Annotated in this window: 111 protein-coding genes and 2 pseudogenes (1 of these 113 running past the window's edge); 56 read left to right on the top strand and 57 right to left on the bottom strand. The window is 73.4% G+C overall.

Annotated features, from left to right (window positions below; genetic code table 11):
- Positions 1-223: the start of a hypothetical protein gene (locus V6U88_RS18235; protein ID WP_334454530.1), read on the bottom strand. 1850 nt of this gene lie to the left of the window's left edge; 223 of the gene's 2073 nt are visible here — the first part of the coding sequence; the start codon lies at positions 221-223; its stop codon lies beyond the left edge, outside the window.
- A 148-nt stretch (positions 224-371) separates the two neighbouring features.
- Positions 372-2153: a proteasome ATPase gene (gene arc / locus V6U88_RS18230; protein WP_334454528.1), complete on the bottom strand. Its 1782-nt coding sequence runs from the start codon at positions 2151-2153 to the stop codon at positions 372-374.
- Between the two features lie 177 nt (positions 2154-2330).
- Here arc and V6U88_RS18225 point away from each other — a divergent pair, with 177 nt between their 5' ends.
- Positions 2331-2627, top strand: coding sequence for a ferredoxin (locus tag V6U88_RS18225; protein WP_334454526.1), 297 nt, complete (start codon positions 2331-2333; stop codon positions 2625-2627).
- 73 nt (positions 2628-2700) lie between these two features.
- Here the strand turns inward: V6U88_RS18225 and V6U88_RS18220 are convergent, their stop codons facing one another.
- The 3 genes from V6U88_RS18220 to V6U88_RS18210 form a co-directional block, all read right to left on the bottom strand.
- Positions 2701-3273 carry a hypothetical protein gene (locus V6U88_RS18220; RefSeq protein WP_334454525.1) on the bottom strand — a complete coding sequence of 191 codons (573 nt, stop codon included), beginning with the start codon at positions 3271-3273 and terminating at the stop codon, positions 2701-2703.
- Positions 3274-3354: 81 nt separating this feature from the next.
- Positions 3355-4329, bottom strand: a complete 975-nt coding sequence (locus tag V6U88_RS18215) for a tRNA (adenine-N1)-methyltransferase (RefSeq protein ID WP_334454718.1) — start codon at positions 4327-4329, stop codon at positions 3355-3357.
- A 44-nt stretch (positions 4330-4373) separates the two neighbouring features.
- The gene (locus V6U88_RS18210; protein WP_442934654.1) at positions 4374-5465 is read right to left on the bottom strand and encodes a site-2 protease family protein; all 1092 of its coding nucleotides are present in this window, start codon (positions 5463-5465) and stop codon (positions 4374-4376) included.
- A 144-nt stretch (positions 5466-5609) separates the two neighbouring features.
- On the opposite strand from V6U88_RS18210, the gene V6U88_RS18205 reads away from it, so the two are divergent.
- From V6U88_RS18205 to V6U88_RS18185, 5 genes are all read left to right on the top strand, one after another.
- On the top strand, positions 5610-6524 hold the full coding sequence (locus V6U88_RS18205) for a RecB family exonuclease (RefSeq protein WP_334454522.1): 915 nt from the start codon (positions 5610-5612) through the stop codon (positions 6522-6524).
- A gap of 247 nt (positions 6525-6771) precedes the next feature.
- Positions 6772-7962 (top strand): sensor histidine kinase, encoded by a 1191-nt coding sequence (locus tag V6U88_RS18200; protein WP_334454521.1) that lies wholly within the window; start codon positions 6772-6774, stop codon positions 7960-7962.
- A 74-nt stretch (positions 7963-8036) separates the two neighbouring features.
- Positions 8037-8723 carry a response regulator transcription factor gene (locus V6U88_RS18195; protein WP_334454518.1) on the top strand — a complete coding sequence of 229 codons (687 nt, stop codon included), beginning with the start codon at positions 8037-8039 and terminating at the stop codon, positions 8721-8723.
- A 346-nt stretch (positions 8724-9069) separates the two neighbouring features.
- The gene (locus tag V6U88_RS18190; protein ID WP_334454516.1) at positions 9070-9837 is read left to right on the top strand and encodes an ABC transporter ATP-binding protein; all 768 of its coding nucleotides are present in this window, start codon (positions 9070-9072) and stop codon (positions 9835-9837) included.
- Positions 9837-12386 carry an ABC transporter permease gene (locus tag V6U88_RS18185; protein WP_334454514.1) on the top strand — a complete coding sequence of 850 codons (2550 nt, stop codon included), beginning with the start codon at positions 9837-9839 and terminating at the stop codon, positions 12384-12386. Before V6U88_RS18190 ends, V6U88_RS18185 begins: the two co-directional genes overlap by 1 nt.
- A 58-nt stretch (positions 12387-12444) precedes the next feature.
- Here the strand turns inward: V6U88_RS18185 and V6U88_RS18180 are convergent, their stop codons facing one another.
- From V6U88_RS18180 to V6U88_RS18165, 4 genes are all read right to left on the bottom strand, one after another.
- The gene (locus tag V6U88_RS18180; RefSeq protein ID WP_334454513.1) at positions 12445-13092 is read right to left on the bottom strand and encodes an HAD family hydrolase; all 648 of its coding nucleotides are present in this window, start codon (positions 13090-13092) and stop codon (positions 12445-12447) included.
- 123 nt (positions 13093-13215) lie between these two features.
- A complete protein-coding gene (locus V6U88_RS18175; protein WP_334454512.1) occupies positions 13216-13974 on the bottom strand; it encodes a neutral zinc metallopeptidase in 759 nt (252 codons plus the stop codon).
- A 102-nt stretch (positions 13975-14076) separates the two neighbouring features.
- Positions 14077-14592: a hypothetical protein gene (locus V6U88_RS18170; protein WP_334454511.1), complete on the bottom strand. Its 516-nt coding sequence runs from the start codon at positions 14590-14592 to the stop codon at positions 14077-14079.
- 19 nt (positions 14593-14611) lie between these two features.
- On the bottom strand, positions 14612-14818 hold the full coding sequence (locus tag V6U88_RS18165) for a hypothetical protein (protein ID WP_334454510.1): 207 nt from the start codon (positions 14816-14818) through the stop codon (positions 14612-14614).
- 38 nt (positions 14819-14856) lie between these two features.
- Here V6U88_RS18165 and V6U88_RS18160 point away from each other — a divergent pair, with 38 nt between their 5' ends.
- The 5 genes and pseudogenes from V6U88_RS18160 to V6U88_RS18145 all read left to right on the top strand — a co-directional run bounded on the left by V6U88_RS18160 (position 14857) and on the right by V6U88_RS18145 (position 17125).
- The gene (locus V6U88_RS18160) at positions 14857-14985 is read left to right on the top strand and encodes a hypothetical protein (RefSeq protein ID WP_334454509.1); all 129 of its coding nucleotides are present in this window, start codon (positions 14857-14859) and stop codon (positions 14983-14985) included.
- 154 nt (positions 14986-15139) lie between these two features.
- Positions 15140-15220: pseudogene (locus V6U88_RS30285) on the top strand (XRE family transcriptional regulator); the annotation flags it as partial.
- Positions 15217-15402: a DUF397 domain-containing protein gene (locus tag V6U88_RS18155; RefSeq protein ID WP_334454717.1), complete on the top strand. Its 186-nt coding sequence runs from the start codon at positions 15217-15219 to the stop codon at positions 15400-15402. The pseudogene V6U88_RS30285 and the gene V6U88_RS18155, both read left to right, overlap by 4 nt.
- Before the next feature lie 86 nt (positions 15403-15488).
- On the top strand, positions 15489-15884 hold the full coding sequence (locus tag V6U88_RS18150; protein ID WP_334454715.1) for a YciI family protein: 396 nt from the start codon (positions 15489-15491) through the stop codon (positions 15882-15884).
- Entirely contained in the window at positions 15884-17125 is a 1242-nt protein-coding gene (locus tag V6U88_RS18145; protein WP_334454508.1) for an RNA polymerase sigma factor, read from the top strand. Before V6U88_RS18150 ends, V6U88_RS18145 begins: the two co-directional genes overlap by 1 nt.
- A 7-nt stretch (positions 17126-17132) precedes the next feature.
- Here the strand turns inward: V6U88_RS18145 and V6U88_RS18140 are convergent, their stop codons facing one another.
- The 3 genes from V6U88_RS18140 to V6U88_RS18130 form a co-directional block, all read right to left on the bottom strand.
- Entirely contained in the window at positions 17133-18296 is a 1164-nt protein-coding gene (locus V6U88_RS18140) for a hypothetical protein (RefSeq protein ID WP_334454507.1), read from the bottom strand.
- 119 nt (positions 18297-18415) lie between these two features.
- Positions 18416-18907, bottom strand: a complete 492-nt coding sequence (locus V6U88_RS18135) for a nitroreductase/quinone reductase family protein (protein WP_334454505.1) — start codon at positions 18905-18907, stop codon at positions 18416-18418.
- 96 nt (positions 18908-19003) lie between these two features.
- Positions 19004-19837, bottom strand: a complete 834-nt coding sequence (locus V6U88_RS18130) for an alpha/beta fold hydrolase (protein ID WP_334454503.1) — start codon at positions 19835-19837, stop codon at positions 19004-19006.
- 71 nt (positions 19838-19908) lie between these two features.
- On the opposite strand from V6U88_RS18130, the gene V6U88_RS18125 reads away from it, so the two are divergent.
- The 3 genes from V6U88_RS18125 to V6U88_RS18115 all read left to right on the top strand — a co-directional run bounded on the left by V6U88_RS18125 (position 19909) and on the right by V6U88_RS18115 (position 23332).
- Positions 19909-20979, top strand: a complete 1071-nt coding sequence (locus V6U88_RS18125; protein WP_334454501.1) for a sigma-70 family RNA polymerase sigma factor — start codon at positions 19909-19911, stop codon at positions 20977-20979.
- A gap of 401 nt (positions 20980-21380) precedes the next feature.
- On the top strand, positions 21381-22751 hold the full coding sequence (locus V6U88_RS18120) for a glycosyl hydrolase family 18 protein (protein WP_334454499.1): 1371 nt from the start codon (positions 21381-21383) through the stop codon (positions 22749-22751).
- Between the two features lie 269 nt (positions 22752-23020).
- On the top strand, positions 23021-23332 hold the full coding sequence (locus V6U88_RS18115; RefSeq protein ID WP_334454497.1) for a hypothetical protein: 312 nt from the start codon (positions 23021-23023) through the stop codon (positions 23330-23332).
- 52 nt (positions 23333-23384) lie between these two features.
- On the opposite strand, the gene V6U88_RS18110 is transcribed toward V6U88_RS18115, so the two are convergent.
- Positions 23385-23963, bottom strand: coding sequence for a dienelactone hydrolase family protein (locus V6U88_RS18110; protein WP_334454495.1), 579 nt, complete (start codon positions 23961-23963; stop codon positions 23385-23387).
- A gap of 97 nt (positions 23964-24060) precedes the next feature.
- Here V6U88_RS18110 and V6U88_RS18105 point away from each other — a divergent pair, with 97 nt between their 5' ends.
- On the top strand, positions 24061-24600 hold the full coding sequence (locus V6U88_RS18105; RefSeq protein ID WP_334454493.1) for a DUF4240 domain-containing protein: 540 nt from the start codon (positions 24061-24063) through the stop codon (positions 24598-24600).
- Positions 24601-24641: 41 nt separating this feature from the next.
- The gene (locus tag V6U88_RS18100) at positions 24642-25382 is read left to right on the top strand and encodes a class I SAM-dependent DNA methyltransferase (RefSeq protein ID WP_334454491.1); all 741 of its coding nucleotides are present in this window, start codon (positions 24642-24644) and stop codon (positions 25380-25382) included.
- A 168-nt stretch (positions 25383-25550) separates the two neighbouring features.
- Here V6U88_RS18100 and V6U88_RS18095 read toward each other — a convergent pair whose 3' ends face one another.
- Positions 25551-26744, bottom strand: coding sequence for a low temperature requirement protein A (locus V6U88_RS18095; protein ID WP_334454490.1), 1194 nt, complete (start codon positions 26742-26744; stop codon positions 25551-25553).
- 564 nt (positions 26745-27308) lie between these two features.
- On the opposite strand from V6U88_RS18095, the gene V6U88_RS18090 reads away from it, so the two are divergent.
- Complete coding sequence (locus V6U88_RS18090; RefSeq protein ID WP_334454488.1) at positions 27309-27713, top strand: RidA family protein; 405 nt, start codon at positions 27309-27311, stop codon at positions 27711-27713.
- A 93-nt stretch (positions 27714-27806) separates the two neighbouring features.
- On the opposite strand, the gene metH is transcribed toward V6U88_RS18090, so the two are convergent.
- Positions 27807-31322, bottom strand: coding sequence for a methionine synthase (gene metH, locus V6U88_RS18085; RefSeq protein ID WP_334454487.1), 3516 nt, complete (start codon positions 31320-31322; stop codon positions 27807-27809).
- A 260-nt stretch (positions 31323-31582) separates the two neighbouring features.
- On the opposite strand from metH, the gene V6U88_RS18080 reads away from it, so the two are divergent.
- The gene (locus V6U88_RS18080) at positions 31583-32452 is read left to right on the top strand and encodes a PAC2 family protein (protein ID WP_334454485.1); all 870 of its coding nucleotides are present in this window, start codon (positions 31583-31585) and stop codon (positions 32450-32452) included.
- 125 nt (positions 32453-32577) lie between these two features.
- Positions 32578-33369, top strand: coding sequence for a GntR family transcriptional regulator (locus V6U88_RS18075; RefSeq protein ID WP_334454483.1), 792 nt, complete (start codon positions 32578-32580; stop codon positions 33367-33369).
- A gap of 129 nt (positions 33370-33498) precedes the next feature.
- Here the strand turns inward: V6U88_RS18075 and mshC are convergent, their stop codons facing one another.
- The 6 genes from mshC to V6U88_RS18045 form a co-directional block, all read right to left on the bottom strand.
- The gene (mshC, locus tag V6U88_RS18070; protein WP_334454481.1) at positions 33499-34737 is read right to left on the bottom strand and encodes a cysteine--1-D-myo-inosityl 2-amino-2-deoxy-alpha-D-glucopyranoside ligase; all 1239 of its coding nucleotides are present in this window, start codon (positions 34735-34737) and stop codon (positions 33499-33501) included.
- A gap of 67 nt (positions 34738-34804) precedes the next feature.
- Positions 34805-35623, bottom strand: a complete 819-nt coding sequence (locus tag V6U88_RS18065) for an SCO1664 family protein (RefSeq protein ID WP_334454479.1) — start codon at positions 35621-35623, stop codon at positions 34805-34807.
- Positions 35620-36198, bottom strand: coding sequence for a DUF3090 domain-containing protein (locus tag V6U88_RS18060; RefSeq protein ID WP_334454477.1), 579 nt, complete (start codon positions 36196-36198; stop codon positions 35620-35622). Before V6U88_RS18060 ends, V6U88_RS18065 begins: the two co-directional genes overlap by 4 nt.
- A gap of 111 nt (positions 36199-36309) precedes the next feature.
- Positions 36310-37014, bottom strand: a complete 705-nt coding sequence (locus V6U88_RS18055) for a histidine phosphatase family protein (protein WP_334454475.1) — start codon at positions 37012-37014, stop codon at positions 36310-36312.
- A gap of 88 nt (positions 37015-37102) precedes the next feature.
- Entirely contained in the window at positions 37103-37939 is an 837-nt protein-coding gene (locus V6U88_RS18050; RefSeq protein WP_334454474.1) for an undecaprenyl-diphosphate phosphatase, read from the bottom strand.
- Positions 37936-38988, bottom strand: a complete 1053-nt coding sequence (locus V6U88_RS18045) for an LLM class F420-dependent oxidoreductase (RefSeq protein WP_334454473.1) — start codon at positions 38986-38988, stop codon at positions 37936-37938. The genes V6U88_RS18050 and V6U88_RS18045 overlap by 4 nt, the downstream gene beginning before the upstream one ends.
- A 198-nt stretch (positions 38989-39186) precedes the next feature.
- Here V6U88_RS18045 and V6U88_RS18040 point away from each other — a divergent pair, with 198 nt between their 5' ends.
- Entirely contained in the window at positions 39187-40158 is a 972-nt protein-coding gene (locus tag V6U88_RS18040; RefSeq protein WP_334454471.1) for an aldo/keto reductase, read from the top strand.
- A 158-nt stretch (positions 40159-40316) separates the two neighbouring features.
- Here V6U88_RS18040 and V6U88_RS18035 read toward each other — a convergent pair whose 3' ends face one another.
- Genes V6U88_RS18035 through V6U88_RS18025 form a run of 3 tightly spaced genes read right to left on the bottom strand, consistent with a single transcriptional unit; the run spans position 40317 to position 42650 of the window.
- Positions 40317-41234 (bottom strand): hypothetical protein, encoded by a 918-nt coding sequence (locus V6U88_RS18035; RefSeq protein ID WP_334454470.1) that lies wholly within the window; start codon positions 41232-41234, stop codon positions 40317-40319.
- A 22-nt stretch (positions 41235-41256) separates the two neighbouring features.
- Positions 41257-42321, bottom strand: coding sequence for a WXG100 family type VII secretion target (locus V6U88_RS18030; protein ID WP_334454468.1), 1065 nt, complete (start codon positions 42319-42321; stop codon positions 41257-41259).
- Entirely contained in the window at positions 42318-42650 is a 333-nt protein-coding gene (locus tag V6U88_RS18025) for a hypothetical protein (protein ID WP_334454466.1), read from the bottom strand. The genes V6U88_RS18030 and V6U88_RS18025 overlap by 4 nt, the downstream gene beginning before the upstream one ends.
- A gap of 103 nt (positions 42651-42753) precedes the next feature.
- On the opposite strand from V6U88_RS18025, the gene V6U88_RS18020 reads away from it, so the two are divergent.
- Both V6U88_RS18020 and V6U88_RS18015 read left to right on the top strand, forming a co-directional pair.
- On the top strand, positions 42754-43173 hold the full coding sequence (locus V6U88_RS18020) for a YbaB/EbfC family nucleoid-associated protein (RefSeq protein WP_334454464.1): 420 nt from the start codon (positions 42754-42756) through the stop codon (positions 43171-43173).
- Positions 43170-43976 carry an SseB family protein gene (locus V6U88_RS18015; protein WP_334454462.1) on the top strand — a complete coding sequence of 269 codons (807 nt, stop codon included), beginning with the start codon at positions 43170-43172 and terminating at the stop codon, positions 43974-43976. The genes V6U88_RS18020 and V6U88_RS18015 overlap by 4 nt, the downstream gene beginning before the upstream one ends.
- Before the next feature lie 75 nt (positions 43977-44051).
- On the opposite strand, the gene V6U88_RS18010 is transcribed toward V6U88_RS18015, so the two are convergent.
- The gene (locus V6U88_RS18010; protein WP_334454460.1) at positions 44052-44522 is read right to left on the bottom strand and encodes a GNAT family N-acetyltransferase; all 471 of its coding nucleotides are present in this window, start codon (positions 44520-44522) and stop codon (positions 44052-44054) included.
- A gap of 190 nt (positions 44523-44712) precedes the next feature.
- Between V6U88_RS18010 and V6U88_RS18005 the strand changes: the two genes are divergently transcribed.
- Positions 44713-44904: a DUF5703 family protein gene (locus V6U88_RS18005; RefSeq protein ID WP_013734349.1), complete on the top strand. Its 192-nt coding sequence runs from the start codon at positions 44713-44715 to the stop codon at positions 44902-44904.
- A 190-nt stretch (positions 44905-45094) separates the two neighbouring features.
- Positions 45095-46237 (top strand): glycosyltransferase, encoded by a 1143-nt coding sequence (locus V6U88_RS18000; RefSeq protein ID WP_334454444.1) that lies wholly within the window; start codon positions 45095-45097, stop codon positions 46235-46237.
- 231 nt (positions 46238-46468) lie between these two features.
- Here V6U88_RS18000 and V6U88_RS17995 read toward each other — a convergent pair whose 3' ends face one another.
- Positions 46469-47128, bottom strand: coding sequence for a hypothetical protein (locus V6U88_RS17995; protein ID WP_334454442.1), 660 nt, complete (start codon positions 47126-47128; stop codon positions 46469-46471).
- A gap of 49 nt (positions 47129-47177) precedes the next feature.
- Complete coding sequence (locus V6U88_RS17990) at positions 47178-48506, bottom strand: M20/M25/M40 family metallo-hydrolase (RefSeq protein WP_334454440.1); 1329 nt, start codon at positions 48504-48506, stop codon at positions 47178-47180.
- 176 nt (positions 48507-48682) lie between these two features.
- Here V6U88_RS17990 and V6U88_RS17985 point away from each other — a divergent pair, with 176 nt between their 5' ends.
- The 9 genes from V6U88_RS17985 to V6U88_RS17945 all read left to right on the top strand — a co-directional run bounded on the left by V6U88_RS17985 (position 48683) and on the right by V6U88_RS17945 (position 60477).
- On the top strand, positions 48683-49300 hold the full coding sequence (locus tag V6U88_RS17985; RefSeq protein WP_334454439.1) for a hemerythrin domain-containing protein: 618 nt from the start codon (positions 48683-48685) through the stop codon (positions 49298-49300).
- 67 nt (positions 49301-49367) lie between these two features.
- Positions 49368-50339 carry a LysR family transcriptional regulator gene (locus V6U88_RS17980; RefSeq protein ID WP_334454437.1) on the top strand — a complete coding sequence of 324 codons (972 nt, stop codon included), beginning with the start codon at positions 49368-49370 and terminating at the stop codon, positions 50337-50339.
- 270 nt (positions 50340-50609) lie between these two features.
- The gene (locus V6U88_RS17975; RefSeq protein ID WP_334454436.1) at positions 50610-52151 is read left to right on the top strand and encodes a sugar ABC transporter ATP-binding protein; all 1542 of its coding nucleotides are present in this window, start codon (positions 50610-50612) and stop codon (positions 52149-52151) included.
- On the top strand, positions 52148-53155 hold the full coding sequence (locus V6U88_RS17970; RefSeq protein WP_334454435.1) for an ABC transporter permease: 1008 nt from the start codon (positions 52148-52150) through the stop codon (positions 53153-53155). Before V6U88_RS17975 ends, V6U88_RS17970 begins: the two co-directional genes overlap by 4 nt.
- On the top strand, positions 53155-54159 hold the full coding sequence (locus V6U88_RS17965) for an ABC transporter permease (RefSeq protein ID WP_334454434.1): 1005 nt from the start codon (positions 53155-53157) through the stop codon (positions 54157-54159). Before V6U88_RS17970 ends, V6U88_RS17965 begins: the two co-directional genes overlap by 1 nt.
- A gap of 34 nt (positions 54160-54193) precedes the next feature.
- The gene (locus tag V6U88_RS17960) at positions 54194-55384 is read left to right on the top strand and encodes an ABC transporter substrate-binding protein (protein ID WP_334454433.1); all 1191 of its coding nucleotides are present in this window, start codon (positions 54194-54196) and stop codon (positions 55382-55384) included.
- Between the two features lie 71 nt (positions 55385-55455).
- A complete protein-coding gene (locus V6U88_RS17955) occupies positions 55456-56325 on the top strand; it encodes a sugar phosphate isomerase/epimerase family protein (RefSeq protein WP_334454431.1) in 870 nt (289 codons plus the stop codon).
- 287 nt (positions 56326-56612) lie between these two features.
- Entirely contained in the window at positions 56613-60170 is a 3558-nt protein-coding gene (locus V6U88_RS17950; RefSeq protein ID WP_334454429.1) for a ThuA domain-containing protein, read from the top strand.
- A 67-nt stretch (positions 60171-60237) separates the two neighbouring features.
- The gene (locus V6U88_RS17945) at positions 60238-60477 is read left to right on the top strand and encodes a hypothetical protein (RefSeq protein ID WP_334454427.1); all 240 of its coding nucleotides are present in this window, start codon (positions 60238-60240) and stop codon (positions 60475-60477) included.
- Between the two features lie 56 nt (positions 60478-60533).
- Here the strand turns inward: V6U88_RS17945 and V6U88_RS17940 are convergent, their stop codons facing one another.
- Genes V6U88_RS17940 through V6U88_RS17930 form a run of 3 tightly spaced genes read right to left on the bottom strand, consistent with a single transcriptional unit; the run spans position 60534 to position 63615 of the window.
- Complete coding sequence (locus V6U88_RS17940) at positions 60534-60884, bottom strand: DUF3140 domain-containing protein (protein WP_334454425.1); 351 nt, start codon at positions 60882-60884, stop codon at positions 60534-60536.
- Entirely contained in the window at positions 60884-61048 is a 165-nt protein-coding gene (locus tag V6U88_RS17935; RefSeq protein ID WP_334454423.1) for a hypothetical protein, read from the bottom strand. The genes V6U88_RS17940 and V6U88_RS17935 overlap by 1 nt, the downstream gene beginning before the upstream one ends.
- Before the next feature lie 14 nt (positions 61049-61062).
- Entirely contained in the window at positions 61063-63615 is a 2553-nt protein-coding gene (locus tag V6U88_RS17930; RefSeq protein WP_334454421.1) for an ATP-dependent Clp protease ATP-binding subunit, read from the bottom strand.
- Positions 63616-63740: 125 nt separating this feature from the next.
- Between V6U88_RS17930 and V6U88_RS17925 the strand changes: the two genes are divergently transcribed.
- The 5 genes from V6U88_RS17925 to V6U88_RS17905 all read left to right on the top strand — a co-directional run bounded on the left by V6U88_RS17925 (position 63741) and on the right by V6U88_RS17905 (position 68866).
- A complete protein-coding gene (locus V6U88_RS17925) occupies positions 63741-64136 on the top strand; it encodes a hypothetical protein (RefSeq protein WP_334454420.1) in 396 nt (131 codons plus the stop codon).
- Between the two features lie 202 nt (positions 64137-64338).
- Positions 64339-64599 carry a hypothetical protein gene (locus V6U88_RS17920; protein ID WP_334454418.1) on the top strand — a complete coding sequence of 87 codons (261 nt, stop codon included), beginning with the start codon at positions 64339-64341 and terminating at the stop codon, positions 64597-64599.
- Between the two features lie 10 nt (positions 64600-64609).
- The gene (locus tag V6U88_RS17915) at positions 64610-65527 is read left to right on the top strand and encodes a hypothetical protein (RefSeq protein ID WP_334454416.1); all 918 of its coding nucleotides are present in this window, start codon (positions 64610-64612) and stop codon (positions 65525-65527) included.
- A gap of 34 nt (positions 65528-65561) precedes the next feature.
- Entirely contained in the window at positions 65562-68204 is a 2643-nt protein-coding gene (locus V6U88_RS17910; RefSeq protein WP_442934653.1) for an FtsK/SpoIIIE domain-containing protein, read from the top strand.
- The gene (locus V6U88_RS17905) at positions 68201-68866 is read left to right on the top strand and encodes a hypothetical protein (protein ID WP_334454412.1); all 666 of its coding nucleotides are present in this window, start codon (positions 68201-68203) and stop codon (positions 68864-68866) included. The genes V6U88_RS17910 and V6U88_RS17905 overlap by 4 nt, the downstream gene beginning before the upstream one ends.
- Positions 68867-68953: 87 nt before the next feature.
- Here V6U88_RS17905 and V6U88_RS17900 read toward each other — a convergent pair whose 3' ends face one another.
- The gene (locus tag V6U88_RS17900) at positions 68954-70237 is read right to left on the bottom strand and encodes a cupin domain-containing protein (protein WP_442934651.1); all 1284 of its coding nucleotides are present in this window, start codon (positions 70235-70237) and stop codon (positions 68954-68956) included.
- Between the two features lie 8 nt (positions 70238-70245).
- Positions 70246-70524, bottom strand: a complete 279-nt coding sequence (locus V6U88_RS17895; RefSeq protein ID WP_334454411.1) for a hypothetical protein — start codon at positions 70522-70524, stop codon at positions 70246-70248.
- A 187-nt stretch (positions 70525-70711) separates the two neighbouring features.
- Here V6U88_RS17895 and V6U88_RS17890 point away from each other — a divergent pair, with 187 nt between their 5' ends.
- The gene (locus V6U88_RS17890) at positions 70712-71494 is read left to right on the top strand and encodes a PIG-L deacetylase family protein (protein WP_334454409.1); all 783 of its coding nucleotides are present in this window, start codon (positions 70712-70714) and stop codon (positions 71492-71494) included.
- Between the two features lie 9 nt (positions 71495-71503).
- Positions 71504-72253: a DUF72 domain-containing protein gene (locus V6U88_RS17885; RefSeq protein WP_334454408.1), complete on the top strand. Its 750-nt coding sequence runs from the start codon at positions 71504-71506 to the stop codon at positions 72251-72253.
- Positions 72254-72300: 47 nt separating this feature from the next.
- Here the strand turns inward: V6U88_RS17885 and V6U88_RS17880 are convergent, their stop codons facing one another.
- The 9 genes from V6U88_RS17880 to V6U88_RS17840 form a co-directional block, all read right to left on the bottom strand.
- Positions 72301-72729 carry a DUF2267 domain-containing protein gene (locus tag V6U88_RS17880; protein WP_334454406.1) on the bottom strand — a complete coding sequence of 143 codons (429 nt, stop codon included), beginning with the start codon at positions 72727-72729 and terminating at the stop codon, positions 72301-72303.
- Positions 72730-73035: 306 nt separating this feature from the next.
- On the bottom strand, positions 73036-73911 hold the full coding sequence (locus V6U88_RS17875) for a DUF72 domain-containing protein (protein WP_334454404.1): 876 nt from the start codon (positions 73909-73911) through the stop codon (positions 73036-73038).
- A 51-nt stretch (positions 73912-73962) separates the two neighbouring features.
- Positions 73963-74361, bottom strand: a complete 399-nt coding sequence (locus V6U88_RS17870; protein WP_334454402.1) for a TraR/DksA family transcriptional regulator — start codon at positions 74359-74361, stop codon at positions 73963-73965.
- A 116-nt stretch (positions 74362-74477) separates the two neighbouring features.
- Complete coding sequence (locus V6U88_RS17865; protein WP_334454401.1) at positions 74478-75197, bottom strand: uridine kinase; 720 nt, start codon at positions 75195-75197, stop codon at positions 74478-74480.
- A gap of 51 nt (positions 75198-75248) precedes the next feature.
- Positions 75249-75857, bottom strand: coding sequence for a winged helix-turn-helix domain-containing protein (locus V6U88_RS17860; protein WP_334454399.1), 609 nt, complete (start codon positions 75855-75857; stop codon positions 75249-75251).
- A 278-nt stretch (positions 75858-76135) separates the two neighbouring features.
- Positions 76136-76693, bottom strand: a complete 558-nt coding sequence (locus V6U88_RS17855; RefSeq protein ID WP_334454397.1) for a winged helix-turn-helix domain-containing protein — start codon at positions 76691-76693, stop codon at positions 76136-76138.
- Between the two features lie 50 nt (positions 76694-76743).
- Entirely contained in the window at positions 76744-77238 is a 495-nt protein-coding gene (locus tag V6U88_RS17850; protein WP_334454396.1) for a rhodanese-like domain-containing protein, read from the bottom strand.
- A 53-nt stretch (positions 77239-77291) separates the two neighbouring features.
- On the bottom strand, positions 77292-77729 hold the full coding sequence (locus tag V6U88_RS17845; protein ID WP_334454395.1) for a cysteine dioxygenase: 438 nt from the start codon (positions 77727-77729) through the stop codon (positions 77292-77294).
- Between the two features lie 107 nt (positions 77730-77836).
- Positions 77837-78208: a signal peptidase I gene (locus V6U88_RS17840; RefSeq protein WP_334454393.1), complete on the bottom strand. Its 372-nt coding sequence runs from the start codon at positions 78206-78208 to the stop codon at positions 77837-77839.
- Positions 78209-78274: 66 nt separating this feature from the next.
- Between V6U88_RS17840 and V6U88_RS17835 the strand changes: the two genes are divergently transcribed.
- Together V6U88_RS17835 and V6U88_RS17830 are read left to right on the top strand one after the other, a co-directional pair.
- A complete protein-coding gene (locus V6U88_RS17835) occupies positions 78275-78520 on the top strand; it encodes an ankyrin repeat domain-containing protein (RefSeq protein ID WP_334454391.1) in 246 nt (81 codons plus the stop codon).
- Between the two features lie 9 nt (positions 78521-78529).
- A complete protein-coding gene (locus tag V6U88_RS17830) occupies positions 78530-79474 on the top strand; it encodes a DUF3500 domain-containing protein (protein ID WP_334454390.1) in 945 nt (314 codons plus the stop codon).
- A 6-nt stretch (positions 79475-79480) separates the two neighbouring features.
- Here V6U88_RS17830 and V6U88_RS17825 read toward each other — a convergent pair whose 3' ends face one another.
- The 7 genes from V6U88_RS17825 to V6U88_RS17795 all read right to left on the bottom strand — a co-directional run bounded on the left by V6U88_RS17825 (position 79481) and on the right by V6U88_RS17795 (position 88099).
- Complete coding sequence (locus V6U88_RS17825) at positions 79481-80239, bottom strand: class I SAM-dependent methyltransferase (RefSeq protein WP_334454389.1); 759 nt, start codon at positions 80237-80239, stop codon at positions 79481-79483.
- Positions 80240-80305: 66 nt separating this feature from the next.
- Positions 80306-80812 carry a DUF2231 domain-containing protein gene (locus tag V6U88_RS17820; RefSeq protein WP_334454387.1) on the bottom strand — a complete coding sequence of 169 codons (507 nt, stop codon included), beginning with the start codon at positions 80810-80812 and terminating at the stop codon, positions 80306-80308.
- A 74-nt stretch (positions 80813-80886) separates the two neighbouring features.
- Positions 80887-81627, bottom strand: a complete 741-nt coding sequence (locus V6U88_RS17815; RefSeq protein WP_334454711.1) for a GAF and ANTAR domain-containing protein — start codon at positions 81625-81627, stop codon at positions 80887-80889.
- 177 nt (positions 81628-81804) lie between these two features.
- Positions 81805-84096: an accessory Sec system translocase SecA2 gene (gene secA2 / locus V6U88_RS17810; protein ID WP_334454385.1), complete on the bottom strand. Its 2292-nt coding sequence runs from the start codon at positions 84094-84096 to the stop codon at positions 81805-81807.
- A 110-nt stretch (positions 84097-84206) separates the two neighbouring features.
- Entirely contained in the window at positions 84207-85958 is a 1752-nt protein-coding gene (locus V6U88_RS17805; RefSeq protein ID WP_334454384.1) for an ABC transporter ATP-binding protein, read from the bottom strand.
- 46 nt (positions 85959-86004) lie between these two features.
- The gene (locus tag V6U88_RS17800) at positions 86005-87093 is read right to left on the bottom strand and encodes a zinc-binding dehydrogenase (RefSeq protein WP_334454383.1); all 1089 of its coding nucleotides are present in this window, start codon (positions 87091-87093) and stop codon (positions 86005-86007) included.
- Positions 87086-88099, bottom strand: a complete 1014-nt coding sequence (locus tag V6U88_RS17795; RefSeq protein WP_334454381.1) for a Gfo/Idh/MocA family protein — start codon at positions 88097-88099, stop codon at positions 87086-87088. Before V6U88_RS17795 ends, V6U88_RS17800 begins: the two co-directional genes overlap by 8 nt.
- A 217-nt stretch (positions 88100-88316) precedes the next feature.
- On the opposite strand from V6U88_RS17795, the gene V6U88_RS17790 reads away from it, so the two are divergent.
- The 5 genes from V6U88_RS17790 to ctaD all read left to right on the top strand — a co-directional run bounded on the left by V6U88_RS17790 (position 88317) and on the right by ctaD (position 94066).
- The gene (locus V6U88_RS17790) at positions 88317-89330 is read left to right on the top strand and encodes a glucosyl-3-phosphoglycerate synthase (protein ID WP_334454380.1); all 1014 of its coding nucleotides are present in this window, start codon (positions 88317-88319) and stop codon (positions 89328-89330) included.
- Between the two features lie 103 nt (positions 89331-89433).
- Positions 89434-90591: a glycosyltransferase gene (locus tag V6U88_RS17785; RefSeq protein ID WP_334454378.1), complete on the top strand. Its 1158-nt coding sequence runs from the start codon at positions 89434-89436 to the stop codon at positions 90589-90591.
- Between the two features lie 98 nt (positions 90592-90689).
- Positions 90690-91154, top strand: a complete 465-nt coding sequence (locus V6U88_RS17780) for a DUF4383 domain-containing protein (RefSeq protein ID WP_442934650.1) — start codon at positions 90690-90692, stop codon at positions 91152-91154.
- Positions 91155-91244: 90 nt separating this feature from the next.
- Complete coding sequence (locus tag V6U88_RS17775; protein ID WP_334454376.1) at positions 91245-91973, top strand: ATP-binding protein; 729 nt, start codon at positions 91245-91247, stop codon at positions 91971-91973.
- An 89-nt stretch (positions 91974-92062) separates the two neighbouring features.
- Positions 92063-94066 carry an aa3-type cytochrome oxidase subunit I gene (gene ctaD, locus V6U88_RS17770; protein ID WP_334454374.1) on the top strand — a complete coding sequence of 668 codons (2004 nt, stop codon included), beginning with the start codon at positions 92063-92065 and terminating at the stop codon, positions 94064-94066.
- Positions 94067-94333: 267 nt separating this feature from the next.
- On the opposite strand, the gene V6U88_RS17765 is transcribed toward ctaD, so the two are convergent.
- The gene (locus tag V6U88_RS17765; protein ID WP_334454372.1) at positions 94334-95473 is read right to left on the bottom strand and encodes a SigB/SigF/SigG family RNA polymerase sigma factor; all 1140 of its coding nucleotides are present in this window, start codon (positions 95471-95473) and stop codon (positions 94334-94336) included.
- A gap of 281 nt (positions 95474-95754) precedes the next feature.
- Positions 95755-97125 carry a hypothetical protein gene (locus V6U88_RS17760; RefSeq protein ID WP_334454709.1) on the bottom strand — a complete coding sequence of 457 codons (1371 nt, stop codon included), beginning with the start codon at positions 97123-97125 and terminating at the stop codon, positions 95755-95757.
- Between the two features lie 232 nt (positions 97126-97357).
- On the opposite strand from V6U88_RS17760, the gene V6U88_RS17755 reads away from it, so the two are divergent.
- On the top strand, positions 97358-97588 hold the full coding sequence (locus tag V6U88_RS17755; RefSeq protein WP_334454370.1) for a CDGSH iron-sulfur domain-containing protein: 231 nt from the start codon (positions 97358-97360) through the stop codon (positions 97586-97588).
- Positions 97589-97648: 60 nt separating this feature from the next.
- On the opposite strand, the gene V6U88_RS17750 is transcribed toward V6U88_RS17755, so the two are convergent.
- The 3 genes from V6U88_RS17750 to V6U88_RS17740 are packed head-to-tail and all read right to left on the bottom strand — an operon-like array spanning position 97649 to position 101623.
- A complete protein-coding gene (locus V6U88_RS17750; RefSeq protein WP_334454369.1) occupies positions 97649-98701 on the bottom strand; it encodes an iron-containing redox enzyme family protein in 1053 nt (350 codons plus the stop codon).
- Positions 98702-98751: 50 nt separating this feature from the next.
- Positions 98752-100512, bottom strand: coding sequence for a thiamine pyrophosphate-binding protein (locus V6U88_RS17745; RefSeq protein WP_334454367.1), 1761 nt, complete (start codon positions 100510-100512; stop codon positions 98752-98754).
- On the bottom strand, positions 100505-101623 hold the full coding sequence (locus V6U88_RS17740) for a baeRF2 domain-containing protein (protein WP_334454365.1): 1119 nt from the start codon (positions 101621-101623) through the stop codon (positions 100505-100507). The genes V6U88_RS17745 and V6U88_RS17740 overlap by 8 nt, the downstream gene beginning before the upstream one ends.
- Before the next feature lie 144 nt (positions 101624-101767).
- On the opposite strand from V6U88_RS17740, the gene V6U88_RS17735 reads away from it, so the two are divergent.
- Together V6U88_RS17735 and V6U88_RS17730 are read left to right on the top strand one after the other, a co-directional pair.
- Positions 101768-102319 (top strand): hypothetical protein, encoded by a 552-nt coding sequence (locus tag V6U88_RS17735; RefSeq protein WP_334454707.1) that lies wholly within the window; start codon positions 101768-101770, stop codon positions 102317-102319.
- A 37-nt stretch (positions 102320-102356) separates the two neighbouring features.
- A complete protein-coding gene (locus V6U88_RS17730; RefSeq protein WP_334454363.1) occupies positions 102357-103223 on the top strand; it encodes an alpha/beta fold hydrolase in 867 nt (288 codons plus the stop codon).
- Here the strand turns inward: V6U88_RS17730 and V6U88_RS17725 are convergent.
- Positions 103220-103558 (bottom strand): DUF3817 domain-containing protein, encoded by a 339-nt coding sequence (locus V6U88_RS17725; protein ID WP_334454361.1) that lies wholly within the window; start codon positions 103556-103558, stop codon positions 103220-103222. The genes V6U88_RS17730 and V6U88_RS17725 overlap by 4 nt on opposite strands.
- Before the next feature lie 163 nt (positions 103559-103721).
- Here V6U88_RS17725 and V6U88_RS17720 point away from each other — a divergent pair, with 163 nt between their 5' ends.
- On the top strand, positions 103722-105200 hold the full coding sequence (locus V6U88_RS17720) for a glutamate--cysteine ligase (protein ID WP_334454359.1): 1479 nt from the start codon (positions 103722-103724) through the stop codon (positions 105198-105200).
- A gap of 30 nt (positions 105201-105230) precedes the next feature.
- On the opposite strand, the gene V6U88_RS17715 is transcribed toward V6U88_RS17720, so the two are convergent.
- Complete coding sequence (locus V6U88_RS17715) at positions 105231-106403, bottom strand: zinc-dependent alcohol dehydrogenase (protein ID WP_334454357.1); 1173 nt, start codon at positions 106401-106403, stop codon at positions 105231-105233.
- Between the two features lie 22 nt (positions 106404-106425).
- Positions 106426-107373, bottom strand: a complete 948-nt coding sequence (locus V6U88_RS17710) for an SRPBCC family protein (RefSeq protein ID WP_334454355.1) — start codon at positions 107371-107373, stop codon at positions 106426-106428.
- A 271-nt stretch (positions 107374-107644) separates the two neighbouring features.
- On the opposite strand from V6U88_RS17710, the pseudogene V6U88_RS17705 reads away from it, so the two are divergent.
- Positions 107645-108025 (top strand): annotated as a pseudogene (locus V6U88_RS17705) (SAM-dependent methyltransferase); the annotation flags it as partial.
- Here V6U88_RS17705 and V6U88_RS17700 read toward each other — a convergent pair.
- Positions 107966-108274 carry a hypothetical protein gene (locus tag V6U88_RS17700; protein ID WP_334454726.1) on the bottom strand — a complete coding sequence of 103 codons (309 nt, stop codon included), beginning with the start codon at positions 108272-108274 and terminating at the stop codon, positions 107966-107968. The pseudogene V6U88_RS17705 and the gene V6U88_RS17700 overlap by 60 nt on opposite strands.
- Positions 108275-108320: 46 nt before the next feature.
- Here V6U88_RS17700 and V6U88_RS17695 point away from each other — a divergent pair, with 46 nt between their 5' ends.
- The 4 genes from V6U88_RS17695 (at position 108321) to V6U88_RS17680 (ending at position 111232) form a co-directional block, all read left to right on the top strand.
- Positions 108321-108683, top strand: a complete 363-nt coding sequence (locus tag V6U88_RS17695; RefSeq protein ID WP_334454705.1) for a metalloregulator ArsR/SmtB family transcription factor — start codon at positions 108321-108323, stop codon at positions 108681-108683.
- The gene (locus V6U88_RS17690; protein ID WP_334454703.1) at positions 108680-109159 is read left to right on the top strand and encodes an SRPBCC family protein; all 480 of its coding nucleotides are present in this window, start codon (positions 108680-108682) and stop codon (positions 109157-109159) included. Before V6U88_RS17695 ends, V6U88_RS17690 begins: the two co-directional genes overlap by 4 nt.
- A gap of 235 nt (positions 109160-109394) precedes the next feature.
- Positions 109395-109997 carry a class I SAM-dependent methyltransferase gene (locus tag V6U88_RS17685; protein WP_334454353.1) on the top strand — a complete coding sequence of 201 codons (603 nt, stop codon included), beginning with the start codon at positions 109395-109397 and terminating at the stop codon, positions 109995-109997.
- An 842-nt stretch (positions 109998-110839) separates the two neighbouring features.
- Positions 110840-111232, top strand: a complete 393-nt coding sequence (locus V6U88_RS17680; protein ID WP_334454351.1) for a VOC family protein — start codon at positions 110840-110842, stop codon at positions 111230-111232.
- The last annotated feature ends 313 nt before the right edge of the window (positions 111233-111545 follow it).

Below are 111545 nucleotides of genomic sequence, written 5' to 3'. Positions count from 1 at the left end.
TACGGCCGCCGCGCAGGATGCTCGCGGTGGCGAGCAGCACCAGCGGGGGCAGCAGCCAGTCACCGTGCAGGGCGTGCGTGACGACGGGTACGCCCCAGGCCGCCACGAGGGCCGCCAGCACCACCGGCAGGCGTCGCCAGGGGCGCCGAGTGGGGGTGGGCGGGTGCGCGTCCTCGACCGCCGTGGTGGCCGGCGGGTCGATGACGGTGAGCTCGGACGACACGAAGCTCCTCGGACGGGTCGACGGCGGTGTCGGCAGTCTACCGACGAGTCCGGCATTCCACTCCCTGGGGACGCATCGCCCGGGTGAACGCGTCGTGACATGCGAGGAAGGCCCGCGGCGGGTGCCGCGGGCCTTCGTCGTCGTCCGGTCAGAGGTACTGGCCGGTGTTGCTGGCGGTCTCGATGGACCGGCCGGCCTCGGCGCCCTTGCCGCCGGAGACGAGCGTGCGGATGTAGACGATCCGCTCGCCCTTCTTGCCGGAGATCCGGGCCCAGTCGTCCGGGTTGGTGGTGTTGGGCAGGTCCTCGTTCTCGCGGAACTCGTCGACGCAGGCGTCGAGCAGGTGCTGCAGGCGCAGGCCCTTGCGTCCGGAGGTGAGGAACTCCTTGATGGCCATCTTCTTGCCCCGGTCGACGATGTTCTGGATCATCGCCCCGGAGTTGAAGTCCTTGAAGTAGAGGACTTCCTTGTCGCCGTTGGCGTAGGTCACCTCGAGGAAGCGGTTCTCCTCGGTCTCGGAGTACATCCGCAGCACGACCGCGTCGATCATCGCCGCGACGGTGGCCTGCGGGTCACCGCCGTGCTCGGCGAGGTCGTCCGGGTGCAGGGGCAGCCCGGAGAGGATGTACTTGGAGAAGATGTCCTTGGCCGCCTCGGCGTCCGGACGCTCGATCTTGATCTTCACGTCGAGCCGGCCGGGGCGCAGGATGGCCGGGTCGATCATGTCCTCCCGGTTGGAGGCGCCGATCACGATGACGTTCTCCAGCCCCTCCACACCGTCGATCTCGCTGAGCAGCTGCGGGACGATGGTGTTCTCCACGTCCGAGGAGACGCCGGAGCCGCGGGTGCGGAAGACCGAGTCCATCTCGTCGAAGAAGACGATGACGGGGGTGCCCTCGCCGGCCTTCTCGCGAGCCCGCTGGAAGATCAGCCGGATGTGCCGCTCGGTCTCGCCGACGTACTTGTTGAGCAGCTCGGGACCCTTGATGTTGAGGAAGAAGCTGGTGTGCTTCTCCTCACCTCGGCGCTCGGCGATCTTCTTGGCCAGCGAGTTGGCCACCGCCTTGGCGATCAGCGTCTTTCCGCAGCCGGGCGGCCCGTAGAGCAGGATGCCCTTCGGCGGCCGGAGCTGGTGCTCGCGGAACAGCTCGGCGTGCAGGAAGGGCAGCTCCACCGCGTCGCGGATCTGCTCGATCTGCGACTGGAGGCCTCCGATGTCGCCGTAGTCGACGTCGGGCACCTCCTCCAGGACCAGCTCCTCGACCTCGCTCTTCGGGATCCGCTCGTACGCGTACGCCGAGCGGGGCTCGATCATGAGCGAGTCGCCGGCCCGGATCGCCGAGCCGATCAGGGTCTCCGCGAGGTGCACGATGCGCTCCTCGTCGGAGTGCGAGACCACCAGCGCGCGGTCGCCGGCGCTGCCGTCGGGACCCGCGAGGATCTCCTTGAGCATCACCACCTCACCGACCCGCTCGTAGCCGAACGCGTCGACGATGTTCAGCGCGTCGTTGAGCAGGACCTCCTGGCCACGCCGCAGCTCTGCGGCGTCCAGCGAGGGCGAGACGGCGACCCGGAGCTTGCGTCCGCCGGTGAAGATGTCCACCGTGCCGTCGTCGTGCCGCGCGAGGAAGACGCCGTAGCCACTCGGTGGCTGCGCGAGCCGGTCGATCTCCTCCTTGAGCGTCACGATCTGCGCGCGAGCCTCCTTGAGGGTGCTCACGAGCCGGTCGTTGTTCTCGGTCAGCCGCGCCAACTGTGCCTGGGTGGCCGCCAGCCGCTCTTCGAGCTGCCGGACGTGTCGGGGGCTTTCGGTCAACTTGCGCCGCACCAGAGCGAGTTCCTCTTGCAGGAACGCGACCTGCGTGGAGAGATCGTGGGCTTCCTTCTCCCACCGTGCGGCGCGCGAGTCCGCGTCGTCGCTGCGTGCCACGTCCCACCTCCCCGGGGGGCTTGAACGTTCTGCCCTAACACTAGCCGCTATGAGGCCGATTCGGTCCTACGCAACGCCCTCGTCACCGAACCTTGATCGCCAAGGGTCGCCTCCGGGGCGGGTACGGCCGTTCGGGTACCGTCGGGGCGTGGGACGGGAGAACATGGGGGGTGCATCGTGGCGGAGGTCGTGACGGACCAGCTTCAGGTCTGGGTGGACCAGGATCTCTGCACGGGCGACGGGCTCTGCGTGCAGTACGCGCCGGAGGTCTTCGAGTTCGACGTCGACGGCCTGGCGTACGTCAAGGGCCCCGACGGCGAGCTGCGACTGACCCCGGGCAGCCGGGTCGACGTGCCGGAGCACCTGCGCCTTGAGGTGATTGACTCCGCCAAGGAGTGCCCGGGTGAGTGCATCCACGTCGTGCGCGGCAGCGACGGCGTGGCGGTGGCCGGCCCGGACGCCGAGGAGGACTGACCCGCCCAGCGGGCGACGAAGGGGCCGCGGACGACGACGTCGTCCACGGCCCCGCGAACGTGCGGTGGTGCCTCTAGAGCACCGGGCGGCCCACCACCGAGGCGACGAGCCGGGCGAACTCCTCCAGCCGGGCGATCTGGCCGGCCCCGCCGTCGTCGAGCGTCTTGCCGAAGCGCAGCGCGTCGTGCCGGGGCGCGCCGACCATCTCGTCGCCCGGCGGCGCCTCGTCCAGCGAGGTCAGCAGCAGGTAGACGTCGATGCTGTCGACCCGGACCTCGCCGCTGTCGGCGCGGGTCAGCCGCCGCCGGCAGCCGACCTCGGTGACGGTGGAGACCGGCACCACCCGCAGCGACGAGGTCATCGACCCGGGCGGCCCCTCCCCCGGCGGCACGTCCTCGCCGTGCCAGAGCACCAGGCGGCTGCCGTCGCAGACGACGACCTCCTGCCAGACCCCGTTGACCTCGTTGACGAAGCGTTCGAGGGTGAAGCCGAGCACGGACGCGCCGCGCAGCACCCCACCGAGCGCCTCCAGGGCGATGTCCGGGTCCCGCAGGTAGGCCCGCGCCGCCGATTCGAGGTCCTGGTAGGGCGACCAGTCCGGGAACACCGCCGGTAGATCCCCACCGCCGAAGCCCGGCCGACTCATGCCATCTCCCCCAGGTCGCGCCGCCGACCCGCACCGGCCGGCGGAATCCGCCCGCTCACTCCCAGCCGCCCCGCTCCCCCGTCACGACGCGTCCGTCCCGCCCGCCGCGGCGGCTTCCACCTCGGCGGCCCGGGCGGCCGCGGCCTCGCGGGCCGCCGCCGCCTCGCGCAGCGCCTGCTTGCGCTCGGCGTACGCCTCGGCGCCCTTGCTGGGCTTGCGACGCCGCGGCGGGGCGGTGACGCCCGGAGCGAGCTTACGCGCGGAGACCAGGAACGCGGTGTGCGCGATCATCCGGTGGTCCGGGCGGACGGCCAGCCCCTCGGCGTGCCAGTCGCGCACCAGCGACTCCCAGGCCCGCGGCTCGGTCCAGCCGCCGCGTTCGCGCAGCGCCTCCACCAGCTCGGACAGCTGCGGGGTGGTGGCGACGTAGCCGATGAAGACCCCGCCGGGCAGCAGCGCCCGCTCGACCATGTCGAGGGTCTCCCACGGGGTGAGCATGTCCAGGATGATCCGGTCGAAGCCGGTCTCCGGGCAGTCGGCGACGTCGCCGACGTGCAGCGTCCAGGCCGGGTGCGGGGCGCCGAAGAAGGACTCGACGTTGCGCCGGGCGATCTGGGCGAAGTCGTCGCGCACCTCGTAGGAGTGCAGCTCGCCGCCGGTGCCGACGGCGCGCAGCAGCGAACAGCTCAGCGCGCCGGAACCGGCACCCGCCTCCAGCACCTTCGCGCCGGGGAAGATGTCGCCCATCGCGACGATCTGCGCCGAGTCCTTCGGGTAGATCACCTGCGCGCCGCGCGGCATGGACAGCACGTAGTCCGACAGCAGCGGGCGCAGCGCCAGGAACGCGGTGCCGCCGCCGGAGGTGGTCACCACGCTGCCGTCGGGGAGCCCGATCAGGGTGTCGTGCTCCAGGATGCCGCGGTGCGTGTGGAACGCCTTGCCGGGCTCCAGGACGACCGTGTGCATCCGCCCCTTCGGGTCGGTCAGCTGCACCCGGTCGCCGGGGCGGAACGGCCCACGGTGCACCGGGGGCAGGTCCGGGACGGCGGCCGGCACCGGTGTGCCGTTCTGGGCCGGGAGAGCGGGGGGATGTGCTGCGGTCACCTGTTCATCTTCCGTGTGGGTTCGAGGACCTGGGCGAGATCCCCGATGTGCAGAACGCCGACCACATCTTCGCCTGCCGTCACCACGTACTGTGCGGCCGGGTGGCTCTGCACCGTCTCCATCACCCGGTCGCCGGGCAGTCCGGCCGGCAGCGCGGGCAGCCGGTCCAGCGGGCGGGCCACCGCGTCCACCGCCACCCAGGGCCGGCGTTCCAGGGGTACGGCGTCCGCCGCGGCCGGGTCCACCAGGGCGACCGGCCGGCCGGCGCCGTCGATGACGGTGACCGCCGCCCCGGCCGGGGCCTGCGCGGCGTGCCGGCGCTGCGCCTCGGCCAACGGGGTGCCGGTGGGCACGCCGAAGACCGGCCGGGCCAGCCGGGCCAGGTCGATCAGCGGGACCCGGCGGCTGATCCGGGCGTAGCGGATCGACTGGCCGGCGCCGCGCCACAGGGTGACGGCGACCAGCAGCATCAGCGGCAGGGCCAGCGGCACCAGCAGCCGCTCGACGGTGAGCAGCACCACCAGCACCGCCGTGCCCACGGCGACCACGCGCCCCACCCAGCCGGCGACCTCGGTGGCCCGGTGCCGGTCGTGGGTGAACGCCCAGACCGCGGCGCGCAGCGCCCGGCCGCCGTCCAGCGGCAGCCCGGGCAGGATGTTGAACAGCGCGACGATCACGTTGCTCAGCGCCAGTTGCAGGGCGAGCTGGTGAGCCAGCGTGTGCGGGGGCAGGGCCGCGGTGACGCCGACGGCGATCGCGCCGAGCACGGCGGACACCGCCGGCCCGGCCAGGGAGACCAGCAGGTCGATCCGGGGGGTGGGCGCGTCGGTCTCCATCTCGGTGTAGCCGCCGAGGAGTTCCAGGGTGATCCCGCGCACACCGATGCCGTACCGGCGGGCGGTCAGCGCGTGGCCGAGCTCGTGCAGCAGCACCGAGCCGAGCAGCGAGACGACGAAGCCGAGGCCGATCAGGTAGCCGCCCAGCGGGCCGAGGTCGAGCCGGTCACGGGCGAACTCGGCGTACGCCACGGTGACCAGCAGGGTCAGCAGCAGCATCGAGACGTTGACGTGCAGCGGCACCCCGAACACCCGGCCCACGGTCAGGCCGGTGCGCCGGCCGGGCCGGCGTGGCGCGCGGGTGCGGGAGTTCACCGCCCCGATGCTACGCGGTGCGGATCATGCTCCGGTGCGGCGATCACTGCCCTGTCACACCGGTGCCCTAACCTTCGGGGCATGACGGCGGAACCGGTGATCGACCAGCAGGCCCCTCCCGCGGCAGCACTGCCGGCCACCGTCCGGGCGTCGTTGTCGCCGTCGCGGGCGGCGGATTTCAAGACCTGCCCGCTGCTCTACCGGTTCCGCAGCATCGACCGGCTCCCCGAGCGCCCGACCGTGGAGCAGGCCCGGGGCACCCTGGTGCACGCGGTGCTGGAGCGGCTGTTCGACCTGCCGGCCGGCGGGCGCACCCCGGACGCGGCCGGCGGCCTGGTCGCCCCGCAGTGGGACCGGCTGGTCACCGAGCAGCCCGAGCTGGCCGGGCTCTTCGACCCGGGCGACGAGGCGGGCACCGCCGAGTTCCTGCGTTCGGCGGCGGCGCTGCTGCAGGGCTACTTCGCGGTGGAGGACCCACGCCGGCTGGAGCCGGCGGAGCGGGAGAGCCTGATCTCGGCCGTGGTCGACGAGCAGCTGCTCATCCGGGGCTACCTCGACCGCCTCGACGTCGCGCCGGACGGCGCGCTGCGGGTGGTCGACTACAAGACCGGCGGCGCGCCCCGCGAGGCGTTCGAGGCCCGGGCGCTGTTCCAGCTGAAGTTCTACGCGCTGGTGCTGTGGCGCACCCGGGGGGTGGTGCCGCGGGTGCTGCGCCTGCTCTACCTCAAGGACGCGGAGGTCTGCGACTACTCCCCCGACGCCGAGGAGCTGCTGCGCTTCGAGCGGACGGTGGTGGCGCTCTGGCAGGCGATCGAGCAGGCCACCGAGCGGCAGGACTTCCGCCCCCGGCCGAGCCGGCTCTGCGACTGGTGCAGCCACCAGGCGCACTGCCCGACCTTCGGCGGCACCCCGCCGCCGTTCCCGGACCGGTCGGCGGCGGCCGACCCGCTGCGCGACGCCCGCTCCGGCCCGGCCGCCCCAGGCGCCGACGAGTGAGTCACCGCCACCCGCGTCGACCCGCGGCCTGACGGCCCGCTGCGGCGCGGACAGGCGACCCGGGGCGCGGGTCCGCACCCGGTCGTCGCAGCTCGCTCCCCGACGGCGATCACCTAAAGGCGTACCGAGCCGGCGCCGGCCGTCGATGCGCCGAACCGGGTGGCGGAGGCCGTCTCCTCCCTGAGGAGGAGGTCGGGTTCACCGTCCGCGACGACCTGTCGCGCCGGGTGGCGACTAGCGTCGCGGTATGACCGACGCACCCGCGCGATGGTGGCAGCGCCGACCGCTCGCCGGTGACGCGCTCTTCGCCGCCGCCCTGGTGCTGCTGGAGGTCGCTTTCCTCCTGCTCACCCCGCCGGAGTTCTGGCCCGGGCGGATGCCGGCCGCGCTGGCCTGGAGCCTGCTCGCGGCGGCGCCGGTGGCGCTGCGCCGGGTCGCCCCGTGGACGGCGCTGGGCCTGGCCGTGGCCACCCTGGCGCTGCCGGTGCTGATGGGGCTCGCGCCCGGCACGCAGGGCCTGGCCTTCATGGTGCTGACCTACACGATGGCCGCGCACCGGCCGGCGCGGCAGGCGGCGCTCGCCGCGGTGCTGCTCTGGGTGCCGGTGGCGGCGGCCAACCTTGTCGCCCCGCCGGAGGGGGTGCTGGCGGTGGGTCCCGGCTACCTGCTGCTGAACAACCTGCTCACCGCCCTGCTGTCGTTCGCGGTGGGGCGCGCGGTGCAGGCGCGCCGCACCTCGGTGCGGGTGCTGCGGGAGCGGGCCCGGGTGGCCGAGGAGAACCAACGTTCCCTGGCCGAGCAGGCGGTCGCCGACGAGCGCCGCCGCATCGCCCGGGAGCTGCACGACGTGGTCGCCCACCACGTGAGCGTGATGGGGGTGCTCGCCACCGGCGCGCGGCGGGTGCTGCGCCGCGACCCGGACGCCGCCGACGAGGCGATCGCGACGATCGAGGACACCAGCCGGGTCACCCTGCGCGAGATGCGCCGCCTGCTGGACGTGCTGCGCACCGACGCGGAGCCGGCGGCGGACCTGACCCCGCAGCCGGGCCTGGCGGGCATCGAGGCGCTGGTGGAGCAGGTGCGGGAGGCGGGCCTGCCGGTGACGCTGCACGTCGAGGGCACGCCCGGGCCGGTCGAGGAGGGCGTGTCGCTGACGGTGTACCGGATCGTGCAGGAGGCGTTGACCAACGCGCTCAAGCACGCCGGCGAGGCCACCGCGCAGGTGCGGCTCACCGTCGCCGCCGGATACCTGACGGTGGAGGTCAGCGACACCGGGCGCGGGCCGGGGCCGGGACCCGACCGGATCGGGCACGGCCTGGTCGGCATGCGGGAGCGGGTCGGCCTCTACGGTGGGACCCTGCGGACCGGTCCGCGCCCGGGCGGCGGCTTCCAGGTCTCGGCGCGGATCCCGGTGGAGCCGGTCGGGGCCCCGGCGTGACGGCGGACCACCCCGGCGCGGCACCCGGGCGGCCGGGCCATCCGGCACGACCAGCGGCACGACAGGGAGAGCTCATGAGCGACGGTACGGCGGCGGCACGGCCGGTGCGGATCCTGCTCGCCGACGACCAGCCGCTGCTGCGTACCGGCTTCCGGATGGTGCTCGGCACCGAGGAGGACCTGGACATCGTGGCCGAGGCCGGGGACGGTCAGGAGGCGGTGGAGCTGTCCCGGCGGCTGCTGCCGGACGTGGTGCTGATGGACATCCGGATGCCCCGGATGGACGGGGTGGCGGCCACCCGGGCCATCGTCGACGCCCGGCTGCCGGTGCGGGTGCTCATCCTGACCACCTTCGACCTCGACGAGTACGTGGTGGGGGCGTTGCGCGCCGGGGCGAGCGGCTTCCTGGCCAAGGACGTGCCGGCGGAGGACCTGGTCACCGCGATCCGCACCGTCGCCGCCGGGGAGGCGGTGGTCGCGCCGCGCATCCTCAAGCGGCTGCTGGACCGCTTCGCCGACGTGCTGCCCGACCCGGCGGCCACCCCGCCGAAGGCGCTCAACGCGCTCACCGAACGGGAGCGGGAGGTGCTGGTGCAGGTGGCGCGCGGGCTGTCCAACGCCGAGATCGCCGCGGCGCTGTCGGTCAGCGAGACCACCATCAAGACCCACGTCGGGCACGTGCTGACCAAGCTGGGGCTGCGCGACCGGGTGCAGGCGGTGGTGCTGGCGTACGAGTCGGGCCTGGTGCGCCCGAAGGCGTGAGGCGCTACGTCGCGCAGCGTACGCGGAAAGCCGCCGGCAGGGCGACGGCGCGGTTGTCGTCGTCACCTACCGTCACAAAAGACGGCGCGGCGCGGTTGACCATGACGTGACGTCAGGTCCTAGCGTCGGTTCGGCCGCCGTCCCGGCGGGTGGAAACACGTTCGACCGGTCGCCGGCTCAGGGGCAACCCTGAGCCGGGCTCCGGGCCGACCCGCAGCGGGAAATCCGCACCGGGTCCGCCCCTGGGCGGACGGATCCGGCGGGCACGGCACGGAGGATTGGACCAGCCCCACCGACCAAGCGGGGGCGGCGGGGACACCGCATACAGACGGAAGAGGTAGATGACGTGACCGCGACGGTAGGCCGGCAGGCGCAGGCCGCGGCCAGGGCCAGCGACGTGTGGAAGGTGTACGGCAGCGGCGAGGCGCAGGTCGCCGCGCTGCGGGGGGTGAGCGCCGAGTTCGAGCGCGGCCGGTTCACGGCGATCATGGGCCCCTCGGGTTCCGGCAAGTCGACGCTGATGCACTGCCTGGCCGGGCTGGACTCGGTCACCCGGGGCACGGTGCACATCGGCGACACCACGGTGACCGGGCTCGGCGACGCCGGCCTGACGAAGCTGCGGCGGGACAAGGTCGGTTTCATCTTCCAGCAGTTCAACCTGCTGCCGACGCTGACCGCTCAGGAGAACATCCTGCTGCCGCTGTCGATCGCCGGCCGCAAGCCCGACCCGGCCTGGTACGACACCGTGATCGACACGGTGGGGCTGCGGGACCGGTTGGGGCACCGCCCGGCGCAGCTCTCCGGCGGTCAGCAGCAGCGCGTCGCGTGCGCCCGGGCGCTGGTCGCCCGGCCCGAGGTGATCTTCGCGGACGAGCCGACCGGCAACCTCGACTCGCGCTCCGGCGCGGAGGTGCTCAACTTCCTGCGCAACTCGGTGCGCGAGCACGGCCAGACCATCGTGATGGTCACCCACGACCCGACCGCCGCCGCGTACGCCGACCGGGTGATCTTCCTCGCCGACGGCCAGATCGTCTCGGAGCTGATCGAGCCGACCGCCGACACCGTGCTGGACACCATGAAGAAGCTCGACACCCCGGCCGAGGTGGCGCGCTGATGTTCCGCGCGACGTGGAAGAGCCTGCTGGCGCGCAAGGTGCGCCTCATCCTCTCCGGCCTGGCCGTGGTGCTGGGCGTCATGTTCGTCTCCGGCGCGTTCGTGCTCACCGACACGCTGGGCCGCTCGTTCGACGCGGTATTCGCCGACGCGTACGAGGGTGTCGACGTCAACGTCTCCGCCAAGCCGAAGATCGAGCTCAGCGAGACCGAGGGTGAGCAGGTGGCCCCGGCGATGCCGGCCGCGACACTGGAGAAGGTGCGCGCGGTGGGCGGGGTGGCCGAGGCCACCGGGATCGTCGCCGCCGACGGCGCCCGGCTGATCGGCAGCAACGGCAAGGTGGTCACCTCGTTCGGGCCGCCGCAGCTCGGCGAGAACTGGGTGGGCGAGACCGACCTGGTGAAGCTGCGCGAGGGCCGCGAGCCGCGCGCCGACGACGAGATCGTCGTCAACGGGGCGCTGGCCCAGGCGGCGAAGGTGAAGGTCGGCGACCGGGTGGGCGTGCTGACCCTGGAGCCGAAGAAGGAGTTCACCGTGGTGGGCGTCTTCGGTTACAGCGGTGACCGGGACTCCCTGGGCGGCGCCAACGAGGTCGCCTTCACCACCCCGGTGGCGCAGCGACTGATGCTCGGCGAGCCGGACGTCTTCACCAACATCAGCGTCAAGGCCGCCGACGGGGTCGGCGCGGCCGCGCTGCGCGACGACATCGCCGCCGCCGTCGGCGCCGACTACGAGGTCAAGACCGGCGAGCAGCTCTCCGCCGACGCCTCGGCGGGGCTGAAGGAGGGGCTCTCCTTCTTCAACAAGATCCTGCTCGGCTTCGCCGCGGTGGCGCTGCTGGTCGGCACCTTCCTCATCCTCAACACCTTCTCGATCATCGTCGCCCAGCGCACCCGGGAGCTGGCCCTGATGCGGGCCATCGGGGCCAGCGGACGGCAGATCATCGGCTCGGTGGTGCTGGAGGCCGTGGCGGTGGGCCTGATCGCCTCCGTGCTCGGCCTGGCCGCCGGCATCGGGGTCGGCGCGCTGCTGGCGTACCTGTTCGGCAAGCTCGCCGGCGGGCTCGCCCTGGCCGGCATCGGCGTGCCGGCGGCGGCGGTGATCGGCGCGTTCTCGGTGGGTCTGGTGATCACCGTGGTGGCGGCGCTGCTGCCGGCACTGCGGGCGTCGCGGATCCCGCCCATCGCGGCGATGCAGGACGTGGCCACCCCGGACCGTCCGCTGACCAAGGTGACCGTGGCCGGCGCGATCGTCACCGCGATCGGCGGTGCGCTGCTCTTCCTGGGGCTCAGCGGCAACGCCGGGGACAACACGCTGAGCACCATCCTCGGCGGGGTGCTCTTCGCCTTCATCGGGGTGGCGCTGCTGACCCCGCTGATCAGCCGGCCGGTGGTGTCCCTGCTCGGGGCGCTCTTCGCCTGGTCGGTGCCGGGCAAGCTGGGCCGGCTGAACTCCGGTCGCAACCCGCGTCGCACCGCGATCACCGCGGCCGCGCTGATGGTCGGCATCGCGCTGGTCACCGGCGTGACGGTGATCCTCGACTCGGCCAAGGGCAGCATCAGCGCGCTGGCCGAGGACCGGATCAAGGCCGAGCTGGTGATCTCCGGGGTGCAGGGCGGTCCGCGCCCGCCGAGCTTCGACCCGGCGGTGCTGGAGAAGGCAGGCGCCATCCCAGGCGTCCAGCTGGTCGACGGCGAGTACGGCGACATGGCGGTCGTCGGCGGCGAGCGCACCTGGGTGGCGGCGTCGAGCAACGTCGCGGCGCTGGAGCGGATCTTCGGGGCGAAGGCCACCGCCGGTGACATCAGCCGGCTCGGCCCGGACCAGATGCTGTTCAGCTCCGACACCGCGAAGTCCCGCAACGTGTCGGTCGGCTCGCAGGTCACCGTCCAGCTGTCCCGGGGCGAGGCCCGCACCTACACGGTCAGCGGCATCTACGAGAGTTCGCAGCTGACCAACCCGGTGGTGCTGCCGCCGCAGGCGGCGAAGGACTTCGCCATCCCGCAGCCGATCCAGGGCTTCCTGCAGCTCGCCCCCGGCACCCGGGTCGCCGACGTGCAGCCGCAGGTCGAGACGCTGCTCGCCGACAGCCCCGAGGTGTCGGTGGCCGACCGGGCCGCCTTCATCGAGCAGCAGACCAGCCAGCTGGACACCCCGCTGCGGATGATCCAGATCCTGCTGGCGCTGGCCATCGTGATCGCGGTGCTCGGCATCATCAACACCCTGGCCCTGTCGGTGCTGGAGCGGACCCGCGAGCTGGGCCTGCTGCGGGCGATCGGGCTGCGCCGGGCGCAGACCATGCGGATGATCACCGTCGAGGCGGTGGTGATCTCGATCTTCGGCGCGCTGCTCGGCGTGGTGGTCGGCACCGGCCTCGGCGCTGCGGTGGTCGAGGCGCTCAAGGACGAGGGCATCACCGACCTGGTCCTGCCCTGGGGCCAGATGGGGATCTTCCTCGGACTGGCCGCGATCATCGGGGTGATCGCCGCGGTGCTGCCCGCGGTGCGCGCCGCGCGGATCAACGTGCTGGGCGCCATCGCCCACGACTGATCCGCGGCACGAACGACGAAGGGGCCCCGCCGACCGGCGGGGCCCCTTCGCGTGTGCGTCAGGCCGGTGGCTCGCCGAGCAGCGCGGCCAGCAGCTCCAGGTCCGCCGCGGTCAGGCTCTCCACCTGGTGCACGCCCTCGATCGGCGCGATCGGCACCTCCGCCGGCACCGCCAGCACCGCCGCCCCGGCGGCGAGCGCGCTGGCCACCCCGGTCGCGGAGTCCTCGATCGCCACGCACCGGCCGATCGGCACGTCCAGCAGCCGCGCCGCGGTCAGGTACGGCTCCGGGTGCGGCTTGGCGAGGTCCACCTCGTCGCCGCAGACCACCGCGTCGAAGCTGTCCCGCCCGAGGGTGTCCAGGGCCACCTCGACCAGCGGACGCCCGCTGGAGGTGACCAGCGCGGTGGGGATGCCGGCGGCGCGTACCGCCCGCAGCAGGGTCAGCGCCCCGGGCCGCCAGCGCAGCCCGCTGCGGAACAGCTCCAGGATGCGCGCGTTGATCCAGTCGATGCTGACCTGCGGGTCGCGCTCCGGCTGGCCGAGGTCGTCGTGCACGATCCGCATCGACTCGGCCATGCTCGTGCCGATCACCGCGCGACGGGCGGCGTCGGAGAGCGTGCCACCGTACTCGGCTGCCAGCTCGCGCAGCGCGACGTCCCACAGCTTCTCGCTGTCGACCAGGGTGCCGTCCATGTCGAAGAGCACGGCGGCGGGGTGTGGGCTGCTCAGCGGGGGCCTCCTCCGGCGGGAACGCGGTCGGGCCGATCCTCTCAGCCCCGCCCGGGCCGCCCCGGGCCGTCCCCGCCGAAGGTGACCTGGGCGATCCCCTCAGCCGAGGTCGCAGGCGTCGAGGGAGTTCTCGTAGCCCCGGAAGAACGAGTCGGTGCGCTGCTCGGCGGTGCCGTGCGAGCCCTCCGCGAACCACGGCTGGTCGGGGTCGTCGCCGACGGCGAGCAGCCCTTCGCGGAACTCGTCGAGGTCGCCGGTGTCCAGCGTCAGGACGCGCGAACGGACCGAGTCACCCAGGTACGCCCCGGCCATGCAGTCGGCCTGCAACTCCTGCTGGATGGTGAAGTTCGAGCGGATGCCGAGGCGGGCCTGGATGCCGTGCGCGTACTCGTGGCCGAGCAGGTAGAACACGAACGCGTCGCCGACCTGCCGGAACGCGGCTACCGACCACTTGACGTCGTAGGCGATGAAGTCACCGCGGGAGCAGTAGACGGCGTTGTTGCGCGGCAGCGCCTGACCGGCGCAGGCCACCTCCCCCTCCCGCTGGTAGGGGATGATCCGCCGGATCGGGCGGAACTGCTGGCCGGAGGCCTTGAACTGGGCGGCCCAGTAGCGCTCGGCGATGTTCACGGCGTCGCCGATGTCGGTCTTGAACTCCTCGACGCTGGTGGTGCCGTCGGCCCGGGTGGTCTGCGAACCCGGCGAGGCGGCCTGCCGAGACTGCTGCGGCGCGGGTTCCCGCGGCTGCTGCGGCCCGCTCTCCGACACCCCGCCGACGGCGCACCCCGCCGCCACCACCAGCGCAACGACCGCCGCCGTGAGCGAGCCACGCGACCGCCGTACCGAGCGTGCCGTCACAGTTGCCTCCCAGGCGTCGCGGCCGATGCGGTCGCTGTACCCCGACCGTGGATTGATCATGCCGGGCGGCGACCGCCGGGACCATGGGCGGACGGCCGGTGCTCAGCTGTCCCGGAGGTAAAACAGCGCCACCGCCCGGTCGGGGTCCAGGTGAAGCTGGAGGTGTCTGGTGCCGGCGGCGCTCTCGTCGTAGAGCACGCTGTGCCGCCACCGCACGCCCGCCGGCACGTACGGGGACAACCCGGGCCACACGGCCGGCTCCGTGCCCGCCGGCTCCCAGGTGTACGCGGCGGCCAGCGCCCGCGCGTCGGCCGGGCGCAGCCGCACCACCCCCTGGTACCGCCAGTCCGTCGGACCCGGGACTCGGGAGCACGGGTTCGCCTCGGTGTCGACCTGCCAGTGCACGTCGAGAAAGTCGCCGAGGCCCGGCACCTGCTCGGCGGGGAACCCGCGCTCGGTGCGGATCTTGGCCTTGTCCGCCGCCAACTGATAGGGACAGGCCCGGTCGGCGGCGACCTCCCCGCCGACCAGCCAGGCGACGCCACCGCAGGCGGCCAGCAGCACCAGGGTCGGGACGGCGGCCAGCAGCCACGGCACCCGACGGGCCCATCTCGTCATCGGCGGATGATAACGATCATCAGGACTGGCGCTCGGCCCGACCGGTGATGTCGCTCTGCGAGACGTGCCGGCCCTGCTCGTAGCGCTGCTGCTGCACCACCGCCGCCTGCCGGGCGACCGGGTCCTCCGCGGAGGCCGTGCGCTCCCGGTCCCGCCAGGCGACCCAGCCGACCGCCGCCGCCACGACCGCACCGATCACCCCGAGTATCACCCAGGTCGTCGTCATGGATCCACGGTAGACCCGGATCGCTAGGCTGCGCACCGATGACGGGGACCAGTTTCGACGATCACGAACGGGAACGCTGGGCGGGACGGGCGGCGGCGTACGAGCGCACTTTCGCCCAGCTGTGCGCGTACCCGGCAGAGGCGCTGCTGGACGCTGTGGCGAGCTGACCTGTGCCGACTAACGGGCCCGGGCCCAGGTCAGGAAGCGCTCGGTGAGGTTCTCCGGCACTGCGTGCCCGTTGGGCTGGGAGAGCTGCGCGCCCGCCTTGGCCATCAGGGTGCTCAGGTAGACCAGCAGCGCGGTGCGGTCCTCGCGGTACTGGTCTGGGATACCGTCAGGTCGGTAGCGCTTCCGCGCGACCAGACCATCGATCTCCTGCGAGCACGAGCATGGATGACCTGACCGGCGCGCGGTGGCGTACCAGCACCCGCAGCAGTTCCAACGGCGGTGCCTGCGTGGAGGTCGCCGACAATCTCCCCGGCGTCATCCTCGTCCGCGACACGAAGGACCGCGGGGGTGGCACCCTGGCCTTCAACCGCGCCGCCTGGCAGGCGTTCGTCACTCGGGTCGCCGCCCGGCCCTGATCGGTTGTCCGGCTCGGCCCGGCGGCTCCGACGTTCCCGGTGACGGCCCACCCGGGCCGGCCGAGAGGAGCGACACCGTGAAGTACATGATCATGCTCTACGGCTCGCAGCGCGACTACGACGCGATGGCGGGCCGCCCCGGCGACAACCCGCCGCCGATGTCGCCGGAGCAGGTCGCGGCGATGCACGCCCACATGGAGGCGGTGCACAAGGAGATCGCCGAGTCCGGCGAGCTGGTCGACGGCCGGGGCCTCACCGCTCCGGTGCACGCGCGGCGGGTCCAGCTGCGCCAGGGCGCGCCCGTGGTGACCGACGGCCCGTACCCGGAGACGCAGGAGGTGCTGGCCGGCTTCACGATCGTGGAGTGCGACAGCTTCGACCGGGCCACCCAGATCGCCGCCCGGTTCGTCAACCCGGACGCCGAGGGCGAGTACGTGGACGTGCGGCCGGTCGCCGAGGGCATCGAGGACCTGAACGGCTGATGACCGCCGAAGCCGTCGAGGACCTGCTGCGCCGCCTGGCGCCGCAGGTCCTCGGCGCGGTGGTGCGCCGCTACGGGCACTTCGACGCCGCCGAGGACGCCACCCAGGAGGCGCTGCTGGCGGCCGCGACCCGGTGGCCCGTCGACGGCGTACCCGATGATCCGCGTGCCTGGCTGATCACCGTCGCGGCGCGGCGCCTGACCGACCTGCTCCGCAGCGAACAGGCCCGGCGGCGGCGTGAGGACGATGTCGCCCGTCGGCTGCCGCCCGAGCAGTGGCTCGCTCCCCCGGCGGACCGGCGGGCCCCCGACGACGACAGCCTGGTGCTGCTCTTCCTCTGCTGCCATCCGGAGCTGCCCCCGGCGGCGCAGATCGCGCTGACCCTGCGGGCCGTCGGCGGGCTGAGCACCGCCGAGGTGGCCCGGGCGTTCCTGGTCCCGGAGGGCGCGATGACCCGCCGGATCACCCGCGCCAAGCAGCGCATTCGGGACAGCGGCGTGCCGTTCGGCCTGCCCACCGGCGCGGACCGGGAGGCCCGGCTGGCCGCCGTCCGGCACGTGCTCTATCTGATCTTCAACGAGGGGTACGCCAGCACGTCCGGGCCGCTGCTGCGCCGGGTGGACCTGTCCGGCGAGGCGATCCGGCTCACCCGGATGCTGCACCGGCTGCTCCCCGACGACGCCGAGGTGACCGGGCTGCTGGCGTTGATGCTGCTCACCGACGCGCGCGGCCCGGCCCGGGTCGGGCCGGCCGGTGAGCTGGTCCCGATGGCCGAGCAGGACCGCAGCCGCTGGCGCGCCGACCAGATCGCCGAGGGCGTCGCCCTGGTCAGCGCGGTGCTGCCGCGCGGCGACATCGGGCCGTACCAGGTGCAGGCGGCGATCGCGGCGGTGCACGACGAGGCCCCGAGCGCGGAGGAGACCGACTGGCCGCAGATCGAGGCGCTGTACGGGGTGCTGACGGGCCTCTCCGACAACCCGGTGGTGGCGCTGAACCATGCGGTGGCGGTGGCGATGGCCCGGGGCGCGCCGGTCGGGCTCGACCTGCTCGCCGGGCTGGCGGACGACCCACGGCTCGCCGGTGATGCCCGGCTGCCCGCCGCCCGCGCGCACCTGCTGGAGCGCACCGGCGACCTCGACGCGGCACGGTCGGCGTACGAGGAGGCGGCGCGACGGTCGATGAACCTGCCGCAGCAGCGTTACCTGTACGGGCGCGCCGCCCGCCTGGCCGACGCCGGCTGAACCGGTCTCACCACTGCCCGCCGGGCACCAGCACCCGGGTGCCCTCCGGCAGCGTGGTCAGCACCCGGCGGCTCCCGCCGCCCGGCTCGACGGCGACCAGCTCGGTACGCCCCTGCGCCCGGCGGGTGAGCACGACGTCGGCGCCGACGGTGCCCTCGTATCCTTCGGCGGCGCCGGACCGTACCGGGGCGAGGTCGATCCGTCCGGCCGGCTCCCCGGAGGGGATGGCCACCCCGACGAGCGCACTCGCCGGGATCGCCGGCATCCCCTCGGGCACGTCGGTCGGCTGCAGGTCCGGACGGCCGACCTGCAACCAGACCCGCGCCGGCGTCCCGCCGCCGTACAGCAGCGGCACGACCGCGGTGAAGGACTCGGCGGGACCCAGCTGCCCGGGCCGCAGCACCGGCACGGTCCGGTTGGCGCCGGTGCCGATGTCGCGCACCGTGACCGCCAGCTCCGGCCGGGCCTTGGCGCCCGGGGCGGCCGGGGTCAAGTCGACCAGGACGAGGTGCCGGCCGTCGACGAGGGTGACCGCGTCGGTCAGCGGGGTGGCCGCCAGGTCGAGCCGGCGTAGCGTCCCGTCGCGCATGGAGAGCACCGCGAAGGCGCGGCTCGACTGCGACAGCTCGGCGAGCACGACGGAACCCGAGTCGGTGGACCAGCGCCACAGCTCGTACCCGGTCGGCACCGCCCGCTCCGTGGTGTCGGTCAGGTCCCGGATCCACCACTGGCCGCCGCGGCGTACGGCCAGCCACCGGCCGTCCGGGGACAGCGACTGGTTCACCGGGCCGATCTCGGCCGGAGTGCGTCCCACCCGGAACTGCTCGCCGGAGCGGGTGACCAGGTGGATGTCGCGCTGCCGGAAGGTGCGGGTCGCCTCGTCGAAGCCGTCCGGCAGCTGGACGTCGTACAGGAAGGCGGCCGGTCCCACCGCGCGGTCGGCCGGCAGGTCCGCCAGGGTGGGCGGCGGACCCAGCCGGGCCGGCAGGCCGGCCAGCAGGTCCCGGGGCGCCACGGCGGGAGTGGTGGCCTCCGCCGACGGGCCGTCGGTGCGCGGTCGCAGAGCCAGCACCCCGACCGCGCCGCCGAGCAGCGCCCCGGCCATGAGCACCGCGAACCACCCGCGCCCGCTGCCGCGTCGCGGCGTCGGTTCCTCCACCGTGGATGCCATCCCCGTCTCCCCCGTTTCCGGGCGGTCGCCGCCGCCCCGGGCACAGCGAAGCCCAGGCCGGCGACGCCGTCAACGGCGTGCCGTGATTCGACGCCCGATGTCCACCTGATCGAGACCGGTCAGGGGCGCGGCGCGGTTTCCACCCGGAACACCGGGTGCCGGGCGGCGATCGCCGCGAACTCCGCCAGCGGGGCGCGCCGGTCGACCGGCAGGTGCGGTCGGGCGCCGGGGGCCAGCTCGAGGTAGCGGCGCAGGATCGGGGGCCGCCGCGCCACGTCGACCTCCCGCAGCACGACGTGCTCCCGCCCGCCGTGGCGCAGCACCGCCCGCCCTCCGGCCGCCCGCACGTTGCGCACCCAGTCGGCGTGCTCCCCCAGCATCGACACCAGGTAGCGGGCGCCGTCGACGTCGGCCACCACCACCGGCACGGCGATGCTCCGGCCGGTGCGCCGCCCGCGTACCTCCAGCGTAACCGCGCGGCGCGGGGCGAGCACCCCGGTGGCGAACTGGGCGGCGTCCACCCGGTGCATCACCCGCGCCAGCCGACCGGGACGGTCCCCGGGGTACATCCGGCGCTGGGCCTCGTACAGCAGCTCCACGATCCGGCGCACGTCCACCTCCCACGGTTCCTGCGTCGAGTCTGCGCGCCGCAGGCCGATCGTCGCAGGGTGTCGGTCCCAGCGAGGTGATCCGGATGCCAGGGCGCGTCAGCCGGCGGAGAGCACCTCCCGCAGGCGGGCGGCGAACCGCGGCGGGTCCTCGGCGAAGCCGATGTGCCCGCCGGGGAACATCGTGGGCGCGACACCCAGCGCCTCGGCCAGCGCCCGCGACGTCCGGTCACAGACCTGGCCGGTCGACTCCTCCCCCAGGCCGACCACCACCCGCGTCGGGCCGACGCGCAGGGCGGCGACATCCGGCTGGAACCGGGTCGTGCCGGCGATCATGTGTACGTACTGGAAGTGCTCGTCGGCGGCGGCCTGCGGCTCGGGCTCGCCGCCGAACATGGCCTGGACGACCTCCTCGGGCAGCGCGATGTTCGCGGTGGCGAGGAACTGCCGCCCCGCGCCCAGCCGGTCGCCGGCGAGGTACGCGGCGACCATGGCGTCCTCCCGGGCGAAGAGTTCCTCCCGGTCGTCGAGGAGGCCGAGCAGCGGCGCCTCGTGGGCGATGACGGTGTGCGCCCGCTCCGGGTGGGCCTGGGCGAGGGCGAGGACGGTCACCGCGCCGCCGCTGGAGCCGAGCACGGCGGCCGGGCCGGCGTCGAGGTGGGCGATCAGCCGGGCGACGTCGTCGGCCCGCAGCTGCGGGGTGGAGTCCTGGTGCGGGTCGTGCAACCGGCTGCGGTTGATGCCGCGCGGGTCGGTGGTGAGCACCGTGTGGTCGGCGGCCAGCAGATCGGCCAGCGGCGCGAACGCCTCGGCGTCCATCGGGGCGGCGACCAGCGCCACCAGCGGCCCCCGGCCGCGTACCTCGTAGTGCAGCCGGCCGTCGGGGACCTCCAGGGTCGCGGTGGTGACGGATGCGGTGGACGTGCTGCTCATCGGGTCCTCCCGGGTCGTGGTGTGCGCGCGTTCCGGATGGAGACTCCCGTCGTACGGCAGAATCGTCGCTCGTGAGCGTTGTTTCTCCGCGCGTCGCCGACGGCGCTGCCGACGCGGCCCTGGACCGGGCCCGCGCGGGCGACCAGGTCGCCTTCGCCGAGCTGGTGGCCCCGCTGCGCCGCGAGCTGCACGCGCACTGCTACCGGATGCTCGGCTCCGCCCACGACGCCGACGACGCCCTGCAGGAGGCGCTGCTGCGGGCGTGGCGCGCGCTGCCGCGCTTCGAGGGGCGCAGCTCGGTGCGCTCGTGGCTGTACACGGTGGCCACCCGCACCTGCCTGGACGTCGTGGCCGGCCGGGGCCGCCGGGCGCTCCCGGTCGACCTCGGCCCGTCCAGCGACCGGGCGGTGCTGGACGACGCGCCGGCGGGTCACGTCGCCTGGCTCGGCCCCTACCCCGACGCCGGGCTGGCCGGCGGTCCGGCCGCCCCCGACGCGCGCTACGAGCAGCGCGAGGCCGTCGAGCTGGCCTTCGTCGCGGCCCTGCAGCACCTGCCGGGCAACCAGCGGGCGGCGCTGCTGCTCTTCGAGGTGCTGGGGTTCACCGCGGCCGAGATCGCCACCATGATGCGCACCTCCGTCACCTCCGTGAACTCCGCGCTGGCCCGCGCCCGGCGGCTCGTCGCCGACCGGGTGCCCCCGGCCAGTCAGCAGCAGACCCTCCGCAGCATCGACGACGCCCGGCTGCGGGAGATCGTCACCGGCTACGCCACCGCCCTGGAGAACCGCGACACCGACGCCCTGGTCGCCCTGCTGACCGAGGACGTCACCTGGTCGATGCCGCCGCTGCCGCACTGGTACCGAGGGCTGGCGGCGGTCACCGACTTCGCCCGCGAGCTGCCGATGACCCGCTGCGGGAGCTGGCAGCACCGCACGACCAGCGCGAACGGGCAACCGGCGGTGGCGTCGTACCTGCGCACCGAGGACGCCGGGGCGTACCTTCCCTGGTCGGTCAACGTGCTGACGCTGCGCGACGGGCGGATCGCCGGAATCACCTCCTTCCTGGGAGCCGAACACTTCCCCGGGTTCGGGCTGCCCGACTCGCTGCCGCCGGTCAGCGACGATCATCCCGGCCCCCCGTAAGCGCGCTGCTGACGAGCGGGGACGGGTGATCGGAGCTGTCTGTCACAACCTCGTCCTCGCGCACTTGCGAGTCGGCGCCTACCCCCATCGGCGGCCACACACCCGCGCTCCATGATCGTGCCGAACCCGACCTCCCGGGCGTGGGCCGGCCCTGCCCAAGGGCGTCGAAGACCGTCCCTCGTACAGGTTCGGGGGCGGACGGTGTAACCGGTACAAGCCACCCGACCGGTCGAGGATCCACTCATCGATGAACATGTTGACGCTTTAGTTAATAGTCCTTAAGATTTGCCTGCCTCGAGGAGACCGTCCCTGTCCTGCTCGTACGCCCGTCCCGGCGGCTGTCCCACCCAGCGCCGGCCGGGGCAGCAGGACGCCGTAACCCGCCCAACGGGAGGTCCTCGATGTCCTCACCACGTCCCCGCCGCCGCTTCGCCCTGGCCGCCGGTCTGCTCGCACTGGTCACTGGCTCGGCCCTCACCCTGACCCCAGTCGCGGCCGAAGCCGCGGTCCTGCCCAACAATTTCAAGAGCGTCGGCTACATGCCGTCCTGGGCCGGCAACGTCAACACGGTCCAGTACAGCAAGCTCACCCACATCAACTACGCATTCGTGCTGCCCAACAACGACGGCAGCCTGCGCCCGGTGGAGAACCCCAGCAAGCTCTCCTCGCTCGTGTCGCTCGGGCACGCCAACAATGTCAAGGTGTCGATCGCCATCGGTGGTTGGAACGGCGGCAACGACTCCGCGTTCGAGGCGCTCGCCGCCAATTCCGGCACCCGCAACGCATTCGTCAGCAACGTCATCAGCTTCGTCAACCAGTACAACCTCGACGGCGTCGACATGGACTGGGAGTACTCCGACCCGGGCGCCTCGGCCAACAACTACTCCCTGCTGATGCAGCAGCTCAGCAGCGCACTGCACAGCCGCGGGAAGCTCCTCACCGCCGCCGTGGTCGCGGAAGGCTACTACGTCGACGGCGTACCGACCGCGGTGTTCGGCTACGTCGACTGGCTGAACATCATGGCGTACGACGGCGGCAGCCCGCACGCCAACTACAACTGGTCGATCAACAGCATGAACCTGTGGAAGTCGCGCGGCCTGCCCGCCAGCAAGGCGGTGCTCGGGGTGCCGTTCTACAGCCGGCCCGGCTACTACACCTACTCCGCGCTGGTCAGCATGGACCCGGCCAACGCCAATCGGGACTGCACGACCGTCGCCGGCGTGCAGGAGTGCTACAACGGCATCCCGACAATCAAGCGCAAGACCCAGTGGGCACTGGCCAACGCCGGCGGAATGATGAACTGGGAACTTTCCCAGGACACCACCGGCTCGACCTCGCTGGTCAGCGCGATCTACGACACCGTCATGGGCGGCACCACCCCGAGCGGACCGACCGGCCCGATCACCGGCATCGGCGGCAAGTGCGTCGACGTCGCCGCGGCCAACACGGCCAACGGCACCGCCATCCAGCTTTACACCTGCAACGGCACCGCCGCGCAGACCTGGACGGTGGCCACCAACGGCACGCTCCGGGCCCTGGGCAAGTGCGCCGACGTGACCAGCGGCTCCACCGCCAACGGGGCCAAGGTCCAGCTGTGGGACTGCAACGGCACGGGCGCCCAGGTCTGGCAGGCACAGGCCAACGGCACGCTGCGCAACCCGCAATCGAACAAGTGCCTGGACGCCACCGACAACAGCTCCGCCAACGGCACCCGGCTGCAGATCTGGGACTGCTTCGGCGGCGCCAACCAGGTCTGGCGCCTCCCGGCCTGACCCACCGGCGGCCGCCGTCCGCGCCTGCCTGGCGCGGACGGCGGCCGCACGCTTGCCAGCAGGACCACACGCGACGGTATGCAATGCGAAGCACTCAGAGGACCTGCTGAATCCCGGCGACCCCCGCGTGCCATTGCCCGGGAGCGCCTGGTCCAACGCGCTCTCTGCGCTCGACGGTATGGGATTGCGGAAGTCCGGCAGCCGGCTGCCGAACGCTCAGATCATGCCGGAGTCAGCCTGCAATCCGTCCCCACCCGCGAGCCTGGTCGATGCCGCCGCTGCCGCACTGGTACCGAGGGCTGGCGGCGGTCAGTGACTTCGCCCGTGAGCTGCCGATGACCCGCTGCGGGAGCTGGCAGCACCGCACGACCAGCGCGAACGGGCAACCGGCGGTGGCGTCGTACCTGCGCACCGAGGACGCCGGGGCGTACCTTCCCTGGTCGGTCAACGTGCTGACGCTGCGCGACGGGCGGATCGCCGGAATCACCTCCTTCCTGGGGGCCGAACACTTCGCCGGGTTCGGGCTGCCCGACTCGCTGCCACCGACCGGCGAGGGTGGCAGCGACCGGCCGTCCCGGTGACCAGGACGGCGCGAACGCGGCGTCCCCGCAGGTGGCGCGGGCCGGCGTGGGCCTACCCCACGCGGCCGAGGAAGGCCAGCACGCGTTCGGTGAGCAGCGCGGCGGCCGGCTCCTCGTAGGAGGAGAGGCTGCGGTCGGCGAACAGGTGCTGCGGCCCCGGGTAGAGGAACAGCTCGGCGTCCGGGGCCGCCGCGACGAGGGCCTGGGCGGCGTCGAGGTCGCCCTCGTCGACGAAGAACTCGTCGGCGTCCATCCCGTGCACCTGCACCGGCACCCCGGCCGGCCACTCCCCGCCGAATTCCGAGGTCGGGATGCAGCTGTGAAAGAGCAGGGCGCCCTTCGCGCCCGATCGGGTCTGGGCCAGCAGTTGCGCCGGCATGACCCCGAGCGAGAACCCGGCGTACACGAGCCCCGCGGGCAGCCCCTCGGCCGCGAGCCGACCACGCTCCAGGATCACGTCGAATCCGACCTGTCGGCCGTAGTCGAGACCCTGCTCCAGGGTCTCGAAGGTCTTCCCGTCGTAGAGGTCCGGGGTGTGCACGGTATGCCCGTCCCCGCTCAGCCGGTCGGCGAAATCGCGGACACCGGGTGTCAGCCCCTGCGCGTGATGGAACAACAGCACCTCAGCCATGCCACGTCCTTCTTGTGGAATCTCCTCGTGCGCGACGTCCAGGATGATGCCCGGCACGCCCGACATTCTCGCGAGCCGACCCTGTTACGGTGCCGCGGTGCGGCAGGAGACCTTCTGGGCCATCGTGGAAAGCTGCCGCGCCGAGGCGGGCGCCGACAGCGAGCACGCCGCCCGGCTGGTCCTGCGCCGGCTGCGAGCCCTGAGCCCGGAAGAACTCATCGAATACGAGCGCTGGTGGTTGCGCGCCCAGGCCGAGCTGTTCACCTGGCCGGTCCGGGACGCGGCCACCCTGCTGCTCGGTCCCTTCGACGACGAGACCTTCCTGTCGGTCCAGGACTGGATCGTCTCTCACGGCCGACCGGTGCTGCGGCGGGTCCTGGACGACCCCGACCACCTCGTCGAGTTGGCGGGCGACCGGCACAACGCGCGCGTCGACTGGTTCCGTCACCTGCCCGCCGAGGTGCACATCGCACTCACCGGCCGGCCCTGCGAGGTGGATGGGGACGACGGGCCGGAGGAGCCGTGCGGCCGGCCGGTTGACCTGCGCGACGCCGCGCAGCTGCGGCAGCGCTTCCCGAGGCTGATGGCGTACCTGGACGGGAACACCTGGATCGCACGCCCCTGGGACGACCGGTAATTGGCAGGCGTCCGGGAGGACGCCGGCGGTACGGTCCGGCGATGGACGACGCGGACGGGTACTTCGGCGAAGCGGTGGCGGCGACCTACGACGACCCGACAACGGAGATGTTCGACCCCGCGGTCGTGGGGAGCACCGTCGACGTGCTGGCCGACCTCGCCGGCACGGGCCGGGCCCTGGAGGTGGGCATCGGGACCGGACGGGTCGCGCTGCCGCTGGCCGCCCGCGGCGTGCCGGTACACGGCATCGACCTGTCCCGCGCGATGGTCGACCGGCTACGCGCCAAGCCCGGCGGCGACGCGATCGGCGTGACGATCGGGGACTTCGCCACCACGCGGGTGGAGGGCACGTTCTCCCTGGCGTACCTGGTCTTCAACACGATCATGAACCTGACCACTCAGGAGGCCCAGGTGGCCTGCTTCCGCAACGTCGCCGCGCACCTCGCTCCCGGCGGCTGCTTCGTGATCGAGGTGCTGGTCCCCGAGCTGCGCCGGCTCCCGCCCGGCCAGAACGTCGTGCCCTTCCACGTCTCCCCCACCGGGTGGGCGTTCGACGTCTACGACGTCGCCACCCAGGCGACCAGCTCCAACTACGTACGCATCGTCGACGGGCGCGGGGAGTACCGGTCGATTCCCTTCCGGTACGTGTGGCCGGCGGAGCTGGACCTGATGGCTCAGCTCGCCGGGCTGCGGCTGCGGGACCGCTGGGACGGGTGGAACCGGGGACCGTTCACCAGCGAGAGCCGCCAGCACGTCTCGGTCTGGGAGAAGCCTGCCGACTGACCGTCCGAGTAGGCGATTGCATGAGTACGTTGCGCGGCACGCATGCCGACGCAGTCAGTCACCGCTGGTCGGCCTTTTGATATCCATAGTCACGGTCCGACGAGCGTGACCTCGGTCGTGTGGGAGCCAGTGTCAGATGCGATCCGGCATCGCCCGCCTCGTGTGCTGTCAGGGTTGCTGTCGGGTCGACTCGGGCGGCGAGGGCGCCTCACCTGGGTGTTTGTGCTCGCGTAGCGTGTCCCACGCCGCGACCCCGGCCAGCACGGTGGCTGCGGTGCTGGTGCCGATCAGCGGCGGCAGGCGGACCAGCACCGGCGCCAGAGCGGCAAGCGCGAGAAGTCCGATGACCCGGGACGCGGACACCCGGGTGAACACCTCGTACTCGAGGCGGGACCGCCCGGCCAGGAACAGCGCGGGCCCACCCAGGATGACCGCGAGCCACAGCGGATCCTCGTGTCCGACCGGATGGTGGATGACCAGTGCGTGGCCAACGCCGGTGGCGAGGATGCCGGTAACGATGACCAGGTGGCTGTGGAAAGCAGACCGACCGAAGCGGGCTGGGCTGGGGATGGCCTCGATGGCGGCGGGCAACACCGCCCCAGCGCGGTGGAAGTAGATTCGCCACATCAGGATCGTGCTGGCGAAGGACACGACGCTCGGCACCACCCGATCGGGGGTGAACTCCTGGGCGAACGTCATTCCCGTGAGCAGGATCGTCTCACCGAGCGCAATGACGATGAACTGCTGAAACCGCTCGGCGATGTGCTCGCCGGCGAGCTTCCAGTCTTCGGTACGGGTGCGGCCAAGTCCCGGAATGGGCCAGCCGAGAGTGAGTCCCGTGTAGTCCAGCGCCAACGCCAGCGTCCACAGGACCCCCCGCGCGGGACTCTGCGGGAAGAGAACCGCCCCGGCGATCCAGGGCACGGCTGATACCGCTGCCCAGCAGAGTGCCCGCGCGGGGGTGTGCCGTTCACGGTCGTACCGGCCGAGTAGGAGCACGACGCACTTGCCGAGTTGGATGGCGACATAGGTGACCGCGAAGACCACGCCTCGATCGCCGAACGCAAAGGGCAGCGTAACCGCCACAATCATGCTGCCGAACATGACCAGGACGAGCACGAGCCGGATCGCCCCTCTTCGCGGATCGAAGGCGCTGGTCACCATCGCCGCGCGGACCCAGGTCAACCAGAGGGCCAGCAGCAACAACGCCGTCTGCCCGAGTTCTGGCAGAACGACCCGCCCCTGTGTGGTCAAGTCGACGATCAGCCGCTCCGAGATCCGGGTGAGCGCGAAGACATAGACCAGGTCGAGCAGGAGCTCCCCCTCGCGGCCACGGAGACCACGCAAGCCGCCGACCGTCATCTTCCGCCCGTTTCCGTCCGCCTCGCGCCACTGTTGACGCAGTCGTACCACGCCGGTCAGGGCCCCCGACGCGGATAGGCGGAACCCTGGTCGGCTGACTGATCCGCTGCTAGACCCTCTCGGCGGGCCCCCGCCCGACGCGCATGTCGCGTACAGCCGACAGGATCGGCGGACTCGAAGGGATCCTGGTCGCGACCCACTTCTTCTCCGACCTCCGAAGGCTCCTCGCGAAGTCCATTCAGCTCCTTCTTCAAGCGGCCGGTCCTCTTGCGGCGTTGGATCATCCGCCATCTCGGCGTCTCTCACCACTTTCTCAAGTAGGCTGCCAAGAAAGAAAACTGCCTGCCCGCAGCAGCTCAGGATCCCGCGACTTCCGGGGCGAATGCAGGCTTCCCGTAACCTGAAGAAGAAACATGGATTCTTCTCGTGGAAGACCGCGATCGATGCGCGGCATCAGCGCATCGAGGCAGGCGAAGGCCGTTGCCGCCTGCTCAGCGAAGTCCTTCGACTCCGACTCTTAACCGACTTCCGCGTCCTGGTTACTTGATCTCAAATGGAGGGCTCTTGAGCACCACCGTGAAGTCGTTCAATTACAACGTTCCCTGGGAGGGTCTGTTCGGATACAGCCAGGCGATGCAGGTCGGAGACACGATCTACATCTCAGGGCAGCTCGCGCACGACGCCGAGGGGAACTTCGTGGGGGAGGGCGACTTCGACGCCCAGGTGAAGGCAACGTTCGACAATCTGGACAAGGTGCTGGCACACTTTGGCGCTTCCCGACGCCAGGTGGTAGAGACCACAGTCCTCGTCGTGGGCCTGTCCGAACACTTCAACGCAGCGGCTGCGGCACACGCACGGTACTTCGGGGACCACCGTCCGACCAGCACCGCCAGTGGAGTGGTGGAACTGGCTCTACCGGCCCAACTCGTCGAGATCGGGGCCGTCGTCCGCCTGGACATCGGCTCCTGACGCACGCCAGCCGGGGAGGCCCGCCCGGGGCCGTAGGCACCACGACGGGGCCACCCCCGGCACGCTTTCGCAGATCCAGAGCCCCTGCGCTGATCACTTGGCGTTGAAGTAGTTCGCCTCCGGGTGGTGCACCACGATCGCGTCCGTCGCCTGCTCCGGCACCAGCTGGAACTCCTCCGACAGCTGCACCCCGATCCGCTCCGCGCCCAGCAGCTCCACGATCTTCGCGCGGTCCTCCAGGTCCGGGCAGGCCGGGTAGCCGAACGCGTACCGGCAGCCCCGGTAGTCGGTGCGCAGCAGGCCGGCCAGGTCCGCCGGGTCGTCGTCGGCGACGCTACGGCCACCGGGCAGGGTCAGCTCCGCGCGGACCCGCCGGTGCCAGTACTCGGCGAGCGCCTCGGTGAGCTGCACGGACAGACCGTGCACCTCCAGGTAGTCGCGGTACTCGTTGCTGGCGAACATCTTCGCGGTGTACTCGCTGATCGGCTGCCCGACGGTGACCAGCTGCAACGCCACCACGTCCAGCTGGTCGCCCTTGGGCCGGAAGAAGTCGGCCAGGCAGAGCCGCCGCTCCTGCCGCTGCCGGGGGAAGGAGAAGCGGGCCCGCTCGACGCTGCCGTTCTCGTCGAGCACCACCAGGTCGTTGCCCTCGGCGTACGCGGGGAAGTAGCCGTACACCACCGCCGCCTCGAGCACCTTGTCGGCGGTCAGCCGGTCCAGCCAGTACCGCAGCCGGGGCCGGCCCTCGGTCTCCACCAGCTCCTCGTAGGACGGGCCCTTGCCGCCCCGGGCCCCGCGCAACCCCCACTGCCCGAGGAAGGTCGCCCGCTCGTCGAGCAGCGCCGCGTAGTCGGCCAGCGGCACGCCCTTGACCACCCGGGTGCCGAAGAACAGCGGGGTGGGCACCTCCACGTCGGTGGCCACGTCGGAGCGGACCGAGGCGTCGTGCAGCTCGGGCAGCGCCTCGGTGACCATCGTGCGCTGCCGCTCCCGGCGGGCCCGCCGGGCGGCCAGGGCGGCCTCCCGCTCCGGGTCGACCACCGGCGCGCCACCGCGCTTGGCCGTCATCACCCGGTCCATCAGGGACAGCCCCTCGAAGGCGTCGCGGGCGTAGTGCACCTGGCCGGGGAACATCGCCCGCAGGTCGTCCTCGACGTACGCACGGGTGAGCGCGGCCCCGCCGAGCAGCACCGGCCAGCGTTCGGCCACCCCGCGGGAGGCCATCTCGGCCAGGTTCTCCTTCATGATCACGGTGCTCTTGACCAGCAGGCCGGACATTCCGATCGCGTCGGCGCGGTGCTCCTCGGCGGCGTCCAGGATCGCGTTGATCGGCTGCTTGATGCCGATGTTGACGACCTCGTAGCCGTTGTTCGACAGGATGATGTCGACCAGGTTCTTGCCGATGTCGTGCACGTCGCCGCGGACGGTGGCGAGCACGATGCGGCCCTTGCCGCCGTCCTCGGCCGTCTCCATGTGCGGCTCCAGGTAGGCCACCGCCGTCTTCATCACCTCGGCCGACTGCAACACGAACGGCAGCTGCATCTGCCCGGAGCCGAACAGCTCGCCGACGACCTTCATGCCGTCGAGCAGCAGATCGTTGATGATCGACAGCGGGGACCGGCCGCCGGCCATCGCCGCGTCCAGGTCGGCCTCCAGGCCATTGCGCTCACCGTCGATGATCCGCCGCTTGAGCCGCTCGTCCAGCGGCAGGGCGGCCAGTTCCTCGGCCCGCCCGGCCCGCGCCGACGCCGCGTCCACGCCCTCGAACGCCTCGATGAACCGCTGCACCGGGTCGTACCCCTCGCGGCGCCGGTCGTAGACCAGGTCCAGCGCCACCTCCCGCTGCTCGTCCGGGATCCGGCTGATCGGCAGGATCTTGCTGGCGTGCACGATGGCGCTGGTCAGGCCGGCCTGCTGGCACTCGTGCAGGAACACCGAGTTGAGCACCTGCCGGGCCGCCGGGTTCAGCCCGAACGACACGTTGGAGATGCCCAGGGTGAAGTTGACGCCGGGATAGCGCCGGGCGATCTCCCGGATCGCCTCGATCGTCTCGATGCCGTCGCGCCGGGTCTCCTCCTGACCGGTGGCGATCGGGAAGGTCAGCGCGTCGATCAGGATGTCGGAGCGGTCCATCCCCCACCGCCCGGTGAGGTCCTCGATGAGGCGGCTCGCGACCCGGACCTTCCACTCGGCGGTCCGCGCCTGCCCCTCCTCGTCGATCAGCAGCGCCACCACGGCGGCGCCGTGCTCCTTGACGATCGGCATCACCCGGGCGTAGCGGGACTCGGGCCCGTCACCGTCCTCGAAGTTCACCGAGTTGACCACGCACCGGCCGCCGAGCATCTCCAGCCCCGCCTCGATCACCGCCGGCTCGGTGGAGTCCAGCATGATCGGCAAGGTGGAGGCGGTGGCGAAGCGCCCGGCCAGCTCACGCATGTCCTGCGTGCCGTCCCGGCCGACGTAGTCGACACAGAGGTCGAGCAGGTGCGAGCCGTCCCGGGCCTGGCTGCGGGCAATCTCCACACAGGCCTGCCAGTCGGCGGCGAGCATGGCCTCGCGGAACGCCTTGGAACCGTTGGCGTTGGTCCGCTCCCCCACCATCAGCACCGAGGCATCCTGCGCGAACGGCACCGGGTGGTAGATCGAGGAGACGCCCGGCTCGTGCCGCGGCTCGCGCGGCACCGGGGTCGCGCCGTGCAGCCGCTCGGCCAGCACCCGGATGTGCTCCGGGGTGGTGCCGCAGCAGCCGCCGACCAGCGTCACGCCGTACTCGGTGACGAACCGCTCCAGCGCGTCGGCCAGCTCCACCGGGGTCAGCGGGAAGTACGCCCCGTCCGCCGTCAGCACCGGCAGGCCCGCGTTCGGCATCACCGACAGCGGGATCCGCGAGTGCTGGGACAGGTAGCGCAGGTGCTCGCCCATCTCGGCCGGGCCGGTCGAGCAGTTCAGCCCGATCAGGTCCACGCCCAGCGGCTCGATGGCCGCCAGCGCCGCCCCGATCTCGCTGCCCACCAGCATGGTGCCGGTGGTCTCCACCGCCACGTGGCAGATGATCGGCACCTTCCGGCCCAGCTCGGCCATCGCCCGGTGGCAGCCGACCACCGCCGCCTTGACCTGGAGCAGGTCCTGGCAGGTCTCCACGATCAGCGCGTCCGAGCCGCCCTCGATCAGGCCGGCGGCGTTCTCCTGGTACGCGTCGCGCAGCGTGGCGTAGGCGGTGTGCCCGAGGGTGGGCAGCTTGGTGCCCGGCCCGATCGACCCGAGCACGAACCGGGGCCGCTCCGCGGTGGCGTACGCGTCGGCCGCCTCCCGGGCGATCCGCGCGCCGGCGGCGGAGAGTTCCCGGATCCGCTCGGGGATGTCGTACTCGGCGAGGTTGGCGAGGTTGGCGCCGAAGGTGTTCGTCTCCACACAGTCCGCCCCGGCGGCCAGGTACGCCTCGTGCACGCCGCGCACCACGTCCGGGCGGGTGACGTTGAGGATCTCGTTGCACCCCTCCAGGCCCTCGAAGTCGTCGAGTGTCAGGTCGGCAGCCTGCAACATCGTCCCCATCGCCCCGTCGGCGACGAGGATCCGGTCGGCCAGCACATCCAGCAACGAAGTCCGCACCGGTCCAGGTTAATGCGACGACCGGGCGATCGGTCGACAGCCACCGCCGGTCCCACATTCTGCCCACGGCAACCCGTATCCCTTTCGCACCCTTTCGGCGGCCGGGCGGGGCGGCGGACCGGCGCGGCCGACGGGCCGCACCTGGCGCCGCCACGTAGGCTGGCGGACGTGAAGGACAACAGGGACGCCACCGTGCACGGCCGGCGGAGGACCGGGTCGGCGCCCGGCGCCGTCGGAGACGAGCAGGGTGAGGTGACGGCGTGACCGAGTTCGACGGGCTGCCGGTGCTGCGGTCCCCGGTGGCGATCGCCGCCTTCGAGGGCTGGAACGACGCCGCCGACGCCTCCACCGCCGCCGTGGAGCACCTGGAGCAGGTCTGGCAGGCCCGGCCGGTCACCGAACTGGACCCGGAGGACTTCTACGACTTCCAGGTCAGCCGCCCGACGATCACGATGGCCGACGGTGAGACCCGGCGGGTCGAGTGGCCCACCACGAAGTTCATGGTGGCCAGCCCGGAGGGCACCGAGCGGGACGTGGTGCTGATCCGCGGCATCGAGCCCAGCATGCGCTGGCGCACCTTCTGCGAGCAGGTGCTGGAGATCTGCCACAGCCTCGAGGTCGAGCGGGTGGTGCTGCTCGGCGCGCTGCTGGCCGACGTGCCGTACACCCGTCCCCTGCCGATCAGCGGCAGCGCCTCCGACGCGGAGGCCGCCCAGCGCTACCAGCTCACCCCCACCCGGTACGACGGGCCGACCGGCATCGTCGGCGTGTTGCAGGACGCCTGCACCCGCGCCGAGGTCGACGCGGTCTCGTTCTGGGTGCACGTGCCGCACTACGCCAACAACCCGCCCTGCCCCAAGGCCACCCTCGCCCTGCTGCACCGGGTCGAGGAGGTGCTCGACCTGCCGGTGCCGATGGCCGACCTGGCCGAGGAGGCCGCCGAGTGGGAGCAGCGGGTGCGCGGCGCCGCCGAGCAGGACGCCGAGCTCGGTGAGTACGTCCGCGAGCTGGAGGAGCGGGTCGGCGACGCCGGCATCACCCCGTTGACCGGGGACGAGATCGCCCAGGAGTTCGAGAAGTACCTGCGCCGCCGGGGCGGTTCCGCCGGCCCCACGGCGGGCTCCTGGTAACGCCCTTCCCCACCGAGTCATCGGCCCCGGACGTTCGCGTCCGGGGCCGTTCTGTGCGTGTCCGGGGTGGCGCGGGTCACGCCGCGTAGGGCATCCTAGGAACCTAGTGGTATGAGGAGGCGGGTGTGCAGATCAACCCGGGGGCCGCCGAGTTCCCCCACCGGCAGATCGCCGCGCAGCTCAAGGCCCAAGTGCGCCGCGGTGACTGGGCACCGGGCGAGCGGCTGCCGTCCATCCCGGCCATCGCCGAGATGTTCGGCGTGGCGAAGCAGACCGTGCAGCGCGCCGTCGACCAGCTGCGGGTCGAGGGCATCCTGATCACCAAGCCCGGCTCGGGTACGTACGTGCGGGGCACCCGCCGCCGGCTCAACCGGCTCTCCCGGGGCCGCTACGGCGGCTTCCGCGGTTACCACACCGACCTGGCGGCCCGGTACCGGCAGCAACTGGTCTCCGTCGGCCGCGTTCCCGCCCCACCGGAGGTCGCCGACGCGTTCGGAGTGACCGACGGCACCGAACTGCTCTGCCGTCGGCACCTGGTGCGCACCGAGGACTCGCCGGTCGAGGTGGGCGCCTCCTGGTTCCTCCCGGCCGACACCGCCGGCACCTCGCTGGAGCGGGCCGAGGCGTTCGGCCGCCCGCTATACCAGGAGGCCGAGGAGGCCACCGGCCGCCGGTACGTCTCGGCCACCGACACCATCAGCGCCCGCCAGCCCAGCCGGGAGGAGGCGGAGACCCTCCAGATCCGTCCGGACACCCCGGTGCTGCACCTGCTGCACGTCGCCTACGACGAGAAGCGCAAGCCCATCGAGGTCGCCCAGGCCACCTGGCCCGGCCCGATGACCACCCTCACCGAGGAGTACAAGATCCCCGCCCCGGCCCCCGACCAGGACCCCGACCCCGGCCTGGTCCTCGGCTGACGCATGCCGCCCGCCACCGGCCCCTGACCTTCATGATCCAGTCGCATTCTCCGACACCGCGGACGACGTGTCGTGCCGGTGAATGCGACTGGATCACGGGGCTACGACCCGCTCAGCGCGGGGCCGAGCTCAGAGGCGGATGCCGAGGAGGGCGTCGACGGTGTCGGCGAAGAGGGCGGGTCCCTGCGCATCGTCACCGGTGCCGGCCAGGGCGCGGTCGGCCCAGTCGTCGGCCAGCGCCAGGGCGCCCGGGGTGTCGAGGTCGTCGGCGAGCCGGGCGCGTACCCCGGCCAGGAACTCCGCCCCGGACGGCCCGGCGGGCGCGGCGGCGGCCCGCCGCCAGCGGTCCAGGCGCGCCTGCGCGGTGGTGAGGAGGTCGTCGGTCCAGGCGCGGTCGGCGCGGTAGTGCCCGGACATCAGGCCCAGCCGCACCGCCATCGGGTCGACCTTGTCGGCCCGCAGCCGGGAGACGAAGACCAGGTTGCCCCGGGACTTCGACATCTTCTCGCCGTCCAGGCCGATCATGCCGGCGTGCACGTAGTGGTCGGCGAAGGGCGCCTGGCCGGTGAGCCGCTCGGCGTGCGCGGCGGAGCACTCGTGGTGCGGGAAGATCAGGTCGTTGCCGCCGCCCTGCACGTCGATCCGGTCGCCGAGCAGGCTCAGCGCGATCACCGCGCACTCGATGTGCCAGCCGGGGCGGCCGGCGCCCAGCTCGCCACCCGGCCAGGACGGCTCGCCCTCGCGGGCGCCGCGCCACAGTAGCGGGTCGAGCGGGTCGCGCTTGCCGGGCCGGTCGGGATCGCCGCCGCGCTCCGGGAAGATCTCCAGCATCTGCTCCCGGGTCAGGTTCGACTCGTAGCCGAACGCCGGGGCGGCCGAGATGTCGAAGTACACGTCGCCGGTGCCGTCGTCGAGGCGGTACGCGGCACCGTCCTTGAGCAGGACGAGGACCTTCTCGGCGATGTCCGGGATCGACTCCACCGCGCCGACGTAGTGCTCCGGCGGGATGATCCGCAGTGCCTCCATGTCCTCCCGGAACAGCGCCGTCTCCCGCATGGCCAGGACCTTCCAGTCCTCGCCGTCGCGGGCCGCGCGCTCCAGCAGCGGGTCGTCGATGTCGGTGACGTTCTGCACGTACCGGACGTTCAGCCCGGCGTCGCGCCACAGCCGCTGGACCAGGTCGAACGTGATCATGGTGGCGGCGTGGCCGAGGTGGGTGGCGTCGTACGGGGTGATGCCGCAGACGTACATGGTGGCCGCGCCGTCGGGGCGGCTGGGGTGCACGCCGCGCCGCGCCGAGTCGTACAAGCCCAGTGGCCCGCCGCCGCCCGGCAGCCGTGGCACCTCATGTCCCGCCCAAGACTCCATGACCGTCAGCCTAACGAGCCGTCCGGCGGTGGACAGGCACCCTACGGGTGATCAACGTGACAGCGGCTCACATGGGCGGCCAGGGCATGGCCGGCCAGTCCTGCGGAGGGTTCGGGTACCGGCCGGTGTCGCGCAGCCGGTCGACCCGGGCCGTCAGCTCGGCGATCTCCCCGATCGTCAGGTGGGCGGCGAGCTCCTCGCCCAGCTCGCCGGCGACCTGACCGGCCAGCGTGTCGAGCATCTCCACCGCGTCCGGCGGCAGCTGCCGGCCGGCCCAGCCCCACAGCACCGTCCGCAGCTTCTCCTCCACGTGGAAGCAGACGCCGTGATCCACCCCGTAGAGGCGGTCGTCCGGGCCGACGAGCACGTGACCGCCCTTACGGTCGGCGTTGTTCAGCACCGCGTCGAGCACCGCCAGCCGGGCCAGCCGCGGGTCGTCGGCGTGCGCCAGGGCGTACGCGGCGCCGTCGTCGTCGCGGGCCGCGGCGACCGGGATCCAGCGCGGCGGCACCGCCCCGGCGGGCACGAAGCCGACCAGCGGCTCCGCGTCGTCGGGCTCGTCGATCCAGAGCTGGCAGGAACCGGGCCCGAACGGGCCGTCGCGCAGCACGGTCGGCGGCACCAGGTCCCACCCGGTGGCCCGGGAGACCAGGTAGGCGGCGACCTCCCGGCCGGCCAGGGTGCCGTCGGGGAAGTCCCACAGCGGGCGCTCGCCGCGCACCGGCTTGTAGACGCAGCGGGCCGTCCGCCCGTCCAGGGTCAGGATCCCGCGCAGCGTGGTGTTGGAGGCGTCGACCAGCCGCCCCTCCAGGGTCAGCTCACCGTCGCGCAGCAGCCGGAGCGCCGCGCTGCCGTCCTGGCGGGGCTGCAACTCCGACGAGGTCACCGGTGGTAACCGTTGTGCCGCGGGCAGAGGTGCCCGGCGGGGTCGAGCGGCTGGCCACAGAGCGGGCAGGGCGGACGGCCGGCGTTGACCACCCGGCGGGCCCGCTCGATGAACTCGCGGGTCGCCTCGGGAGTCAGCCGGACCCGGAGCCGGTCGAGGTCCTCGTCCGGCTCCTCGACGTCGTCCTCGTCGTCGTCCTCCTCGTCGCCCAGCTCGACCTCGGCCTCGGTCTCGCCGGCCGCGATCGCCTCGATCACCACGGTCGCGCTGTCGACGTCGAAGGCCAGGCCGAGGGTGCCGACCCGGAACTCCTCGTCGACCGGGGTGTCCAGCGGCTCGTTGTCGCCGACGACGGCGGGCGCCTCGGGCAGGTCGACGCCGAAGCGGCGCTGGGCCTCGGCGAGCAGCTCCTCCAGCTTCTCGGCGAGCAGGGACACCTGCACCTTCTCCAGCGCGACGCTGACCAGCCGGCCGCCGCCGCGCGCCTGGAGGAAGAACGTGCGCTCCCCCGGTGGCCCGACGGTCCCGGCGACGAACCGCTCCGGCGGCTCGAAGGCGTGCACCTGGTGGGTCATACCCACGACCCTATCCGGCGCGCGGGAGCGTCGCGCACCGCACCGAGGGTGGTTCAGCCCAGGGCGAAACGCCGCGGGCCGCGCGGCGCCCGGTCGGGCGTGGCGGGCGACTCACCCGGCCGCGCCGGCGCCGCCGCCCACCGCGGCGTCCGAGTCGGTCGGCCGGGTCGCCCGCCGGCGCCGCTTGCGCGGCGGCGGCACCAGCCCGGCGAGGTCGCCGCCGGTGTCGTTGAGCCGGACCAGGAAGGGCCGCAGCGGCGTGTAGCGGATCGCGGTGACCGACGCCGGGTCCGCGACGATGCGCTGGAACAGATCCAGGTGTACGCCGAGCGCGTCCGCCACGATGGCCTTGATCACATCGCCGTGGCTGCACGCCAGCCAGACCGCCTCCGGCCCGTGCTCGGCGGTGACCGCCGCGTCCCAGCTGCGCACCGCGGCGACCGCCCGCGCGGCCATCGCCGCCATCGACTCCCCCTCGGGGAAGACCGCCGCGCTCGGGTGCTGCTGCACCACCGGCCAGAGCGGCTCCTTGGCCAGCTTCTTCAGCGGCTGCCCCTCCCAGGCGCCGTAGCCGCACTCGATCAGGCCCTCCTCGACCACCGGCTCGACCTGCGGCAACGCCAGCTCCAGGGTCTGCCGGCAGCGGATCAGCGGACTGGTCACCACCGTGGCCAGGGGCAGCGCGCGAAGCCGCTCGCCGACCGCAGCGGCCTGGGCCCGCCCGGTGTCGTCCAGCTCGACCGGCTGGCGGCCGGCCAGCCCCCCGTCGGCGTTCGCCGTCGTCCGGCCGTGTCGCAGAAGCAGAAGGGTCGCCACGACACCACCCTAGGCGCAGGCCGGAGACGCGACGGCCCCCGGCACCGTGGTGTCGGAGGCCGTCTGCGGCGGTCGCCGCCGGTACGCCTCAGGTGGCGGTGATCGTGCCGGTGAGCAGCAGCGCGAGCACCAACGTGCCGAGCGCCACCCGGTAGAGCACGAAGACGTACAGGGTGTGGTGGGCCACGTAGCGCAGCAGCCAGGCGATCGCGGCGTAGCCGATGGCGAAGGCGATCACCGTGGCCACCACCATCTGCGCCACGGTCGGCACCGAGGTGCCCGGCGCGGCCGGCTCGAACACGTCACCGACGCTGAAGACGCCGGACATCACCACCGCCGGGATGGCCAGCAGGAAGGAGTACCGCGCCGCCGCCTCCCGGGTGAGGTTGAGCAGCAGGCCGGCGGTGAGCGTGCCGCCGGAGCGGGACACCCCGGGGATCAGCGCCATCGCCTGGGCGAAGCCCATCACCACGCCGTCGCGCATCCGGAAGTTCTCCAGGGTGCGGGTCTGCCGCCCCCAGTACTCGGCGAAGGCGAGCACGAAGGCGAAGACGATCAGCGTGGTGGCCACCACCCAGAGGTTGCGGCCGGCGGTGCGGATCTGGTCCTTGAACAGGAAGCCGAACAGCCCGATCGGGATCGAGCCGACGATGACGTACCAGCCCATCCGGTAGTCGAGGCTCGAGCGCACCGAGCGGTCCCGCAGGCCGAGCAGCCAGGTGCGGGTGATCCGCCAGATGTCCTTGGCGAAGTAGATCAGCACCGCCGCCTCGGTGCCCAGCTGGGTCACCGCGGTGAAGGAGGCGCCGGCGTCCCGGTCGAAGAAGATCGCGGAGGTGATCCGCAGGTGTCCCGACGAGCTGACCGGAAGGAACTCGGTAAGTCCCTGGACGATCCCCAGGACGATGGCTTCGACCCAGGTCACTCGCCGACCCCGGACAGCTCCAGCGCCTCGGCGACGGTACGCAGGGTCTGCACGCCGCTGTCCCGGTCGGCGACGAAGAGGGTCACCGACAGGGTGGTCACGCCGGCCGCGGCGTACTCGCGCATCCGCTCGGCGATGCGCTCCTTCGGGCCGAGCAGCGAGGTGCGGTCGATGAACTCCATCGGCACCGCGGCGGCGGCGTCGCGCTGCCGCTTGGCCAGGTAGAGGTCCTGCACCTCGCGGGCGGCGTCGCCGTAGCCCATCCGGGTGGCGAGCTGGTTGTAGAAGTTCTGCTGGCGGCTGCCCATGCCGCCGACGTAGAGCGCGGCGTACCAGCGGACCAGCTCGGCGCAGGTGGCGATGTCGTCGCCGACCACCACCGGCACGGAGGGGACCACGTCGAAACCGGCCAGCTCCTTGCCAGCCCTGGCCCGGCCCGCGGCCACCGAGGCGAGCTGCTCCTCGGCGAACTCCGGGGCGTAGAAGACGGCCAGCCAGCCGTCGGCGATCTCGCCGGCCAGCTCCAGGTTCTTCGGGCCGACGGCGGCCAGGTAGATCGGGATGTGCTCGCGGGGCGGGTGGAAGCCCAGCCGCAGCGCCTTGCCGGGGCCGTCGGGCAGCGGCAGGGTGTAGTGCTCGCCGTCGTAGGCGACCTCCTTGCGGGCCACCGCCAGCTTCACGATGTCGACGTACTCCCGGGTGCGGGCCAGGGGCTTGGCGAACCGCACACCGTGCCAGCCCTCGGAGACCTGCGGGCCGGACACGCCGAGGCCGAGCCGGAACCGGCCGCCGGAGAGCGCGTCGATGGTGGCCGCGGTCATCGCGGTCATGGCCGGGGTCCGGGCGGGGATCTGCATCACCGCGCTGCCCACGTCGATCCGCTGGGTCTGGCCGGCCATCCAGGCCAGCATGCTGGGCGAGTCGGAGCCGTAGGCCTCCGCCGCCCACACCACCGAGTAACCGAGCCGGTCCGCCTCCTGGGCGAGCGCCAGGTGGTCGGCGGGTGTGCTCCACGCCGTCTGGTATCCGAGACTGAGCCCTAGTCGCACTGGATCCTCCCCATCCGCACCACAGGTCGCACCAGGGTACGCAATGGCGGTGGTGGTCACGATCACCGGCTCACCCGCCCCCGCCGGGGTGCCCGGCGACCAGCGCGGGGCCCGGCCACGGTCGGATCGGCGACGCGGCGGGCAGAGATGACGGGAGCGAGGATATCCGTGACGCCGGGTTCGAAATAAGGTTCACCCATGCAACAGCGACCGCTCGGCCGAAGCGGGCTGGCGGTTTCCCGGCTCGCGCTCGGCACCATGACGTGGGGCCGGGACACCGACGCCGACGACGCGGCCGCCCAGCTGAAGAGTTACCTCGACGCGGGCGGCAATCTCGTCGACACCGCCGACGTCTTCGGCGACGGTGACGCCGAGTCGGTGCTCGGCTCGCTGCTGGGCGCCCTGGTCCCCCGCGACGAGCTGCTCATCGCCACCAAGGCGGGGCTGCGCCCGGGCAGCGGCCGGCGCCGGGACGGCTCGCGCGGGCACCTGCTGCGCACCCTGGACGCGTCGCTGCGCCGGCTCGGCACCGACCACGTCGACCTGTGGCAGGTGCACGGGTACGACCCGGACACCCCGCTGGAGGAGACCCTGGCGGCGCTGGACCACGCGGTGGCCAGCGGCCGGGTGCGCTACGTCGGCCTGTCGAACTTCTCCGGCTGGCAGACCGCCCGCGCCGCGGCCTGGCAGGCGGCCTGGCCGGGGCGCGCCCCGGTGGTCGCCACGCAGGTGGAGTACTCGCTGCTGGAGCGGGGCGTCGAGCGGGAGGTGCTGCCGGCCTGCGGCGCGCTCGGGCTGGGCGTGCTGCCCTGGTCGCCGCTGGGTCGTGGGGTGCTCACCGGCAAGTACCGGCACGGACGGCCGGCCGACTCCCGGGCCGCCTCGCCGCACTTCGAACGGTTCGTCGCCACCTACCTGGAGCCGCGCTGCTCCAGCATCGTGGAGGCGGTGGCCACCGCCGCGGGCGGGCTCGGCGTCTCGCCCATGGAGGTGGCGCTGGCCTGGATCCGGGACCGGCCCGGGGTCACCGCGCCGATCCTGGGCGCCCGCACGGTGGGTCAACTGCTCGGCGCGCTGCAGGTGGAGCGGATGACCCTGCCGGCGGAGATCACCACCGCGCTCGACGACGTCTCCGCCGTGCCGGTCGGCTACCCGGAACGCGACGGCTGACGCTCCGGCGGTGGGCCGGCCGGGCCGCGCCGGGCCAGCCGCACGCTGCCCGCGCCGCACGGGACGGCCGGCCGCTGGCCCGTCCCCCGGCAGGGGACAGTCGCGGGCCGGGGGCTCCGGGAACGACGCGGCGGGCCGAGCGGGGCCGGCGGGGCGGGTCAGCCCAGGGCGGGACGGTCGCCGGGGATCTCGCGCACGGCGGCGAGGAAGCGGGCCTGGTCGTCGCGGGTGGCCGGGTTGACGATCCGGATCCACGAGCCGTCGTCGAAGTGCAGCGTCGTCGGGAACTGCATCAGCCGCGCCGAGCCGTGGTCGCAGTCGATCCGGCTGATCCGCCGCCGCTCGACGCTCCACAGCAGCCGCGGCTCGCGCCGGTCCGGCCGGCCCTCGTCCGGTCGGCGGCCCATCCGCAGCAGGTGCAGATGGGTGTCGGTGACCGCGAGCGGGGTGCCGGTGTAGCGCTCCAGGAACAGCAGCAGGCTGCCGGCGAAAGTGGCGAGGTCGCCACTGAAGACGTACCGCCGGCGGTAGGCGATCTCGGCGAGCTGGTCGGCGAGCGGCCGGTACCGGCTGAGCCGGAACAGCGCCCGGAACGCCTCCTGCTCATCGGTGAGCGGCAGCACCGGCCGAGGCTGCGGGGCCACGGGGGTGGGCTCGACGTCGACCTGCCGGTCGGCCGCCTCGGGCAACCCCGCGGCGAGCGCGGCCGCCTTGCCGGGCAGCAGCAGCACCCCGGCGACGATCCGCACCGGCGTGAGCACCGCCTCCACCCAGGCCACCGGGTTGACGATGTGGAGCAGCCCGAAGAGCGCCCGGGGGTCGAGCGCGTCGGCGACCTCGGTGCCGACGTGGTCGACGAACTGGCTGCCGGCGCGGTGCGTCTCGTGCGCCCGCACCGGCGCCAGGCCGACGTAGCGCAGCTCCTGCCCGGTCACCAGCGGGGCGACCAGGGCACGCTCCGGCTCGTCGGAGGTGCGGAACTCGTCGCGCAGGGCGCGGGCCCGGTCGCGGGCCACCCGCGCGCCGTCGCGCACCGCGTCGCCGAGCCGCCCGAGCCGTCCCCACGTACCCGTCACGCCGTACCTCCTCTGTCGCCGGTCAGCGGCCGGCCGGCTGCTGCTCGGCGGGCGGCTGCCCGAAGACATTCTGGTCGATCCAGTCGGCACCGCCGCGCACCGCATTGCCGACCTCGTCCTGCACCAGGTCGGCACCGGGCACCGAGAGGCCGCTGACCAGGGCGGTGCCGCCCCACACGACCCCGTGCACGACCGAGTTGGGCACGTTCCAGGGCAGGTTGGCGGCCCAGTCCCGGGCGATCATCTGGCCGCCGTCGGCCAGACCGTGCGTGCGCAGCGCGCCGGCCCGGTCCAGCATCCCCATGTCGAACGGCGACCCGGTCTTGCCGAGCTTGAAGGTGCCCTGCGCGGGGTCGGTGATCTTGTGGAACCACTTGTCGGCCTTGCCGGCGGCGCGTCGCTTGTCGATCGCCTTCTGTCCCGCCCGCAGCGCCTTCTGCTTGTCCACCAGCTTGTCCAGGTGGTTGCGCAGCTTGCGCAGGTGCAGCATGACCCGCTGGAGCAGCCGGATGACCTTCTGCAGGTGCGCGGCGAGCGGGCGGATGATCTTCAGCGCCCGGGTGAGCACGATCATGCCGCGGGTCGCGGTGACCGCCATGCCGGCCGCCCAGGACGCCCCGGCGGTGAACGGCGCCATGAGCAGGGCGGTCACCAGAGTGACCAACATCCAGTTGACGAACTCGACGCAGAGGTCGACCAGCACGTCGTGCACGATCTGCAGGGCGTCGGCGACCCCGCGCAGGTTTTCGGCGGTGGCGGTGAACTGCCCCGCCACGTCCAGGAGTTGCTGCTCGACCTCGGCGAGGCGCCGGCCGTACGCCTCCCCCGCCGGTGACCGCCAGCCCGACTGCTCGGCCTCGCGGACGCCGCGGTGGCTCAGCGCCAGCTCGCGCACCTGGGCGGCGAGAGCGTCCCAGTCGCCGGCCCGGGCGCGCAGCGCCTCCGGCTCGCCGTCGACCATGTCGACCAGCTGGATGAGGGGCCAGGCCAGGGTGCGGCAGACGTTGTCGACCACGTCCTCCACACCGGACAGCGCGTCGTCGATGCCGTTCCAGAGCTGGACGGCGCTGCCGGCGGGCCCGCTCACCGGCCCATCCCGTCCCGCATCGCCCGGAACCCGGAGTCGATGTCCTGCTCGTTGCGCTCGTACGTCTCGGCGGTGGACCCCAGGGCCGCGCCGACCCGGGTGAACGCGTCCTGCCCGGCGCGGAACATCGTGGTGGCGTCGGCGACCTGCTCGGCGTACGCGGCGCGCAGCATGTCGCTGGCGAACGGCAGGTGGCCGAAGACGCCGTCGGGCAGGTCACCGGCGGCCACCACCCGGCTCTCCAGCCCGCCCAGCGCGGTGGCCACTCCCGTGGCCGCCGCCTCCAGCCGTTTCACGGCCGTGACGTCCACTTCGATGTCAGCTGCCATCGCCGTTCCTCCCCCGCATCCGACGCGGGTCGAAGATACGATTCCCCGGCCTCCGGCCGCCACCCCGGGCGGCGAGGAGGAACCGCAGGGGGAGGAAGCCCGCATGACTGACCCGCTGTCCGGTCTGGACGCGCTCGCCGGCCGGCTCGCCGACATCGAACGCCGCTTCGCCGGGCTGCACGCCGACCTCGACGAACTGGCCGGCACGGCCACCGACGACACCGGCCTGGTGTCGGCCACCGTGGACGCCACCGGAGGGCTCACCGACCTGACCTTCGAGCCGGCGGCGCTGCGCTCGGGCACCGCCGACCTGTCGGCGATGGTGCTTCAGGCGTACCGGCGGGCCCGGACGGCCGCGACCGCCCAGCTCGACGAGCGCGCCGAAGGTCTCGACGCGACGCTCGGGGCGGGCCTGGGCGAGCTGTTCGGCAAGCCCGGCGACTTCGCGGCGCTGGGCCGCCTGGAGGAGGCCGTGGCCCGACTCGGCGCCCTGGACGCCCGGCTGCCGAGGCCGCCGGCGTGACCGCCCCCGGCTGGCCGGAGATCGTGGCCCGACTGCACCGGACCCTGGTCGCCTGCGACCGGGACACCGACCTGGAACTCGCCGCCGGGCCACGCCGGCTGCGACTGTCCGTCCGCCGCGACACCGTCGAGGGCCACTGCCCCGGCGGCGACGCCGGGCCGCAGCTGGCCGACCTGGGCTGGCGACCCGACGGTGCCGGCGGCTGGTGGTACGCCACCGAGCGCACGGCCGAGGGTCTGCACTGGTGGAGCGGCTTCGCCGCGCGCACCGCCGCCGTCGCGCTGACCGCCGACCCGGGCGCGCTCTCCTGCCAGGTGCGCCCCGTGCCGCGCCCGGCCGAGCCGGAGCCCGTGCCGCACCCGGCCGAGCCGGAGCCCCTGGCGCTGCTCGCGCAGGCGGCGGCCCGGCACGACCTTCCCCGCTACCTGGGGGTGCTCGCCGCCGGCCCGGTCTGCGTACCGCTGGCCGGCGAGCCGTCGCCCGAGCGGGAGTTCCCGTGGACGGTCGTCCTCGGGGCCGACCGGGCGCCGCTGCTGCCGGTCTTCACCTCGGCGGACGCGCTGACCGCCTTCGCCGGCGCCGGGGTGCCCTTCGTCGCGCTCTCCGCCGCCGACCTGCTGGCCGACTGGCCGGACCCGGCCTGGGGCCTCGCCGTCGACCCGGGCGCCGCCCACGGCCTGACGCTGACCGCCCCGGCGCTGGCCGCGCTGCTCGCCGCCAACGACCTGACCGACCCCGGCGTGCCGGGGTCCGCGTCCCCCGCCCCGGCCACGGTCACGGAACCGGACACCGCGGCCCGCTGACCGGCGGCCCCGGAGCGGCCGCTCACCCCTGCCCGGCGTCGACCCCGGCGTGCCGAGGCCGACGCCCGGCGCCCGTCACAACCGCTTGGCCATCTGGACGGCGGTGACCTCGAAGCCCAACTGCTCGTAGAGCGCGCGGGCGCCGGTGTTGAAGCCGAACACGTTCAGGCCGATCGACACCACCCCGACCTCCCGGCACACCTGCTCCGCCGCCCGGATCATCGCCCGGCCGTAGCCCCGTCGGCGCAGCTGCTCGCGCACCTCGATGTCGTAGATGAAGGCGTGCAGACCGTCCGAGCGCTGCTGGGTGTGCAGCCACAGCACGCCGACCTCGTCGGCACCGTCATAGGCGGTCCACAGCCGGTGGCCCTCGGTGCGCCGGCCGTCGGGCAGCAGCCGGGCGTAGTCCTCGCGCGCCTTGTTCCGCGCCTCGGTCGGGGGCAGTAGACCGCTGGCGGCGATGTTCTCGGCGTAGTCGTCCGCTGCCCGCTCCCGGTAGCGGACGTACTGCTCGTCGGTCATCGGTTCGAGTCGGATGGTCGCCACGAACGCACCATAGGTGCTCCACGACGCGCCCGGGGACGGCGGGGACAGGGCGGGGCAGATCGGTCGTACCGGACGGGAGGCCCGCAGCGCCCCGGCGGGCGGGGGCGGCGTGCCGCCCGGGCGTCGACCAGCGGCGCGGCTCACGCGCGAGGGGGTGGCGAACGGCCTGCGGGCTGGGCAGCATAGGTCCATGGACTACGAATACGCGCCGCTGCGGCTGCCGCCGAACGTCGACCGGTTGACCGCCGCGGCGCAGCTGGCGATCCAGGCGGAGTTCTCCGGTTGGGAGTTGGCCCGGGTGCGGCTGTACCGGGACGGCACGCGACAGGTGGTGCTGCGGCGCCGCCGGGTGAACCAGCCGCAGCCGGGTCTGTCGTACTGAGGCACGCGGCGGCCGTCCGTCGACTTCCGCCTGGCGTCCCGCGCCCGGACCGGACGATCGACCCCGGGGGGCTTGTCCCTGCCCGGAAGATCACCGACGGTTGCCGACCGGAGGCTGGCAGCCCCGGTACGGCCCGACCGACGATCATCCCGAGACCTGCGCCGAGCCGCGTGGCAACTAGCCTGAGCCCGTGCGAATCCTGTTCTTCACCAACCCACTGACGGGGCATTTCCTGCCCATGGTTCCGCTGGCCCGGGCGCTGCGGAAGCAGAGGCACACCGTTGCCTTCGTCACCGCCGCCGGGCTGGCTGCGCCGATCGAGTCGCAGGGCTTCGAGCTGATCCCCGCCGGTCCGCAGACCCACGAGGTGATTGCCGAGCTGCACCGCCGCACCGGCCTCGACATCCTGGCCGGCCAGACCCCGCAACTCGTCGCGGAATTCTTCGTCGGGGCACGCGTCGACCTCGCCGTGGACGACGCTCTGACCGGCGCACGCGACTGGGCGCCGGATCTCGTCGTTTCCGAACACCTCGACTTCGTGGGCCCACTCGTCGCGGCCGCGCTCAAGGTGCCGTCCGTGGTGATGGGCATCGACCCCGCGCTGGAACCGGAACTCCTCGACGCCATGGTCACGACGGCGCACTCCCGGTATATCGAGCGCGGCCTGGAGGTGCCGACGAACGCGCCGTTCGGCCGTCGGCTGCTGGACCTCTGCCCGCCCAGCCTGCAGCGCGACGGTGCGCTGCCAGCCCTCGAGCGCATCGCGCTGCGGCCGGAACCCCACCAGGCGCCCGAAGGCACACCACGCGCGCCCCGGCTCCCGGGCACCGGCCGCCCTCGGGTACTGGTCAGCTTCACCACCGCCCCTGGGGGACCGCCGACCCTCGGCCCGGTGCTCCGGTCGCTGAGCACCCTCGACGTCGACCTGGTGGCGACGACAGGGGGCGCCCCAGTCGAGGATCTCGCGCTGGAACCGGGACGGGTCGAGCTGGTCTCCTTCGTGCCGGCGGCGGAACTGCTCGACGGCGTGTCGGCCGTGGTGCACCACGGCGGTTCCGGCACCACCTTCGGTACGGCGGCCCGTGGCGTCCCCGCCGTCATCCTGCCCGGGACAAGCGGGCAGCAGCGTCAGGCGTACCGCGTCGAGGCCGCCGGAGCCGGACTGGCCCTACCGATCGGGGAGCAGGAACCAGCCGCGGTCGCAGCCGCGGTCGGCCGGCTGCTCGCCGAGCCCGCGTTCACCACTGCGGCACACCGCCTCCGGGACGAGATCGCCGCCATGCCGTCGGCTCTTGAGGTGGCCGAACTCGTCACCACGTCCGTCTCCGGATAGCGCGCGGCGGTGCGGACGCGCACCGGCGTCGTCGTACCTCGGCGCGCGTCCGCCGCCGGAAGCCAGTCGGTGGCCGGTCCACGGTGGGCGAAGTCTGGTCCCCGGCCGGGGCGGCGGTCGGCCCCGCATCCGACGGGATCAGGTGGGCGACCCAAGGCCGTCAGCTGCCTGGCCGACCGGCTCCAGCCCCGGGGCCCGCACCGCACGGTCGGGCCCCCGGGGCGTCGCGGCCTAGTGCTGGTGCCCGGCGTGGTCGTGCTCGTCCTCGTCGAGGAACGGGTGCTCGTCGAGCCGCCCGACGAGGCGGTCGCCGGCGGCCGGCTGGAACGGGCCCACCGGATCGTCGTCGTCGAAGGACTCCAGGTCGACCGGGGTGCCGACCTCACTCACCATCACCACGCCGTCGAGCGGTTCGAGCTCCGGCACGTCCAGCGCGCTCAACGATCCGTCGCCGCTCTGCAGCAGCTCCAGCACCGCCTCGCCGACCCCCTCGATCGGCGCCGGCTCGTCCTCCTCCGGGGTGCCCTCACGGCGGGCCGCCTCGGCCACCCGGATCAGCGCGGACACGCTCGGCACCCGGTAGTCGCGGCGCTGCCGCACCGAGATCACCGCCGGGTGCGGGTCGGTGGCCTCGACGCCCTCGACGCCGCCGAAGCGCTCGTCGGCCTCGTCGGGGTCGATCGACTCGACGTCCCACGGGGTGACCTCGCCGAACGCGTCGAGCAGCTGCTCGTCGTAGGCGTAGGAGGCGTTGTTCAACGCCACGTACGCCTGCCAGACGCCGTCGTCGTCGATCCGGCCCTGGGCGGCGCGCACGGCCGTCAGGTGGGCGCGGGCGGCGTCGATCACGCGCTCCAGAGCAGCGTCCAGCTCACCGTGCTGGTCGGTCATGAGGGAGTCCCTTCGCGATGGGGAGGATGCGGTCCGGCGACGGACCTGGTCAGCAGGTGCGCAGGAACCGGTCGAGGACCCGCACGCCGAACTGTAGTCCGTCCACCGGTACCCGCTCGTCGATGCCGTGGAACAGGGCCGAGAAGTTGAGGTCGGCGGGCAGTCGCAGCGGCGCGAACCCGAAGCAGCGCATGCCGAGCTGGGAGAACGCCTTGGCGTCGGTGCCGCCGGAGAGCATGTAGGGCACCGGTCGGGCGCCCGGGTCCTCCGCGCGCAGCGCCGCCGACATCGCCTCGACCAGATCACCGTCGAAGGTGGTCTCCAGGGCCGGCTGCCGCTGGATGTACTCGATGTCGATGTCCGGGCCGACCAGCTCGCGCAGCTGCCGCTCCAGCATCTCGGACTGGCCGGGCAGGCTGCGGCAGTCGATGGTGGCGGTGGCCCGGCCGGGGATGACGTTGTCCTTGTAGCCGGCGGCGAGCCGGGTCGGGTTGGCGGTGCTGCGGATGGTCGCCCCGATGATGTTCGCGATCGGGCCGAGCTTGGCGATCGCCGCCTCCGGGTCGTCCGGGTCCAGCTCAACGCCGAGCACCTCGGAGACCTCCTCCAGGAAGGCCCGCACCGTCGGGGTGACGGTGACCGGGAAGCGGTGCCGCCCGATCCGGGCCACCGCCTCGGCGAGCGCGGTGACGGCGTTGTCGTCGTGGATGAACGACCCGTGCCCGGGGCGGCCCTTGGCGTGCAGCCGCAGCCAGTCCAGCCCCTTCTCCGCCGTCTCGATCAGGTAGAGCCGGGACGCGTCGTCGATGGAGTACGAGAATCCGCCGACCTCGCCGACCGCCTCGGTGCAGCCGTCGAAGAGGTCCCGGTGCCGCTGCACCAGGAAGTGCGCGCCGTAGTCGCTGCCCGCCTCCTCGTCGGCGGTGTAGGCCAGCACGATGTCGCGCGGCGGGCGGACCCCGGTGCGCTGCCAGTGCCGCACCACGGCCAGCACCATGGCGTCGAAGTCCTTCATGTCGATCGCGCCCCGGCCCCAGAGGTAGCCGTCGCGGATCTCCCCGGAGAACGGGTGCACCGACCACTCGTCGGCGTCGGCCGGCACCACGTCCAGGTGGCCGTGCACCAGCAGGGCGTCGCGACCCGGGTCGGTGCCGGGGATCCGGGCGACCAGGTTGGCCCGGCCGGGCGCGGACTCGTAGATCTCGGCGGCGACGCCGACCTCGGCCAGCTTCTCCGCGACGTACTCGGCGGCGCGCCGCTCCCCCGCACTGGTGGCGTTGTCACCGGTGTTGGTGGTGTCGATGCGCAGCAGGTCGCGGCAGAGTTCCACGACCTCGTCGGTGGGGTCGGGGCGCGCGGAGGCGGGGTCGCTCGTCATCGCCTCTTTCTACCAGTCGGGCAGCCCTCCGCGACGGCCCGGCCGGTGCTCGCGCGTCAGCGGTCCGCGCGGCGCCGCCGCGCCGCCGCCGTTTCACGATCTTGCGGTACGGGTACCGCCTCGGCGTCCCCGCACCGTCCGTCCCCATGCTCCGGCCGCCCGTCGAGGAGGGCCTCATGACCGTCCCGCTGCCGCCTCTGCCGCCCACCGCCGACGACGCCTACCGGCCCGGCGGGCGCAGCATGGCCGACATCGCCGACATCGAGCACCGGCAACTGCTCGACCTGGCCGACCAGGTCACCGACCCGCAGCTGACGCCCGAGCGGCGCCGCGAGGTGGCCGAGGTGCTGACCGCGGCGATCTCCCGGCACCTCTCCGCCGAGGAGCAGTACCTGCTGCCCGCCGCGCGGGCGGCGCTGCCCGAGGTCGTCGAGCGGGTCGACCGGGAACTGGCGGCCGACGCGGCGCTGCTCGCCGCGCTCAAGGCGCTCGACGGGCCGGACGACCCGGCGCTGGCGGACATCGCCGAGCGGGTCCGCCGGCACGTCGCCGCGGTGTCGGCGCTGATCACCCCGCTGCGCGAGGTGGCCACCGACGCGGAGCTGATCCGGCTGGGCAACCGGTGGGAGATCGCCGAGGAGGCGGCCCCCACCCGCCCGCACCCGGGCACACCGGCCACCCCGCCGTGGAACCGGGTGGTCGAGCCGGCGCTGGGCGTGGTGGACAAGGTGCGCGACGCGGTCACCGGACGGCGGACGTACCTCGCCGACCTGAAGCGGGACGCGGCCGACTGATCCATCGTTCGACGCCGATCCGCTCAGACCCTTCCGCCAGCCCGTGCGGTAGTCCTACCGTCACGTTATGAACCTGGAGCTGCGACACCTGCGGGTGGTCTGCGCGATCGCCGAAACGGGCAGCGTGACCAAGGCGGCGTCCACCCTGGGCCTGGCCCAGCCCGCCCTGACCGCGCAGCTCCAGCGCATCGAGCGCACCCTGGGCGGACCCCTGTTCGAACGCGACCGGCGCGGCGCCCGGCCCACCGCGCTCGGCGAGCTGGTGCTGGCCCGGGCACGGGTGCTGCTGCCGGCGATGAAGGGCCTGCAGGACGAGGCGGCCCGGCTGGCCTGCGCGGAGGACAGCCTGGGCCGGTACCGCTTCGGCGGGGTGAACTCCCCGATCCTCGGCCGGCTGGTGCACCGGCTGGCCGCCGAGCAGCCCCAGGCGCAGATCACCACGTACGCCTCCTGGTCGACCGACGAGCTGGCCGCGCTGGTCGCCGGCGGCCGGCTCGACTTCGCGCTGACCGGGGTCTGCGGCGACGCCGCCCCGTCGACCGAGCACGGCCTGCGCTGGCGGGAGGTGGCGCTCGACCCGGTGATGGTGCTGCTGCCGGCCACCCATCCGATGGCGCACCGCGACGAGGTCGCGCTGGCCGACCTGCGCCGCGAGCAGTGGGTGGGCGCCCCCGGCGACGGCTGCTTCGGCGACTGTTTCGCCGCCGCCTGCGCCCGGGCCGGCTTCACCCCCCGCAAGGTCTACGAGACCGACGTGCGCGGCTGCATGGACCTGGTCGACGCCGGTGAGGGGGTGGCGCTGTGCCAGGCCACCTTCCGCCCGGTCGCCGGCCTGGTCACCCGGCGGCTGGCCGGGACGCCGCTGCGCTGGCGGCTGCTGCTGGGCTGGCACCCGGACTCCGCCGCCGCCCGGGTGGCCGAACTGGTGCTGGAGAAGGCGCTGGCGGCGTACACCGACTCGCTGGCGGCGCACCCGGCCTATCTGGCCTGGTTGTTGCGCAACCCCGCGTTCGGGGTGCGTCAACCCACCGGCGTCTGACCCCTTCGCAACGGCCGTCGGCCCGGCGCGGGTCCGGCGGGTGTTCCCGGGCGGCTGCGGTGGCCGCACAACCGATCCAGCGCGGACGAACCGGCCTGGAAGCCCCGCTTCGATCGAAAGACACCAATCGGATTTCTTTCTCTCGCGAGAGCCGTACTTTCGGTCACGATTGCAAAAGTATTGAGTCTTCGCGCTTAACTTTTGCTTTACACGGCACTCACGTCTCCCTATGTTCATGTCACGGTCGTCGATCCCTTTGAGGTGACGCGGATGACGGATGACAACGGAGCACGAGGGTCGGCCCTGCTCGGCATGTACGGCATCAGCAAGAGCTTCTTCGGCGTACCGGTCTTGGACGACGTGCGACTGGAGTGCCTCCCCGGCGAGATCCACGCCGTGATGGGCGAGAACGGCGCCGGGAAGTCGACCCTGATGAAGATCCTCGTCGGGGTGCACCAACCGGACGCCGGGCGGATCGAACTGGACGGCACGCCGGTCCGGTTCCACCACCCCCGCCAGGCCCTGGCCGCCGGGGTGAGCATCGTGCACCAGGAACTCAACCTGCTGCCCGACCGGACGGTGGCGGAGAACATCTTCCTCGGCCGCGAGCCCCGCCGCCGGCTCGCCGTGGACCGGGCGGCCATGGACCGGGCCGCCACCCGACTGCTGGCCACGCTGCGCGCCGACGACCTCATCTCGCCGCGGGCAGTGGTCGGCCGGCTGCCGGTGGCGCAGCAGCAGCTGGTGGAGATCGCCCGGGCGCTCTCCTACACACCGCGGCTGCTGGTGCTCGACGAGCCGACCGCGGCGCTCTCCCCGCACGAGGTGGACACCCTGTTCGACCGGATCCGCCGGCTTCGCGCCGACGGGTTGACGGTCCTCTACATCTCCCACCGACTCAAGGAGATCTTCGACCTCACCGACCGGATCACCGTGCTCAAGGACGGCCGACGGGTGGCCACCGTACGCACCGCCGAGGTGGACACCCGGACGCTGGTGCACCTGATGGTCGGACGGGAGCTGGACCACTACTACCCGCCCCGGGCCGCGCCCGGACGGATCGGACCGGTCCGGCTCGCCCTGCGCGGAGCCGGCGCCGGCCCGCTGCACGACATCGACCTCGACCTGCGCGCCGGCGAGATCGTGGGACTGGCCGGACTCGCCGGGTCGGGCCGTACCGAACTGGCCCGCCTGCTCTTTGGCGCGACCCGGATGACCAGCGGCAGCGTCGAGCTGGACGGGCGGGTACACCGGCTGCGCTCGGTCCGGCACGCCATCCGCAGCGGCATCGGCCTGCTCACCGAGGACCGCAAGGCCGAGGGGCTGGTGCTGCAACTGTCGGTACGCGACAACAGCCTGCTCGCCGTGCGGGCTTTGGGCCGCGGGGCGGTGCGCCGGGCCGGGCTGGGCGACCTGCTCGACCGGGTGGGACTGCGCGGCTCCACCGCCCGGGAGGTCCGCTACCTGTCCGGCGGCAACCAGCAGAAGGTGGTGCTCGCCCGGTGGCTCGCCACCGGCGCCCGGGTGCTGATCTTCGACGAGCCGACCCGGGGCGTCGACGTGGGCGCGAAGGCCAGCATCCACGAGCTGATGCGCGAACTGGCCGACGCCGGCACCGCGATCCTGATGATCTCCTCCGAACTGCCCGAGGTGATCGGGATGGCCGACCGGATCGTGGTGCTGCGCGAGGGCACCGTCGCCGGTGAACTGCCGGCCGGCGCGAGCGAGGCGGAGATCATGCTGCTGGCCACCGGTGAACCGGACCGCAGCGCCGCCCCGGTGGGCGCGACCGGGGAGGGTGGTGCCGCGTGACCGCCTCGACGACGGCCCGACGACCGGCCCGGCCCGGTCTTCCCCTCGACACCGCCGCGGCCTCCAGCGCGCCGGTCTGGCTGGTCTTCGGCGGCGTCTTCGCGGTGGCCTGGCTGCTGGTGGAGCTCAACGGCGGCCAGTTCATGACGGTGGAGAACCTGCAGAACATGGCGGTCCGTTCGGTCGCGCTGGGGCTGGTCGCGGTCGGCCAGACGATCGTGCTGATCGGCGGCTCGCTGGACCTGTCGGTGGCGTACATGGTCAGCGTCACCGCGGTCGGCGCGTCCTTCGTGATGCAGGGCGACCCGGACCGGATGGCGCTCGGCGTCGCGGTCACCCTGGTGCTGGGCGTCGTGGTGGGGCTGGTCAACGGACTGGTCGTCACCGGCCTGCGGGTCAACGCGTTCATCGCCACCCTGGGCACCTCGCTGGTGATGAGCGGCATCCTCAACGCGCTCTTCACCAACTTCACCGGCGCGGTGCCCCGGCAGTTCCAGGGGCTGGGCTACCAGGCGCTCGGGCCGGTGCCGGTCGCGGTGCTCCTGCTGCTGGCGGTGGTCGCGCTCGCCTGGTACCTGCTGCGCCGCACCCGCTTCGGCTACCACCTCTACGCCGTGGGCGGCAGCGCCGAGGCGGCCCGGCTGTCCGGCGTCCGTACCGACCGGGTGGTCGTCACCGCGCACGTGCTGTGCAGCCTCACCGCCGTGCTGACCGGGCTGTTCCTGGTCAGCCGGCTGCGCTCCGGCGCGCCCTGGGTCGGCCCGGACGGCGGGTACGACCTGGAATCGATCGCCGCCGCCGTGGTCGGCGGGACCGCGCTGGCCGGCGGACGGGGCGGCGTGGCCGGCACCCTCGCCGGGGTGCTGATCCTCGCCGTCATCGACCAGGTCTTCAACGAGTTCGAGGTGAACGCCTTCCTCAAGACCCTGATCCGGGGCGTGATCATCGTCGGCGCGGTGGCGCTCTACGCGGCGCGCAGCCGGCGCAGCGAGGGGAGCTTCTGATGACCGCCACCGTGGCCCCGCCGACCGGGCCCGCCGCGGAGCGCGCCGGCGCACGGGCCCGGCGCCTGCTGCGCGCGGTCCCGCCGATCTGGCTGGTACTCGCCGTGGTGATCGTGCTGATCGCCTGGCGCAACCCGACGTTCGTCGAACCGGGCCCGTTCCTGGCCTTCCTGCGCCGCTGTGCGCCGCTGGCGGTGCTCGCCGCCGGCCAGGTCTTCGTCATCATCGCCGGCGAGTTCGACCTCTCGGTCGGCGCGCTGGTCACCGCCGTGGTGGTGGTCGCCGCCCGGCTCTCCGACGGCGACTCGGCCGCCACCTGGTGGCTGATCCCGCTGCTGCTCGCCGCGGGCGCCGGGGTCGGCCTGGTCAACGGCCTGGTCACCACCCGGCTGCGGGTGCCGTCCTTCATCGCCACGTTGGGCATGCTGCTGGTGCTCAACGGCGCGGTCTTCCTCTGGTCGGGCGGTGCCCCGCGCGGCTCGCTGGCCGACAACTTCCGGCAGTTCGGCCGCTTCGGCATAAACCTGCCCGGGCTGGGCCAGCTGCCGTACGCGGTGCTGATCCTCCTCGCCGTGGGCGTCGGGCTGTGGCTGCTGCTGTCGCACAGCCGCTTCGGCCACCAGGTCTACGCCGCCGGCGGCAATCCGCGCGCCGCCGCCCTCTCCGGGGTGGACGTCCCTCGGGTGCGGACGGTCGCGTTCGTCATCTCCGGTCTCGCCGCCGTGGTCGCGGGAATCCTGCTCGGCGGCTTCACCGGGGTCACGGCCGAGGCCGGCGTGGGTTACGAGTTCCAGGCGATCGCCGCCGTCGTGCTCGGCGGCGCGGTGCTGGGCGGGGGTCGCGGCAGCGTCGGCACCGCCCTCGCCGGCGCGCTCACCCTGCAATCCGTGTTCACCCTGCTCAACCTGTTGGGCCTGGCCAAGTCGCTGCGCGACGCGGTGCAGGGCCTGATCATCATCGGCGCGGCCGCGTACGCCGCACACCGGCTGCGCCGGTCCGGCTGAAGCCGCGCCCGAGAACCGTCGTGAGGAGAAGCCCATGAGACCTCCACTACGGACACTGCTCGCCGTCGGTGGCGTCGCCGTCCTCGTCGTCGCCGCCGGTTGCACCTCGACCGCACCCGAGGACGATGACGGCCCGGCCGGCAGCGGCACCGGGCAGCAGTCGTCGTTCTTCGTCCAGGCCGACTACGACGAGCAGATCGCCCAGCGGGCCGGCACCCCGACCGGGCCGGCCGACCAGCCCTGGTTGCAGGCCATCAACCCGCAGCTCGTCGACACCGCGAAGTTCAAGAAGTCCGGCCGGCACACCATCTGCTTCTCCAACGCCGGAGTGAACAACCCGTGGCGGGTGGTCGGCTGGACCACCATGCAGGCCGAGGCGAAGCTGCACCCCGAGATCGCCGCCCTGACCGCCGTGGACGCCGAGGGCAAGGACGACAAGCAGATCAGCGACATCGACGGCCTGCTGGCGAGCCGCAAGTGCAGCGCGCTGATCGTCTCGCCGAACACCACCGCGGCGCTCACCCCCGCGGTCGAGAAGGCGTGCCAGGCCGGCCTGCCGGTGATCGTCTTCGACCGCGGCGTCAACACCGACTGCCCCGTCACCTTCATCCACCCGATCGGCGGGTACGCCTTCGGGGCCACCGCCGCGGAGTTCCTGACCGGCAAGGTCAAGAAGAACGGCCGGATCCTCGCCCTGCGCATCCTGCCCGGCGTGGACGTGCTGGAGACCCGCTGGTCGGCCGCGAAGGTGGTCTTCGACAAGGCGGACGTGAACGTGGTCGGGGTCGAGTTCACCGACGGCGACGCGGCCAAGGTGAAGACCATCGTCAACGACTACCTGGAGCGCTACGGCAGCATCGACGGCGTCTGGATGGACGCCGGGGCCACCTCGGTCGCGGCGGTCGAGGCGTTCGAGGACGCCGGCCAGCCGGCGCCGGTGATCAGCGGCGAGGACCAGCAGGACTTCCTGCGGCTGTGGCAGGAGAAGAAGCTGACCGCGGTCGCCCCGACCTACCCGACCTACCAGTGGCGTACCCCGATCCTGGCGGCGCTGGACATCCTGGCCGGCAAGCAGGTGCCGAAGGAGTGGGTGCTCCCCCAGCCGACCATCACCCAGGACAACCTCGGGCAGTACGTGCTGCCGCAGCTACCGCCGCTGCACTACGCGCTCTGCGGCTGCGAGAAGATGCCCGGCTTCCCGCAGAACTGGGGCGGCAACCAGTAGCCCGCCCGGGCGGGACCGGCCCGGGCCGGTCCCGCCCGGGGTACGCACCGACGAGCTGTGAGGAGCGCGGCGTGCATCGCCTCGGCGCCAACACCTGGATCTGGGTCTCCCCGCTGACCGACGCCCGGCTGGCCGAGCTGGCCCCGCGGATCCGCGGCTGGGGCTTCGACACGATCGAGCTGCCCATCGAGAACCCGGGTGACTGGGATCCGGACACCACGGCCGCCCTCCTCGACGGACTGGGGCTGACCGCCACGGTCTGCGCGGTCATGCCGCCCGGCCGCGACCTGGTCGGCGACGACCCGGAGGTGGTGGCCCGTACCGGCGACTACCTGCGGTACTGCGTCCGGGCGGCGGCCCGGGTCGGTTCCCGGGTGGTCGCCGGCCCGATCTACGCGCCGGTCGGCTCGACCTGGCTGCTCGACGCCGAGGAGCGGGCGGCGACCGTCGGCCGGCTGCGCGACCGGCTGCGACCGTTGGCGGAGCAGGCCGCCGGACTGGGCGTCACGCTCGCGGTGGAGCCGCTGAACCGGTTCGAGACCAGCCTGCTCAACACCGCCGAACAGACCCTGGAGGTGGTCGACGGCATCCCCGGGGCCGGCATCGCGCTGGACACCTTCCACATGAACATCGAGGAGCGGGACATCCCGACCGCGATCCGCACCGCCGGCGACCGGTTGGCCCACGTCCAGGTCTGCGCCAACGACCGGGGCGCGCCCGGCAACGACCACCTCGACTGGACCGGCATCGTGGCCGCCCTGCACGAGGTGGGCTACGCCGGGCCGCTCTGCATCGAGTCGTTCACCGCGGAGAACCGCACGATCGCCAGGGCGGCGGCGATCTGGCGTCCGCTGGCGCCGACCCAGGACCAGCTGGCGACCGCCGGCCTGGCGTTCCTGCGGGCACTGCTCGGCCGCCCGACGGCACCCACGGCCGGCTGACCGACCGGGCGGTCGAGAACCGCCGGGGCGCGGCCCCGGCGGTCGGCCGATCACGCCCAATCGGCATTTAGGACCATCTTTACGGCGATTTCACAATTGCTGAAACACGCGTTGACCGATGTCGATTCGAGGCGCACGGTGACCGTAGAGCAGGAGGTGACGGCGGCCGGCGCGGCCGACGGCACCGGCGAGCGCGGGGGTGACCCCATTCGGCGGCGCGTCGCAGCCCTCCCGCCCGGCGATCGCCCGGGCGGCACCCGGCACCGTGATCCCCGAAAGGAGACGGCATGCGCCGTCGACACCTCATCCTGGGCGCCCTGTACGCACTGCTGCTGTCCCTGTTCGTCGCGCCGGCCGGCCCGGCCACGGCCGCCGCGGCCCCGTTCCGAGCGCTGCTGTTCAGCGAGACGGCCGGTTACCGGCACGACTCCATCCCCGACGGCGTCGCCATGTTCAACGAGCTCGCCGCGCAGCACGGGTTCACCGTGGTGCACTCCGAGAACTCCACCGTCTTCACCCCGGCCAACCTGGCGACCTTCGACGTGGTGGTGATGTTCCAGACCTCCGGCATGGTGTGGGACAACGACGCCCAGCGGCAGGCCCTGCAGGACTACGTGGCCGGCGGGGGCGGCATCGCCGCCATCCACAACGCCACCGACATGGGCGTGGAGAGCGCCTTCCCCTGGTGGGACGACCTGGTGAACGCCGGAGCGCACATGCCCGAGCACTCCCCCGGCGTGCTGCCGGGCACCGCGCACGTCGCCGACAGGGCGCACCCCTCCACCAGCGGACTGCCCGACCGGTGGCAGCGCAGCGAGGAGTGGTACAACTTCGACGCCAACCCGCGCGGCGACGTCCACGTGCTGGTCACCGCCGACGAGCGGACGTACAACCCGGGCAGCCGGGCGATGGGCCCGGACCATCCGATCTCCTGGTGCCGCGAGGTGGGTGCGGCCCGGGTGTGGACCACCGCGATGGGCCACGCCAAGGGCTCCTACGCCGAGCCGTTCTTCCGCCAGCACGTCCTCGGCGGGGTGCAGTGGGCCGCCGGGGTCGCCGCCGGGGACTGCGGCGGCACCGTCTGGGGCAACTTCGAGAAGGTGTCGCTGGACCAGAACACCGTCGACCCGATGGCGGTCGACGTGGCCGCCGACGGCCGGGTCTTCTACGTCCAGCGCGGCGGCCAGGTGAAGGTCTTCAAGCCTTCCGGCGGCACCACCGTCACCGCGGCCACCCTGCCGGTCTACACCGGCGGCGAGGACGGGCTGGTCGGCATGGCCCTGGATCCTGCCTTCGGCACCAACAAGTGGATCTACCTCTACCACTCGCCGCAGGCCAGCACGAGCGACGTCAACCGGCTGTCCCGGTTCACCGTCACCGGGGACACCCTCGACCTGGCCAGCGAGAAGGTGCTGCTCGAGGTGCCGGCGTACCGGTCACGGACCCACCCGGAGCCCGGCCACACCGGCGGCTACCTGGCCTTCGGCCCGGGCGGCAACCTCTACCTGTCCACCGGCGACGACAGCCCGCCCAACTACGACCCGGCCTGGCAGGGGTACGCGCCGCTGGACTGGCGGCCGGGCAAGAGCTTCCTGGACGCGGCCCGCTCCGCCGGCAACACCAACGACCTGCGCGGCAAGCTGCTGCGCATCCACCCGGAGTCGAACGGGACGTACACCGTGCCGGCGGGCAACCTCTTCGCCCCGGGCACCGCGAAGACCCGGCCGGAGATCTACGCGATGGGCTTCCGCAACCCGTTCCGGTTCTCCGTCGACCCGGTCAACGGCTGGGTCAACCTCGCCGACTACGGGCCCGACCGCGGCGGGCCCACCACTGATCGGGGCCCGGAGGGCCTGGTCGAGCTGAACGTCATCAAGCAGGCCGGCAACTTCGGCTGGCCGTTCTGCCACGGCAACAACCAGCCGTACGCGCCGTACAACCCGGACACCGGCCTGGTCGGGGCGAAGTTCGACTGCGCCAAACCGGTGAACAACTCCCCCAACAACACCGGCCTGACCACCCTGCCCCCGCTGGTGCAGCCGCAGATCTGGTACGGCTACGGCGCCTCGGCGCAGTTCCCGGAGCTGGGCTCCGGCGGATCGGCGCCGATGGGCGGCCCGATCTACCGGTACGACGCGGCCAACCCGTCGCCGACGAAGTTCCCCGCCTACTACGACCGGGTGCACTTCTTCTACGAGTGGTCCCGCAACTACCTCAAGGAGATCCACTTCGACGACGCCGGCGGGCTGGTGAAGATCAACCCATTCCTGCCCGCCGGTAACTTCGTCAAGCCCATGGACCTGCGCTTCGGTCCCGACGGCTCGCTCTACCTTCTGGAGTGGGGCTCCAACTTCGGCGGCGGCAACAACGACTCCGGTCTCTACCGCATCGACTACGTGCGGGGCGGACGGGCGCCGGTGGCCAAGGCCAGCGGGACGCCGACCAACGGCAAAGCCCCGCTGACCGTGCAGTTCTCCAGCGCCGGCTCCGCCGACCCCGATCCCGGCAACACGATCAGCTACGCCTGGGACTTCGACGGCAACGGCAGCACCGACTCGACGACGGCGAACCCGTCGCACACCTACACCGCCAACGGCAACGTCACCGCCAAGCTGACGGTCCGGGACAACACCGGCCGCAGCTCCTTCGCCAACGTTCCGATCACCGTGGGCAACACCGCCCCCACCGTGACCATCACCGCTCCACCCAACGGGGGGATGCTCGAATTCGGCCAGCAGGTCGCCTACACGGTGACCGTGACCGACCCGGAGGACGGCACGATCGACTGCACCAAGGTCCTGCTCAACCCGGCGCTCGGCCACGACGACCACGAGCACGGCACCACCGACTACGCCGGCTGCACCGGAACGATCAACACCGAACTGCTCGGCGGCCACCCCGACGGGGCCAACCTGTACTACGTGCTCAACGCCCGCTACCAGGACAAGGGCGCCAACGGCGTGGCCGCGCTCACCGGCTACGGCAAGGCGGTCCTGCAACCCAAGCACAAGCAGGCCGAGTTCTTCACCGGCCAGTCCGGGATTCGGGTGATCGAGCAGTCCGGCGCGGAGAGCGGCAAGCGCATCGGCGACATCAGCAACGGCGACTGGATCATGTTCGACCCGATGAGCGTGCAGGGGATCAGTACGCTCAGCCTCCGGGTCTCCTCGCCGTACGGGGGCGGCAGCGTGGAACTGCGGGCGGACTCGCCGACCGGACAGCTGCTCGCCACCCAGGCGGTGCCGAACACCGGCGGCTGGGACAGCTACCAGCAGCAGCCGGCGGTGAACGTGGCGGCGCTGGCCGGCACGCACAAGCTCTACCTGGTCTTCCGATCCGGCCAGAACAACTCCTTCGACCTGGACTCGATGACCTTCGGCGGGGCCGGGGTGGGCACCGCCCCGACCGGGATCGCGGGGAAGACGTACACGCTGACGGCGCAGCACAGCGGCAAGCTCGCCGACGTGGAGGGCGTCTCCACCGCCGACGGCGCGCGGGTGTTGCAGTGGCCGGCGACCGGCGGTGACAACCAGAAGTGGCAGGCGGTGGACGCCGGCGGCGGCGCCGTCACGCTGCGGGCCGCGCACAGCGGCAAGTGCCTGGCGGTGGCCGGCGGCTCCACGGCCGCCGGCGCCCAGCTGGTGCAGCAGACCTGCGGCACCGCGACCAGCCAGCAGTGGCAGGCCGTGGCGACGGCCACCAGCGGCGTGTACGAGGTCAAGGCGCGGCACAGCGGGCTCTGCCTCGACGTGAACGGCAACTCCACCGCCGACGGCGCACTGCTGATCCAGTGGGGATGTGGCGGCGCCGCGAACCAGCGGTGGCGGCTGACCCCGGTCAGCTGAGGACCGGCGGCCGGTAATGCCCGGCCGGTGGCGGTGCGAACCGTCGCCGGCCGGGTATCTGGCGGACATGACCGACCTCTACCCCGCCGCCGACGACCGGGAGATCCTCCGGCAGGCGGCCGCCGCGCACACCGCCGCCTCCCGCGACCTGGAGAGCTTCCTGCGCCGGCTGCCGGAGGTGCCCGAACCGGCCGACATCACCGAGTACGCGACCCTGCTCACCCTGGAGGAGCAGACCCGGGCCGACCGGCAGGCCGCCGCCAGGGCCGCCGGACTGCAGCTGCCCAGCCTCGGCACCGAGCCGTAGACCCACGACGGCGGCGGCACCCGGGAGCGTCCTCCGGGGTGCCGCCGCCCGTGGCGTCACCGTTCGACCAGGACGTCGTGCCCCAGGTCCAGCAGCGAGTGGCGCCACTCGTCGTCGGCGTTGCCGCGGCGCGGCTTGGCGTCCATCAGGGAGCGGATCCGGTCGATGGCGTCCCGCATCACCTCGATGTCCTCCGGGGTCAGGTCCACCTTGCGCTTGCTGAGCACCCGCAGGATGTGCCGGCCCGGCTGGGGCAGGTCCAGGTCCGGGTTCGGGCCGAACGACTCCTCCCCCGAGCCCCGGGTCAACAGCCACTGCCGCAGCTGTTCGGAGGGCACGTTCACCTCGGCGTGGAAGTCCTCCCAGATCACCTCGACCTCGGGGTCGATTCGCTGCTCACGTACCATCACGCCTCCTCTTCCGGTGGCCCGGACGGCGCCGGGTCCCCGTCGTCGGTCTGCTGCTTCAGGCCCTCCGGCGGCACCCGCACCCGCGCGGGGTTCGCCGTCGGCGGCGCGTGGATCGGTTCGGTGCGGTGGGTCTCCTCGTCGCTCTCCTCCGGTTCGGTCATGTCCGCCCTCCGGGTCATCGCGGATGGGACGTCGAGGCGGCGGTGTAACCGCGCTCCCCCGCGCTCACGTCGATGGCGAGCTGACCGTCGCGCGCGTCGACGGTGACCTTCTGCCCCGGCCCGATCTGGTGCTCCAGCAGCATCCGGGACAGCCGGTTGTCCACCTCCCGCTGGATCACCCGGCGCAGCGGCCGGGCCCCGAACTCCGGCTGGTAGCCGTGCTCGGCGAGCCAGTCCACGCCCGCGGTGGTGAACTCCACCTGGACGTCCTGGGCGTGCAGCCGACGACGGGTCTCCTCCAGCAGCAGCTCGGTGATCTGCCGCAGCTGCTGGGCCTCCAGCCGGCGGAAGATGATGGTCTCGTCGATCCGGTTGAGGAACTCCGGGCGGAAGTTCTCCTGGAGCCGGCGCATCAGCCGCTCGCGCAGCTCGTCGCTCTCCTGGGTGCCACCGGGCTCACCGGCGCCGAAGCCCACCGCGCGGGTGGTGCCGGTGATCAGCTCCGAGCCCAGGTTGCTCGTCATGATCAGTACGGTGTTCTTGAAGTTCACCGTCCGGCCCTGGCTGTCGGTGAGCCGGCCGTCGTCGAGCACCTGGAGCAGGATGTTGAACACGTCCGGGTGGGCCTTCTCGATCTCGTCGAGCAGCACCACCGCGTACGGGCGGCGGCGCACCGCCTCGGTGAGCTGGCCGGCCTCCTCGTACCCGACGTAGCCGGGAGGGGCCCCGACCAGCCGGGCGACGGTGTGCCGCTCCTGGAACTCGCTCATGTCGACCCGCACCATCCGGTCGGCCTCGCCGAAGAGCGCCTCGGCCAGCGCCCGGGCCAGTTCCGTCTTGCCGACGCCGGTCGGGCCGAGGAAGAGGAAGCTGCCCATCGGCCGGTTCGGGTCGGCCAGCCCGGTCCGCGAGCGGCGCACCGCCTCGGCCACCGCGGTGACCGCGTCTTCCTGGCCGACGACCCGCTCGTGCAGGTGTCCCTCCAGCCGCAGCAGCCGGTCGCGCTCCTCCTCGGTGAGCTGACTGACCGGAATGCCGGTGGCCCGGGAGACCACCTCGGCGATCTCCTGCGGGCCGACCGAGGGGACACGGGTGACGCCCTCGTCGCCCCGGGCGCGGCGGATCTGCTCCTCGACCTCGGCGAGCCGGTCGCGCAGCGCGGAGGCCCGCTCGTACTGCTCGTCGGCGACCGCCTGCTCCTTGTTGCGGCGCACCTCGTCGAGCTGCTGCTCCAGCTCCCGCACGTCGGCGTCGGGAGTGCGGGTGCGCAGCCGCACCCGCGCGCCGGCCTGGTCGATCAGGTCGATCGCCTTGTCCGGCAGGAAGCGGTCGGTGACGTACCGGTCGGAGAGTTCGGCGGCGGCGACCAGCGCCTCGTCGGTGAAGCGGACCTGGTGGTGCGCCTCGTACCGGTCGCGCAGGCCGCGCAGGATGGTGACGGTGTCCTCGACGCTCGGCTCGGGCACCAGGACCGGCTGGAAGCGGCGGGCCAGCGCGGCGTCCTTCTCGATGCTCTTGCGGTACTCGTCCAGCGTGGTCGCGCCGATCACCCGCAGCTCGCCGCGGGCCAGCGCCGGCTTGAGCATGTTGGACGCGTCCATGCCGCCCTCGCTGCCGGCGCCGCCCGCGCCGACCAGCGTGTGGATCTCGTCCAGGAAGATGATCAGCTCGTCGCGGTGGGCCCGGATCTCCTCGATGACCTTCTTCAGCCGTTCCTCGAAGTCGCCCCGGTAGCGGGTGCCGGCGACCAGGCCGGCCAGGTCGAGCTGCACCACCCGCTTGCCGAGCAGGGTCTGCGGCACGTCACCGTCGCAGATCCGCTCGGCCAGTCCCTCCACGATGGCCGTCTTGCCGACGCCGGCCTCACCGATCAGCACCGGGTTGTTCTTGGTACGCCGGGACAGGATCTCCACGGCCTGCTCGATCTCGTCGGCCCGCCCGATCACCGGGTCGATCTGGTCCATCCGGGCCAGCTCGGTGAGGTCCTGGCCGTACTGGTCGAGCGTCGGGGTGCCCCGGTCGGGCCGGGGGCCGCCACCCGGGCCGCGCTCGGCGCTGGCCGCCTGCAACGACTCCGGCTGGATCCGGCCGGCGGCGAGCATCCGGCCGGCCGGCGACTCCGGGTTGAGCGGCAACGCCATCAGGATGTGCTCGGGGCCGATGTAGTTCGCCCCCATCGCCCGGGACAGCTGGTGGGCGTCGAGCAGCGCCCGCTTGGCGGCGGGGGTGAGCGACAGGTTCGTCGGCACCTCCCCCCTCGGCGCGCCGTCGCCGCGCCCGCCGAGCGCGTTGACCAGCGCGTCCGGGTCGGCGCCGGCCCGGCGCACCAGGTCCCGCAGCTGCTCGCGTTGCAGCGCGGCCCAGAGCAGGTGGTCGGTGTCGAGGTCGTTGCTGTGCTTCTGGGCGGCCCGCCGGGCCGCGTCGGCCAGCATCTCCCGGGCGTCGGCGGTCATCAGCCGGGTGATGTCGACCCGGTGGGCCGGTCGGCGTCCACCCTCACCCCGCCCGAAGTATCGGGCCAGGAACTCGTCCCAGGGGTCGGAGCCGAAGTCACCGGGTCCCATCATCTCTGTCCTCCGCAATCGGGGCGCGGCACGGTCGCCGGGAGCGACACCGCCAGGGCGCGGCACGGTCGCCGGTGGCTACCCGACGACCGGCGCGACAAACGCCACCGGGTGGCAGGCTGGGGGGCATGGACTCCCGCCCGCTGCTGATCGTCGACGGTGCCAACGTGGTCGGTTCCCGACCCGACGGGTGGTGGCGGGACCGGGCCGGCGCCGCCGCCCGGCTGCGCGACGCCCTCGCGCCGCTGGCCGACCGGGGGCTGCCGCCCGAGCTGCCGCCGCCGGTGGAGGTGGTGCTGGTGGTGGAGGGCGCGGCCCGGGAGGTGCCCGGGGTGACCGGGGTGCACACGGTGCCGGCGCCCGGTTCCGGCGACGACGCCATCGTGGCGCTGGTGCGCGACGCGCCGCAGCGGCGTCGGCTGGTGGTGACCGCCGACCGGGAGCTGCGCGACCGGGTGGCGGCCCTCGGCGCCGAGCTGCACGGCCCCCGCTGGCTGCGCGAGCACACCCACCCGACCGCCTGACCAGCCGGTCCGGTCCGCGCCGCCGGTCCCGTCGGTGGGACCCGGGCACCCCCGGACGGGACCGGACGGACCGCCGGCGGACGCTGTCTGCGCACGTCACGGGGGTAACCGGACACCGGGGCGGGAACACCGACAGGGCGGATGTTCTCTCCCCGACGGGTATACGTTGTAATGGACGTCTCCCCGCCCCCAGGAGGTCACCGTGGCGAGCGTCGCCGAGCTGAAGGCAGCCATCGAGGTCGCCCTCCAACAGATCGGTGACGGGCAGACAGCCGTGCAGGCGGCCGGCGAGAAGCTCTCCGAGGCGCAGCAGACCCTGGCCGGGGCGCTGGAGGGCAGCGGCCACGAGACGGTGGAGAACGCGCAGGCCTCACTGACGCAGGCCGGCCAGGAGCTGGAGGAGTGTCTCGCCGCGACCCTCGTCGCGGTGGAGCAGGCGCAGCTCTACGTCTCGACGCTCTGAGCCGGCGGCCGTGTCGATCATCGAGGATGTCGGGGCGCAGGTGCGCGCCGCCGCCGAGGAACTGCCGCTGGCGCCGCTGACTCAGGCGCTGGAGAAGTTCGGCCAGGCCACCGAGCGGCTGCGCTGGGTCCGGCAGGAGTCGGCCAACCCGATGGGGGTGCCGGAGCTCTCCGCGGCCACCGAGCACGCCGAGGCCGCGGGGCACGCGCTGCGGGTGGCGCAGGAGCAGCTGTCGGCGTACCTGGCCGCGATCGGGCTGGCTCCCGACGGCGCACCGCCGGCGGCGCCGGCCCGCCGCGAGCCGAAGCACGACGCGCCCCGCGCGGACGCCGTACCGCCGGCCGGCCCGGCGCCGCAGCCGCAGGCCGACCCGACCGTCAAGCGGTGGTGGTCGGTGCGGGTGGCGGAGCTGACCGGGGGCCGGGAGGGCCCGCCGGACGAGCCGGACGAGCGGATCGCCGACTCCCGCGAGCTGCTGCGCCGGGTGGTCACCGGGGTCCGCTCCGGCGACCGGGACCGGCTGCACCGGGAGCTGCGCACCGCGCACGCCGACGTCGGCCTCGGGTTGGCCGCGGTGGCCCCGCCGCTGCTGCGCGACCTGGCCGGGGAACTGCTCGGGCACCCGCCCCGCGCCGACGACCTGGGCCGGCTGCGCCGCGAGCTGGACGGCCGGGTCCGCGACCTGCTGCCCGGGCTGCCGCCGCCGGTGCTGGACACCCTGCTCACCCGGGTCTGCCGGATGCCCCCGCCCCGCTCGGGCGAACAGCCGCACGCCGCCGATCCGGCGGTCACCGCGGGTGTGGTGACCGGGGTGCTGCTGGCCCGCCTCGGTCGGGACCTGCCCCGCGACGAGCCGGATCCCGGTCGGGCGCCGGCCGCCGCGGCACCGGTCGCCCAGCGCCGGCCCGACGGTGGACGTCGTGGCTGACCTGCGCAACCACCTGGTGACGCGGGTACGGGGGATGCTCTCCGAGGCCCTCGGCGCGACGCGTACCCGGTTGGCCGACGCCGAGACGGAGTTCACCGCCGCGCGGGAGCGGCTGGTGCGGGTGCGGCGGGCCGCGGCGGCGGTGCCGCAGCGCGTCGGCGCGGAACGCGACCGCCGGCTGGCCGAGATCGACGACCGGCACGCGGCACGGATCGCCGAGCTGGCCCGCCGGGCCGCCGCCGCCGCGCTGCGGGAGGCGCCCGGCGCGGCGTCCGCCTCGTGGACGGCCTGGCGGGCGGCGCCGGCCGGCCGCGGCGAGCCGGTCGGTCCGGTACGCGTCGGCGCGCTGCGCATCGCCGGCGCCGAGCCGGTCCCGGCGCTGGTCCCGCTGCTGGACGCCGGGCACGTGCAGCTGTCCGGCGGCGACCGCGAGGGCGCGGACGCGGTGGTGGCCGCGCTGCTGCTGCGCGGCGTCGGCCGGGCCGACCCGGGCAGCGTGCGGTTGTATGGCTACGACCCGGAGCACCTGGGCGGCGGGCTGGCCGGCTTCGCCCCGCTGGGCACCGCCGGGCTGCTCACCTTCGTCGGCCCGGGCGGGCTGAGCCGGCTGCTCGACGACCTGGTGGAGCAGATCCGCCGGATCAACGAGACGGTGCTGGCCGGCGAGTACGCCTCGCTGCGCGAACTGGCCGCGGCGACCGGGCGCCGGCCGGAGCCGTGGCGGGTGGCGGTGCTGCTCGGCGGGGACGAGCTGTCCCGGCACGAACGCGGCCAGCTAGACCGGGTGGTGCGCACCGGCGCGGCGTGCGGTGTGCACCTGGTGGTGCGCGGCATCCCGCTGCCGGAGGACCCGACGGTCACCCGGATCGTCGCCGAGCCGGGCGACGCCCGTGTCGGCGTCCCGGCCGGCCTGCCGGTACGCCTCGACCCGCCGCCGCCCGCCACACTGGTCACCGAGACCTGCCGGGAGATCGCCTCCCGGGTCAACGCCGGCCCACCGCCGACACCCTTCACCGACCTGCTCCCCCCGCCCGAGCAGATGTGGAAGGAGGACTCGGCGCACGGGCTGACCGCCCCGATCGGCGAGGGCCCGCACGGGCGGCCGGTGCTGCTCACCCTCGGCGACTACCCGCCGCACGCGCTGATCGGCGGCCCCTCCGGCACCGGCAAGACCAACCTGATCTTCGCCTGGATCGGCGCGCTCGCCGCCCGCTACTCCCCCGCCGAGCTGGAGTTCTACCTGCTCGACTTCAAGGAGGGGGTGTCCTTCGCCCGGTTCGCGCAGGGCCGGCGCGACCCGAGCTGGCTGCCGCACATGCGGCTGGTCGGGATCAACGTCAACACCGACCGCGAGTTCGGCCTGGCGCTGCTGCGGTTCCTCGCCGAGGAGCTGCGCCGGCGGGCCGACGCCGCCAAGAAGCACGAGGTCACCAAGCTGGCCGAGCTGCGGGCGGTGGACCCGACCGGGCACTGGCCGCGGATCGTGGCGGTGGTCGACGAGTTCCAGGCGCTGCTGGCCGGCCGGGACGTGGTCGCCCGGGAGGCCGCCGACCTGCTGGAGGACCTGGCCCGGCGGGGCCGGTCGCAGGGCATCCATCTGGTGCTCGCCTCGCAGGACGTGCGGGGCATCGAGGCGCTGTGGGGACGCCCCGCACTGGTCGCGCAGTTCACCCTGCGGATCGCGCTGCCCAAGGCGCTGCGCATCCTGGCCGAGCGGAACGACGCGGCGCAGGCGCTGCCCCGCCACCACGCGGTGGTCAACGCCGAGTCCGGGATGACCGAGGGCAACCAGGTGGCCCGGATCCCGTCGGCCAGCGACTGGGAGACCTGGAGCGAGCTGCAGCACCGGCTCTGGCGGATGCGGCCGCCGGACGCCGCCCCGGCCCGGCTCTTCGACGGCGACGCCGTCCCCCGGCTGGCCGACGCGCCGGACTACCGCGCGCTGACCCCGCAGGGCGACACCCCGCCGCCCCGGGGCCCGGTCGCCCTGCTCGGCGAGATCATCGACGTGCAGGCCCGCTCGGCGGCACTGCGGCTGCCCCGCGCCCCGGGACGCAACCTGGCGGTGCTGGGCACCCGGGTGGACGAGGCCTGCGCGGTGCTCGACGCGGCGGCCCGGTCGCTGGCCCGCCAGCACCGGCCGGGCACCGCCCGGTTCTCCATCGCCTGCCTCGACCCGGACGCCGACCCGGCCGCCCGCGCCCTCTACGAGGACCTGGCCGACGACGCGGCCTGGTACGACGAGGAGACGGTGCCGGAGCTGATGGCCGAGACGGCCGAGGCGTTGGGCCGGCCGGGCACCCCGAGCACCCCGCACTACCTGCTGCTGTTCGCGGTGGACGCGGCGGCCGGGCGGCTGGCGGCGCCCGCCGGCGGGCGCAGCGGGCTGGAGCAGCTGCGCCGGATCCTGCACGACGGGCCGGAGCGGCGTACCCACGTGCTGGCCTGGTGGCGCGGAATCGCCCGGATGCGGGTGGACCTCGGCGGGCCGGCCGCCCGCACCGACCAGATCGGGGCCTGGGTGGCCCTCGACGTGCAGGGCGCGGAGCTGGGCTCCTCGCTCTACCCCGGCACCGGCGGCCCCGACTGGTACCCCCGCCCGTGGCGTGGGCTCTTCTTCGACCGGGCGATGCACCGCACCGGACAGGTGATCATCCCTTATGGTCCCTCCCGATGAACGAACCGGTCGCCAGTGACACGTACGCCGCCCACGTCCGCCGGCTCGCCGAGCTGACCGGCCGGGTCCGGGCCCAGCGCGCCGAGGCGCAGGCCTGGCACGAGCAGCAGTGCGCCGCCGCCGAGCGGGCGGTGGCCGAGGCGACCGCCCAGCTGCGCCGGGCCGAGGCGGAGGTGGCGCAGGCGCGGTCCATGGTGGAACGGGTCGACGCCGAGGTCGGGCACCTCTGGGCCGAGCTGCGGGGCCGGCTGGGGCTGGGCGGGCGGCGGCTCGGCCCGGCGCCGGGACCGGTCCGGGACGCGACCGGGGACCCGGTGGCCGCCCTGCGCGGGGTGCGGGAGCTGCTGGACCGGGCGGGGCAGCCGGGTGAGCTGCCCGCGTCGGTGAACCCCCTGTTGGCGCTCTGCGGGGTGGTGGGCGCGCTGGTGGCGTACCTGCTCGGGGCGGGCGCCCGCGCGCTGGGCCACCGCTACGGCGGTGACCTGGCGGTGGGGATGCCGGTGCTGGCCCTGGTGGTGACGCTGCTCGGCCCGCTGGCCGGGCTGGCGCCGGCGAAGCGGCTGGCGGACCGGCGGCACGCCCTGCTGGGCCCCCGGCCGATGGCGATCGTGCTGGCCGCCGGGGTGGCGACCACGGTGGCGCTGCTGGTGCTGACCCGCTGAGCGCGGCCGTCAGCACCGGCCGGCGCACCGGGCAACCGGCCCGACCTCCCCGGCGCACGGGACAGGTCGGCGGCGGGACGGGTCGGGTCAGGCGGGGACGGCGACGGCCTCGCGCAGCAGCCGGCGCGCCAGCACCAGCCGGTCGGCGTCGTCGTCCAGGCCGGGCAGGTCGCCCACCCGGGTGACAGTGCCGGTGAGCAGGGTGCGCAGCGCCGGTTCGCAGGTGCCGGGCAGGGTGATCGTCCGGTCGGGCAGCCGTAGCGCCACCTGGTGCTCGGCGGTGGTGGTGAGCTGCCAGCGCAGTCCGGCCCGCGGGGCGATCCGGCTGTCGGCGTCGAGCGAGGCGAGCGCGGCGGCCTGCGCGAGGGGCCGGATCGGGGCCGGCCGGGCGGCGGGCCAGGCGCGCCCGCGCAGCCGGGCGGCGACCGCCGCCGGGTCGGCGCGCAGCAGCCAGTCCCGCAGCGCCTCGACGGTCTCGGTCAGCTCCGGTTCGATGGCGTCGGGGTCGGCGACGTCGGTGCCGAAGGGCAGCCCGGCACGCAGCCGGGGGTCCTCGGCGGCCAGCGCGAGCAGCTCCTCGACCAGGGCGTACCGGGTCAGCGCGCGGATGCCGACGGTCAGGTGCAGCGAGGCGGACTCCTGCGCCTGCGCGCTGTGCAGCCAGCCGCGCGGCAGGTAGAGCGCGTCGCCCGGGGCGAGCACCACGTCCAGCGCGGCGGGGCCGTCGGCGGTGGCGGCGACCTCGTCGGCCCGTCCGCCCCAGGGCTGCTTCTCCAGCGGGTCGGGCAGCACCGGCGGGTGGATGCGCCAGTGCTTGCGGCCGTCGACCTGGAGCACGAAGACGTCGTGGGTGTCGTAGTGGGTGGCGAAGCCCTGGCTGCCGGCCGGGGTCAGGTAGGCGTTGACCTGCAACGGCTGCGCCAGCGCGGTGCCGAGGTCGCGGGCGAAGTCGACCAGGGCCGGCCAGGTGCGGTGCAGGCCCTGCAACACCAGCGTGGCGCCGGAGGCGTACAGCTCCAGCACCTTCTCGTCGAGGACCTGGTCGGTGATCTCGGCGCCGGCACCGCCGCCGCCGGTGTAGCGGGCCGCCGGCACGAGCTGGCCGTCCTTGGCCACCCGCAGGAACGGGGTACGCAGGCCCCGCCGGCTGAGCAGCTCGTCGGCGTCGGCGGGACTGAGCAGGTCGGTGAACCCGTCGGGGTTGGGCAGTTCGTCGGCGCGGGAGAGCAGCGGTGCGCGGCCCCAGTGGGCGGCGGCGAACTTCGCCGGCTCGACGCTGACGCAGCGCGCCAGGGCGTGCGCGGCGGACGGATCCGCCGGGCGGCCCTGACGCGCTGCGTCAGGGCCGCCCGGCGGGTCGATGATCGTCACGACGCCGGTCAGCCGGCGCTGCCGTCGGCGCCACCGTCCTGCTGGCCCGGGGTCGCGCCGCCGTCGGCCGGACCCTCGGCACCACCGTCGGCGCCACCGTCCTGCTGACCGGGGGTCGCGCCACCGTCGGCCGGACCCTCGGCACCCCGGTCGGCGCCCTGGTCGGCACCACGGTCCGCGCCGCCGTCGGCGCCGCCGTCCTGGTGACCGGGAGTCGCGCCACCGTCGGCCGGGCCCTCGAGGCCGCCGCCGCTGGTGGTCTGCATGTCGTCGTCGTTGAGTGCCATGGGTCTCCCTCGGGTGTGCCGCCCCGCGGTAGGTCGGGGTCCGTCGTGCAGCGGGTGGTACCCCACGCGCGATCTTCTCTAACCACACCGTAGACGCCGGGACCCGGCGAGAGGGACAGTTCGCCCGGCCCCGCCGGAGCTCAGCGGAGCGCCGCCAAATCGGCGCGGCAGCGACGGCGGTGCCAGGATGGGAGGACAGCCCGTCCGGCAGGAGGTCACCATGGGGCAGCCGCAGCCCGCACCGCTGACGCCGTTGGCCGAGAACTGGCAGCGCGCCCTGGCCGTGGTGGCCCACCCCGACGACCTGGAGTTCGGCGCGGCCGCCGCCGTCGCCCGGTGGACCGGGCAGGGCAGGGAGGTCGTCTACTGCCTGGTCACCAGCGGCGAGGCCGGCATCGACGGGATGAACCCCGAGCGGGCCCGGGTGGTCCGCGAGGAGGAACAGCGCGCCTCGGCCGCCGTGGTCGGGGTGACCACGGTGGAGTTCCTCGGCCGGCCCGACGGCCTGTTGGAGTACGGTGTGCCGCTGCGCCGGGCGATCGCCGAGGTGATCCGGCGGCACCGCCCGGACGTGGTGATCACCAACAACTTCCGGGACACCTGGGACGGGGCGTACGCGCTCAACCAGGCCGACCACATCGCGACCGGGCGGGCGGTGCTCGACGCGGCCCGCGACGCCGGCAACCGGTGGATCTTCCCGGAGCAGCTGACCGGCGCGGTGACGCCGTGGAACGGGGTACGGGAGGTGTGGGCGGCCGCCTCACCGCTGTCCCGGCACGGGGTCGACGTCACCGCGACCTTCGACGCCGGGCTGGCCTCGCTGCGGGCGCACGACGCGTACCTGCGGGGCCTCGGCGACGGCGGCTTCGATCCGGAGGAGTTCCTGGAGGGCATCAGCCGTCCGGCGGGCACCCGGCTCGGCGTCCGCTACGGCGCCGCCTTCGAGGTCTTCCCGCTGGGCCTGCACTAGGCGGTCGCGATGATCCTGATCGGTACGTCCGGCTGGCAGTACCGCGACTGGCGGGACCGCTTCTACCCGCCGAAGCTGCCGCAGCGGCTCTGGTTGGAGCACTTCGTCACCCGGTTCGCCACCGTCGAGGTGAACAACGCCTTCTACCGGCTGCCCGAGCGGGAGACCTTCGCCGCCTGGCGGGCGCGCACCCCGGAGGATTTCTGCGTGGCGGTGAAGATGAGCCGCTACCTGACCCACATCAAGCGGCTGCGCGACCCGGCCGAGCCGGTCGCCCGGTTCCTGGGCCGGGCCACCGCGCTCGGCGACCGGCTCGGGCCGGTGCTGGTGCAGCTCCCGCCGAACCTGCCCGCGGACCCGGCGGCGCTGGACGCCACCCTGCGGCTCTTCCCTGACGAGGTGCGGGTGGCCGTGGAGCCCCGGCACCCGTCCTGGTGGACCACGGAGGTTCGGGAGGTGCTCCAGCGGCGGCGGGCCGCGCTGGTCTGGGCGGACCGGCACGGCCGGCCGGTGACCCCGCTGTGGCGCACCACCGACTTCGGCTACCTGCGGCTGCACGAGGGCCGCGCCCAGCCCTGGCCGCGCTACGGCCGGGCGGCGCTCGCCTCCTGGGTACGCCGCCTGGGCGAGGCCTTCGACGACGCCGAGCCGGCCTACGTCTACTTCAACAACGACCCGGGCGGGGCGGCCGTGGTGGACGCGATGGCCTTCGCGAGGCTGGCCCGACGGGCGGGCCGGACGGTCAGCCGAACGCAGTGAGGCGGCCCGCCCCACCGGACGGGCGGGACGGGCCGAGGGTCATCCGCTCACGGCATCATCCGTTGCAGGTCACTGGGCATGGTGTCCTTGACGTCGTCCCACTGGCCCTGGGTCACGTGCCGGCTCAGGGCGTCCAGCACCACCTGCACCACGCGCTCCGTGCCGCCCTCGACGTCGTACGGAAAGTGCCGCCGCACCTCGAGAAGAAAGTCTTCCCGATTGAGCTTGATCGGCACGTCCGTCGGCTTCCAGCCGTCGAAGTAGATCCCGCGGACCAGCACCGGCAACTGCGCGGCGAACTCCACGCTCTCCTGCACCGGCATCCGGTCGCGCAGCAGGTGCAGAACGGTGCGCAGCGCGCAATAGGACTGGTTGCGTTGCTCCTTCGGCCAACCGTACGCCTGCTCGATGTCCTTGAGCATCAGGTTCGTCTTCTCCAAAGAGGACTCGAACGCCGACTTCAGCTGCTCAGCCATTTGTCCACCCCCGTGCGTCGTCTTCCCATCGTCGGTTGTCGGTGCGGGGCGGCGGCCCGCTCGGCCCCCGCCACAGCCGGGTCGGCCTGAACCGACCGGGTCGCTCGCGGGCGTTGCCGTCGGCCGTTCCGACCACGTGCAGCACGCCGCCACGTCGTCTGTCCGTCACGACCCGAACCGCCATGGGCCACCTCCGTCGCTGTCGGCCTCGCGTCCCGTCGGTCGACGGACCGCAGACACCGTCCATGCTGCGCGGCGATCAGGTGAGCCGGCCTCACCCCGAGCGGGTGAACTCCGGCGGTCGGCTCAGGCGGCGGCGTCGAGCAGGCCGGCCAGGGTGGCGGCGTTGGTCTGGGCGTAGTCGCGGTAACAATTGTTCATCAGCACGTGGGTCTGCTCGGCGGAGTCGGCCAGTTCGCGCAGCTTCGGCGCCCAGTCCCGCAACTCCCGTTCGGAGTAGTGGTAGCCGAACTTCTCGTGGATGTCCTTGCTGGTCCACTTGTCGCTGTGCCCGTGGAAGCGCACCACCGCGAGGTTCGCGGTGGCGGCCAGCACCGGGGGTACGGAGGAGCGGTGGCCCTGCGGCATGTCCACGCCGACGTACGGCAGCCGGTGCTTGCGCAGGAAGGCGAGGGTCTCGTCGGCGTTGGCGCCGTCGAACCAGGAGGCGTGCCGGAACTCGAAGACCGGCCGCAGCGGGCGGCAGCGCCGCTCCACCTCCAGCAGGTACTCCTTGTTCTCCCGCTTGATGGTGAACCAGGGCGGGAACTGGAACAGCAGCGCACCGAGCCGGCCCGCCTCGACCAGCGGGTCCAGCGCGGACAGGAAGCGCGTCCACACCTCCTCGTACGCCTGCGCCGGCAGGTCGTCGGGGTAGACGGTGCGCTTCTCGGTATCCGGCCGCAGGTCCTTGTAGAGCGCGGACACCTTCGTCGGGTGCCCGGTCAGCAGGCTGAACGCCTTGATGTTGAAGGTGAACCCGGCCGGGGTGCGCTCGGCCCACAGCCGCGCGGTCCGTTCGGCCGGCGGCGAGTAGTAGGTGGCGTCCACCTCGACCAGCGGAAAGCGCCGGGCGTAGTACGCCAGGCGCTTCTCGGGGGTGTCCGCGGTCTGCGGATACCACCCGGACTCCAGCAGGGTCGGATCGGTCCAGGACGCGGTGCCCACCTTGATGTCACCCATGGGAGAAGTGCACCGCGCCCGGACCCGACCGGCAACCCGCGACGACGCCGCTCAGGCGGCGCGCCGCTCCCGCGTCTGCTTGCACGCCACGCAGGCGGTGGCCGACGGGAAGATCTCCAGGCGCTCGACCGGGATCGGCGCCGAGCAGCCCTCGCAGAAGCCGTAGGTGCCCTCGTCGAGGCGGGTGAGCGCGTGCTCGAACTGGGCGCGGCGGTCCAGGATCGTGCGCAGCAACGACTGCGCGGTGTCTCGCTCGGCGGTCTTGGTGCCGCTGTCGGCCTGGTCGTCGCCGGCGGTGTCGCCGACCTCCACCAGCCGCAGCACCTGGCTCTGGGCCACCGCCTGCTCGTACTCCGCGGACAGCTCGTCGTAGCGGGCCTTCAGGGAGAGTCGGATCTGGTCGATCTCCGCCTGGGATCGGCCCGTACCGACCGTGTCGTGGACGAGCATCGCTGCCTGCCTTTCGTGGGGCTCCGGCCCGGTCGGCCCGGTCGCCCGGATACGGTCCGCACGGGCGAGATCACCCGTGCTCTGTGAGCCGGGCGAATACCCACCTCCGCTGTGGATCAAACCGACGACTTTTCCGGTCTGGAGTCGACCGGTTCGTCCGGCTCGACGAGGGCCGGGTGCCGAGGGTCGTCGGCCCGGACCACCACGTCGGCGAAGGAGGCCGGGTCGACCTCGTCGGCGTACCGCGCGAAGGCGGGCAGGGTCCAGCGCAGCTCCGGGTCGGTACGCCGGGCCAGGGCGGCCGGCGAGAGCGCCAGGTGCACCGCGAGGTCGAAGGGCAGCCCGCCGCCGAGCAGCAGCGCCCCGCTGACCAGCAGCACCGCGCCAGGCGGCAGCGGGACGTACGCCGCCCGGCTGGCCCGGTCGGTCGCGGCGTCCCAGAGCGAGGGCAGCACCCGTCCGGAGCCGCCGGGGCCGGCGGGGTCGAGCACCTCCCGGCGCAGCCCGGCCTCGTCGGTCCAGCTCTCGTAGTACGCGTCCGGGTTGGTCCGGCCCTGCTCGAAGCGGATCGAGGCGGGTCGCAGGAAATCCTCGGCGCGCACGTGCAGCACCGGGCGGCCGAGCGCGCGCAGCGGGTCGACCAGCGCCTCGGCGAGGCGCTGCGGCGCGGCGGCCGGTGGACCGTCGACGGCGACCCGCAGCCGGCCGGGCCGCTCGCCCGCGGCGTCGGGGCCCGAACCGGTCGCGGCCGGGAGGCCCGGCCCGGTGGTGGCGGAGAGGAGCCGCTCGGTCAGCTCGGCGACGAGCCGCTCGGGCGAGATGGGTCGGACACGCATCCGACCATGGTGCCCCGGCCGGTCGGCCGGTGCGTCGGGGACGCCCGGCGCTCAGCCGGCGCGGTCGATGGTGACCCGGGCGTCGTCGGCGAGCCGGTAGCCCACGCCGTAGACGGTGGTCACCAGGGGGACGTCCACGCCGACCTTGCCGCGCAGCCGACGCACGTGCACGTCGACGGTGCGGACCCCGGCGTGCTCGTAGCCCCAGACCGCGTTGAGCAGCTGCAACCGGGTGAACACCCGGCGCGGGTGGGCCACCAGGTGCAGCAGCAGGTCGAACTCCAGCCGGGTCAGCGGCAGCGGCTCGCCGTCGCGCAGCACCGAGCGGGAGGAGGCCAGGATGTGCAGGGCCGGGATGGTCGGCGCGAGCGACCGGCCCGGGGACCGGCCGCCGGGCACCGGCTCGGCCCGCCGCTCGGCGGGGACGCCGTTGGTGCTGATGACGCCCTCGCCGCGTTCCAACAACTCGCGGGCGGCCTCGAGCAGCCGGCGGGCCGGCGGGGTCAACGACTCCTCACACGCCAACGGGATGGACAGGGTCACGGTGAGCACGGGTGCGGCCGTGTTCGCCGGGCGGCGCTGGCCGCCGGGGGGACGACCGGGAACCGCAGGTTGGGACGTATGCCATCCGGCGCGCGACGAGGCGGGGCTGACCGACATGGTCCTCCTTGGCTGGTCCGGGTAAACCCACGGCCCGGGACGCCGCTTCATCGATGCTTCCCGGCCCCTGAGCGAGGGTCAAGGGGCGGCCACGTTGCATGAATGTGACAATTGACGAACACATCGCAGCCGAACCCTCGCTCTGCGTACGAGCCAGATGATTACAGCAGAGTCACCGGGGTGGCCGGAGACGGGGGTACCCGCTCCGGTTCACATCGGCCGGTGCCGGCCCCACCGACCAGGGCCGACGGTCGGCGGCGCGCCCCGGGGGCGACCGGTCAGCGGAACCGGTCCACCCGGATCCGGGCCTCGTCGGCCAGGCGGTAGCCCACGCCGTACACGGTGGTGACCAGCGGGGTGTCCGCGCCGAGCTTGGCGCGCAGCCGGCGCACGTGCACGTCGACGGTGCGGGCCACCGCGTGCTCGTAGCCCCAGACGCTGCCCAGCAACTGCAGCCGGGTGAAGACCCGGTGCGGGTGCTCGGCGAGGAAGAGCAGCAGGTCGAACTCGATGCGGGTGAGCGGGATCTCCCGGTCACCCTGCCGGACCCGCCGGGAGGCGGCCAGGACCCGCAGGGTGTCGGGGTGCTCGTCGACCGGCACGGGCACGGCCGGCACCGCCCGTACGGCGGCGGGCTCGGCCAGCCGGACCACGCCCTCCCCCGCCTCGGCCAGTTCGCCGAGCAGGTCGACCAGGCGGGCCAGCCGTGGCGTCAGCGGCGCGGCGGCCAGGTCGAGGGTGATGGTCAGCGTCGGGGCGGACCGGGGCCGGGGCGGCCCCGGCCGGTCGGGGCGGCCCGGCGGGTGCGGGCGCGAGGTGATGGCGACGACGGACATCGGTGCCTCCAGATGGCGGGTCGTCCGCCACGCGCGGTGGAGCGTGGCGGTCAGCGCGGCGCCCGGCCGGCGGTCACCGGGGGCGCGGTGGACGGGGAGCCGGGCGGCGGGGTGGGGCCGAGCGCGGGCAGGCCGGCGATGCGCCAGGCGACGAAGCCGCCGATCACGTCGGTGGCCCGGCGCAGGCCGAGGTCGTGCAGCGCGGCGGCGGCCAGCGAGGAGGTGTAGCCCTCCTGGCAGATCACGACGACCGGCAGGTCGTAGCCGACCGCCTGGGGCAGCCGGGCCGGGCAGCGCGGGTCGAGCCGCCACTCCAGCACGTTGCGTTCGATGGTCAGCGCGCCCGGCACGGTGCCGTGCGCGGCCCGCTGGGCGGCGGACCGGATGTCGACCATCAGGGCCCCGCCGCGGTACGCCAGGTGCGCCGCCTCGGGGTCGAGCCGGCGCAGCCGGGCGCGGGCGGCGGCGAGGATCTCGTCGATGCCGCGCGATCCCGTCGGTGGGACCGGACAGTTCTCGATACTCGGGTGAAGCTGCTGCGGCATCCTCGCGGTCCTTCCAGGATCGAGCCGGCGGGCGGGCGTACGGGCGGTGGGGATCACCAGGCGACCCCGGCCACGGCCACGTCGGCGACCCGCAGCCGGCCGGCGACGAGCCGGTAGCGGGTCATCCGGCGCAGCGCCGGCCGGTAGACGTGGACGCTGACGGCGGGCTGGTCGGCCCGGTTGGTCACCACGTGCACGTGCCGCGGGCCGAACCGTCGCCCCGCGCCGGCCGCCAGGCGGTGCGGGCGCAGGTGTGCGCCGGACACCGTCTCCTCGGTCAGTTCCCCGGCGACGACGAGGAAGGCGCCGGAGGAGCCGCCGTGGTCGTGCAGGTCGGTGCCCTGGCCAGGGAGCCAGCTCAGCGCCCACACCTCGTGCGTGTCGGTGGCGGCGAGCCGGGCGTACCAGCGCTCGACCGGGTCGAAGCGCAGCGGCACCGGCCAGGCGGCCGGGTCGGCGTACGAGGAGGCGGCGGCGAGCAGGTCGTTCATGGTGGTCTCCCGTGTGGTGCGTCCGGACACCACTATAGGAGCCAAAGCCTATAGGTTTAGTAGGTAATACCGGATGCTGGGACGGCGGTCCCGCGCTCCCCTCAGGGTCAGCGCAGCACCGGCGGGTCCACCCGGTAGCCCGGCACCGACGGCCAACGGACGGTCAGCACCACCGAGGCCTGCTCGGCGTACCAGCAGTGGTCGACCCGGCCCCACACCACGTAGTCGCCCGGGGTGCCGAGCACCACCGTCCGGTCCGGGAACTCCATCCGGAACCGGCCGCTCACCAGCACCAGCAGCGCGGTCCGCCGCTCCCCCGTGGCCCACCGCGAGCGGGCCTGCCCCGGCGGGTGCACGCCCCACTTCACCTCGATATCGGCGCTGTGCCGCGGATCGCCGGCGGGCATGAAGTGACCGAGCAGCCAACCGGCGTTGGTGGCGCCGTCGACGCCCGCGTTGCCCACGTACACCTCGTCCATGGCCCTCCCGTCGTGGGCTGGCAAGCTACCAGTCCGCCGGACGTGCCCGCCGACTAGCCTGGACAGGTGACCGACGACCTGGACGCGGAGACGCTCGCCTTCGCCCATCGGATGTTCCACCTGGCCCGCGACGGCCGGACCGAGGAGCTGAGCCGCTACGTCGACGCCGGTCTGCCGGTGAACATGACCAACGACAAGAGCGACACCCTGCTCATCCTGGCCGCCTACCACGCCCATCCGGCGACGGTGGCGGCGGAGACCGCCCGCTTCTTCGACCTGCCGGAGATGCTCACCCTGCTCACCTCCCGCTGAGGCGACACCATGGACGATCCCGTACCGGAGCGGATGCGCACGGCGGCCACCGCGCTGCTGGCCGCGCTCGACGAGCCGGCGCGCGCCACCGCCGGTTACGCCTTCGACGACCAGGGCCGACGGTGGCTGGAGTACCGGCCTCGGCCGCGACCCGGCGTCTGCCTTGCCGATCTGGACCGCGCCGGGCGCAAGGCGGCGCACCGGCTGCTGGCCACCGCCCTGAGCCCGGCGGCGTACGCGCAGGCGATGACGGTGGTGGCGCTGGAGGAGGTGCTCGACCGGGCCGAGGGGTGGCGGCGCGGGCGGCACAGCGGCGACTACTGGGTGGCCCTGTACGGCGACCCGAACCGCGACGACCGCTGGGCGTGGCGGTTCGAGGGGCACCACCTGTCGGTGAGCATGACGGTGGTCGACGACGAGGTCTCCCCCGCCCCGGTCTTCCTCGGCGCCAACCCGGCCACCGTCCGGCACGCCGGGCGGCCCGTCTCCCGCCCGCTCGGCGTCGAGGAGGACCTCGGCCGCGAACTGCTGGCGGCGATCGGGCCGGCCGCACGGGACGCGGCGATCGTCGCCGACGAGGCGCCGGCGGACATCGTCAGCGCCACCCGGGCGTCGATCGAGGCGCCGCTCACCCCGCTGGGCGTGCCCGGCGACCGGCTCGGGGTCACCGGCCGGGCCCTGCTGGACCAGCTGGTGGCGCTCTACCTGGACCGGCTCCCCGCCGAGCTGGCCGTCCGCGAGGCGGACCGGCTCGCCGGCGGTGAACTGCACTTCGCCTGGGCCGGGTCGACCCGGCCGGGCGGGCGGCACTACTACCGGGTGCAGGGCGACGACCTGCTGATCGAGTACGACAACACCACCGACGACGGCAACCACGCGCACACCGTGCTGCGCCGCCCCGCCAGCGACTTCGGCGCCGACGTGCTCGCCGCCCACCGCGACCGGGCCCACTGACGCCGGTCAGGCCGGGCGGACCGCCTCGATCAGGAAGCGGCGGGCGTGGGCGACGAAGGCCCCCTCGGCGCGGATCCGCCGGTCCAGCGCGGCGAGCTGCGGCCGGTACCGCTCGACGTCGAAGCCCGGCACCGTCCAGACGACCTTGCGCAGGAACCAGACGACCGCACCGACGTCGTGAAAGACCGCCCGCAGGGTGGCCTCTTCGAGGCGGGCCACGGTCAGGCCGGCGGCCCGGGCGGCGGCGACGGCCTGCTCCGGGTGCCGGGTCGGCGGCGGCGGCAGCGGGCCGAGGATCGCCTCGCTCAGCTCGCGCATCGTGCCCGGGCCGATCTGCTGGGACAGGTACGCCCCGCCGGGGCGCAGCACCCGGGCGGTCTCGGCCCAGCCGGTGGCGACCGGGTGTCGGCTGGTGACGAGGTCGAAGGAGCCGTCGCGGAACGGCAGCCCGGACTCCGGGCCCACCTGGACGACCCTCGCGCCGACCCGGCGCAGCGTACGGCGGGCGACGGCGACGTTGGGCGGCCAGGCCTCGGTGGCGACCAGCAGCGGCGGCGGGGCCGGCGCCTCGGCGAGCACCTCGCCCCCGCCGGTGTCGACGTCGAGCGCGGCGGTGACCTCCGCCAGCCGGGCCGCCACCAACCGGGCGTAGCCCCAGGGCGGGCGGTCCTCGGTGGCCCGGCCGTCGAGCCAGGAGAAGTCCCACCCGTCCACGGGCGCGGCCGCCGCCTCGGCGACCAGCTCGGCGAAGGTGCGTGCTGCCATCCGGCCACCGTGCCCGCCGTCGCCGCCCGCGGGCAACCGGATATCGCCCGGCCGGGGGGGCGAGGGTCAGGCGCGGGGGCGGATGATCTCCACGGTGGCGCCGGCGGCCGGCACGCCCTCCAAGGCCTCGAAGCCGCTCGGCTCACGGCGGCCCGCGTCGAACCGGCGCATCAGGCGCGCGCCCAGCCGGACCCCGACCGCGCCGACCACGAGGGCGACCAGCTCGATGACGAGCAGCACTCCGCCGGCGCCGCGCTGCGGCGCGTCGGCCCGGATCAGGCAGGCCAGCAGGAAGAGCGCGGCCATGCCGGCGTTGACCAGGTTGAAGGTGACCATGGTGCGGCGGGTCCGGCCCGCGCGGACGTCCCACAGGTCGACCATGCCGGCGACCCCGGCGAGCGCGGCGGCGACCAGGGCGGCGATCGCCGTCCAGTAGCCGACCTCGCCGAGGAAGGCCGGCCCGCCGGCCACGTCGGCGAGGTCGAAGACGACCGCGCTGACGAAGAGCCCGAACGGGAACGTCACCAGCATCGGTTGGATCGGATGCCCCTGCACCCGCAGCCGGCTCTCCATCGGTGCCTCCCCAGGATCGCGTCAATCACGGATCCATGGTGCTACCCGGACGCCAATGGGGCGAAACGACGCGCTCAACCCTCCCGGGGACGCGACACCGTGGCGACCAGCCGCTCGGCGACCTCGCGCAGCGGGATGTCCAGCGAAGACGCCGCGTTGCGCAGCACGTCGAGGGCCTCCGGCGCGGGGCACCCGCGCTGGGTCATGATCACTCCGACCGCCTGGCCGACCACGCCCTCCTCCAGCAGCGACCCGTCCAGCTCGCCGGCCCGCTCCACCTGCTTGACCCGGTCGCGCACCGCCTTCAGCAGCAGGCCGGCGTGCTCGGCCAGCAGCATCGCGGTGAGCTGGTGCCGCGCCGTGAAGGTGCCGGCGGAGTCGGTGTAGAGGTTGATCACCCCGATGGCCTGCTCGTCGACGTCGACCGGCGCGGAGATCACCCCGCGCACGCCGAGGCCGCGCGCCCGGGCCGTCCAGCCCGGCCAGCGCTCCTCGGCGGCGAGGTCCTGCGCGACGGTCATCTCGCGCCGCCCGATGGCGGTCATCGCCGGCGACTCCGGGCCGTGCCGCAGGTCGTCCAGCTCCGCCAGCCGAGGGTCGGAAGCGGCCACCCCGGCCGGCTCCCCGGCGCGCAGCGCGGTGAAGCCGCACCAGGTCACCTCGGGTACGGCGTCCCGGGCGATGCGTACCAGCCGGGCCAGCGCCTCGTCGAAGTCGTCGGCGGCGATCAGACCGGCGGTCAGCTCGCGCAGCAGGGCTGCGGTCTCCAGCACGCCGAGGGTGTCGATCAACGGTTCCCGCATGTCCAGGTTCACCGGCGCACGGCCCCCGCGCACCGACCGACCCCGCCGACCGGCCCCGTTGCCTGTCTCATCGTGTGATCTCCCCTGACTCTTGAGCCCCGGGCTACTACCCTCGCAAACCGGGATCGAAACCGCGCAAAGGGGTCCCTTCCGGCGCGTGTCGGCGCCGGAAGGGACCCCGTCTGCCGGTCAGCGCGCGGCGGAGAGCCGCCGGCCGACCGAGGCGATCAGCCGGTCCAGCTCCGAGCCGAACGGGTTGTCGTGGACCAGGTACGTCCAGGTGGCGCTCGGCCGCACCAGCTTGGCGGCGTCCGGCTCCCAGTCGGCGTCGAACTCGGTCTCGGTGAAGGTGGCGATGGTCCGGGTCTCGATCTCGGGGACGAGGTTGTTGAACGCCGGCACCGCCGCTCGGTGGAACTCGTCCAGCGGGTCGAGGCGGCCCAGCGCCCGCAGGTGCACGCCCTCGCGGACCTCGGAGAGCTCGGCCAGGTGCTCGGCCCAGAGCCGGTCGAGGTGGTACAGCGCGATGGACCGGGCCACCCGGGCGAGCAGGTCCTCGTCCATCTCGCCGGCCTTCTCCGGCACCCGGTCGAGCAGCATCAGCGCGGCCACGTCGCTGGTGAGCAGCCGCTCGCGGCGCTCGGCGAGGGCCTTGCGCTGCTGCTCGATCACCACGCTGTAGCGCCAGGTGTTGCGGTGGATCTCGTGGTTGACGCCCTCGGCCACCCGCTGGGCGTGCTCCACGGCGTAGTCCACCTGCTCGTCGGTGACCAGGCCGTCGGCGTTCATCCGCGGCGAGGCCGGCACGGTGTCGCCGGCGTGCCGGACCACCAGGTCGTCCTCCAGGCTGACGAAGAAGACCGAGCCACCGGGGTCGCCCTGCCGGCCGGCCCGGCCGCGCAGCTGGTCGTCGACCCGGCGGCTGTCGTGCCGGCCGCTGCCGAGGACGTACAGCCCGCCCAGCTCGGCCACCCGCTCCCGGTCGGCCTGGTCGCTGCCGCCGAGGCGGATGTCCACGCCCCGGCCGGCCATCTGGGTGGAGACGGTCACCGCGCCGTACGCGCCGGCCTCGGCGATGATCGCCGCCTCCTCGTCGTCGTTCTTGGCGTTGAGCACGACGCAGGGCACCCCGGCGGCGTTCAGGCCGGCGGCCAGCCCCTCGGACTCCTTGACGTCGAGGGTGCCGACCAGCACCGGCCGGCCGGCGCGGTGGCAGCGCGTGATCTCGTCGATCAGCGCCTCCTCCTTCTCGGCCCGGGTCGCGTAGATCCGGTCCGGCTCGTCCTCCCGGACGCAGGGGGTGTTCGGCGGGATCACCGCCACCTCGAGGCCGAAGAACTCCCGCAGCTGGTCGCCGACGAGCACCGCGGTCGCGGTCATGCCGCAGACGGTGGGGTAGAGCGCGATGTACGCCTGCACGGCGATGGTGCCCAGCACCTCGCCCTCGGCGGTGGCGTCCAGGCCCTCCTTCGCCTCGACCGCCGCCTGGAGACCGTCCGGCCAGCGGCGGCGCTGGGCCACCCGGCCGCGCATCTCGTCGATCAGCTCGACCGAGCCGTCCCGGACGATGTAGTCGACGTCACGGTGCAGCAGGGCGTGCGCGTGCAGCGCCACGTTGACCGCGGAGAGCTGCCCGACGTGCTCGGTGTCGTACAGGTCGATGCCGCCGAGCTTCGCCTCGACGGTGGCCAGGCCGGCGGCGGTGAACGCCACGCTGCGACCGTCCTCGGCCACGGTGTAGTGCTTGCCACTGCGCAGGCCGCGCACCAGCGCCGCGGCGGCGTGCACCGGGTCCTGCTCACCGGCGACCGCGCCGGCGAGCACCATCGGCACCCGGGCCTCGTCGATCAGGATGGAGTCGGCCTCGTCGACGATCGCGGTCTTCAGCGGCGGCTGGACCCGCTCGGCAAGGTCGGTGACGAGCTGGTCGCGCAGGAAGTCGAAGCCGGCCTCGCTGACCGAGACGTAGGTGACGTCGCAGGCGTACGCGGCGCGCCGCTCCTCGGGGGTGGAGGCCTCGTTGACCCAGGCGACGGTGAGCCCGAGCAGCCGGTAGACCGGCGCCATCCACTCGGCGTCGCGGCGGGCCAGGTAGTCGTTGACGGTGAGCACGTGCACCGGGCCGTTGCCCAGCCGGACGTGTCCGTACGCGGCGATGGTGGCGGTGAGCGTCTTGCCCTCACCGGTGGCCATCTCGGCGACCTTGCCCGACAGCAGCGCCATCGCGCCGAGCAGCTGCACGTCGTACGGCCGCTGGTCCAGCCCGCGACGGGCGGCCTCCCGGCCGATGGCGCAGATCTCCGCGTACTCCGTGGCGGCACCGGCGGCCTCGGTCAGCTCGGCGTCGTCGAGGGCGGACAGCTCGTCCTCGCGCGCGGCGATCTGCGGCAGCAACTTCTCCAGCGGGGCCAGGTCGACCGTCGTCCCCGGGCGCTGGAGGAACCGCCGGAACCTGCTCTTCAACCGTTGCGACACACCCATGAGCGGCAACGGTACGCGAACCGGCCCGGCCGTGGCTGCCCGGCTCGTCCGGGGCGTCCCCGGTGTCCCCGTTCCGGCCCGTCGGGGCAGGTCAGCGGGGGCGGGGCGGGTCAGCTCACCAGCAGCTGGTGGGCGGCCAGCTCGCGGTAGAGCGGACTGGTGACGGTCAATTCGTCGTGGGTGCCGACGGCGACCACCCGGCCGCCGTCGAGCACCACGATCTGGTCGGCGTCGACGACCGTGGCGAGCCGGTGCGCGACGATCAGCAGGGTACGCCGCACCGCCACCGCGTCGATGGCCCGGCGCAGCGCCGCCTCGTTGCGCGCGTCGAGGTTGCTGGTCGGCTCGTCGAGCAGCAACACAGGCGGGCCGGCGAGCAGCGCCCGGGCGATCGCCAGGCGCTGCCGCTCGCCACCGGAGAGCAGCACCCCGCCCTCCCCCACCTGCACGTCCAGCCCGGCGTCGGTGCGTTCGGCGAGGTGGCCGAGGTTGACCTCGTCGAGGACGGCGCGCAGCGCGGCGTCGGTCGCGTCCGGGGCGCCGATGAGCAGGTTGTCCCGCAGCGTGCCGGCCAGCACCGGGGCCTCCTGCTCAACGTAGCCGAGCCGGGCCCGCAGGGCGGCCCGGGGCAGCCGGCGCACGTCGACGCCGTCGATCCGCAGCGACCCGGAGGTGACCTCGTAGAAGCGCTCGACCAGCGCGAGCAGCGTCGACTTGCCGGCCCCGGAGGGGCCGACCAGGGCGGTGCGGGTGCCGGTCGGCACGGTGAAGCTCACCTCGTGCAGCACCGGCGCGCCGTCGGGATAGCCGAACCCCACCCGGTCGAACTCGATCATCGCGGGGCGGCCGGCCGGCGGGGCCGTCGCCGGGGCCGCGTCGTCCCCGGCGTCCTCCACCGGTACGGCCAGCACCTCCTCGATCCGCTGCAGGGCGCCCAGCCCGGTCTGCAGCTGCGTGTACGCGTGCACCGCCTGGCCGAGCGGCAGGACCAGGAAGAACAGGAACATCACGAAGGCCACCAGGTCGCCGACGGTGATCGCGCCGGCCGCGACCCGGGCCCCGCCCACGCCGAGGACCAGCAGGAACGCGCCCTGGATGGTGACCGCGCTGACCGGGCCGACGACCGCCTGCACCCGGGCCACCCGCAGCCCCGCCGCGTACGCCTGCGTGGCGCTGGCGCCGACGGCGTCGGCCTCGCGGCGCTCGGCGCCGGCGGCGCGGATGGTGCGGGCGGCGGAGATGGCCCGCTCGACGGCGGAGGTCATCTCGCCGACGCGCTCCTGGGCGGCACGGGAGAGCGCGCGCACCCGGCGGGCCACGGTGAGCGCGAACCCGATGCCGGCGGCCACACCCAGCAGGGTCACCCCGAACAGCACCGGGTCGAGCAACGCCATCGCGCCGGCCGCGCCGACGACCATCACCGCGCCGGTGACCGTCTCGAACAGCCCGGAGGTGACCACGGCCCGCAGCAGGGTGGTGTCGGAGCCCACCCGGGAGAGCAGGTCGCCGGTGCGGCGCCGGTCGTACTCGACGATGGGCAGCCGCAGCAGGTGCCCGGCGAGCCGGCGGCGGGTGCCCAGCACGACGCCCTCGGCGGTGCGTTGCAGCAGGAAGTCGCGCAGGCCGCCGAGGGCCGCGCCGACCACCACCAGAGCCACCAGCACCACCACCAGGCCGCCGACCGGGCGGGCCGCGGCCAACCCGTCGAGCACCTGGCGGGTGAGCAGCGGCTGGGCCAGCGACGCGCCCGCGCCGGCCAGCGACAACGCGCCCACCACGGCGAGGGTGCCGCGGTGGGCGCGCAGGTACGGCAGCAGGGCGGCCAGGCCGAGGGGCCGGCCGGCGGTGGCGGTGGTGGTCATGGGCCGACCGTATCCGCCGGCACCCAGTCGGGCGCCGGGGCGGTGGTCAGCCGGTCAGCACCACCTGGAGTTCCTGCCGGCGGCGTTCGGCCAGGTCGGTCAGGAGAGTGGGCGCCTCCTCCAGCGGCACCACCGCCGAGACGAGATGCTTGCGGATCACGTCCCCGTACTGCCGCAGCAGCTCGATGGTCTCGGCGGAGAGCCGTTCCCGGTCCCAGGTCGACGCCAGCCCGCGCGGCACCCGCCCGATCTGCGCGCAGCGCAGCGAGAGCCCGTTGTGGTGGAACTCCTCGCCGAACCGGACGGCGTCCGCGCCGTCCTGGTAGAAGGCCAGGTCGATCACGGTGCCCTGCGGGCGCAGCAGGCGCAGCGCCAGGTGCAGCGCCCAGGCCTGGCCGCGGCACTGGAACACCACGTCGGCGCCCCGGTCCCCGGCGGCGTGGTTCCACCGGGTCTTGAGCACCACGGCCGGGTCGTCGGCCTCCGGGTCGAGCGTCTCCAGGCCGAGCGCCTCGGCGACCTGCCGCCGCTGCGGCGTCGGGTCCAGCACCACCACCGAGGCGGCGCCGTGCCGCTTGGCGAACAGGGCGGTGAGCAGCGCCACTACCCCGCTGCCGACCACCGCGATCCGCCGGCCGCGCACCCCGTCGCCGAGCGAGCGGACGTCGGTGCCGCACAGGTCGGCGGCGGCGTGCAGCAGGCCGTTGGCGCAGATCGGGCCCATGTGCGCGACGTAGACGCCGAGCAGCGGGTCGAGGTCGTCCGGGAGCGGGACGAACCGCTCGGCGACCGGGTCGGCCACCCAGCCGCTGCGGTGCCCGTAGGTCATGGCCCCGACCGTGCCGACCGGTACGGCCGGGGTGCGGCTCTCCACCACCCGGCCGACCTGCATGTAGCCGAGCCGGGTGACCGGGTACGGAGTGCTCGCCTCGCCGGGCTGGAACAGACCCAGGTCCGGGTTCCAGGTGACGTTGAGGTAGGGGTTGGTGCCCTTGACGAAGCTCAGCTCGGTGCCGGCGGAGACTCCGCTGTAGAGCGTCTCCACCCGGAAGGTGCCCTCGCGCAGCTCGGCGGCGTCCTGCTCGACCAGCTCGACGGTGCCGGGGCCGCTGACCACCACGACCTTGTCACGCATCGACGCTCACCCCCGCGCGGGCCAGCGGCGCGGCGGCCGGGCCGGTCGGCAGGGTCACGGCACGGCCGGTGCGGGCCGACTCGGCGACCGCCAGCGCCAGCCGCTGGGTGCGCAGCGCCTCGGCGTACGGCACCCGGACGTCGTCGCCGACCCCGGTCACCGCGTCGATGAAGGCCCGGTCGACGGCGACCCGGGCGCCGTCCGGGTCGGACTCCATCCGGCGCTCCCCGTCGGCGTCGCAAACCACCAGGCCGTCCTCGGCCAGCGACAGCGCCAGCCCGTCGGCGAGGATCTCCAGCCCGGCCCGGTGCTTCCAGGTCAGCACGCAGGCCGCGGAAAGGGTGCCCACCGCCCCGTTGGCGAACCGCAGGGTGGCCGCGGTCACCGAGTCGATGTCGGCGCCCTCGACCGGCGGCGGGCTGCCGTCGCCGTACGCGGTCACCTCGACCGCCTCGCCGACCAGCGACCGGACCAGGTCCAGCACGTGCGCGGCCTGCTCGACCACCGGCCCGCCGGAGCGGTCCCGCACCGCCCACCACGGCACCGGCGGGACCTTGTCCAGCCAGGCGCCGTTGACCATCCGCACCGGCCGGTCGGCCAGCAGCTCGCGGGCCTGCTCCACGATGTGCAGGTACCGCCAGTGGTGGCCCACGGCGGTCAGCAGCCGCTTCTGCTCGACCAGCGCGGCGATCCGCTCGGCGGTGTCCAGGTCGACCGCGACGGGCTTCTCCACGAACATCGGGACACCGGCGGCGATGATCGCCTCCTCCACCGGCCCGTGCGCGAACGGCGGAACGCAGACGTACACCGCGTCCGGCCCGGCGGCGAGCAGCTCGTCGATGTCGACGAAGCTCCGGCCGCCGTGCGCGCCCGCCAGCTCCGCCGCCGCGTCCCGGGCCACGTCGGTCACCCCGAGCAGTTCCACGTCCTCGAAACCGCTCAACACGCGGGCATGGCGTTGTGCCACCCCGCCGGCCCCTACCAGTCCCACCCGGCACGTGCGCATTCCACCGACCCTCTCGACGCTGTTTCACGACTCGGGAACAGCACTTTCCGCAGCGGCCGAACGCGAAACCCGGCGCGCCCGGCAACGAACCGTTCATCTGGCGGGAACCAGCCGGTGCACGGTCCGTGATCAAGCTGTTAGGCATGATCCGGTTAGCGCGCGGGTGGAGATGGGAAAACCAAGTCCGCGTTTTCCGCCACGATCTGGGGGTGTGCCAGTGCGGGATACAGATTCGATCGTCTCACCTGTGGTGGAGGCATGGGCCACGTACCGGACGACTTCGGCCGGCGACTGGCCGGCGCGTCGGTTGGTGCGCGCCAAGGGTGACAGCCGGGTCAGCGTGGTGCTGCCGGCCCGCAACGAGGAGGCGACGGTCGGCGCGATCGTGTCGACGATCCGCGAACACCTGATGGACCGGGTCGCCCTGGTCGATGAGCTGATCGTGGTGGACTCCCGGTCCACCGACCGGACCGCCCAGGTCGCCCGCGCCGCGGGTGCCGAGGTGGTCAGCCAGGACGCGATGACCCGGGGACTGCCCCGGTTGAGCGGCAAGGGCGACGCCCTCTGGGCCGGCCTGGCCGCCGCGGAGGGAGACGTGGTCGCCTTCGTCGATGCCGACCTGCGCGAGTTCCGCCCGCACTTCGTGACCGGCCTGATCGGACCGCTGCTGACCGACCCGTCGGTGGACTTCGTGAAGGGCTTCTACCACCGACCGCTGGTGGGCGCCACCAGCGTGGAGGCCGACGGCGGCGGGCGGGTGACGGAGCTGATGGCCCGCCCGCTGCTCAACCTCTTCTGGCCGGAGCTGGCCGGCTTCGTGCAGCCCCTCGCCGGGGAGTACGCCGGCCGCCGGGAGGTGCTGGAGCAGGTGCCGTTCGTCTCCGGCTACGGGGTCGAGACGGCGATGCTGATCGACCTGCTGGAACTGGTCGGCCTGGACGCCCTCGCCCAGGTGGACCTCGGCGAGCGCAAGCACCGCCACCAGGACACCGCGGCGCTGGGCCGGATGTCCGCGCAAATCATGCACACCGCCTGGTCGCGGTTGCAGCGCCGCGGCTGGGCCAGTCCCGGCACCATGCCGGCCACCCTGCTCACCCAGTTCCGTCGGGGCGGCTCGGACGCGCTGCCCAACCTGGACCGGGAGATCGTGGTCAGCGACGTCTCCGTGGAGGAGCGCCCGCCGCTGGCCCAGCTCAAGCACCGGGTGCCGCGCCGGCGGGTGGCGGCGTGAGCGGCGGGTCGCCGCGATGGGCACCCGACGGCCGGCAGCAGCCGGCCGGGGGCGGAGAGCGGACGGCCGACCGGGCCTCCGCCGAGGGAAGGACCACAGCGCGATGAGCCTCACCGTCCTGATGAACGCCGGCCCCTGGTTGTCCGTGCCGCCTCCCGGCTACGGCGGGATCGAGAACGTCATCGCCACCCTGGTCCCGGAGCTGCGGCGGCTGGGCGTACGGGTGGTGCTGGCCTCGGTCGACAGCAGCACGCTGCCGGTGGACGAGAAGTTCTCGGTCTTCCCCGACGGGCAGTTCCACGCCCTGCAGCGGCCCTACAACCAGGTGTGCGGGATCTCGCAGGCCCACCTCAACGGGGTCGTCCGGCAGCTGCGCCGGCGCGACGACATCGACCTGGTGCACGACCACGTGGAGGCCGTCGGGCTGGCCACCCTCGCCGCGATGGGGCCGGACGCCCCGCCGGCGCTGCACACGCTGCACTGGGACCTGGCCAAGCACCCCGAGCTCTACGGCAACCTCGACGCCGGTGACCGGGTCCGGGTCAACGGCGTCTCCGCCTCCCAGCTGGCCCGCGCTCCCCGGGCGCTGCGGGAGCACTCGGTGGGGCACGTGCACCTGTCCACCCCGCTGGCCGTCGACGCCGACCGCGCGCCGCGCCCGGAGAAGGGCGACTACGCGATCATCCTGGGGCGGATCAACCCGGGCAAGGGGCAGGACGTGGGCGCCCGGCTGGCCCAGCGGGTCGGGGTGCCACTGATGCTCGCCGGGCCGGTCGGGCCGTACCACCGGCCGGAGGACCTGGCCGCGGCCGGGGACGAGGCCCGGCAGAACCCGGACGTGCGCTTCTTCTACGACGAGGTGGCCCCGCACGTCGACGGCGACCTGGTCCGCTGGGTCGGCACGGTGGCCGGGCAGGAGCGCGACGACCTGCTGGCCGGGGCGAAGGCCTCGCTCTTCCCGCTGCGCTGGGAGGAACCGGGCGGTACCGCGGTGGTGGAGTCCCTCGCGCTGGGCACGCCGGTGGTGGCGACCGCCCGCGGCTGCCTGCCCGAGCTGATCGAGCACGGGCGCACCGGCCTGCTCACCGGCGACGAGGACGAGCTCGGCGAGCTGCTGCTGGCGGCCGACCTGCTCGACACGGACGAGTGCCGGCGGGAGGCCGCGAGCCGGTTCACCCCGGCGGTGATGGCGCAGCGCTACGTCGAGCTGTACGAGCGGGTCCGGCAGGGCGCCGGGGTCCGGCAGTTGCAGGTCGTCTGAGGCGTACCCCGACTCGCACGGGCCCGGACCGGCATGGTCCGGGCCCGTTTGTCGTGCGGGGGGACGGGAACGCCGCGACGCGACGGAGGGAGCGCACGATGGCCGGTCCGATGGCCCACTCCCGGGCCCGGCGCAACCCCGCGGACGGCCGCGCGCCGGTACGCCGGGCCGCCGCCACGGTCGGGGTGGTGTTCCTGCTCATCGGCGCCCTCGGCTTCCTGCCGGGGGTGACCAACAACTACGCCGACCTGCGGCTGGCCGGGCACCAGTCCGGCGCCCTCCTGCTCGGGGTGTTCCAGGTGTCGGTGCTGCACAACCTGCTGCACCTGGGCTTCGGGGTGGCCGGGCTCGCGCTGTCGCGCACCGTCCGGCTGGCGCGCGCCTACCTGATCGGTGGCGGCGCGGTCTACCTCGTGCTCTGGCTCTACGGGCTGGCCGTCGACCACGGCAGCGCCGCGAACGTCATCCCGGTCAACGCCGCCGACGACCTCCTGCACCTCGGACTCGGGCTCGGCATGCTGGCGCTCGGCCTGCTCACCGGACGTGACGGGGATCGCCGCTGACGAGGCCCGGTATCCGATCGGTCCGGTTTCATCCGGCGAGACCCCGGGTACCTGGCTGAACCTGGGCACGCGAGCGGAATCGAGGGGCCGATGGCGAGCCGGATCACCTGCGAGGTGCACGACGAGTCACGCGTGACCGTCGTGCGCCTGCACGGCGCGCTCGATCTGGGCACGATGCGGTCGGTGCACACGGTGCTGGACCGCTGCCTCTCCTCCCAGCCGGACGCGCTGGTGGTCGACCTGGCGCGGGTCACGGTCGGTGACCGGCTCGCGCTCTCCGTCTTCGCCGCCACGGCCCGGCACGCCGCCGACTGGCCGGCCGTGCCGGTACTGCTCTGCGCTCCCCCCTCGGACGCGGCCGCCTGGCTCGCCGAGTCCAGCACCTGCCGCGTGGTGCCGGTGCACCGGGACTGCGCCGAGGCGACCCGGCTGGCCGGCGAGAGCGCCTCACCGCGGCTGCGGGCCCGGCTGGAGCCGGTGGCCAGCGCCTGCCGGCGGGCCCGGGAACTGGTCGGCGAGGCCTGCGGCCGGTGGAACGCCCCGGAGCTGGTCGGCCCGGCGTCGCTGGTGCTCAGCGAACTGGTCGGCAACGTGGTGCGGCACGCGCACACCCCGATGCAGGTGACTCTCACGCTGCGCCGGCCGTACCTGCACGTGGCGGTGACCGACGGCAGTCGCAGCGCGGCGCGGGCGACCAGCCCGGAGCTGCGCGCCGAGGGTGGGCGCGGCCTGATGCTGGTCCGGGAGATGGCGCAGCGGTGGGGCAGTGCCCCACTGGCCGACGGGAAGGTCGTCTGGGCCGTCGTGCCCGCCAATTGACCGAAATTCCCTCTTTCGCCTGGTTACATGGTCGGAGGGGCGGGCAAGTCACGCCCGTCCTTTCTGTCGTGACGACGGGGTGAGAGCCGATGCCCAGAGGGGTACCCACGGAGCCGGCGCGAGACCGGGGGCCGGCGGTCCTGGCGCCGGCGCGGTTCGGCGGTTACCCAGGCCCGGTCCGGCCGGCGCTGCCGGGCGCCAAGCTGATCAAGCTGCTCGGGACGACCGACGCCAAGCAGATCGGTCTGCTGTACCTGTCGACCTCGTTCATCTTCTTCCTCATCGGCGGGGTGCTGGCGCTGCTGATCCGGGCCGAGCTGGCGCGGCCGAACCTGCAGCTCCTCTCCCCCGAGCAGTACAACCAGATGTTCACCATGCACGGCACGATCATGCTGCTGCTCTTCGCGACGCCACTGGTGTTCGGGTTCGGCAACTACGTGGTGCCGTTGCAGATCGGCGCGCCCGACGTCGCGTTCCCCCGGCTCAACGCCCTGGCGTACTGGCTCTACCTGTTCGGCGGGGGCATGGTGGTCGCCGGATTCGCCACCCCGAGCGGGGCGGGCGACTTCGGCTGGACGGCGTACACCCCACTGAGCACCGCCGAGCATTCGCCGGGCGTCGGCGCCAACCTGTGGGTGGTCGGTCTGGCCCTCTCCGGCCTGGGCACCATCCTCGGCGCGGTCAACCTGATCACCACGATCCTGACTCTGCGCGCCCCGGGCCTGACCATGTTCCGGATGCCGATCTTCACCTGGAACCTGCTGCTGACCAGCGTCCTGGTGATCCTGGTCTTCCCGCTGCTGGCCGCCGCGCTCTTCGCCCTCGCCGCCGACCGGCTGCTCAACGCGCACGTCTTCGACCCGGCGACCAGCGGGCCGATGCTCTGGCAGCACCTGTTCTGGTTCTTCGGCCACCCCGAGGTCTACATCATCGCGCTGCCGTTCTTCGGCATCATCACCGAGATCATCCCGGTCTTCGCCCGCAAGCCGATCTTCGGCTACACCGGTCTGGTGCTCGCCACCATCGCGATCACCGTGCTGTCGATGACCGTCTGGGCGCACCACATGTTCGCCACCGGCCAGGTGCTGCTGCCCTTCTTCAGCTTTCTCAGCTACCTGATCGCCGTACCGACCGGGGTGAAGTTCTTCAACTGGATCGGCACCTTGTGGAAGGGGCAGCTCACCTTCGAAACGCCGATGCTCTTCGCCATCGGCTTCCTGGTCACCTTCCTGCTCGGCGGCCTCACCGGGGTGCTGCTGGCCAGCCCGCCGGCGGACTTCCACACCACCGACACGTACTTCGTGGTGGCGCACTTCCACTACGTGCTCTTCGGCACCATCGTGTTCGCGGCCTTCGGTGGGGCCTACTTCTGGTTCCCGAAGATGACCGGCCGGCTGCTCGACGAGCGGCTCGGCAAGATCCACTTCTGGACCATGTTCCTCGGTTTCCACGCCACCTTCCTGGTGCAGCACTGGCTCGGCAGCGAGGGGATGCCCCGCCGCTACTCCGACTACCTGCCCACCGACGGCTTCACCACGCTCAACATGATCTCCAGCGTCGGCTCGTTCGTGCTCGGCGCGTCCACGTTGTTCTTCATCCACAACGTCTGGAAGTCCTGGCGGTACGGGGCCAAGGTGACCGTGGACGACCCCTGGGGCTTCGGCAACTCCCTGGAGTGGGCGACCACCTGCCCGCCCCCGCTGCGCAACTTCGACCGGATGCCCCGGATCCGCTCCGAGCGCCCCGCCTTCGACGCCAAGTACGGCCCGCTCGTCGCCGACCTCGGCCGCGATCTGCCGCAGCGCACCACCCGCCCGGCGCAGGAGTTCCACGAGGAGATGCGGCACGAACGGCACGTGCCGGAGTCGCCGGCGGCCGAGGGCGCCCACGGCGCGCGGGAGGCGATGGCCTACCAGCCCGCCCCGCAGTCCGGGGCCCGGCCGGTCGAGGTCCCGGAGCCGGAGCAGGTGCGCCGGCCCAGCTTCGACCAGACCGACGAGCCGGAGGAGAACCCGCTCGACGCCCAGGTGGAGCCCAAGGCGAACGAGCGCTGGCGGCACCCGCACAGCAAGGGCGACACCGAGGAACACTGACCGACCCCGCACCGCGTCGGCGCCCACGTACGCCACCGCCCCCGCGTCCCGGTGGCGGCGGCCCCTCGCGTCGCTCCTTGCCGCTCCCGGCCACCACCCAGCGGAATCTTGGACAGTTGTCGTTCGCAGCGAACGACAACTGTCCAAGATCTACGCGCATAGCGGCCAACGCCCGCCAGCCAACGGGACCGAGTCGAGGAGCTGGAATCCGAGCCGGCGGGGCCAGGCCGAGAAGGGTGCTGGCCCCGCTGCTGCGGGCGGCGCGGTTCAGGCGTCGGCCGTGGCGGGCAGGCCGGCGGCGGTGAGCGAGCGGCGTACCGCGGGTTGCACCCGGGTCAGCCGCAGCGGGACGCCGGTGCGTGCCGCCGCGTCCCGCCCGGCCATCAGGGCGGCGATCCCACCGGCGTCGACACCGCCGGCGCCGTCCAGGTCGACCACGACCTCGCGGGGCTGGCCGGTTACCGCCTCCAGCATCACCCGGCGCAACTGGTCGGCGCCGTCCCGGTCGATCTCGCCGCCCACCTCCACCACCACCCGGTCGCCGGTGCGCTTCAGCGCGATCCGGTTGCGGCCGGTCTCGCACTCCGCGGCGCCGTTCTGCCAGGGCGGCGGGGCGTCGGCGAGCATCGCCTGACGCAGCCAGGTCAGCGCCCGGGACAGCAGCCGGGAGACGTGCATCTGGGAGATGCCGAACCGGGCGGCGATCTCCGCCTGGGTCTGGTTGCCGTAGAACCGCATCGCGAGGATGCGCCGTTCCCGCCAGGGCAGCCGGTGCAGCAGGCCGCTGACCGTCACCCGGTCGTCGACCGATTCCAGCGCGTTGTCCGACTCGCCGACCAGGTCACCGAACTCGGCCGAGCTCTCCCCGCCCACCGGCGCGTTCAGCGAGGCCGGGCTGTAGCCGGCGGCCGACTCCAGGGCGGCGAGGATCTCCTCCTCCGGGGTCTCCAGCCGCTGGGCCAGCTCCGCCACGCTCGGCGCCCGGGACAGCTCGCTGGTCAGCGCCGCGGTGGCCTGCCCGACCTCCAGGATCAGGTCGCGCAGCCGGCGGGGCACGTGCACCCCCCAGGTGCGGTCCCGGAAGTGCCGCTTGATCTCGCCGACGATGGTGATCGCCGCGTACGCGGTGAAGGACCCCCGCTCGGGGTCGTACCGGTCGACGGCGTTGACCAGGCCGAGGCGGGCCACCTGCTCCAGGTCCTCCAGCGGCTCGCCGCGCCCCCGGTAGCGGCGGGCCAGCCGGCCGGCGAAGGGCAGGGCGAACCGGACGAGGTCGTCGCGGGCCTCCTGCCGGCGCTCGGGTGGCAGGCCCGCGATCCGGGCCGCGTACGCCAGGGCGGCCGCGTCCAGGTCCTCCAGGCCGCGTTCCGTCGGCGGTGGTGTGGTCGTGGTGGTCTGTCCGAACATCCGCGCCTCCCTCAGGAAGGTCCCCCGCCCGGAATGGGAGCCGGTCGTGCGCGTGGTCGGGCCACGCACCGGGCCGGAAGTTGGGTCACGTGCCGCGCCGGTGTCACCGGACGCGCGAGAGCGACGGCGCACGCTGCACGCCGTGGTCGGGCCGTCGCAGCGAGCGGTGTTCCCGCTCCGTAGGTACTCAATCACGCGACCGCGGGTTCGCGAGGATGTTTCGTCAGCTCCGTCCGGCGGGTCGCCGGGAAACCGCCGGGCGTCGGCGTTTTCGCCCGGATTCAGGTCACGGCCAGGCCCAACGGGGCACCGTCCTCTCGTAGCGCGGCGACCGTTTCACCCATCTTCAGCGGGGGCGGAACGGGCAGGTCGTACGCCTGGTTGCGGAGTACCTCGGTGGCGCGGCGGGTGGGGACCGGCGCGACCGGGTAGCCGCGGGCGGCGGTGCGGTCCAGCGCCCGGCGCCGGCGGCCGAACGCGGCCACGGCGAGCCACTGGGGCAGTCCGGCCAGGGCGGGCGAGCGCATCCCCGGCGACTCCGGCAGCACGTCCACCGAGCTGAACGGCTCGCTGCCGGCCAGCCACCACTCCACCCCGTCGACGCTGCGCCGGGTGGCGTTCTCGCACCAGTAGGGCACCAGCCCCGCCCGCACCACCTGCCACGGGTCGAGCAGCCGGCCGCACTCGACCACCAGCCGGTCGCCGGTCTTGCCGGCCCCCCGCAACCAGCGCCGGTAGAGGTCGGCCACGGCCGCGCTCAACGCCGTGGGCTGCGGAACGGACACCTCGTGCAGTTCGTGGCCGTGCCGCCGGCCCCAGTGCCGCGCCCCGTCGACGAAGCCGGGCTCCACCCCGTGCTCGGCGTGCTCCCCGGCGGCGGAGACCTCCGGCGGCTCCCAGTGCCCGCCGTCGCCGCCGGCCGACCGGAGCACCTGGCGCAACGCGTGCGAGTCGGGGTGGAAGTCCACCGGCTCCAGGCCACTGCTCGGACAGCCGAGCTGGAAGCTGTGCCCCTGCCCCTCGTCGCTGACCGGCCAGGTGCGGGCGTCGCGGACCACGAGCAGTCCGGCGGCGGGGTCGAGGCGGTCGGTCAGGAACCGGGCGTACGCGCGGGGCAGGGCCTGCCACCGGGCGACCAGCGCGACCGTCGCGCCCGCCAGCGCGCCCCGGCTGGCCGGGCAGTGCACCTGCCGCAGGTGCAGGCCCGGGTTGCCGGCCAGCACCCGGGCGGCGAGCGCCGCGCCGTGGTCCAGGGCCGCGCGGGGCCGGTCCACCGCGCCCCGGGACCAGTGCGCGGTCATCTCGAAGCCGGCGGGCAGCCACGGTACGCCGAGGGCGACCGCCAGGTGCGCCGCCGCGGCGTGCGGGGAGCCCAGCACCACCCCGGGGTAGCGGCGACGGGGGTACTGGTCGACGAACCACCGGGCCACCCGCTCGGCGTCGACCTCGGCGGCCTGCTCCGGGGTGAGCGCGACCCGCCCGGCGGCCCGCACGGCGGCGGCGCGGCGGACCGGCTCGGGCGCGGCGGTGAACCGGGACAGCGAGGTCGGCTGGCCCAGGTCGGCGCAGTCGGCGCCGCTCAGCGCCCGGGCGGTGGCCGCGACCAGCACCCGGGCGGTACTGCCCGCGGCGACGACCCGGTCTCCGGCCATGCCCGCTCCGTCGGCCGTCAGCCCCTTCAGCACCTTGGGCACCGGCCCCACCTTGCCTCGTTCGCTCACCACGCGGCCCGGCTTCCCGTCCGGATGGGGTCTAAACGGGCATTGGGGGCAATGGTCGGCCGGACGGCGGTACGCCGGTCGGGGGCCCTCGGGTGAGTCGCCGCCCACCGGCGTCCGCCGGACGCGCGCGTTTCGGCCGGGCCGCCAGGGGCACATCCGACCCATGAGCGCCGAGCACCCCACCGCCGACGCGGCGGCCACCATCACCCCCTACGAGGACGGACCGCTGCTGGTCCGGGGCGACTTCGCCCTGGTCACCCCCGACGGGCGCAGCATCGACACCCGGCGGGGCACGGTGGCGCTGTGCCGCTGCGGCAAGTCGGCGCTGAAGCCGTTCTGCGACGGCACGCACAAGGCGGTGAACTTCCGCGCGGGCACCGACCGGGAAGGCTGACCCGGGGGCGGGAGCAGGGGCGGTGACCCGGGCGTCGTCCCGATGCGCTGCCGGACGGCCTCAGGCGGCCACGGCCACCCGGGACGGCTCGTCGGCGGTCCGCAGCGACGAGCTGCCGGCCGCCCAGCTGTCCAGCAGGTGGGCGGCGAAGAGCCGGTCCACGGCCAGGGCGGCGGCCGCGCCGAACAGCACGTCGACGGCGAGGCCGGGCTCGGTGCGGACCAGTCCGCCGCAGAGGTCGTGCGCGGCGATCTGCTCGTGCACCGCGTCCGCCTCGACGTGCTCGTCGTAGAAGCGGGTGGCCACCTCGTCCAGGCCCAGTCGGCGCAGCCCGTTGCCGTACCGGCGGTTGGGCAGCGAGGACGTCATCTCGAAGGCGGCCAGGTGGCCCAGGAGCGCGCCGCGCAGGCGCCGGTGCAACCCGAACAGCGAGATCAGGTTGTTGGTGGCCAGGGTGACCGCGGGCACCCGGTCGAGGTACGCGGCGTACCCGGTGTCCAGGCCGAGCCGGTCGAGGGTGCGGCGGAACAGCTCGGCGTGCATCCGGTCCAGCCGGCCGTTGCCGTACTCGTCCATCTGGATCTCCACCAGCGCGGCCTTCGCCGGGCCGCCGAGCCGGGGCAGCCCCCAGCTGTGCGGGTCGGCCTCCCGCAGGTGGTAGATCGACCGGTGGGTGACGAACTCGCGGAACTGCGCCAGCGTCGCCCGCCGCTGCAACGCGGCGGCCAGCGACGGACCGTCGTCGGCGGCCACCAGGTCGGCCAGCGCCCGCGGCACCCCGCCCGGCAGCACCGCCGGCAACGGGCCGGCCAGCCGGCGCAGGGCCGCCTCGAAGGCCCGCTCGGCGACGGACCGCAGCGCCAGCAACGACGGCTGCCACTCCCAGTCCTCGTCGACCCCCTGCCAGCCGCGGTAGTGCAGCTCGTAGCAGAGGAAGAGGGTCAGCTGCAGGTCCTCGTCGGCGACGGGGTCCGCCGTGCCGAACTCCGCGCCCAACCCCGCCGGCAGGTCGTGCGGCGGCCGCCGCAGCGCCTCGACCACGGCGGTGGAGACCGGGCCCCGGGGCTGCGGCAGCGGCGCGGGCCCGTAGCGGCGGTCGGCGGCGTCGGACATCGGACCTCCTGCAAGCGGACGGGATCTCCTGATGCCCTGGCCCGGTACGACTAAACGAGGTCCTCCGCCTCCACGGTCCTGCGAGCCTCCATCATGTGTTCGCGGACCCGGCGCGAGGCGTCGCCGTCGGCGAAGACCCCCCGCAGGTCGGCCAGCGCCGGTTCCGGCGGGTTCAGCGGCACCTCCGGGTCCACCACCGCCTCCAGCACGCACGGCCGGTCCGCGGCGAGCGCCTCGTCCCAGGCCGCACCGATCAGGTCGGGCCGGTCGACCCGCACGCCGTGCAGCCCCAGCAGCCGGGCCCACCCGGCGTACGGCACGTCGGGGCGGCGATTGGCGACCGGCCCGCTGACCTGTCGGCCGCCGCCCATGCCGGACTGGTCGCGGTTGTTGAGCACCAGCACCACCAGCCGTGGATCGGCCCACTCGTGCCAGCGCTGCGCCACGGTGATCAGCTCGGCGAGGCCGTTGAGCTGCATCGCCCCGTCCCCGAGCAGCGCGAGCACCGGCTGATCGGAGTGGGCGAGCTTGGCGGCGACCGCGTACGGCAGCGCGCAGCCCATCGAGCCGAGGGTGCCGCAGAGCTGCGCGTTCACCCCGGGCGGCAGCTCCAGGTGGCGGGCGTACCAGTAGATCACCGAGCCCACGTCGACGGCGACCGCGCTGCGGCGGGGCAGCCGGCTGGAGAGCTCGTGCAGCACCAGCTGCGGGTTGACCGGCTGGGCGGACGCCTCGACCCGGGACAGGGCCTCGGCGTACCACCGGTCCACCGAACCCTCGACGGTGGCACGCCACTGCCGGTTCGGTTCGTCGCGTACCCGGGTGAGCAGCGCGCGCAGCGTCTCGGCGGCGTCACCGACCAGCGGCACGTCCACCCGGAGGCGGCTGCCGATCCGTCGCCCGTCGATGTCGATCTGGATGGTCCGGGTCTGCCCGTCCATCGGGAAGTACTCGGTCCACGGGTTGTTGGTGCCGACCAGCAGCAGCGTGTCGGCTCCGCCCATGAGCTGGGCGGCGGCCGTGGTGCCGACCTCGCCGAGCACCCCGGTGTGGAAGGGCAGCCGTTCGTCCAGCACCGGCTTGCCCAGCAGCGAGCTGGCCACCCCGGCGCCGAGCCGGTCGGCCAGCGCCACGATCTCGTCCTCCGCGCCCCGGGCCCCCTGGCCGACCAGGATCGCCACCCGCTGCCCGATGGTGAGCAGCGACGCCGCGGCGTCCAAGTCCGCGTCGTGCGGCAGCACCCGGGCCAGCGGCTCCCCCGGCGTCGCGGTCATCACCCCGGCCTGCGGCTGGAGATCGGGTACGGCGGTCTCCTGCAACTCGCGGGGCAGCACCACGCAGGTGGGGCTGCGGGTGGCGGCGGCGGTCCGGAACGCCTGGTCCAGCAGGCCCGTCACCTGCCGCGGGGAGCGGCCGTAGCGGACGAACTGGTTGCAGACGTCGCCGAAGAGCCGACTCAGCCCGATCTCCTCGTGCGCGCCGCCCAGCGGGCCGACGACGTCCTCCCCGACGATCGCCACCACCGGCTTGCTGTCCAGCTTGGCGTCGTACAGGCCGTTGAGCAGGTGTACCGCGCTGGGGCCCTGGGTCGCCAGGCAGACGCCGATCCCGCCGGTGAACTTGGCGTGCCCGGTCGCCATGAAGGAGGCGGTCTCCTCGTGGCGGGCCGGCACGAACTCCGGGTCGCCCCCGGCGTTGTCCAGCGCCGCGACCAGCGGGGCGATGGCCACCCCGGGGTAGCCGAAGGCGCGCGGCACCCGCCAGGCCCGCAGCCGGTCCACCACCAGGTCCGCAACGGTCCGGTCAGCCATTGCCCCGCCCGGGGGTGCCGGCGTCGACGTAGCGCAGCACCGCGCCGACGCCGTCGGTCAGGTCGGGCGCCTCGTCCGGGGCGAGCACGGCCAGCTCGGCGTCCGTGCCGACCAGGGCGCGGAGCAGGGCCGCGTCGGCGCGGACCCGCTGCGGGTCGCGCACGGCGGCGAGCTGCCCCGGCTCGGTGGCGATGTCGGTCGGCTCCGGGCCGATCCAGAGCTCGCCGTTCGCCGACGGGTCGTCGACGATGAGCATCGTGTCGACCTGGTTGCGCTGCAGGGCGGCCACCACGGCCTCCAGTCCGGCGCCGACGTCCTCCTGCATCCCGAAGCGCTCGAGGGCGGCGGTGACGTGCCGGTCGGCGACCTCGGCGATGGTCTGCACGGTGATGTCGTCCATCGCCTGCGGGTCGGCGCCGCCGGCGCGCGCGCCCGCGTCGGTACGCACCATCACGTCCTGCCAGCGATTCGGCATCTGGGCGGCGATCATGCCGGTGGCCCGGATGTCCCCGGCCAGCACCACCACCTCCGCGCCGACCTTCTCGGCCAGCTGGACGGTGGCCGCGACGGCGTCGCCGGCGTTGTGGTGCCACGCCTCCATGGCGGAGCGCTGGTAGCGCGACTGCGACCAGCCGCCCGGCTGGACCCGGCGCAGCTGGTTGCTCTCCCGGCCGCTGACCTGCGCCCGGCGGGGTACCCCACCGGCGCTGATCGCGATCGCCTCGGCGCCGGTCCGGTCGGCCAGCACCCGGACCCAGGCGATCTGCTCGCCCCGTTGGGCGACCAGCGGCATGGTGTGCGGCAGTGTGGACCAGACGGCCAGGTCATTGAACGGCGGCGCGCTGAGGTACTCGGTGAGCACCACCCGGCCACCGGCGGCGAAGATCGCCACGCCGTAGTCACCGGGCATCGGGTCGTGCCCGCGCACCGCCCGCCCGACCGCCTCCACGGTCACCGGGTCGGCGCCCTGCTCCAGCAGGCTCCCCTTGAGGGCCCGCCAGCGCAGGTCCACCTGGGGATGGGCGTCGTGGGTGTCCCTGGAGGCGTCCAGGTAGACCGAGCACCACGGCCCGGGACGGTCGTAGAGCGGGCGCAGGAAGGACAGCTGCATGCTCGAGACCCCTTTCCAGCTCGGCCGCCCGCTTACCCGCGCCACCGGCGATGTCACCTCGCCGGCACCACCGCGTGGCCGGGGTTCATTCACGTCGTTCGACCGGGCCGACCGCTACCATCAGTGCACGTTCCCGGACTCTCGGTGGTGGCCATGGACAGCGATCTCCGGCTCCGCGTCGTCCATCCGACGCAGCGGATCCTCACCGGGCGGGTTGTCCGGTTGCTGGAGGGGTATCCCCGCGAGGTGCGTATCGGCCAGCCGGTGCTGGTCGCGGTGCTGACCGCGGCGAGCGTGGTGGGGCTGCTGATGCTGCTGGTACGCAGCCTGCTCTCCACCGGCGGGGGTGGCGGCGCCCGGCGCGGCTGGAAGGATCTGAAGAAGGGCCCCGAGTTCCTGGTCACCCCGCTGCGGGTACGCGACGCCGCGGGCCTGCTCTACGAGGTGGAGCTGCACGGCCACCTGCCGCAGAGCGCGCTGCACCCGGCCGACCACGTGCAGCTGACCCTGCGCCGGCAGGCCGACGCGGACCTGCCGCCCCGGGTGGAGCGGATCGTCAACGTCACCACCGGGCAGCTGCTGACCCCGCGCACCGCGACCCTCTGGTCGCACCTGGGCCCGCCGCTGCTGCTCCAGGCGCTGCTCGGCGCGGTGCTGCTCGCCGGCGTGGCGGCCTGCTCGGTGGTCACCGGCTGACACGTTTCCCCGCCTACCGGGCCGGGCACCGGGAGACATGTTTCCCGGTTTCACCCTGGAACACCTCGACGTGGGCCCGGTGCGGCTGCGCGTGCGGCACGGTGGGTCCGGCCCGCCGGTGGTGCTGCTGCACGGGCACCCCCGTACCCACGCCACCTGGCATCGGGTCGCGCCGCTGCTCGCCGACCGGTTCACCGTGATCTGCCCGGACCTGCGCGGTTACGGCGGCTCGTCGAAGCCGCCGGGCGGCCCCGACCACGCCGGGTACGCGAAGCGGGCGATGGCCGCGGACGTGGTCGGCCTGCTCGACGCCCTCGGCCACGACCGGGCGGCGGTGGTCGGGCACGACCGGGGCTGTTACGTGGCGATGCGGACGGCGCTGGACCACCCGGGCCGGGTCAGCCGGCTCGGCGTCCTCGACGGCGTGCCGATCGGTGAGGCGCTGGCCCGCTGCGACTCCCGCTTCGCCGCCCGCTGGTGGCACTGGTTCTTCCTGGCCCAGTCGGAGAAGCCGGCCGAGCGGGTGATCAACGCCGATCCGGACGCCTGGTATGGCGGCTCCCCCGCCGAGATGGGCGAGGAGGCGTACGCCGATTACCACCGGGCCATCCACGATCCGGCGACGGTGCACGCGATGTGCGAGGACTACCGGGCCGGTCTTGGTCCGGACCGGGCGGCCGACGAGGCCGACCGGGCCGCCGGGCGGCGGATCGCCTGCCCCGTGCTGTTCTGCTTCTCCACCCGCGACGACATGGAGGAGCTGTACGGCGACCCGGCCGCGATCTGGCGGCGGTGGGCACCGGACCTGCGGGTGGCGTCCGTCGACTCCGGGCACCACCTGGCCGAGGAGGCGCCGGAGCAGCTCGCCGCCGTGCTGGGTGCGTTCCTGGCGGCCGAGGGCTAGCCGACCGGGGTGAGCGGGCGGGCCGGCTCGGGGACGGTGCGCAGCATGCCCCGCCGCCGGGCCCAGCGCTCGAAGAACAGGGTGGCGAACGGCGGCACGGCGCTGATCAGCGCCACGGCGGTGACGAGCAGGCTCCACCGGTGGGTACGGGCCATCACCAGCACCAGCAGCCCGTAGGCGACGAAGAGCCCGCCGTGGATCGGCCCGAAGATCTTGACGCCGATCTCGTTGTCCGGCGGGCCGTACTTAACCGCCATGCCGACCAGCAGGGCCAGCCAGGAGCACGCCTCGGCGATCGCCGCCGCCACGAAGAGCCGGGTCGTCTTCTCACGCATTGGGCCATGCTAGCCAGCCGGGTCGGCCCGCCCGGCGCAATCGCACCGGAGGCGACGGGGATCACGGAGGCCGCGAATGGGTAGGTAAGAGTCCTTCGGGTCTTCCCCACCCGCCCCGGGACGTGCGAGGTTTGGGGGAGCCAACGGTGACAGGGTGGTGACCATGGGCGAAGACGTCGGTGCGCGGACCTTCAGCCGAGAGGACCGGGCCCGCTACCGCGAGAAGGTGCGCCGGTGCCTGGACGTCTTCGCCGAGATGCTGCGCGAGTCGCGCTTCGACGTCGAACGGCCGATGACCGGGCTGGAGATCGAGCTGAACCTGGTCGACGAGGACTCGATGCCGGCGATGCGCAACGCCGACGTGCTGGCCGCCGTCGCCGACCCCAGCTTCCAGACCGAGCTGGGGCAGTTCAACGTCGAGATCAACGTGGCGCCCCGCCGGCTGGTCGGCACCGGCACCGCCGAGTTCGAGGAGCACGTGCGGGCCAGCCTGAACGCGGCGGAGCAGAAGGCCCGCACCGTCGGCGCCCACATGGTGATGATCGGCATCCTGCCCACCCTGCGCCCGGAGCACCTCACCGCCGAGACCCTGTCGACCAACCCGCGCTACGAGCTGCTCAACGAGCAGATCTTCGCCGCCCGCGGCGAGGACCTGCGGATCTCCATCAACGGGGTGGAGCGGTTGACGACCACCGCGGACACCATCACGCCGGAGGCGGCGTGCACCAGCACCCAGTTCCACCTCCAGGTCAGCCCGGCGCAGTTCGCCGACTACTGGAACGCCGCCCAGGCGGTCGCCGGGATCCAGGTGGCCCTCGGCGCGAACTCGCCGCTCTTCTTCGGCCGGGAGCTGTGGCGGGAGACCCGCATCCCGCTGTTCCAGCAGGCCACCGACACCCGCTCGGAGGAGATCAAGGCCCAGGGGGTACGCCCCCGCGTCTGGTTCGGCGAACGCTGGATCACCAGCGTCTTCGACCTGTTCGAGGAGAACGTCCGCTACTTCCCGGCGCTGCTGCCGGTCTGCGATCCGGAGGACCCGGCCGAGGCGCTCGCCGCGGGTGGGGTGCCGAAGCTGGCCGAGCTGCGGCTGCACAACGGCACCGTCTACCGGTGGAACCGGCCGGTCTACGACGTGCTCAAGGGCCGCCCGCACTTGCGGGTGGAGAACCGTGTCCTGCCGGCCGGGCCGACGGTGCTGGACACCGTCGCCAACGGCGCCTTCTACTTCGGGCTGGTCCGGGCCCTGGCCGAGTCGGACCGTCCGCTGTGGTCGCAGATGTCGTTCAGCGCCGCCGAGGAGAACTTCACCAACTGCGCCCGGCACGGCATCGACGCGCAGGTCTACTGGCCGGGCCTGGGGTACCTGCCGGTGACCGAGCTGGTGCTGCGGCGGCTGCTGCCGCTGGCGTACCACGGGCTGGACCGGTGGGGGCTGGACCCGGGCGAGCGGGACCGGCTGCTCGGCATCATCGAGCAGCGCTGCCTGACCGGGCGCAACGGGGCGACCTGGCAGGTGGAGACCCTGCACCGGCTGGAGTCCGCCGACCACCTGGACCGGCCGGAAGCGCTGCGCGAGGTGGTCCGCCACTACGTGGACCTGATGCACAGCAACCGCCCGGTGCACGAGTGGCCGCTGCCCTGAGCGGCGAACCCTCCCGCCGCCCCCGGGCGGTCAGACCTTGAGCACCACCTTGGTGCAGTCGTCCTGCTTCTTCTGGAAGAGCTTGTAGCCCTTGGCCGCGTCCTTCAGCGGCATCCGGTGGCTGACGACGAAGCTCGGGTCGATCTCGCCCTTCACGATCCGCTCCAGCAGCGGCCGGGTGTAGCGCTGCACGTGGCACTGCCCGGTGCGCATGATCAGCGAGCGGTTCATGAACGCGCCCATCGGGAACTTGTCGACGACGCCGCCGTACGCCCCGATCACCGAGACCACTCCCCCGCTGCGGCAGGCCAGGATCGCCTCGCGCAGCGCGAAGGGCCGCTCGGTCTCCACCCGGCCGGCCTGCTTCACCCGGTCGTAGGCGTACATCGCGGCGTTGCCGTGGTGCCCCTCCAGACCGACCGCGTCGATGCAGGCGTCCGGGCCCCGGCCGGCGGTGAGCCGGTTCAGCTCGTCCAGCACGTCGAGCTGCTCGTAGTTGATCGTCTCCGCGCCGGCCCGCTCGGCGGCGAGCCGCAGCCGGTACGGGTACCGGTCGATGACGATGACCCGCTCCGCACCGAGCAGCCGGGCGCTGGCGGCGGCGAGCAGTCCGACCGGCCCGGCGCCCCAGACCGCGACCACGTCACCGGGCGTGATGTCGCACATCTCCGCCCCCATGTACGCGGTGGGGAAGACGTCGGCGAGCATCAGCGCCTGGTCGTCGGGCACCTCGTCGGGGACCTTGATCGGGCCGACGTCGGCGAACGGCACCCGGGCGTACTCGGCCTGGCCGCCGGCGTACCCGCCGAGCAGGTGGCTGTAGCCGAAGATGCCGGCCGGCGAGTGACCCATGATCTTCTCGGCGATGCCGGCGTTGGGGTTGGAGTTCTCGCAGACCGAGTAGCGGCCCTGCTGGCAGGAGGCGCAGTTGCCGCAGGCGATGGGGAACGGCACCACCACCCGGTCGCCGACGGCGAGGTTGTCCACCTCCGGGCCGACCTCGACCACCTCGCCCATGAACTCGTGGCCGAGGATGTCGCCCTTGCGCATGGCCGGGATGTAGCCGTGGTACAGGTGCAGGTCGGACCCGCAGATCGCCGTCGAGCTGATCTTCACGATGGCGTCCCGGGCGTTCAGGATGCGGGGATCGGGGACGTTGACGACCTTGACGCTGTCCTTGCCCGTCCAGGTGGTGGCTCTCATCGTCTTTCCTTCCCGGTGGCGTTCAGCGGGTGGGCAGCGGCTGGGCGGGACGTTGCTTGAGCTGCTGGTGCAGGGTGATCCCCTGTGGACTGGCGTCGGAGCGGACCACCTCGCCGGTCTCCAGCACCTGCTTGAACCGGCGCAGGTCGTCGCGGATCTGCTGCTCGGGCTCCTCGCCGAAGAGCTTCGCCACCGCGCGGCCGAGCCGCCCGGCGGGCGGGGCGTACCCCAGCTCCACCCGGACCTCGGTGCCCCGGTTGCCGGGGGCCGGCACGAAGCGGACCCGGCCGGCGTTGGGCACTCGGGCGCCGGGCAGCGAGCGCCAGGCGATCAGCTCGTCCGGACGGTCCTCGACGATCTCGGCGTCCCAGCCGACCAGCCGGCCGGCGGGCCCGCGGGCGGTCCAGTGCGAGCGGCGCAGGTCGTCGGCGCGGACAGACTCGAGGTGGGCCATGAAGCGGGGCAGGTTCTCCAGGTCCCGCCAGAACCGGTACGCCTCCGACGCCGGCCGGTTGACGGTGACGCCGACCTCCATGAGGATCAGCCGTTCCCGGGCCCGGCGGGCCCGGCCGGCGCGGACCGCGGCGATCAGGTCGACGGCGGCGATGCCGGCCACGACGGCGGTGGTCACGGCGACCCGCCGGCGCCGCTCACCGCGCCGGTCGGCCAAGGCTCGGCCGAGCAGCGTCAGGTCGGCGGCGTCCCCGGCCACCCGGGTCCAGGCCCAGCCGCCGGGGCGGCGCCCGGCGATCAGCCCGGCGGCGTGTCCGAGCTCGCGGGCGGCCACCGCCGGGATGACGCCCGCCGCGTGCGGAGAGTCGTCCACCCCGGTCAGCCGGGCCACCGCACGCGGGGCGAGCAGGCCACCCGCGCCGAGGGCGAGACTCACCACGCCCAGCAGCCGGGGCAGCCCGGTGCCCCGGCCCTTACCTTCCAGCTCGTCCAGCACCGTCGGGACCGTCTTCTCCACGTCCGCACCACCGTCGCTCGGCCGTGACCGCCCACCGGGACGGCCCGGCGGCCGGAAGCCGCCACGCCTGACGCTATGCCCGCCAATCGCCCCACGAACCCTGAATCGATACGAAACCCGGACGGATCTCCGGCGGTGCCGGGCCGGCGCCACGTCGCGTCCCTCCGAATGCTTGACGTGATCGCGCTGTCCTGGGATCGGGGGCCGCCGGTCGCCGTGCTGGTCGCGAAACGGGGTCGCGCCGTCGATCGGGACTTGGCACCCTCAGCGGATGCAGACGACCGACGACCTCGCCGCCCTGCGCTACGCCCGGATGCGCTGGAACACACCGTTGTCGGAGGAGCATGCCGCTCTGCTCCTGCAACGGCTCGACATCTGGCCCGGCGCGCACGTGCTCGACCTCGGCTGCGGGTGGGGCGAGCTGCTGCTGAGGGCGGTGGCCGCCGGAGGCGTCCGCGGCGCAGCAATGACGACGGGCGTGGGAATCGATACCGACCAGGCTGCTCTCGCGAGGGGGCGGGCACTGGCGGCTGACCGGTCACTGGACGAGCACGTCACGTTCGTCAAGGGGGAAGCGGCGACCTCACGGGAGTCAGCCGACCGGGTCCTGTGCGTCGGCGCCTCGCACGCCTTCGGCGGGACGGCCGATGCCCTCACCGCACTCGCCGCGTACGTGCGGCCCGGTGGCCGGCTCCTGTTCGGCGAGGCGTACTGGGAGCGCCAGCCAACGGCCGAAGCTGTCGAGATCTTCGGGGAGGAGACCGTGCCGCTCGCGGATCTCGTCGAGCACGCCCGTCGCCTGGGCTGGCGAGTCCTGCACTTCAGCACGGCCGACCAGCGCGAATGGGACGACTTCGAGTCCACCTGGCGCGCGGGCCAGCAGGAGTGGCTGCTGCAACACCCGCACGACGTTGCCAGAAGCGTAACCTATTGGTTACGCTTCTGGCGTGGACGAGGTAGCGGGCGCGATCGCCGATCCGGTGCGGCGGGAGATCCTGCTGATGCTGCGCGACGAACCACTCTCGGCAGGCCAGATCGCCGACCGGTTCGTGATCAGCCGGCCGGCCGTCAGCCGTCACCTGCGCGTGTTGCGCGAGGCCGGCCTGGTACGCGACACGGCCGACGGACGTCGGCGTGTCTACACACTGGTCGCCGCGCCGCTCGACGAGCTGGCAGGGTGGCTGGGACGGCTGATGCGCCCGTCGGGCTGGCAGCACCGCCTCGATGCGCTGGAGACCGAGGTCTACCGCGCCCGCCGCGAGCGGCACACGGCCGCCGGGCGGCACCCATCCCAGAAGGAGACCGCATGAGCCCGACACCCACCGGCCGACTGTTCGGCGACGACCTCGTGCTGACCCGCACGTTCCGCGCTCCCGTGGCTGACGTCTGGGCGAGCCTCACCGATCCGGCGCGCACGGCACGCTGGTTCGGCCCGTGGCAGGGCGACGCAGCACCGGGACGCACGATCAAGGTCCAGATGGTGCACGAGGAGGGCAAACCCTGGATGGACATGACCATCGACGCGTGCGAGCCGCCCCGCCGGCTAGCGGTTTCCGCCGTGGACGAGCACGGCGGCTGGCACCTGGACCTGGTGCTGGTCGAGAGTGCGGGCGTGACCGAGCTTCGGTTCACGCAGCACCTGACCGGTACGGAGGGCGTCGGCGAGATCGGACCGGGCTGGGAGTACTACCTCGACGCGCTGGTAGCCTCGCGCGCCGGACAGCCGACGCCGGACTTCGACGACTACTACCCGGCGATGAAGGAGCACTTCGAGGCGCAGCGATAGAGACGCATGTCGAATGACGCTTGCTAGCGCGGTCGGCGGCAGAACAGTGGCGCAACGGTCGAGGAAACGTTAGAGGGCGACGTGCCGTTACTGCCGGCCCACGCCGGCATTCATGATCCGTAAGATCATCCGACCTTGCCTCGGATCGCCCGGATGCGGGCACCGCGAGAATCGACGCGCGTCCCCGCGCTGGCCCGGCCTGCTCTGCCAATCCGAGAGCCCGTACAGTCGCGTGGTGACCATGGAGCAGGTCCGGCAGGCATATGCCTCCGTCGCGGAGCTCTACATCGAGCTGTTCGGTACAAGCCGGCAGGTACACGCCGACGACCTCGCCTTCATCGGGCGGCATCTGGCGGGCCGACCTGGCACGGTGCTCGATCTGGGCTGCGGGCCCGGCCATATCACCGATTACCTTCGCTCGCTGGGCGCCGATGCAACGGGAATCGACATGGTCCCCGAGTTCATCGCCCATGCGCGCACAGCCCACCCGAGCGGTAGCTACCAACTCGGGTCGATGGAAAATCTCGCCGTTGCCAACCACTCCATCGCCGGCATCCTGGCCTGGGGCTCGTTGATCCACCTGCCACCGCAAGATCTCGACGGCGTGCTCGCTGAGTTCCGGCGAGCGATGTCCCCGGCCGGAACGTTAGTGCTTGGTCTCTTCGTAGGTGACGAGGTCGCCGCCTTCGACCACAAGGTCGTGACCGCCTATCGCTGGCCCCTCGACGAGTTCTCCGAGCGACTGGCGCGAGCCGGCTTCACGGAAGTTGAGCGCCTGCAGCGGCCCAGCGATGGCAATCAACGGCCGCACGCCGCCATCGCGGCAATCGCAACCTAAGGGTGAGCTGAGTCGGCGAGCCTCCGTGCTCGCTCATCGGCACGACCGCCCGTCGACCACCAGCGCGCCGGCGATAGGCCGTCACGCCCCCGTAGCGATCGGATCGCGGCAGGAGCGTGCACCCGACGGCGACCCGATCAGCGGCACGTGTCACGGGCAAATACGTTGGCTGGCATCCGATGATCGGGAAAGATCCGACGACGAGGTGACCCAGGTGCGGACTCGACTGCGGCAGCTGCGAATCGGCGCGCGGACCTTCGTATGGCGCGCGGAGATTCATCACGTACGGGGCAGCGGTGATTGTCACCGGTGCATTCGCCTGCGGGTCTGGGGCTCTGGGAAGACGAGCCAGGCACTCCAGGCAGATTTGCTGTCGGTCGCCCGGCCGGCACCGTGGGGAGCATGCGCGACCGACGGCGCCTATCCGGCATCGGCCGAGGTACGAGCCGTCATCAGCTACGCCCTGAAGCACGGATGGCAGCCTGAGAGGCGGGGCGGAACGTTCGTGCTGTCAGAGCACGAGCATGCAGCGGGGTTCACCTTGCCCGATTTCCTTCTGACCGATCGCCTGCGCACGCCCGAGAGCGCAATCCCACGCTTCGAGTCATCCACGCCTGGGAACGTCGTCATCGAGGTTGACCGTCACAGTTCTGCACGGCGCTCCGCCGGTAAGATCCGCTTGCCGTAACAGGCCGTAGGGCGCGGTTCGCGGCAGATCAGCGTGCTCGACCAACGTGTTGTGGGTTAGGTTACGTCGTTCAGTTTGTCGAGCGCGCCGTCGTGCTAGTCGTCGTATCGGTGCGGGCGCCTAGCACCCGCCGGCCCGGACCACAGGAGGCGACATGTCCGACGAGATCAGGCTCAGCGCGGTCACCCTGGACTGCCCGGACGCGGTCGGCTTGGCGGAGTTCTACGCCAGCATCACCGGCGGAACCCTGACACACGCCGGGGACGGCTGGGCATGCGTGCTGAGCCCGGCCGGGCGGATCAACTTCCAGACTGTGCCCGGATACACGCCACCCACCTGGCCCGACCCCACCTCGTCGATCATGATGCATCTCGACTTCATGGTCGTGGACCGAGACGCCGCCGAGGCCCGCGTGCTCGCTGCCGGAGCAACAAAGCACGACTTCCAGCCCAACAGCGAACAGTGTTACGTCTACGCCGACCCGGCTGGCCACCCGTTCTGCCTGACCACCTGGGAGGCCACGGCTACACCAACTCAGCTCGGCTGATCGAGCCGCGCAGACGAAGGCCACGGTGCTGCTCACGGGCGGATCACCGCGCCCCGTACCAGCCCCGAGGTACCCGCTCATCGGCTACTTGTTTCATTGACCTGCGACCGTGGCCCGGCCAGGCTTCGGTTGAGGCGCCCGGGCTGTCGCTCTCATTTCGGCTGCCCACGCTGGTCGTGTGGCTCTCATTTGGCCTGCGCGGCCCGGGCGTCGCCCCAGGGCGGGGAGAGGCTCAAGAGGGGTTTGCTCTGCTCGAAGTAGCGTTGCCCTCCCGGCTCGACAATCCAGGTGGATCGAGCATCGGAGGACGCGG

Source organism: Micromonospora sp. CPCC 205739 (assembly GCF_036906795.1).
Lineage (GTDB): Bacteria > Actinomycetota > Actinomycetes > Mycobacteriales > Micromonosporaceae > Micromonospora.
This window is presented reverse-complemented; position numbering and strand designations above follow the sequence as displayed.

Coding starts and splice junctions, on each gene's coding strand:
- V6U88_RS18220 (WP_334454525.1), bottom strand. CDS start 3,273: ATGAGTCGGCCGGGCTTCGGCGGTGGGGATCTACCGGCGGTGTTCCCG.
- V6U88_RS18205 (WP_334454522.1), top strand. CDS start 5,610: ATGACGGCGGAACCGGTGATCGACCAGCAGGCCCCTCCCGCGGCAGCA.
- V6U88_RS18200 (WP_334454521.1), top strand. CDS start 6,772: ATGACCGACGCACCCGCGCGATGGTGGCAGCGCCGACCGCTCGCCGGT.
- V6U88_RS18195 (WP_334454518.1), top strand. CDS start 8,037: ATGAGCGACGGTACGGCGGCGGCACGGCCGGTGCGGATCCTGCTCGCC.
- V6U88_RS18185 (WP_334454514.1), top strand. CDS start 9,837: ATGTTCCGCGCGACGTGGAAGAGCCTGCTGGCGCGCAAGGTGCGCCTC.
- V6U88_RS18170 (WP_334454511.1), bottom strand. CDS start 14,592: ATGACGAGATGGGCCCGTCGGGTGCCGTGGCTGCTGGCCGCCGTCCCG.
- V6U88_RS18165 (WP_334454510.1), bottom strand. CDS start 14,818: ATGACGACGACCTGGGTGATACTCGGGGTGATCGGTGCGGTCGTGGCG.
- V6U88_RS18160 (WP_334454509.1), top strand. CDS start 14,857: ATGACGGGGACCAGTTTCGACGATCACGAACGGGAACGCTGGGCGGGA.
- V6U88_RS18150 (WP_334454715.1), top strand. CDS start 15,489: ATGATCATGCTCTACGGCTCGCAGCGCGACTACGACGCGATGGCGGGC.
- V6U88_RS18145 (WP_334454508.1), top strand. CDS start 15,884: ATGACCGCCGAAGCCGTCGAGGACCTGCTGCGCCGCCTGGCGCCGCAG.
- V6U88_RS18140 (WP_334454507.1), bottom strand. CDS start 18,296: ATGGCATCCACGGTGGAGGAACCGACGCCGCGACGCGGCAGCGGGCGC.
- V6U88_RS18130 (WP_334454503.1), bottom strand. CDS start 19,837: ATGAGCAGCACGTCCACCGCATCCGTCACCACCGCGACCCTGGAGGTC.
- V6U88_RS18120 (WP_334454499.1), top strand. CDS start 21,381: ATGTCCTCACCACGTCCCCGCCGCCGCTTCGCCCTGGCCGCCGGTCTG.
- V6U88_RS18115 (WP_334454497.1), top strand. CDS start 23,021: ATGCCGCCGCTGCCGCACTGGTACCGAGGGCTGGCGGCGGTCAGTGAC.
- V6U88_RS18110 (WP_334454495.1), bottom strand. CDS start 23,963: ATGGCTGAGGTGCTGTTGTTCCATCACGCGCAGGGGCTGACACCCGGT.
- V6U88_RS18100 (WP_334454491.1), top strand. CDS start 24,642: ATGGACGACGCGGACGGGTACTTCGGCGAAGCGGTGGCGGCGACCTAC.
- V6U88_RS18095 (WP_334454490.1), bottom strand. CDS start 26,744: ATGACGGTCGGCGGCTTGCGTGGTCTCCGTGGCCGCGAGGGGGAGCTC.
- mshC (WP_334454481.1), bottom strand. CDS start 34,737: ATGGAGTCTTGGGCGGGACATGAGGTGCCACGGCTGCCGGGCGGCGGC.
- V6U88_RS18060 (WP_334454477.1), bottom strand. CDS start 36,198: ATGACCCACCAGGTGCACGCCTTCGAGCCGCCGGAGCGGTTCGTCGCC.
- V6U88_RS18040 (WP_334454471.1), top strand. CDS start 39,187: ATGCAACAGCGACCGCTCGGCCGAAGCGGGCTGGCGGTTTCCCGGCTC.
- V6U88_RS18025 (WP_334454466.1), bottom strand. CDS start 42,650: ATGGCAGCTGACATCGAAGTGGACGTCACGGCCGTGAAACGGCTGGAG.
- V6U88_RS18020 (WP_334454464.1), top strand. CDS start 42,754: ATGACTGACCCGCTGTCCGGTCTGGACGCGCTCGCCGGCCGGCTCGCC.
- V6U88_RS18005 (WP_013734349.1), top strand. CDS start 44,713: ATGGACTACGAATACGCGCCGCTGCGGCTGCCGCCGAACGTCGACCGG.
- V6U88_RS17995 (WP_334454442.1), bottom strand. CDS start 47,128: ATGACCGACCAGCACGGTGAGCTGGACGCTGCTCTGGAGCGCGTGATC.
- V6U88_RS17990 (WP_334454440.1), bottom strand. CDS start 48,506: ATGACGAGCGACCCCGCCTCCGCGCGCCCCGACCCCACCGACGAGGTC.
- V6U88_RS17985 (WP_334454439.1), top strand. CDS start 48,683: ATGACCGTCCCGCTGCCGCCTCTGCCGCCCACCGCCGACGACGCCTAC.
- V6U88_RS17980 (WP_334454437.1), top strand. CDS start 49,368: ATGAACCTGGAGCTGCGACACCTGCGGGTGGTCTGCGCGATCGCCGAA.
- V6U88_RS17975 (WP_334454436.1), top strand. CDS start 50,610: ATGACGGATGACAACGGAGCACGAGGGTCGGCCCTGCTCGGCATGTAC.
- V6U88_RS17965 (WP_334454434.1), top strand. CDS start 53,155: ATGACCGCCACCGTGGCCCCGCCGACCGGGCCCGCCGCGGAGCGCGCC.
- V6U88_RS17960 (WP_334454433.1), top strand. CDS start 54,194: ATGAGACCTCCACTACGGACACTGCTCGCCGTCGGTGGCGTCGCCGTC.
- V6U88_RS17950 (WP_334454429.1), top strand. CDS start 56,613: ATGCGCCGTCGACACCTCATCCTGGGCGCCCTGTACGCACTGCTGCTG.
- V6U88_RS17945 (WP_334454427.1), top strand. CDS start 60,238: ATGACCGACCTCTACCCCGCCGCCGACGACCGGGAGATCCTCCGGCAG.
- V6U88_RS17940 (WP_334454425.1), bottom strand. CDS start 60,884: ATGGTACGTGAGCAGCGAATCGACCCCGAGGTCGAGGTGATCTGGGAG.
- V6U88_RS17935 (WP_334454423.1), bottom strand. CDS start 61,048: ATGACCGAACCGGAGGAGAGCGACGAGGAGACCCACCGCACCGAACCG.
- V6U88_RS17930 (WP_334454421.1), bottom strand. CDS start 63,615: ATGATGGGACCCGGTGACTTCGGCTCCGACCCCTGGGACGAGTTCCTG.
- V6U88_RS17925 (WP_334454420.1), top strand. CDS start 63,741: ATGGACTCCCGCCCGCTGCTGATCGTCGACGGTGCCAACGTGGTCGGT.
- V6U88_RS17910 (WP_442934653.1), top strand. CDS start 65,562: ATGCTCTCCGAGGCCCTCGGCGCGACGCGTACCCGGTTGGCCGACGCC.
- V6U88_RS17905 (WP_334454412.1), top strand. CDS start 68,201: ATGAACGAACCGGTCGCCAGTGACACGTACGCCGCCCACGTCCGCCGG.
- V6U88_RS17895 (WP_334454411.1), bottom strand. CDS start 70,524: ATGGCACTCAACGACGACGACATGCAGACCACCAGCGGCGGCGGCCTC.
- V6U88_RS17890 (WP_334454409.1), top strand. CDS start 70,712: ATGGGAGGACAGCCCGTCCGGCAGGAGGTCACCATGGGGCAGCCGCAG.
- V6U88_RS17885 (WP_334454408.1), top strand. CDS start 71,504: ATGATCCTGATCGGTACGTCCGGCTGGCAGTACCGCGACTGGCGGGAC.
- V6U88_RS17880 (WP_334454406.1), bottom strand. CDS start 72,729: ATGGCTGAGCAGCTGAAGTCGGCGTTCGAGTCCTCTTTGGAGAAGACG.
- V6U88_RS17875 (WP_334454404.1), bottom strand. CDS start 73,911: ATGGGTGACATCAAGGTGGGCACCGCGTCCTGGACCGATCCGACCCTG.
- V6U88_RS17870 (WP_334454402.1), bottom strand. CDS start 74,361: ATGCTCGTCCACGACACGGTCGGTACGGGCCGATCCCAGGCGGAGATC.
- V6U88_RS17865 (WP_334454401.1), bottom strand. CDS start 75,197: ATGCGTGTCCGACCCATCTCGCCCGAGCGGCTCGTCGCCGAGCTGACC.
- V6U88_RS17860 (WP_334454399.1), bottom strand. CDS start 75,857: ATGTCGGTCAGCCCCGCCTCGTCGCGCGCCGGATGGCATACGTCCCAA.
- V6U88_RS17855 (WP_334454397.1), bottom strand. CDS start 76,693: ATGTCCGTCGTCGCCATCACCTCGCGCCCGCACCCGCCGGGCCGCCCC.
- V6U88_RS17850 (WP_334454396.1), bottom strand. CDS start 77,238: ATGCCGCAGCAGCTTCACCCGAGTATCGAGAACTGTCCGGTCCCACCG.
- V6U88_RS17845 (WP_334454395.1), bottom strand. CDS start 77,729: ATGAACGACCTGCTCGCCGCCGCCTCCTCGTACGCCGACCCGGCCGCC.
- V6U88_RS17840 (WP_334454393.1), bottom strand. CDS start 78,208: ATGGACGAGGTGTACGTGGGCAACGCGGGCGTCGACGGCGCCACCAAC.
- V6U88_RS17830 (WP_334454390.1), top strand. CDS start 78,530: ATGGACGATCCCGTACCGGAGCGGATGCGCACGGCGGCCACCGCGCTG.
- V6U88_RS17825 (WP_334454389.1), bottom strand. CDS start 80,239: ATGGCAGCACGCACCTTCGCCGAGCTGGTCGCCGAGGCGGCGGCCGCG.
- V6U88_RS17820 (WP_334454387.1), bottom strand. CDS start 80,812: ATGGAGAGCCGGCTGCGGGTGCAGGGGCATCCGATCCAACCGATGCTG.
- secA2 (WP_334454385.1), bottom strand. CDS start 84,096: ATGGGTGTGTCGCAACGGTTGAAGAGCAGGTTCCGGCGGTTCCTCCAG.
- V6U88_RS17805 (WP_334454384.1), bottom strand. CDS start 85,958: ATGACCACCACCGCCACCGCCGGCCGGCCCCTCGGCCTGGCCGCCCTG.
- V6U88_RS17800 (WP_334454383.1), bottom strand. CDS start 87,093: ATGCGTGACAAGGTCGTGGTGGTCAGCGGCCCCGGCACCGTCGAGCTG.
- V6U88_RS17795 (WP_334454381.1), bottom strand. CDS start 88,099: ATGCGCACGTGCCGGGTGGGACTGGTAGGGGCCGGCGGGGTGGCACAA.
- V6U88_RS17785 (WP_334454378.1), top strand. CDS start 89,434: ATGAGCCTCACCGTCCTGATGAACGCCGGCCCCTGGTTGTCCGTGCCG.
- V6U88_RS17780 (WP_442934650.1), top strand. CDS start 90,690: ATGGCCGGTCCGATGGCCCACTCCCGGGCCCGGCGCAACCCCGCGGAC.
- V6U88_RS17775 (WP_334454376.1), top strand. CDS start 91,245: ATGGCGAGCCGGATCACCTGCGAGGTGCACGACGAGTCACGCGTGACC.
- ctaD (WP_334454374.1), top strand. CDS start 92,063: ATGCCCAGAGGGGTACCCACGGAGCCGGCGCGAGACCGGGGGCCGGCG.
- V6U88_RS17765 (WP_334454372.1), bottom strand. CDS start 95,473: ATGTTCGGACAGACCACCACGACCACACCACCGCCGACGGAACGCGGC.
- V6U88_RS17760 (WP_334454709.1), bottom strand. CDS start 97,125: ATGGCCGGAGACCGGGTCGTCGCCGCGGGCAGTACCGCCCGGGTGCTG.
- V6U88_RS17755 (WP_334454370.1), top strand. CDS start 97,358: ATGAGCGCCGAGCACCCCACCGCCGACGCGGCGGCCACCATCACCCCC.
- V6U88_RS17750 (WP_334454369.1), bottom strand. CDS start 98,701: ATGTCCGACGCCGCCGACCGCCGCTACGGGCCCGCGCCGCTGCCGCAG.
- V6U88_RS17745 (WP_334454367.1), bottom strand. CDS start 100,512: ATGGCTGACCGGACCGTTGCGGACCTGGTGGTGGACCGGCTGCGGGCC.
- V6U88_RS17740 (WP_334454365.1), bottom strand. CDS start 101,623: ATGCAGCTGTCCTTCCTGCGCCCGCTCTACGACCGTCCCGGGCCGTGG.
- V6U88_RS17730 (WP_334454363.1), top strand. CDS start 102,357: ATGTTTCCCGGTTTCACCCTGGAACACCTCGACGTGGGCCCGGTGCGG.
- V6U88_RS17725 (WP_334454361.1), bottom strand. CDS start 103,558: ATGCGTGAGAAGACGACCCGGCTCTTCGTGGCGGCGGCGATCGCCGAG.
- V6U88_RS17720 (WP_334454359.1), top strand. CDS start 103,722: ATGGGCGAAGACGTCGGTGCGCGGACCTTCAGCCGAGAGGACCGGGCC.
- V6U88_RS17715 (WP_334454357.1), bottom strand. CDS start 106,403: ATGAGAGCCACCACCTGGACGGGCAAGGACAGCGTCAAGGTCGTCAAC.
- V6U88_RS17690 (WP_334454703.1), top strand. CDS start 108,680: ATGAGCCCGACACCCACCGGCCGACTGTTCGGCGACGACCTCGTGCTG.
- V6U88_RS17680 (WP_334454351.1), top strand. CDS start 110,840: ATGTCCGACGAGATCAGGCTCAGCGCGGTCACCCTGGACTGCCCGGAC.